This window comes from Marinococcus sp. LNHM5E3-2.1 (assembly GCF_056034365.1).
Map to the genome: position 1 here is coordinate 115,343 of NZ_JBQLIB010000002.1, position 115,343 is coordinate 230,685.

Annotated in this window: 107 protein-coding genes and 1 pseudogene (2 of these 108 running past the window's edge); 19 read left to right on the forward strand and 89 right to left on the reverse strand. The window is 47.1% G+C overall.

Going from position 1 to position 115,343, the window contains the following annotated elements:
• The 4 genes in view from ACTRXH_RS04795 to ACTRXH_RS04810 are tightly spaced (at most 44 nt apart) and all read right to left on the reverse strand, a layout consistent with a single transcriptional unit that may run on beyond the window.
• On the reverse strand, positions 1 to 469 hold the 5' portion of the coding sequence (locus ACTRXH_RS04795; RefSeq protein ID WP_474280925.1) for a glycosyltransferase family 2 protein. Its footprint begins 305 nt before the window's first position; 469 of the gene's 774 nt are visible here — the first part of the coding sequence; it begins with the start codon at positions 467 to 469; its stop codon lies off the left edge, out of view.
• Positions 470 to 473: 4 nt separating this feature from the next.
• Positions 474 to 1,337, reverse strand: a complete 864-nt coding sequence (locus ACTRXH_RS04800; RefSeq protein ID WP_474280928.1) for an NAD-dependent epimerase/dehydratase family protein — start codon at positions 1,335 to 1,337, stop codon at positions 474 to 476.
• Between the two features lie 10 nt (positions 1,338 to 1,347).
• A complete protein-coding gene (locus ACTRXH_RS04805) occupies positions 1,348 to 1,950 on the reverse strand; it encodes a sugar transferase (protein WP_474280930.1) in 603 nt (200 codons plus the stop codon).
• Positions 1,951 to 1,994: 44 nt separating this feature from the next.
• Positions 1,995 to 3,836, reverse strand: a complete 1,842-nt coding sequence (locus tag ACTRXH_RS04810; RefSeq protein WP_474280932.1) for a polysaccharide biosynthesis protein — start codon at positions 3,834 to 3,836, stop codon at positions 1,995 to 1,997.
• A 472-nt stretch (positions 3,837 to 4,308) separates the two neighbouring features.
• Between ACTRXH_RS04810 and ACTRXH_RS04815 the strand changes: the two are divergent.
• Positions 4,309 to 5,349: pseudogene (locus tag ACTRXH_RS04815) on the forward strand (NAD-dependent epimerase).
• A gap of 76 nt (positions 5,350 to 5,425) precedes the next feature.
• Here the strand turns inward: ACTRXH_RS04815 and ACTRXH_RS04820 are convergent.
• The 16 genes from ACTRXH_RS04820 to ACTRXH_RS04895 form a co-directional block, all read right to left on the reverse strand.
• Complete coding sequence (locus ACTRXH_RS04820; RefSeq protein ID WP_474280935.1) at positions 5,426 to 5,944, reverse strand: winged helix-turn-helix domain-containing protein; 519 nt, start codon at positions 5,942 to 5,944, stop codon at positions 5,426 to 5,428.
• A 232-nt stretch (positions 5,945 to 6,176) separates the two neighbouring features.
• Positions 6,177 to 6,944: a YveK family protein gene (locus tag ACTRXH_RS04825; RefSeq protein ID WP_474280937.1), complete on the reverse strand. Its 768-nt coding sequence runs from the start codon at positions 6,942 to 6,944 to the stop codon at positions 6,177 to 6,179.
• Positions 6,929 to 8,095 carry a glycosyltransferase family 4 protein gene (locus ACTRXH_RS04830; RefSeq protein WP_474280939.1) on the reverse strand — a complete coding sequence of 389 codons (1,167 nt, stop codon included), beginning with the start codon at positions 8,093 to 8,095 and terminating at the stop codon, positions 6,929 to 6,931. Before ACTRXH_RS04830 ends, ACTRXH_RS04825 begins: the two co-directional genes overlap by 16 nt.
• A gap of 30 nt (positions 8,096 to 8,125) precedes the next feature.
• On the reverse strand, positions 8,126 to 8,803 hold the full coding sequence (locus tag ACTRXH_RS04835; protein WP_474261636.1) for a sugar transferase: 678 nt from the start codon (positions 8,801 to 8,803) through the stop codon (positions 8,126 to 8,128).
• A gap of 27 nt (positions 8,804 to 8,830) precedes the next feature.
• Positions 8,831 to 10,108 carry a glycosyltransferase family 4 protein gene (locus ACTRXH_RS04840; RefSeq protein WP_474280941.1) on the reverse strand — a complete coding sequence of 426 codons (1,278 nt, stop codon included), beginning with the start codon at positions 10,106 to 10,108 and terminating at the stop codon, positions 8,831 to 8,833.
• Entirely contained in the window at positions 10,105 to 11,211 is a 1,107-nt protein-coding gene (locus ACTRXH_RS04845) for a glycosyltransferase family 4 protein (RefSeq protein ID WP_474280943.1), read from the reverse strand. Before ACTRXH_RS04845 ends, ACTRXH_RS04840 begins: the two co-directional genes overlap by 4 nt.
• Positions 11,111 to 12,526: a hypothetical protein gene (locus tag ACTRXH_RS04850; protein ID WP_474280945.1), complete on the reverse strand. Its 1,416-nt coding sequence runs from the start codon at positions 12,524 to 12,526 to the stop codon at positions 11,111 to 11,113. The genes ACTRXH_RS04845 and ACTRXH_RS04850 overlap by 101 nt, the downstream gene beginning before the upstream one ends.
• A 13-nt stretch (positions 12,527 to 12,539) precedes the next feature.
• The gene (locus ACTRXH_RS04855) at positions 12,540 to 13,445 is read right to left on the reverse strand and encodes a glycosyltransferase (RefSeq protein WP_474280947.1); all 906 of its coding nucleotides are present in this window, start codon (positions 13,443 to 13,445) and stop codon (positions 12,540 to 12,542) included.
• The gene (locus ACTRXH_RS04860) at positions 13,446 to 14,747 is read right to left on the reverse strand and encodes a lipopolysaccharide biosynthesis protein (protein ID WP_474280949.1); all 1,302 of its coding nucleotides are present in this window, start codon (positions 14,745 to 14,747) and stop codon (positions 13,446 to 13,448) included. It abuts the gene before it with no gap.
• Positions 14,701 to 15,699: a GDP-mannose 4,6-dehydratase gene (gmd, locus tag ACTRXH_RS04865; RefSeq protein ID WP_474280951.1), complete on the reverse strand. Its 999-nt coding sequence runs from the start codon at positions 15,697 to 15,699 to the stop codon at positions 14,701 to 14,703. The genes ACTRXH_RS04860 and gmd overlap by 47 nt, the downstream gene beginning before the upstream one ends.
• Positions 15,696 to 16,652 carry a GDP-L-fucose synthase family protein gene (locus ACTRXH_RS04870; RefSeq protein ID WP_474280953.1) on the reverse strand — a complete coding sequence of 319 codons (957 nt, stop codon included), beginning with the start codon at positions 16,650 to 16,652 and terminating at the stop codon, positions 15,696 to 15,698. The genes gmd and ACTRXH_RS04870 overlap by 4 nt, the downstream gene beginning before the upstream one ends.
• Before the next feature lie 273 nt (positions 16,653 to 16,925).
• Positions 16,926 to 18,314, reverse strand: coding sequence for a sugar phosphate nucleotidyltransferase (locus ACTRXH_RS04875; protein WP_474280955.1), 1,389 nt, complete (start codon positions 18,312 to 18,314; stop codon positions 16,926 to 16,928).
• 42 nt (positions 18,315 to 18,356) lie between these two features.
• Positions 18,357 to 19,115 (reverse strand): tyrosine-protein phosphatase, encoded by a 759-nt coding sequence (locus tag ACTRXH_RS04880; RefSeq protein WP_474280957.1) that lies wholly within the window; start codon positions 19,113 to 19,115, stop codon positions 18,357 to 18,359.
• Positions 19,116 to 19,166: 51 nt separating this feature from the next.
• A complete protein-coding gene (locus ACTRXH_RS04885) occupies positions 19,167 to 20,090 on the reverse strand; it encodes an NAD-dependent epimerase/dehydratase family protein (protein WP_474280959.1) in 924 nt (307 codons plus the stop codon).
• A 15-nt stretch (positions 20,091 to 20,105) separates the two neighbouring features.
• Positions 20,106 to 20,600, reverse strand: coding sequence for a winged helix-turn-helix domain-containing protein (locus ACTRXH_RS04890; protein WP_474261653.1), 495 nt, complete (start codon positions 20,598 to 20,600; stop codon positions 20,106 to 20,108).
• Positions 20,601 to 20,657: 57 nt separating this feature from the next.
• Positions 20,658 to 21,392: a tyrosine-protein phosphatase gene (locus tag ACTRXH_RS04895; protein WP_474280961.1), complete on the reverse strand. Its 735-nt coding sequence runs from the start codon at positions 21,390 to 21,392 to the stop codon at positions 20,658 to 20,660.
• 218 nt (positions 21,393 to 21,610) lie between these two features.
• Between ACTRXH_RS04895 and ACTRXH_RS04900 the strand changes: the two genes are divergently transcribed.
• Both ACTRXH_RS04900 and ACTRXH_RS04905 read left to right on the forward strand, forming a co-directional pair.
• On the forward strand, positions 21,611 to 22,783 hold the full coding sequence (locus ACTRXH_RS04900; RefSeq protein WP_474280963.1) for a sensor histidine kinase: 1,173 nt from the start codon (positions 21,611 to 21,613) through the stop codon (positions 22,781 to 22,783).
• 61 nt (positions 22,784 to 22,844) lie between these two features.
• A complete protein-coding gene (locus ACTRXH_RS04905; RefSeq protein WP_474261656.1) occupies positions 22,845 to 23,516 on the forward strand; it encodes a response regulator in 672 nt (223 codons plus the stop codon).
• Positions 23,517 to 23,791: 275 nt separating this feature from the next.
• Here ACTRXH_RS04905 and ACTRXH_RS04910 read toward each other — a convergent pair whose 3' ends face one another.
• The 10 genes from ACTRXH_RS04910 to rpiB all read right to left on the reverse strand — a co-directional run bounded on the left by ACTRXH_RS04910 (position 23,792) and on the right by rpiB (position 34,205).
• Positions 23,792 to 25,714: a right-handed parallel beta-helix repeat-containing protein gene (locus ACTRXH_RS04910; RefSeq protein WP_474280965.1), complete on the reverse strand. Its 1,923-nt coding sequence runs from the start codon at positions 25,712 to 25,714 to the stop codon at positions 23,792 to 23,794.
• Positions 25,715 to 25,748: 34 nt separating this feature from the next.
• Complete coding sequence (locus tag ACTRXH_RS04915) at positions 25,749 to 26,921, reverse strand: ROK family protein (RefSeq protein ID WP_474280967.1); 1,173 nt, start codon at positions 26,919 to 26,921, stop codon at positions 25,749 to 25,751.
• 59 nt (positions 26,922 to 26,980) lie between these two features.
• Positions 26,981 to 27,802, reverse strand: coding sequence for a carbohydrate ABC transporter permease (locus ACTRXH_RS04920; protein WP_474261659.1), 822 nt, complete (start codon positions 27,800 to 27,802; stop codon positions 26,981 to 26,983).
• Positions 27,803 to 28,744 (reverse strand): carbohydrate ABC transporter permease, encoded by a 942-nt coding sequence (locus ACTRXH_RS04925; protein WP_474261660.1) that lies wholly within the window; start codon positions 28,742 to 28,744, stop codon positions 27,803 to 27,805.
• Positions 28,745 to 28,800: 56 nt separating this feature from the next.
• Positions 28,801 to 30,099: an extracellular solute-binding protein gene (locus tag ACTRXH_RS04930; RefSeq protein WP_474280969.1), complete on the reverse strand. Its 1,299-nt coding sequence runs from the start codon at positions 30,097 to 30,099 to the stop codon at positions 28,801 to 28,803.
• Positions 30,100 to 30,290: 191 nt separating this feature from the next.
• Positions 30,291 to 31,181, reverse strand: a complete 891-nt coding sequence (locus ACTRXH_RS04935) for an NAD(P)-binding domain-containing protein (RefSeq protein WP_474280971.1) — start codon at positions 31,179 to 31,181, stop codon at positions 30,291 to 30,293.
• 55 nt (positions 31,182 to 31,236) lie between these two features.
• On the reverse strand, positions 31,237 to 32,061 hold the full coding sequence (locus ACTRXH_RS04940; RefSeq protein ID WP_474280973.1) for a sugar phosphate isomerase/epimerase family protein: 825 nt from the start codon (positions 32,059 to 32,061) through the stop codon (positions 31,237 to 31,239).
• A 1-nt stretch (position 32,062) separates the two neighbouring features.
• Complete coding sequence (dhaL, locus tag ACTRXH_RS04945; protein WP_474280975.1) at positions 32,063 to 32,710, reverse strand: dihydroxyacetone kinase subunit DhaL; 648 nt, start codon at positions 32,708 to 32,710, stop codon at positions 32,063 to 32,065.
• 18 nt (positions 32,711 to 32,728) lie between these two features.
• Positions 32,729 to 33,733, reverse strand: a complete 1,005-nt coding sequence (locus tag ACTRXH_RS04950) for a dihydroxyacetone kinase subunit DhaK (RefSeq protein WP_474280977.1) — start codon at positions 33,731 to 33,733, stop codon at positions 32,729 to 32,731.
• A gap of 19 nt (positions 33,734 to 33,752) precedes the next feature.
• Positions 33,753 to 34,205 (reverse strand): ribose 5-phosphate isomerase B, encoded by a 453-nt coding sequence (gene rpiB / locus ACTRXH_RS04955; protein WP_474280979.1) that lies wholly within the window; start codon positions 34,203 to 34,205, stop codon positions 33,753 to 33,755.
• 236 nt (positions 34,206 to 34,441) lie between these two features.
• Here rpiB and ACTRXH_RS04960 point away from each other — a divergent pair, with 236 nt between their 5' ends.
• The gene (locus ACTRXH_RS04960) at positions 34,442 to 35,230 is read left to right on the forward strand and encodes a DeoR/GlpR family DNA-binding transcription regulator (protein WP_474280981.1); all 789 of its coding nucleotides are present in this window, start codon (positions 34,442 to 34,444) and stop codon (positions 35,228 to 35,230) included.
• Between the two features lie 77 nt (positions 35,231 to 35,307).
• Here the strand turns inward: ACTRXH_RS04960 and ACTRXH_RS04965 are convergent, their stop codons facing one another.
• The 12 genes from ACTRXH_RS04965 to ACTRXH_RS05020 all read right to left on the reverse strand — a co-directional run bounded on the left by ACTRXH_RS04965 (position 35,308) and on the right by ACTRXH_RS05020 (position 52,405).
• Positions 35,308 to 36,003 (reverse strand): CpsD/CapB family tyrosine-protein kinase, encoded by a 696-nt coding sequence (locus ACTRXH_RS04965; RefSeq protein WP_474261668.1) that lies wholly within the window; start codon positions 36,001 to 36,003, stop codon positions 35,308 to 35,310.
• A 124-nt stretch (positions 36,004 to 36,127) separates the two neighbouring features.
• The gene (locus tag ACTRXH_RS04970; RefSeq protein ID WP_474280983.1) at positions 36,128 to 36,892 is read right to left on the reverse strand and encodes a hypothetical protein; all 765 of its coding nucleotides are present in this window, start codon (positions 36,890 to 36,892) and stop codon (positions 36,128 to 36,130) included.
• 673 nt (positions 36,893 to 37,565) lie between these two features.
• Positions 37,566 to 38,624 carry a nitroreductase family protein gene (locus tag ACTRXH_RS04975; protein WP_474280985.1) on the reverse strand — a complete coding sequence of 353 codons (1,059 nt, stop codon included), beginning with the start codon at positions 38,622 to 38,624 and terminating at the stop codon, positions 37,566 to 37,568.
• A 1,305-nt stretch (positions 38,625 to 39,929) separates the two neighbouring features.
• Positions 39,930 to 41,708, reverse strand: a complete 1,779-nt coding sequence (locus ACTRXH_RS04980; protein ID WP_474280987.1) for an SLC13 family permease — start codon at positions 41,706 to 41,708, stop codon at positions 39,930 to 39,932.
• An 81-nt stretch (positions 41,709 to 41,789) separates the two neighbouring features.
• Positions 41,790 to 43,109 carry a flippase gene (locus tag ACTRXH_RS04985; RefSeq protein ID WP_474280989.1) on the reverse strand — a complete coding sequence of 440 codons (1,320 nt, stop codon included), beginning with the start codon at positions 43,107 to 43,109 and terminating at the stop codon, positions 41,790 to 41,792.
• Positions 43,110 to 43,139: 30 nt separating this feature from the next.
• Positions 43,140 to 43,946 carry a 3'(2'),5'-bisphosphate nucleotidase CysQ gene (gene cysQ, locus ACTRXH_RS04990; protein ID WP_474280991.1) on the reverse strand — a complete coding sequence of 269 codons (807 nt, stop codon included), beginning with the start codon at positions 43,944 to 43,946 and terminating at the stop codon, positions 43,140 to 43,142.
• A gap of 67 nt (positions 43,947 to 44,013) precedes the next feature.
• Positions 44,014 to 44,781, reverse strand: coding sequence for a tyrosine-protein phosphatase (locus tag ACTRXH_RS04995; protein ID WP_474262286.1), 768 nt, complete (start codon positions 44,779 to 44,781; stop codon positions 44,014 to 44,016).
• Positions 44,782 to 44,926: 145 nt separating this feature from the next.
• Positions 44,927 to 48,034 (reverse strand): alpha-mannosidase, encoded by a 3,108-nt coding sequence (locus tag ACTRXH_RS05000; protein ID WP_474280993.1) that lies wholly within the window; start codon positions 48,032 to 48,034, stop codon positions 44,927 to 44,929.
• 30 nt (positions 48,035 to 48,064) lie between these two features.
• Complete coding sequence (locus ACTRXH_RS05005) at positions 48,065 to 48,910, reverse strand: carbohydrate ABC transporter permease (RefSeq protein WP_474278063.1); 846 nt, start codon at positions 48,908 to 48,910, stop codon at positions 48,065 to 48,067.
• Positions 48,911 to 49,846 (reverse strand): carbohydrate ABC transporter permease, encoded by a 936-nt coding sequence (locus tag ACTRXH_RS05010; RefSeq protein WP_474280995.1) that lies wholly within the window; start codon positions 49,844 to 49,846, stop codon positions 48,911 to 48,913.
• On the reverse strand, positions 49,843 to 51,147 hold the full coding sequence (locus tag ACTRXH_RS05015) for an extracellular solute-binding protein (RefSeq protein WP_474262290.1): 1,305 nt from the start codon (positions 51,145 to 51,147) through the stop codon (positions 49,843 to 49,845). The genes ACTRXH_RS05010 and ACTRXH_RS05015 overlap by 4 nt, the downstream gene beginning before the upstream one ends.
• Positions 51,148 to 51,235: 88 nt before the next feature.
• A complete protein-coding gene (locus ACTRXH_RS05020) occupies positions 51,236 to 52,405 on the reverse strand; it encodes an ROK family transcriptional regulator (protein WP_474262291.1) in 1,170 nt (389 codons plus the stop codon).
• 133 nt (positions 52,406 to 52,538) lie between these two features.
• On the opposite strand from ACTRXH_RS05020, the gene ACTRXH_RS05025 reads away from it, so the two are divergent.
• From ACTRXH_RS05025 to ACTRXH_RS05040, 4 genes are all read left to right on the forward strand, one after another.
• On the forward strand, positions 52,539 to 53,435 hold the full coding sequence (locus ACTRXH_RS05025; RefSeq protein ID WP_474280997.1) for a LysR family transcriptional regulator: 897 nt from the start codon (positions 52,539 to 52,541) through the stop codon (positions 53,433 to 53,435).
• 99 nt (positions 53,436 to 53,534) lie between these two features.
• Complete coding sequence (locus tag ACTRXH_RS05030; protein ID WP_474262293.1) at positions 53,535 to 54,086, forward strand: acyl-CoA thioesterase; 552 nt, start codon at positions 53,535 to 53,537, stop codon at positions 54,084 to 54,086.
• Positions 54,070 to 54,435 (forward strand): hypothetical protein, encoded by a 366-nt coding sequence (locus ACTRXH_RS05035; protein WP_474262294.1) that lies wholly within the window; start codon positions 54,070 to 54,072, stop codon positions 54,433 to 54,435. The genes ACTRXH_RS05030 and ACTRXH_RS05035 overlap by 17 nt, the downstream gene beginning before the upstream one ends.
• Positions 54,436 to 54,608: 173 nt before the next feature.
• Positions 54,609 to 55,541: an LCP family glycopolymer transferase gene (locus tag ACTRXH_RS05040; RefSeq protein WP_474262295.1), complete on the forward strand. Its 933-nt coding sequence runs from the start codon at positions 54,609 to 54,611 to the stop codon at positions 55,539 to 55,541.
• Positions 55,542 to 55,575: 34 nt separating this feature from the next.
• Here the strand turns inward: ACTRXH_RS05040 and ACTRXH_RS05045 are convergent, their stop codons facing one another.
• From ACTRXH_RS05045 to ACTRXH_RS05060, 4 genes are all read right to left on the reverse strand, one after another.
• Positions 55,576 to 56,358: a CpsB/CapC family capsule biosynthesis tyrosine phosphatase gene (locus ACTRXH_RS05045; RefSeq protein WP_474262296.1), complete on the reverse strand. Its 783-nt coding sequence runs from the start codon at positions 56,356 to 56,358 to the stop codon at positions 55,576 to 55,578.
• 199 nt (positions 56,359 to 56,557) lie between these two features.
• Positions 56,558 to 57,526 (reverse strand): C40 family peptidase, encoded by a 969-nt coding sequence (locus ACTRXH_RS05050; RefSeq protein ID WP_474280999.1) that lies wholly within the window; start codon positions 57,524 to 57,526, stop codon positions 56,558 to 56,560.
• 394 nt (positions 57,527 to 57,920) lie between these two features.
• The gene (locus ACTRXH_RS05055; RefSeq protein WP_474262298.1) at positions 57,921 to 58,562 is read right to left on the reverse strand and encodes a hypothetical protein; all 642 of its coding nucleotides are present in this window, start codon (positions 58,560 to 58,562) and stop codon (positions 57,921 to 57,923) included.
• A 348-nt stretch (positions 58,563 to 58,910) separates the two neighbouring features.
• A complete protein-coding gene (locus ACTRXH_RS05060) occupies positions 58,911 to 59,717 on the reverse strand; it encodes a histidinol-phosphatase (RefSeq protein WP_474281107.1) in 807 nt (268 codons plus the stop codon).
• 250 nt (positions 59,718 to 59,967) lie between these two features.
• Here ACTRXH_RS05060 and nagE point away from each other — a divergent pair, with 250 nt between their 5' ends.
• Both nagE and ACTRXH_RS05070 read left to right on the forward strand, forming a co-directional pair.
• Positions 59,968 to 61,350 carry an N-acetylglucosamine-specific PTS transporter subunit IIBC gene (gene nagE / locus ACTRXH_RS05065; RefSeq protein ID WP_474281109.1) on the forward strand — a complete coding sequence of 461 codons (1,383 nt, stop codon included), beginning with the start codon at positions 59,968 to 59,970 and terminating at the stop codon, positions 61,348 to 61,350.
• 85 nt (positions 61,351 to 61,435) lie between these two features.
• On the forward strand, positions 61,436 to 62,164 hold the full coding sequence (locus ACTRXH_RS05070) for an SIS domain-containing protein (RefSeq protein ID WP_474281001.1): 729 nt from the start codon (positions 61,436 to 61,438) through the stop codon (positions 62,162 to 62,164).
• A 12-nt stretch (positions 62,165 to 62,176) separates the two neighbouring features.
• Here the strand turns inward: ACTRXH_RS05070 and ACTRXH_RS05075 are convergent, their stop codons facing one another.
• The 12 genes from ACTRXH_RS05075 to ACTRXH_RS05130 all read right to left on the reverse strand — a co-directional run bounded on the left by ACTRXH_RS05075 (position 62,177) and on the right by ACTRXH_RS05130 (position 75,432).
• Positions 62,177 to 63,541: an MATE family efflux transporter gene (locus ACTRXH_RS05075; protein WP_474281003.1), complete on the reverse strand. Its 1,365-nt coding sequence runs from the start codon at positions 63,539 to 63,541 to the stop codon at positions 62,177 to 62,179.
• Positions 63,542 to 63,632: 91 nt separating this feature from the next.
• Positions 63,633 to 64,121: a VOC family protein gene (locus tag ACTRXH_RS05080; RefSeq protein WP_474281005.1), complete on the reverse strand. Its 489-nt coding sequence runs from the start codon at positions 64,119 to 64,121 to the stop codon at positions 63,633 to 63,635.
• A gap of 73 nt (positions 64,122 to 64,194) precedes the next feature.
• Positions 64,195 to 65,445, reverse strand: coding sequence for a dihydrolipoamide acetyltransferase family protein (locus ACTRXH_RS05085; RefSeq protein WP_474281006.1), 1,251 nt, complete (start codon positions 65,443 to 65,445; stop codon positions 64,195 to 64,197).
• Between the two features lie 17 nt (positions 65,446 to 65,462).
• The gene (locus ACTRXH_RS05090) at positions 65,463 to 66,497 is read right to left on the reverse strand and encodes an alpha-ketoacid dehydrogenase subunit beta (RefSeq protein WP_474262303.1); all 1,035 of its coding nucleotides are present in this window, start codon (positions 66,495 to 66,497) and stop codon (positions 65,463 to 65,465) included.
• Entirely contained in the window at positions 66,497 to 67,510 is a 1,014-nt protein-coding gene (locus ACTRXH_RS05095) for a thiamine pyrophosphate-dependent dehydrogenase E1 component subunit alpha (protein WP_474262304.1), read from the reverse strand. The genes ACTRXH_RS05090 and ACTRXH_RS05095 overlap by 1 nt, the downstream gene beginning before the upstream one ends.
• A 194-nt stretch (positions 67,511 to 67,704) precedes the next feature.
• Positions 67,705 to 69,486 (reverse strand): sigma-54-dependent Fis family transcriptional regulator, encoded by a 1,782-nt coding sequence (locus ACTRXH_RS05100; protein WP_474281008.1) that lies wholly within the window; start codon positions 69,484 to 69,486, stop codon positions 67,705 to 67,707.
• Positions 69,487 to 69,595: 109 nt separating this feature from the next.
• Complete coding sequence (locus tag ACTRXH_RS05105) at positions 69,596 to 70,054, reverse strand: flavin reductase family protein (RefSeq protein WP_474262306.1); 459 nt, start codon at positions 70,052 to 70,054, stop codon at positions 69,596 to 69,598.
• A gap of 94 nt (positions 70,055 to 70,148) precedes the next feature.
• Entirely contained in the window at positions 70,149 to 70,871 is a 723-nt protein-coding gene (locus ACTRXH_RS05110) for a GntR family transcriptional regulator (protein WP_474281010.1), read from the reverse strand.
• A 27-nt stretch (positions 70,872 to 70,898) separates the two neighbouring features.
• Positions 70,899 to 71,654 carry a glucosamine-6-phosphate deaminase gene (nagB, locus tag ACTRXH_RS05115; RefSeq protein WP_474281012.1) on the reverse strand — a complete coding sequence of 252 codons (756 nt, stop codon included), beginning with the start codon at positions 71,652 to 71,654 and terminating at the stop codon, positions 70,899 to 70,901.
• Positions 71,651 to 72,856 (reverse strand): N-acetylglucosamine-6-phosphate deacetylase, encoded by a 1,206-nt coding sequence (gene nagA, locus ACTRXH_RS05120; protein WP_474281014.1) that lies wholly within the window; start codon positions 72,854 to 72,856, stop codon positions 71,651 to 71,653. Before nagA ends, nagB begins: the two co-directional genes overlap by 4 nt.
• Before the next feature lie 90 nt (positions 72,857 to 72,946).
• Positions 72,947 to 73,906 (reverse strand): 2-hydroxyacid dehydrogenase, encoded by a 960-nt coding sequence (locus ACTRXH_RS05125; RefSeq protein ID WP_474281016.1) that lies wholly within the window; start codon positions 73,904 to 73,906, stop codon positions 72,947 to 72,949.
• A gap of 548 nt (positions 73,907 to 74,454) precedes the next feature.
• Positions 74,455 to 75,432: a 2-hydroxyacid dehydrogenase gene (locus ACTRXH_RS05130; RefSeq protein ID WP_474262311.1), complete on the reverse strand. Its 978-nt coding sequence runs from the start codon at positions 75,430 to 75,432 to the stop codon at positions 74,455 to 74,457.
• Between the two features lie 105 nt (positions 75,433 to 75,537).
• On the opposite strand from ACTRXH_RS05130, the gene ACTRXH_RS05135 reads away from it, so the two are divergent.
• Positions 75,538 to 75,726 carry a CsbD family protein gene (locus ACTRXH_RS05135; RefSeq protein WP_298786233.1) on the forward strand — a complete coding sequence of 63 codons (189 nt, stop codon included), beginning with the start codon at positions 75,538 to 75,540 and terminating at the stop codon, positions 75,724 to 75,726.
• Positions 75,727 to 75,766: 40 nt separating this feature from the next.
• On the opposite strand, the gene ytvA is transcribed toward ACTRXH_RS05135, so the two are convergent.
• The gene (gene ytvA / locus ACTRXH_RS05140; RefSeq protein WP_474262314.1) at positions 75,767 to 76,546 is read right to left on the reverse strand and encodes a YtvA family blue-light photoreceptor; all 780 of its coding nucleotides are present in this window, start codon (positions 76,544 to 76,546) and stop codon (positions 75,767 to 75,769) included.
• A 231-nt stretch (positions 76,547 to 76,777) separates the two neighbouring features.
• Here ytvA and lhgO point away from each other — a divergent pair, with 231 nt between their 5' ends.
• On the forward strand, positions 76,778 to 77,962 hold the full coding sequence (gene lhgO / locus ACTRXH_RS05145; RefSeq protein WP_474281019.1) for an L-2-hydroxyglutarate oxidase: 1,185 nt from the start codon (positions 76,778 to 76,780) through the stop codon (positions 77,960 to 77,962).
• A gap of 7 nt (positions 77,963 to 77,969) precedes the next feature.
• Positions 77,970 to 78,332 (forward strand): VOC family protein, encoded by a 363-nt coding sequence (locus ACTRXH_RS05150; protein WP_474281021.1) that lies wholly within the window; start codon positions 77,970 to 77,972, stop codon positions 78,330 to 78,332.
• A 46-nt stretch (positions 78,333 to 78,378) separates the two neighbouring features.
• Here ACTRXH_RS05150 and ACTRXH_RS05155 read toward each other — a convergent pair whose 3' ends face one another.
• Entirely contained in the window at positions 78,379 to 78,561 is a 183-nt protein-coding gene (locus ACTRXH_RS05155; protein ID WP_474262317.1) for a hypothetical protein, read from the reverse strand.
• Between the two features lie 301 nt (positions 78,562 to 78,862).
• Between ACTRXH_RS05155 and ACTRXH_RS05160 the strand changes: the two genes are divergently transcribed.
• The gene (locus tag ACTRXH_RS05160; protein WP_474281023.1) at positions 78,863 to 79,078 is read left to right on the forward strand and encodes a hypothetical protein; all 216 of its coding nucleotides are present in this window, start codon (positions 78,863 to 78,865) and stop codon (positions 79,076 to 79,078) included.
• Between the two features lie 44 nt (positions 79,079 to 79,122).
• Here the strand turns inward: ACTRXH_RS05160 and ACTRXH_RS05165 are convergent, their stop codons facing one another.
• The 12 genes from ACTRXH_RS05165 to ACTRXH_RS05220 all read right to left on the reverse strand — a co-directional run bounded on the left by ACTRXH_RS05165 (position 79,123) and on the right by ACTRXH_RS05220 (position 89,897).
• On the reverse strand, positions 79,123 to 79,470 hold the full coding sequence (locus ACTRXH_RS05165; RefSeq protein WP_474281025.1) for a bh protein: 348 nt from the start codon (positions 79,468 to 79,470) through the stop codon (positions 79,123 to 79,125).
• 99 nt (positions 79,471 to 79,569) lie between these two features.
• Positions 79,570 to 80,862: an NAD(P)H-dependent oxidoreductase gene (locus ACTRXH_RS05170; protein WP_474281027.1), complete on the reverse strand. Its 1,293-nt coding sequence runs from the start codon at positions 80,860 to 80,862 to the stop codon at positions 79,570 to 79,572.
• A gap of 22 nt (positions 80,863 to 80,884) precedes the next feature.
• Positions 80,885 to 81,253, reverse strand: a complete 369-nt coding sequence (locus tag ACTRXH_RS05175; RefSeq protein ID WP_474281111.1) for a PTS glucitol/sorbitol transporter subunit IIA — start codon at positions 81,251 to 81,253, stop codon at positions 80,885 to 80,887.
• A gap of 63 nt (positions 81,254 to 81,316) precedes the next feature.
• Positions 81,317 to 82,351: a PTS glucitol/sorbitol transporter subunit IIB gene (gene srlE, locus ACTRXH_RS05180; protein ID WP_474262321.1), complete on the reverse strand. Its 1,035-nt coding sequence runs from the start codon at positions 82,349 to 82,351 to the stop codon at positions 81,317 to 81,319.
• Between the two features lie 34 nt (positions 82,352 to 82,385).
• The gene (gene srlA / locus ACTRXH_RS05185; RefSeq protein WP_474262322.1) at positions 82,386 to 82,946 is read right to left on the reverse strand and encodes a PTS glucitol/sorbitol transporter subunit IIC; all 561 of its coding nucleotides are present in this window, start codon (positions 82,944 to 82,946) and stop codon (positions 82,386 to 82,388) included.
• Positions 82,934 to 83,356 (reverse strand): transcriptional regulator GutM, encoded by a 423-nt coding sequence (locus ACTRXH_RS05190; protein ID WP_474262323.1) that lies wholly within the window; start codon positions 83,354 to 83,356, stop codon positions 82,934 to 82,936. Before ACTRXH_RS05190 ends, srlA begins: the two co-directional genes overlap by 13 nt.
• Positions 83,357 to 83,579: 223 nt before the next feature.
• Positions 83,580 to 84,521, reverse strand: a complete 942-nt coding sequence (locus ACTRXH_RS05195) for a sugar-binding transcriptional regulator (RefSeq protein ID WP_474262324.1) — start codon at positions 84,519 to 84,521, stop codon at positions 83,580 to 83,582.
• 82 nt (positions 84,522 to 84,603) lie between these two features.
• The gene (gene lpdA, locus ACTRXH_RS05200; RefSeq protein WP_474281029.1) at positions 84,604 to 85,989 is read right to left on the reverse strand and encodes a dihydrolipoyl dehydrogenase; all 1,386 of its coding nucleotides are present in this window, start codon (positions 85,987 to 85,989) and stop codon (positions 84,604 to 84,606) included.
• A 14-nt stretch (positions 85,990 to 86,003) separates the two neighbouring features.
• The gene (locus ACTRXH_RS05205; RefSeq protein ID WP_474281031.1) at positions 86,004 to 87,305 is read right to left on the reverse strand and encodes a dihydrolipoamide acetyltransferase family protein; all 1,302 of its coding nucleotides are present in this window, start codon (positions 87,303 to 87,305) and stop codon (positions 86,004 to 86,006) included.
• A 15-nt stretch (positions 87,306 to 87,320) separates the two neighbouring features.
• Positions 87,321 to 88,346: an alpha-ketoacid dehydrogenase subunit beta gene (locus tag ACTRXH_RS05210; protein WP_474281033.1), complete on the reverse strand. Its 1,026-nt coding sequence runs from the start codon at positions 88,344 to 88,346 to the stop codon at positions 87,321 to 87,323.
• A 21-nt stretch (positions 88,347 to 88,367) separates the two neighbouring features.
• On the reverse strand, positions 88,368 to 89,285 hold the full coding sequence (locus tag ACTRXH_RS05215; protein WP_474281113.1) for a thiamine pyrophosphate-dependent dehydrogenase E1 component subunit alpha: 918 nt from the start codon (positions 89,283 to 89,285) through the stop codon (positions 88,368 to 88,370).
• A gap of 261 nt (positions 89,286 to 89,546) precedes the next feature.
• Positions 89,547 to 89,897, reverse strand: coding sequence for an ArsR/SmtB family transcription factor (locus ACTRXH_RS05220; RefSeq protein ID WP_474262328.1), 351 nt, complete (start codon positions 89,895 to 89,897; stop codon positions 89,547 to 89,549).
• Positions 89,898 to 90,155: 258 nt separating this feature from the next.
• Here ACTRXH_RS05220 and ACTRXH_RS05225 point away from each other — a divergent pair, with 258 nt between their 5' ends.
• From ACTRXH_RS05225 to ACTRXH_RS05235, 3 genes are all read left to right on the forward strand, one after another.
• On the forward strand, positions 90,156 to 90,653 hold the full coding sequence (locus ACTRXH_RS05225) for a sigma-70 family RNA polymerase sigma factor (protein WP_474281035.1): 498 nt from the start codon (positions 90,156 to 90,158) through the stop codon (positions 90,651 to 90,653).
• A 272-nt stretch (positions 90,654 to 90,925) separates the two neighbouring features.
• Positions 90,926 to 92,002 carry a branched-chain amino acid aminotransferase gene (locus ACTRXH_RS05230; RefSeq protein WP_474262423.1) on the forward strand — a complete coding sequence of 359 codons (1,077 nt, stop codon included), beginning with the start codon at positions 90,926 to 90,928 and terminating at the stop codon, positions 92,000 to 92,002.
• 142 nt (positions 92,003 to 92,144) lie between these two features.
• Positions 92,145 to 93,002 (forward strand): alpha/beta fold hydrolase, encoded by an 858-nt coding sequence (locus ACTRXH_RS05235; protein ID WP_474262331.1) that lies wholly within the window; start codon positions 92,145 to 92,147, stop codon positions 93,000 to 93,002.
• 39 nt (positions 93,003 to 93,041) lie between these two features.
• On the opposite strand, the gene ACTRXH_RS05240 is transcribed toward ACTRXH_RS05235, so the two are convergent.
• The 7 genes from ACTRXH_RS05240 to murJ all read right to left on the reverse strand — a co-directional run bounded on the left by ACTRXH_RS05240 (position 93,042) and on the right by murJ (position 99,390).
• On the reverse strand, positions 93,042 to 93,287 hold the full coding sequence (locus ACTRXH_RS05240) for a GlsB/YeaQ/YmgE family stress response membrane protein (protein ID WP_022793506.1): 246 nt from the start codon (positions 93,285 to 93,287) through the stop codon (positions 93,042 to 93,044).
• Between the two features lie 97 nt (positions 93,288 to 93,384).
• A complete protein-coding gene (locus ACTRXH_RS05245) occupies positions 93,385 to 94,371 on the reverse strand; it encodes a GNAT family N-acetyltransferase (RefSeq protein ID WP_474262332.1) in 987 nt (328 codons plus the stop codon).
• Positions 94,361 to 94,846, reverse strand: a complete 486-nt coding sequence (gene pssE, locus ACTRXH_RS05250; protein WP_474262424.1) for a PssE/Cps14G family polysaccharide biosynthesis glycosyltransferase — start codon at positions 94,844 to 94,846, stop codon at positions 94,361 to 94,363. Before pssE ends, ACTRXH_RS05245 begins: the two co-directional genes overlap by 11 nt.
• Positions 94,847 to 94,851: 5 nt before the next feature.
• Positions 94,852 to 95,316, reverse strand: coding sequence for a PssD/Cps14F family polysaccharide biosynthesis glycosyltransferase (gene pssD / locus ACTRXH_RS05255; RefSeq protein ID WP_474262333.1), 465 nt, complete (start codon positions 95,314 to 95,316; stop codon positions 94,852 to 94,854).
• Positions 95,317 to 95,318: 2 nt separating this feature from the next.
• A complete protein-coding gene (locus tag ACTRXH_RS05260; RefSeq protein ID WP_474281037.1) occupies positions 95,319 to 96,737 on the reverse strand; it encodes an O-antigen ligase family protein in 1,419 nt (472 codons plus the stop codon).
• A gap of 133 nt (positions 96,738 to 96,870) precedes the next feature.
• The gene (locus ACTRXH_RS05265; protein ID WP_474262335.1) at positions 96,871 to 97,704 is read right to left on the reverse strand and encodes a PIG-L deacetylase family protein; all 834 of its coding nucleotides are present in this window, start codon (positions 97,702 to 97,704) and stop codon (positions 96,871 to 96,873) included.
• Positions 97,705 to 97,803: 99 nt separating this feature from the next.
• On the reverse strand, positions 97,804 to 99,390 hold the full coding sequence (murJ, locus tag ACTRXH_RS05270) for a murein biosynthesis integral membrane protein MurJ (protein WP_474262336.1): 1,587 nt from the start codon (positions 99,388 to 99,390) through the stop codon (positions 97,804 to 97,806).
• 80 nt (positions 99,391 to 99,470) lie between these two features.
• Here murJ and ACTRXH_RS05275 point away from each other — a divergent pair, with 80 nt between their 5' ends.
• A complete protein-coding gene (locus ACTRXH_RS05275) occupies positions 99,471 to 100,574 on the forward strand; it encodes an acyltransferase (RefSeq protein WP_474281039.1) in 1,104 nt (367 codons plus the stop codon).
• A 63-nt stretch (positions 100,575 to 100,637) separates the two neighbouring features.
• Here the strand turns inward: ACTRXH_RS05275 and ACTRXH_RS05280 are convergent, their stop codons facing one another.
• The 5 genes from ACTRXH_RS05280 to ACTRXH_RS05300 all read right to left on the reverse strand — a co-directional run bounded on the left by ACTRXH_RS05280 (position 100,638) and on the right by ACTRXH_RS05300 (position 109,498).
• Positions 100,638 to 101,690 (reverse strand): glycosyltransferase family 4 protein, encoded by a 1,053-nt coding sequence (locus tag ACTRXH_RS05280; RefSeq protein WP_474262425.1) that lies wholly within the window; start codon positions 101,688 to 101,690, stop codon positions 100,638 to 100,640.
• Between the two features lie 114 nt (positions 101,691 to 101,804).
• A complete protein-coding gene (locus ACTRXH_RS05285; RefSeq protein WP_474262338.1) occupies positions 101,805 to 102,914 on the reverse strand; it encodes a glycosyltransferase family 4 protein in 1,110 nt (369 codons plus the stop codon).
• Positions 102,915 to 103,028: 114 nt separating this feature from the next.
• A complete protein-coding gene (locus ACTRXH_RS05290) occupies positions 103,029 to 105,284 on the reverse strand; it encodes a cell wall-binding repeat-containing protein (protein WP_474281041.1) in 2,256 nt (751 codons plus the stop codon).
• Between the two features lie 19 nt (positions 105,285 to 105,303).
• The gene (locus ACTRXH_RS05295) at positions 105,304 to 107,481 is read right to left on the reverse strand and encodes a S8 family serine peptidase (protein WP_474281043.1); all 2,178 of its coding nucleotides are present in this window, start codon (positions 107,479 to 107,481) and stop codon (positions 105,304 to 105,306) included.
• 22 nt (positions 107,482 to 107,503) lie between these two features.
• Complete coding sequence (locus ACTRXH_RS05300) at positions 107,504 to 109,498, reverse strand: N-acetylmuramoyl-L-alanine amidase (RefSeq protein ID WP_474281045.1); 1,995 nt, start codon at positions 109,496 to 109,498, stop codon at positions 107,504 to 107,506.
• 450 nt (positions 109,499 to 109,948) lie between these two features.
• Between ACTRXH_RS05300 and ACTRXH_RS05305 the strand changes: the two genes are divergently transcribed.
• Positions 109,949 to 111,955: an acyltransferase family protein gene (locus tag ACTRXH_RS05305; RefSeq protein WP_474281047.1), complete on the forward strand. Its 2,007-nt coding sequence runs from the start codon at positions 109,949 to 109,951 to the stop codon at positions 111,953 to 111,955.
• A gap of 51 nt (positions 111,956 to 112,006) precedes the next feature.
• Here ACTRXH_RS05305 and fabZ read toward each other — a convergent pair whose 3' ends face one another.
• The 5 genes from fabZ to murA form a co-directional block, all read right to left on the reverse strand.
• On the reverse strand, positions 112,007 to 112,429 hold the full coding sequence (gene fabZ, locus ACTRXH_RS05310) for a 3-hydroxyacyl-ACP dehydratase FabZ (RefSeq protein WP_027847263.1): 423 nt from the start codon (positions 112,427 to 112,429) through the stop codon (positions 112,007 to 112,009).
• Positions 112,430 to 112,451: 22 nt separating this feature from the next.
• A complete protein-coding gene (locus ACTRXH_RS05315) occupies positions 112,452 to 112,706 on the reverse strand; it encodes a DNA-directed RNA polymerase subunit beta (protein WP_474281049.1) in 255 nt (84 codons plus the stop codon).
• Positions 112,707 to 112,739: 33 nt separating this feature from the next.
• Positions 112,740 to 113,564: a flagellar hook-basal body protein gene (locus ACTRXH_RS05320; RefSeq protein WP_474281051.1), complete on the reverse strand. Its 825-nt coding sequence runs from the start codon at positions 113,562 to 113,564 to the stop codon at positions 112,740 to 112,742.
• A gap of 43 nt (positions 113,565 to 113,607) precedes the next feature.
• Positions 113,608 to 114,396 (reverse strand): flagellar hook-basal body protein, encoded by a 789-nt coding sequence (locus tag ACTRXH_RS05325; protein WP_474262345.1) that lies wholly within the window; start codon positions 114,394 to 114,396, stop codon positions 113,608 to 113,610.
• A 235-nt stretch (positions 114,397 to 114,631) separates the two neighbouring features.
• Positions 114,632 to 115,343, reverse strand: partial view of a UDP-N-acetylglucosamine 1-carboxyvinyltransferase gene (gene murA, locus ACTRXH_RS05330; protein WP_474262346.1) — the 3' portion only. Its footprint extends 590 nt past the window's final position; only the last 712 of its 1,302 coding nucleotides appear in the window; its start codon lies beyond the right edge, outside the window; it ends in the stop codon at positions 114,632 to 114,634.

Sequence of the window (115,343 nt, forward strand, 5' to 3'; positions counted from 1 at the left end):
TTCTTAATAAGCCTTCATAATTGAATACAGGTCTAGTATCGATCTCTATATTTAGCTCTTCTCCTTGCTCATCAATTTTTGAATACTTTGTACACGTAAAACTATAACCGTTTTCTTTCATAAAATTAACTTGGGTTACAAGTTTGTTTGGAAACCATACGTCATCACTATCTAAAAAAGCTATGTAGACTCCGTTCGCAAGCTCTACGGCTTTATTTCTAGCAACTGCAGCACCACTATTATTTTCTAAACAATAAAGCTTAATTCTCGAATCTGCATCTATAAAGTTATGTACTACTGATACAGTCTTGTCTTTTGAATCATCATCTACAACTATAAGCTCCCAATTTTCATATATTTGTGCAGTCACTGATTTTATAGCTTCACCTATATATTCTTCACAATTATATGCCGGCATTACAATAGAAACTAATTCTTCTTTTACTTGTTGATCATTTTTAGAGATCATATGTTTATTTCCTCAGTTCAGTTAAAAATATAGATTTTTCAAAGTTAGCTACTTGATAATTATACTTATACTCGCTTAAACTTTTTTCATAAAAGAGATTACCAAAAACTTTATTTATATAAGGAACTTTAATGCCTAACAATTTTATTAAAGGATTAAAAACTTTTGTTAAAATAGTTCTTTTTCCATAACTTTTTCTAATGTACTTTACCATATCGCTTGTTTTAACATAATCTTTATTTTGAGGAAAAAAAGTTCCTCTTTCTTTTTCATCTATTATAAGCCTTATGAATTCACTAAGATTATCTATATGAATCATGCTGCGCTTATTATCTACATCTGGAAATAAAGGCGTTATTTTTGCTAAATTCGATAACTTAGGGTAATTACCTTTAGAATCTTTCCCGTAAATCATCGGTGGTCTCAATATAGCAATCTTAAAAGAATCACTGTCTAAGGTTTTTATTAAATGTTCAGCTTGAAGTTTGCTGTCTCCATAATAATTACTTGGGGAAGGTATAGTATTATTATTAATAACTTTATGTTTGCTAGTACTATCGCCATACACACTGATACTACTTAAAAATATAAACTGAGAGACATTTTCTTCTTTTGCTTTTTTTGCAGTTTCAAAAGCCAGATCTCTGTTTATATCATAGTAGACCTTTTTCAAATTTTTCGATGAAGAAACATGTGCAATTCCGGCTACATGAACTACTATTTCATATTGAGAAAAATCAAATGTTTTTAACGATTTGTTTTTCAAACTAATTTTATCGATTGCATAATTTTCATTTTGGTTATTAAGCCATTCTTCTAATCTTTGACCTATATAACTGTTCTTCCCTGTAATTAGTACCTTTTTCATTTATTAAAATTCACCTCTTTGTAGTAGATTTTCCCTCTTTTATCCCCTCTTTTTTAATTACACCTAAAAAAGTTTTAACTAGTATTTTAAAATCAAATATCAAATCTCTTTTACTTACGTATTCACCGTCTAGTCGAGCTTTAATGTTTATTGGCAGTTCATCTCTTCCATTCACTTGAGCCCATCCTGTAAGGCCAGGTTCTATATCATTTGCTTTATATTTATCACGCTCTTCAATTAAATCATATTGATTCCAGAGAGCAGGTCTTGGGCCAACCAGGCTCATGTCACCTTTTAATATATTAAATAGCTGAGGGAGTTCATCTAGGCTGGTTTTTCTTAAAAATGATCCCATATTCGTAATATACCTCTTTGGATTTTCCAACATATGCGTTGGTGTATCTTTGGGGGTTTCGATTTTCATCGTCCTAAATTTAAAAATATAAAAAGGAACTTTATTTTTTCCAATACGCTTTTGCTTGAATAAAACCGGTCCTTTAGAATCCAATTTAATCAACAAGGACAGTAATACGATTAAGGGCATTAATAAGATTGTAGTTATTAAAGTTAAATCAAAATCTATTACCCTTTTTAACTTTGAATATTTCCTCATGATAACATCCTTTACTTTTTCTTTGTGAAGTATTTCCATCTATTTTAGTTATTCGCATTAACCTTTTTATTGACTGCCGAAAGGTTTCTTCGTTCTCCCCCCACGCCTCTTGCAATTTCAAGAACTCGCTTTGTTATCTCGTTTTTCTCTAGTTTTTCACATTTTTTAGTGAAGTTAATGACTTCATCGATATTTATTTCACTTGATTTACCTACATAAATTTTCGGGTATACTTGCTCTTCATGGACTTCATCTTTACTAAGAAGTTCTTCATACATCTTTTCTCCTGGACGAATGCCGCTGAATTTAATACCAATTTCATCTACAGTGTAACCAGAAAGCTTAATCAAGTTTTTCGCAAGGTCTACTATTTTCACAGGCTCGCCCATGTCTAGTACAAAGATTTCTCCGCCTTTCGCAAGAGCCCCCGCCTGTATAACTAGTCTGGAAGCCTCTGGAATCGTCATGAAATAGCGTACCATTTCGGGGTCTGTAACTGTTACAGGGCCACCGTTTTGAATTTGCTTTTTAAATAAAGGAATAACACTTCCACGACTGCCAAGCACGTTTCCAAAACGTACTGCTACAAACTTAGTTTTGCTGACCGTATCCATGTGTTGGACAATCATTTCGGCTAAGCGTTTCGTTGCCCCCATAACACTTGTTGGATTTACAGCCTTATCAGAAGAGACCATTACAAATGTATTAACCCCTGAATAGTCAGAAGCTTCAGCTGTGTTCTTAGTACCTATTGCATTGTTTTTCACTGCTTCTTCCGGGTTGCGTTCCATGAGTGGCACGTGTTTATGAGCAGCTGCATGAAAAACGACATGTGGTTTCCGGTTTTTAAAAATCTGAATAAGTTTGCTTTTATCCTGAATATCGGCAATTTCCGTAGAAACGTTCAATTTAGGCAAACTATTCCTAAGCTCCGTTTCAATAGTATAAATACTGTTTTCTCCATGGCCAAGCAGCACAATTTCTTCCGGTGAAAAACGCGCAATCTGCCGGCATATCTCTGAACCAATGGAGCCTCCTGCCCCTGTAACTAATACTCTTTTATTGGAAATTGAATCGGCTATACCCTCTACATCTAATTTCACAGGTTCTCTACCTAACAAGTCTTCAACATCTACGTCTTTAAATTGTGTGACTTCTACTTTACCAAGCATAATATCTTCCATACGCGGCAGCGTTTGAGTTTTTACTTTTGTCTCAGCGCATACATTGACTATTTGGTTTAATTCTTCACTTTCTAATGAGGGTACCGCAATAATAATATGTTCAATGGAGAATTTTTCTACTGCTTTTTTTACGTCTTTTATTCCTCCATAAACCGGTAGATCCATAATCTCCAATCCCTGTTTTGATGAATTATCATCTAAGAAAGCAATTGGCAGGAGACCAGAACTAGCTTCTTGTTTCAACTGCCTAGCTACCATCGTTCCAGCAGAACCCGCGCCTACGATCAATGTCTTTTTTCCGTCTTTATTATTGGTAATGTAAGCATCCCTATAAAGACGCCATGTCATCCTAGAGCCACCTATTAAAATCACATGGGCCATCCAAGTCATTATCAATGTTCGCAAATAAAGTTCTTGGAATACAGCTATCTGTGTTAATCCTGTAAAAACTATTGAAATAGTAACAGCATACACAATAGATTTAATTTCCTTTGCACTCGCATACTCCCATGCTTTTTTGTAGAGTTTAAAATAGTATGCGCAAACGTGATGTACTATTAATAAAATTATAGAACTCACAACTAAAATATTATCTATTGGGCGTATGTTTGCTGCTAGTATAAAATTACAGATAAATATTGAAAAAATTACAATAGCTGAATCTAAACAAACTAAAGCTAGCAGCCTCTGCTTTAACCCCATGGTTTTCTCTACCCCTTCATGTAAATAATAATAAATTCCCAAAACAAATTTTTAGATTTTTTAGAGCAAAAAGTTAATAGAGTCATATATTAAATGAATACCATTCATTTATAATTTTTCTCTCAATGAGTTAATTCATTAAATTATTATACCTTAACTATCCGAATATGTAACTTAAGTACATATTTCATGCTTTTTAAAACCACTATTAACTCCTTTCCACAAGGTCATTTTCCTCTTAACTAGCAGTAATTTCAACAGCTAAATTCAATTTTTTAGGAAAAAATCCCTAAGCTATTATAGTTTAACAATTTCGTTATATCGTGCTAATTTCATCATTGGTAAAATAAATTTATTTCATAATAGGATTTGTTTGTTATATGATAGATATGTTTTCTTAACTAGTAAATAATTAAAGTAATAAAAATGCTAATTAAAAGTCATGAAACAACAATGAAGGTTAACATATGATATTAGTGAGAGGAATAAAGAACTTGGAGGCAAGCAGACAGTAAAACGTCTGTTAAAAGAAGGCAATGAATTAGTCAAGGTTGATAACAATAATGATTACTATGACGTGAACTTAAAGTATAGCAGACAGGAGAGTCTGGAAAAACACGACGAATTTCACTTTCATGAAATAGACCTGGCCGACGCTGCCGCGCTTCAGGGTGTTTTTCATACATACACAATCACGGCCGTCATCAATCTGGTCGCTCAGGCAGGCGTCCGTTACAGCCTGGAGCGCCCGGATAAGTACATTCAATCCAACATCGTCGGCTTCTCTAACATTCTGGAAATGTGCCGACACCATCAGGTGGAGCATCTGATTTATGCTTCTTCCAGCTCGGTGTACGGGGCGAACAAGAAAATGCCGTTCTCTCCGGAGGACGGGGTGAATCACCCGGTCAGCCTGTACGCTGCGACGAAGAAGTCGAATGAACTGCTCGCGCATACGTAAAGCCATCTGTACGACCTGTCGACCACCGGCCTCCGGTTCTTTACAGTATACGGAACGTTCGGACGCCCGGACATGGCTTACTTCAAATTTGCAAACAAAATCGTGAATGGCGAGCCGATCCAGGTGTACAACAACGGCGATATGATGCGGGACTTTACGTATATTGATGATATCGTGGAGGGGATTGTGCGTTTGGTTCCGGCGGCTCCGAGCGGTGATCCCGAGTGGGACGCCGAGGATCCTGATCCGTCGACGAGCTACGCTCCCTACCGCGTGCACAACATCGGCAACAACCAGCCGGTCGCTTTGATGGAATTTATAGAAACCCTCGAAAAGCACCTGGGCATGGAAGCCCGAAAAGAGTACCTCCCCATGCAGCCGGGAGACGTGCAGGCAACGTACGCGAACATTGACAGCCTGCAGAAGGCGGTTGGATTCAAGCCAGTAACCTCGCTCGACGAAGGCATTGGAAAATTCGTGGACTGGTATAAAAACTATTATCCAGAATATTTCTCTGTGCAGCCAGCTTCTAAAAACAATTCCAATCATTAAATACAAGAAACCAGCCTGCCGACGATTGTCAGCAGGCTGGTTTTCATATTCTATGTATTTCTTTAAGCGGAAAAACTTATGAAGGCTGTGGCTTAATGTTAGCTTTCCTGAGACCAAAACGGTGGACCATAATCAGTGTCTGCTCCATCGTATGTATCGTATCAGAAGTCACGAAGGTAGCTTTCATGTTCTCCCCAAGCAGCACCTGCTTACCCGCGTCCAATGACTCTTCTTTTACTTCGACGATATATTCCAGCCCGTGCGGCGGCTGCTCTTCCGAGGCCATATAAACGTTTTGCCATTCGGTTTCTTCGAGCAGCTCCTGCATTTGATCCCACTGCACGTAATTACGGATGAGCCGGTTCATGTCCTCGTACATGTAATGCTCTTTATTCACCTGGTAATAGCGACGGTTCTGCACCGGGCGACCGATGATCAGCTCCATGTCGCTTAGCCGCTTTAGTTCCACACGTATCGCATTGGCCGAATCGTTGAACTCGCGGACAATTCTTCGCAGATACGTTTCCTCCTCGTATAAAAAAAACTTTACGAGTAACCGTAATCTTGTTTTGGATGTAACTAATTGATGCAGCAACGATTTTCCTCCTCCGCCGGCGATAATTTCAGCATATCTATTTTTATTTCTATTCATTAAGCCTACACACGATTTTGTTCCTATTTAATCCATCGGCTTTTTTCACAAGATTCTGAAGGTCATTTGCAAAGTAATTTCAAAAATCCCTTTTGTTATATGCTTTTCTTCATGCAGAAAAAAGCGTTGCGTGGTCGCACTACGCAACGCTTTTTTCCCATGTAGAACTATTTCTTTATGAAGTCTTTTGTTTGGAAACCGTCATATCTTTGCCTTCTGATTGCGTGATTTCTTCTAATTCAATCACTTCTTCGGATCTGTCTTGTTTTTGATCGGCAATAAAAGTGATAATACCGAGAACAGGGAGTCCCAGTTCGTTTTCAATATCCTTTTCCTCTTTAATCGACCGGTCAAAGTATTCGCGTACAAACGCAAATCCGATACCGATCATCGTGCCAATCAAGAGAGCAAGCGCTATATTAAAAAGCGGCTGCGGCGATACCGGTTCTTCCGCCTCGGCTAATTTGGCTGGCGCCAGCACGCTGACGTTATCCACGCTCATAATATTTGGCACTTCACGCTCAAACACCCGGGCTGTCGTATTGGCGATCGTGACCGCCGTTTTCGCGTTCGTGTCCTTCACCGTGATCGAGGCCACCTGCGATTCATTTTCTCCCGCTACGGTAATCTGTGACTGCAGCTCTTCCACGGTTTGATTCAGACCGGCCTCCTGGATTACCTGCTCGAGAATCGGTGCGCTCATAATAATGACGTTGTACGTGTTTATATACGCCAGGTTCGCTTCCAGCCCGGTACCTGGTGCCGCGTTCTCCTCCGGCTCCTGATTCACAAGAATCTGCGCCCGGGCTTCGTACACCGGCGTCATGAACAGATACGTGTACGCTGCTCCAACCGCGCCCCCGATGATAGCGAAGGCTGCGATTGCCAGAGCGTATTTTTTCAGGACACTCAACACCTTTGCTGCGCTCATGGTTTTTTCCATACGACCCTCCTGGGCGTTTGACTTGGAGTGAGATGCGTTTTACGTACGTATTCAAGCAGCTCTGTGAAGGATGCCCGTGACCCGGTAAAGCTCCACTGCTCCGTCAATCGCCGGGCTTCTTCGGCAGCTCTTTTGCGTTCCAGCTCCGTGAAAGTCCTTTCTATCGCACTAGCTATTTGCCTGCTGTCATCGGGAGAGACGGTGTAGCCGTTCACGCCCTCCTTCACGAGATCGGGCGCGCATCCGCAGTTTTCTGACACTATAACCGGCAGACCCGCAGCCAGCGCTTCGTTAACGACCAGCCCCCACGGCTCTATGAGGGAGGGAAGAATAAACGCATCTCCGAGCATATAATGTTGGAACACATCCTCCTGCCGGGACAGAAATCCGGTAATAATAAGCTTCACCCCGGCTTGCCGGGCCTGCTTTTGCAGCTCCTCCTCCTGTTCACCGCCCCCGATAACGAACACAGTCACCGGATTTTCCATTGCGCCAACCGCTTCGATCACCTTTGACATATTTTTAATCGCGATCAGCCGGCCGGAATACACGAGCACCTGCTCCGCCGGCGTGAGGCCGTATTTGTTTCGCAGCTTTTCACGGTAGTAATCGCGATGATGAGCGAGTTCCTGAATCGAACCGCCATCCACCGACAGGTACTGGTTGTAGATGCGGGCTTCCCGATAGCCGAACGCATCGGCAAAGTAGCGCCGGCTTACTTCTCCGTTCCCAAAAATGGCAGCGGCATGATCGACCACGAGTGCTTTCAGCTTATGCTTGTAGCCGCCGGGCTCCTCCTGCAGCCTTGGGATGCTGATCCCGTCATACAAAAGCACGTACGGCTTCCGGTACATCCGGCACAGGAGACTGAGCGCAATATAGGTTGGCTTTTCATACCCGCCGATCACTATCAGATCATGGGTGCTCACAATATGGTGCAGTCCGGCGTTCATCCTTCCCGCTTTGCCGAGCTGAACGCCGGGAAGATCAATTTCCTTGTACCCTTCAGCCGCATTCATCTTCCAGGACCGGTTTTTACTTGGCCGGTCAGTGTAATACACCGTGATTTCAGTATCCGGAATACGGGCGAATTCATTCCACTGCAGCGTCCGGTACGGTGCACGCAAATTCGTAACAAAGGCAATTTTCATCTGGCTGCTCCTTTCTATGAGTCTCCCGCTTCAGCTTGCGTTTCTTTTTAATACCATGTTCAGGCAGGTCCAGACGATAATTTTCATATCAAGCACCGTACTGCGCGTTTGAATGTACAGGAGATCGAGCTGCACCATCTCTTCAAATCCGACACTGTTACGGGCGGTTGCCTGCCAGAGACCGCTGCATCCCGGTTTTACATTCAGTCGCTGCATATGATACTCGCTGTAGTATTTGACCTCCCGTGGAAGCGGCGGACGCGGGCCGACCAGACTCATGTCGCCTTTGACCACGTTCCACAGCTGGGGAAGCTCGTCGATGCTCGTTTTTCGGATCCACCGGCCGACTTTGGTAACGCGAGGGTCCTCGGCCATCTTAAACATCAGGCCGCTTACTTCGTTTTGATCCTGCAGCGCTTCCCACCGTGCTTCAGCGTCTGTCGCCATTGAGCGGAACTTATACATCGTAAACGGCGTGCCGTCTTTTCCGCAGCGGGTCTGTTTAAAAAATACCGGGCCTTTCGGATCTTCGAGCTTAATCAGCAGCGCAGTTAACGCAAACAGCCAGCCGAGCAGGATAATTCCGGCAGCGGCCAATACAAGATCGGCCAGGCGCTTCGTTACCCCGTAATACCGCTTCGTCTGTATAGGCTCCAGAGACGGGTGGACTTCCTTCACAATGCCATCGGCCTGTCGTTTTGTTTCCATCAGCATATTCCCCTTCCGGTTAGATTTTTATGAAGGTTTTGCCTTTGTCCCCGGCATCACGGCTGCCTGCTTCTCGCGCGTCAGATCCTCAAACAGCGTGCGGTACTTTCCGATTGATGCCTCCTTCGTTAATTGCTGGTCCAGATATGACCGTCCGGCTAGCCCCATCACTCTCCGGTCTTCGGCGTCCATGTGATATAAGGCTGCGATCGCTTCTTCCACCGCTTCGTAATCACTCGGCTCTGCCACCAAACCGGAATTGCTCATCCGCAGCAGCTTTTCCGCTTCGCTGCCAGCTTCAAGCACCCCGATCACCGGTTTTCCGGCAGCCATGACGCCGTAGATTTTGCTTGGTACCGACACGCCCTTAATCCCTTTCTGATTCACGATTAAATGCACGTCCGCTGCGTTTAACGAATATTTGATGAATTCGAACGGCTGATATGGCAGAAAAATTACGTTGGTGAGATGATGCTTGTTTACAAATTCCTGCATTTCTACTTTTTTCGCCCCTTCGCCGATAAATACGAACATCATATCCGGGTAACGATGAAATTTTTCGGTGAGCCGGATGAGGTTTTCCAGGTCATAATACAGACCGAGGTTGCCGGAATACATGACGATAAATTTGTTCTCCAAGCCGTGTGTGTGCAGAAACTTCTGGACCGCCGGGTGCGTTTTGTCGAGTGGGACAATTTCTTTTTCGTTCGTCCAGTTGTTGATTACGCTGTGCATCGGCGTCTTCCGTTTACCAAAACGGCGGCGGAGCGTTGCGCGCATGTCTTCACCAACAACGACCACATGATCAGCAAAGGCACAGTTAACGTTATCGATTGCCTTTGCTAGCCGTAGCACCGTCTGGTTTTTTACATAGCCGGCCGCTTCGGCCTGTTCAGGATTAAAATCCTGAATATTGTATACGTGCTTCGCCCGCTTGATGACTTTCCCGATCGTGCCGAGCAGGCCGCCGACCACCGGCGGCTGCGAGATCGTGTACACAAGATCTACATCTTTTTCCCGCTGCAGCGCTCGCAGAGCACGCAGGAAGTAGAGCGCCACGTATTTGGCCCGGCTCGCCTTCGAATTTTTATTAACCCGGGGGAGCGGCACGCGAACCACTTTAATCGGACCGTGATAATCGACCCCTGAAGGCCCCCGCGCAGAGGCTCCTGCGTATCCGGGCTGCGCAGCGATAACGGTAATCGTAAAGTCTTCAGCCAGCTCCTCGCACAGCTCGGTCATCAGCTGGCCGGTGGAAGCAAGGTCGGGGTAAAAGTAGTTGATCACAAACACCAGTTTTTTCATCCAAGCTTCTCCTTTGCTGAAGATTCGGCTGCTTCCGGCGGCACTGCTTCCGGGACGGCCCTCTGAAATATCTTGTGAATCCGATCGGTATAGTCTGTTTCTTTAAACGAGTGCAGGGCATAAGTCCGGTTGACCCGGGCTGTTTTCTGAAGATCACGGATGCTGATATCCTGGAGCAGCCGGGCGATGGCGTGCGGCGCCTGCTTGGGGACAAAATAGCCGTTCTCTTCTTTAACAATATCCGGAATGCCGGCATGCTTTGTCGTAACGACCGAGAGCCCGTTCGCCATCGCTTCGATGACCGAAATCGGCTGGCCTTCGTTCGGGTAGTAGGTGGGAAGAATAAATACGTTGCACTTGCGCAGCAGTTCTTTTTTCGCTTCGCCGCCAACTACGCCGTGAAACACGACGTTGGTTAACTCGTGCTCTTCAACCATCGCCTTGAACCGCTTTTCTTCCTTCGGGTCAAAAAAAGCACCCGCAAAATGAAAGGTCATTTCCGGGTGGCCCTTTGAAAGACTCGCCGCCTTCAGTACGTCCAGGTAGCCCTTGGATGCAATAAAGTTACTTAAAAACAGCACTTGCTTGCCGTTCATCGTCTCTATTTTTGTCTCCAGCTCCTCCTCGGTGAGCAGTGCTTCCTTTTCCACAAAGTTTTCGCAGATGACAAGCTTTTCATTTGGGATAATCGGCTGAAAGAGCGCTTTTAAGCTCTCGCTCAGCACGACCACGCAGCTCGCTTTGGGAAGCAGCAGTTCGTTCAGCTTTCGCTGCAGCGGATTCATCTCGCCGAGCAGTTGTTTAAAGTAGCCGCCGTGATAGTGAATAATCACCGGGCGCCTTTTCCCCAGCATGATCGCAAGCAGCAGCAGGTCCCGGGCATTGCCGCCCTTCGAATGGGAAATCGTGAAGTAAAAAAAATCGTAATTGGAAGTGGCAAGCTTTCGTATCGTCGAAAAAATACGCTTGTTATTGGTAAGATTGATCTTCTGCATATCGTAATCAGCCTGAAGCTCTTTTGCGTCGGCTATCTTGAAGAGAGCCTTTGACAAACCGTGTACCGGCGGGGGAAACTGGCCGACGAGTGCCGCTTTCGTGCGCATATGCTCTCACCTCCTTGGGGTTTACCAGAAATGGCCGCTTTCGGAGCGGCTTTTCAGCCATAAGCTCGTGAACGAAGAAATACAGGACGGCGGTAATAACCATATAAAACGACATTTTAAACATGGTAATCGGATCATACGCGAGCCAGCGGGGGAATGTGGTGAGAATGATGATGCCAACGAAAATAAACAGCGGGTGTCGGGCATCCGCCAGTCTGTTCAGGATCACTGCGATCACTGCCGCAATCGCGACGATTCCGCCAAAGCCGAAAAAGTAAAAAAAGTAGCTGGCGATAAATCCGCCGCCCCCGGCCGGCGATATCTCCGACAGGTAATTACTCAGCTCTGCCTGTTCAAACGGAATGCGGCTCGTCGGAAGAAAGATCCGCATCACAAACGCTGCAGCTGCGGCCATCCGGTCGCCGGCACCAAGCAGGCCATCCTGCAGCAGTCCCGAAAACAGAGTGGAGTTGTACAGTACTTCGCCGGCATTGCTCGGCATGTAGCTTCCCTCCGAGTAGCTGCTGAGGCCGAAGTTAATGCTTTCCGGATTTTGCAGATAAAACGAAATATCCGCCCGGATGCGGCCGAACACCATAAACACGTAGTAGATTGCCCCGCCCCCAGCAAGCATCATCACGGGCGAAAGCCGTTTTTCCCAGAATAGAATAAACAGCAGCATCCCGACCTGGAGCGCTTCAATCCGGCCGCCAAACAGAATCATTTTTGCGATATACAAAAACGAAAGCCCGAGCAGCAGGACATTCGCGCAAGGTATATTTTTCGAGTAGTAGTAGCCGAGTATTATAAACAGCACCACGTACTCCGAAATCGCGAGACTCCCGAAGGTTGCCTGTGAATTCATCCCGTACCCGCCGGACTCCAGAATGTTTTCACCCGATTTCCCGAGCACAATTATGACCGTAATCGCGGCAAGGCTCACAAGGTACAGGGCCCAGTTGGACTTCCGTTCCAGCCGGTCAGCGATATTGACCGGAGCCACCTGCTTCCGGGTAAACAAATAAAGCACGAGCAGAAACAGCGACATGATCAGAAGCGTTTTATCATAATACATCGGATAAAAGTAATCGTCGTAGTACGTCGTTTTGTACCCGCCGTAGTACACGTAGGCGAAGTTCGTATAGTACGTGCTCATAAATACCACTAAGAGCATGACGGCCTTAAACCTTCGCAGGTGGTAAATAAAATGAACGATGATCAGCAAATTGGACGCCACCGCGAGAGCGGGGCTGCCGTTAATGAGCAGCAGAAGCGCGATAATCTGCACACATACGAGAACATATTTCGTAAACATCGGCGTACCTCACTTATCTGCCATGGGTTTTCTGGTACTCTAAATACTTGACTCCTAGCAGGCCGGCCAGGTTGCCTGCACCCATATACACGTACTGCAGGGCTTTAACCCGCTCGTGCTCCCAGCGGAAAACGGCCGGCACGTACAGAAGAAGTCCCTGGATGATTCGGCCGCTCCCGACGATGGCCCGGCTGGCTTTTGCCCTTCGTGCATTCGCTTTTGCCCCGGTGCAGAGGGCGAGCGTGTTGCCGGAGCGGTAGGCCCGCTGCAGCACCCACTGCCTCGTTGTGCGTGTGGTTGGAATCAGATCGTAGACGACCGCCTCCTCCGAGCAGATCATCGTATACGCCTCCCGCTCCAGCTCGGTGAATAAAAACGTGTCGGAGCCTCCGGTAAGCGCGAGCGCTTCGTTAAACCGGTAATGGTCAAAAATGCTTTTCCGCATCAACAGGTTGTTAGTTGCCGCCCGCCGGATCGGATCCCCGGTACGTTGCTCCAGACCACTAAAAAAGCCGCCACGGATCACCCAATCGGGCGCCTCCTGTTCAAACACACTCACAACTTTTCCCTCGACAACATCTGCATCATACATATGCCGGGAGGTAAGCAGCTGCTCGAGCCAGTCGGACGCCGGGGTTTCATCATCATCAATAAATACGACAAAATCTGTGTCTCCGGCCAGGCGGACCGACGTGTTTCGCGCCGCCGGTATCCCCCTTTTCGGTTCTACCTCGTAGATGAGCGGATACGGGTAGTTGAGTGGAAGCGTTGCAGCTGCGCTGCCTTCGGCGTCGTTATCAACAACGACTACTTTTAATTCGGGGTGGTGCTGGTCCCATTTCTGTGCGGCAATGCCTTCCAAAAGCGCCTGTAATCCTTCCGGACGTTGATACGTAATAATACATACCGCAAGCTTCATTTATTCCTCCCTCTTTTCTGCGACGGGAATGTCTGCTTTCATCTTCAGCACCAGAATAATGCTGAACAGTAGCTCACTAAGCATAAGCCCGACGAGCGCTCCCGCTTCCCCGAACGCCTGCACAGTCACAGCGGTCATGCCCACCGTAATGACGGCAACAGCCATACCTGATTTGGCGAGCATTTTAAAAAACAGTGCCGACTGAAAATAATTGGAGTAGTTGACTCGCACAAGCTGAAACAAAAACACGAGCATCCATAAAAGCACATACTCCTGAATGCCCTGGTACGCTTCCGGAAACGCTCCGGAGGGCACGACGGAAAGAGCGGCCATCAAAACGAGCGTATACACGAGCAGAATAGCGACCGAAGCTCCCATCCCCTGATACATTAGCGTCTCGGCCCGACCCGGCCGTTCGCGCACCATCGCCTTGCTGAGAAGCGGACGCATCACGTTGCTCCAGCTCGAAATAATGAGCACAATCGGCGTCATAAGCAGCTTGGCCGCCGCAATATAGGCGACTTCGGTAACACCCAGCATCAGAAAGAGCAGCAGCAGGTAGGCGTTTCCCTGCAGCCAGCTGCTCGTTGCCCCGAACAGGCTCCACTGCGACAGCTTCCACGTGTCACGGAATTTCTTCCGGATCACCTGCTTCGGCGGCAGATGCACTGTGAACTGATGCATTTTTTTAACTGAAACGAGCAGCGAAGCCGCCCCGGTGATTAAAAACATAAGCGATACGTATACAATATCGGTGTACACAGCCGCGCCGATCGCTACGAGTGCTGCCACAGCATAGACGCTGTCCCGTTTGAGCGCTTTCTGGGGAAGCAGCTGCGCGTACTCTTCGGTGCGGAAATATTCCCGAAGAAGCAGCAGACAGATCGCGAGTGGCAGCACCCAGAGGGATGCTCTGTCGATACCTGTGACTCCGCTGAAAAAGGTGATCACCATCATCGAAAGAAATACGATAACTAAAAACAGCAGCAGCACCGCAAACAGGCTGCGCCGGAGCAGCACGGCGTCCTCCTCTTCAAGCTTCGGAGAAAGCACAATCATCGGTGTATTAATCAGCGCGTTTTGTACGCTTAGAAATAAAAAAAACACACCCATAAACATCGTATAAAATCCGTAACTTTCCGGAGAGCTGAAATACACAAAGGCGAGACCGATCGTAAAGTTCACGCCGCTCAGCGCCGCCTGGTCCAGAACGGTATAGAAGGCTTTGCCGGAAATGTTTCCGGCAAGCACTTTCTTAAGAAGTTTCACGATAGATTGGCCGTACGTTTTGGTGACTTCCATAATGGTTCAAATCGCTCTCCACCATCATTTCCACCAGCTCCCGGAATCCGACCTCAAGTTCCCAGCCGAGCTTTTCCTTCGCCTTCGTGCAATCGCCGAGCAGAAGGTCCACCTCCGCCGGCCGTACAAATTTCGGGTCGGTCACGACGTAGTCGCGCCAGTCGAGGCCGACATACTCGAACGCAATCTCCACCAGCTCCTCCACCGTATGCGTCTCCCCGGTGGATATCACGTAGTCATCGGGTTCATCGCTCTGCAGCATGAGCCACATCGCCTTCACATAGTCGCCGGCATAGCCCCAGTCGCGTTTGGCATCGAGGTTGCCCATCCGCAGCTCGCTCTGCAGCCCGAGCTTGATACGGGCAGCGGCGTCGGTTACCTTCCGGGTGACAAATTCCATGCCGCGCCGCGGCGATTCGTGGTTGAATAAAATACCAGCGCACGCGAACATATCAAAGCTTTCCCGGTAGTTGACGGTAATCCAGTGACCGTACGTTTTGGCGACACCGTACGGGCTCCGCGGCCAGAACGGGGTCGTCTCCGTCTGCGGCGTCTCAAGCACTTTGCCGAACATTTCGGAGCTGGATGCCTGATAAAAACGGGCGTCCGGCTTAGCAATACGTACCGCTTCCAGCATGTTCACTACCCCAACGGCAGTAATCTGACTTGTCGCAATCGGCTGTGGCCAGGATGTTGCCACAAATGACTGGGCCGCCAGGTTGTACACCTCGTCCGGCTGCGCCTGCTGCACGGCGCTGATGAGAGAGGACAAATCGGTCAGGTCGCCGTCGATCCATTCAATTCTGTCTCTTACGTGTTCAATGTTTTCAAAGTTCGGTGTGCTCGTCCGGCGCCGGAGGCCGTAAACCGCGTAGCCTTTGTCCAGCAGAAATTCCGCCAGATATGAGCCGTCCTGGCCGGTCACGCCGGTAATCAGTGCTGATTTTGTCATAGAGAAGCAGCTCCTTTATTTGGTTGTGCCGCCTGACCGGTGTACCAGTCGTACGTTGTTTGCAGCCCTTCGGAAAGCGAAGTTTTTGCCTGCCAGCCGAGGCTGTTCATACGGGTGACATCGGTACGTTTCCGGAAAGTGCCGTTGGGCTTCGTTGTGTTAAACGTAAAACCTCCCTCGAAGCCGGTGACACGCTTGAGCGTTTCGGCAAGCTCCCGGATCGGGATGTCGCGTCCGGTGCCGATATTCACCATGCCGGTGCCGTCGTACTCATTCATCAGAAAGACGCACGCATCAGCGAGGTCGTCCGCGTACAGAAACTCCCGGCGCGGCTCGCCCGTTCCCCAGATTTCAACGGTGGAATCGCCATTGATTTTCGCTTCGTGGCATTTGCGCATCAGTGCCGGCAGCACGTGCGACGTTTCCAGGTCGAAATTGTCGTTTTTCCCGTACAGGTTCGTCGGCATCGCGGCGACAAAGCGGGTACCGTACTGGCGGTTGTAGGACTCGCACATTTTCAGGCCGGCAATTTTAGCGATAGCGTACGGTTCATTCGTCGGCTCAAGCGCGCCGGTCAGGAGAGCGTCCTCTTTAATCGGCTGCTGGGCATGTTTTGGATAAATGCACGTACTGCCTAAAAACAACAGCTTTTTCACGTTGTACTGATAGGCTGCATCGATAACATTCGTCTGAATATACAGGTTATCGCGGATAAAATCCGCCGGATAATCGTTGTTGGCAGTAATGCCGCCAACCTTCGCGGCTGCTAAAAACACGTAATCTATCGAAGAGGACTGAAAAAAAGCGTCTACATCATTTCGGTTTCGCAAGTCAAGCTCGCTGCTCGTCCGGTACACCAGGTTGGTATATCCTTCCTCCTGCAGCTTCCGCACAATTGCAGAGCCTGCCAGCCCCCGGTGCCCGGCTACATATATACACGCATGTTTTTTCACTGGTGATCCTCTTTTCCTGTAAGATTTTGGCGTTTTGTAATACCTGCATCTATTCAAAACAGATGACTGAAGTCGGAATGCCAATGGTTTGTCTTTTCATCTGCAGCAGCGTTGTATGCGCAGCTGCCGCAGTTAATCTGGAGGCATTGAACCTCTCCTCACGCAGCGCTGTTGACGATCAACGTCTAAGGCTTTCAAAAAAGCCCTTAGCACTGCCGAGTGCCTCCATGTGATACCGGTGCAGGAGACATGACCGAATATTTTTGAAAAAAGTTATTTAATAAATTTGGCAGCGGAGCCGTTGTGGGCGCGGAGCACGTCCTCCCATGTGTCATGAATCCGGACTGTGTCTTCATCGCTGATGTCAATGCCGGTCTGGACCTCCACGATTTCAAGATCAATGGTAGCCCGGAGCGCGTGCTTTGTGCCAGCCGGCAGGTGGACGACATCCCCCGCTTTGATGCGGTACATATGATTGTCGACCGCAATCTCCCCTTCTCCGCGCACGACCGTCCATACTTCATCGCGGTTGTGATGGTAGTGAAGCGTCGAATTTTTTCCCGACTCCAGCAGAATTCGCTTTGTAATCATCATCTGGCCGTCCGGGTACTTGGCGTAGTCGAGCACCCGTGACCAGCCCCACAGCCGCTCCTCGTACATCTGCGGGTAGCGGAAGTCCTTGATAAGCTCTTTAATCTGCGAGCTCGACTCCTTGTTGGCGACGATGATGCCGTCGGGACTCGACACAATCACCATGTTGCTCGCATCGATAACCGCGACCGGGATATCGAGCTCGTTGACGAGGTGTGTGTTAACCGAGCTTTTGGAAATAATGCCTTTCCCGGTCTGGTTGGAGGCCATTTCCTCAGTGAGTGTGTTCCAGGTGCCAAGGTCCTTCCAGTCACCTTCGTATTTTAAAACGGTGATCTTTTCCGCCTTCTCCACGACCCGGTAGTCAAAGCTGATCTCAGGGATCGTGTGGTACTGGCTTTTAAGCAGCTCGTACTCAAACGGCAGCTTTTCCTCCTCCAGAATCCGGAGCAGGTACTCCATCGTAAAGCCGAATACGCCGCAGTTCCACAGCGCCTGTCTGTCGATGAGCTGCTTTGCCGTCGCTTCGTCCGGCTTTTCCGTGAAGGCTTTGACGGTAAAGGCTTTGGTGTCTTCGTTCCACCCGTCCGGAACGATATAGCCGTATTTGGTGGATGGATAGATGGGCTGGACTCCCATCAGAGCCATATCGCTCGAGCCTTCATGAATTAGCTGCTCCAAAAGTTCAAAATTTTCAAAAAAAGTAGTGTCTACGAATGCGTCTACCGGCAGCATCACAATTACTTCCTCCGGAAACGCTTTTTCCACAGAAAACAGGTAGCTCGCTGCAAGTGCTACGGCGGCGAATGTATCCCGGCGCTCCGGCTCCATGACGAGCGGAACGTTTTCCCCGAGCTGGCGTTTAATCAGGTCCTTCTGTGATTCTGAAGTGGCAATCACCGCCGAGGAAGCCAGGCCGCATGCTTCCAGCTGTCTCCACACTCTCTGGACCATCGACTCCTTTTCGCCGTCCGGTCCGTCTAGCACCTTTAAAAACTGTTTGGATCTCGTGTCGTTGGACAATGGCCACAGCCGTTTTCCCGAACCTCCGGATAACAGGACTAATCGCATCTGCATTCCTCCTTGTTTCCTGAAATTTTGGACAGAATTTCCTTACATTCGTTTAAAAAAAGCACGCTTCTTGTGCAGTGGCCTGGGCGGGTCGACAAACGCCGGTGAACCGACGAGAAGACGCTTCGTATTTTCCTGCAGCTCCCGGGCCTTTTTCAGGCCAAGAACTGCTGCTGTCTGTTCGTAGGCAGGCTTTAAACGAAAAGGCACACTGTCTGCCTGGGAGGCGATGAAATGAGCCAGGTTTTTCCGCAGGAGCTTCAGGGCGAATCGTTGTCTTTTCCACCCCTGTCTCCCAGCCACCGCCTCGGCGCTTACCTGCGCGAGCGCCCCTTGGGATACAAAATAATAAAGCGGTTCATCCGTTTCTTCGCTGCTCTGCAGCCGCTCCGGATGTGTCATGATCGGAATATAGCCCTCGAGCTGCATCGAGTGAAAGAGCGCTTTGATTTGCATGAAGGTGTCGCTGGTCTGCATTTCCACGAGGACGTAGTTGGTATCCTCGAGCGGCAGCAGCTGCCCGGATAAAAGGTCATCTACCATCTCCTTATACAGTGTAATTTCGTGGCCGCTTTTTACGTGCAGTGGAATACTTTCGGCCCGGAGCTGCATATTAAAATCAAGCACGGCTTCTTTGACCGCCAGGCCGTCATTGTCATAGACGCCCGGCCGGTAGTGCGGGGTCGCAAAGACCGTCTGAATATTGTTAGCGGCCGCTTCTTTGGCAATGGCGGTGCTTTCCTTTACTGTTTTTGGTCCGTGATCAAGGCCGGGCAGAATGTGCGTGTGTATATCGATCATACGGCGTTCCCCCAGGTATTTGTTTCGATTCGTTACTTGCGGGGATCGCCTTTACGCCCGGCCGGCGCGGTCCCTCTCTGTTTCCCATTGATACAGAGCCTGCAGCCCCTTGGCAATCGATACCTCCGGATACCAGCCGTACCGGTTGATTTTTGACGTATCGAGCGTTTTTCTCCGTAACCCCCCGGATCCCGAGCCTGTGAAAAACACAGCCCCCCTGTAGCCGGTAATCCGCTTGATCAGCATAACGAGCTCCTTCGCGCTGACTTCGCGCTCCGTGCCGATATTGACCGGACCCTTTTCGTTGTAATGGTTCATCACAAACACACAGCCGGACGCCAGATCTTCGCCGTAGATAAGCTCCTGGAAGGCGGGTTCCTTTTCCGGAATCTCCACCTTCGCCTGCCACTGGTCCCGGGCCTGGATGCACCGCTGCATCGCATCGGCCACCATGCTGGACCGCCTGTTCATATCCTCCACCGCGTACATCCGCGGAGCCACCGCAATGTGAAAATTCGTGTGGGACGCCCGGTTGTAGGCCCGGCAGAGAGCGATGCCTTCCCTGGTCACTTGTGTCTGTTCAGCGTATACCTCGTCAATGATGCCCCGCTGCAGAAATGTTTCCTTCAGCGGCTGCGGGGTGTATTTCGGGTACACGTGAATATCACCGACGTACAATAGCTTTTTCACGTTGTAGCGGGCGGAGGCTTCAAGAACGTTCGCCTGCTGCCAGCGCCTCGCCTGCAGTCCCACTTTTGTATTTGACTCTGCGTATTCATAGCCGTCAGTCATGAACACATATTCAATATTTTCCTCTGCAAAAAACGTATTGACAGCCCGGATACTCTCCATGCCCATATCGACCCCGCTGCGCACGACCACGTTTTCGTACCCCTGCTTTAATAGGTAGTGATAAATGGCGCTGCCTGCCCGCTCCTGATGATTGGTTACGTAAATCTTCGCCTGTTTATCCAACCCGGCTTCCTCCTTTTATGATACTTTTTCTTTTTGTCTGCCTACGCTGATCAGCACCTGCTCAATATGATTCAGCATTGAAGTCGTCGCGAATGTCACCGTCGTCCCCTCCCCGAGGTAGAACTGCTTGCCCCAGTGCGGAGAGTTTTCCTCCACTTCAATCACATATTCCACCGGGGAGCTCCTTTTCGGATCGGGCGTAATATAGATGGTTTTCCAGTCGATGCCCTTCAGCTGCTCGTGCAGCTCATCCCAGTATAAGTACTGCTTGATGAGCGATTCCATCTGCCCGTGCAGGTAGTAATTTTTATTGATTTTGTAGTAGCGGCGGTTTTTGACCCAGCGGTCGGTAATTAAATTCATGTCATACAGCCGGCGCAGCTCGAGACGGATAGCATTTGTTGACTCCTTGCATTCGCGCACGAGCTCACGCAGATACGTTTCTTCCTCTGTCAGATAAAATTTCATTACGAGTCGCAGTCTTGTTTTGGATGTTACTAATTGGTGCAAAACCATCTCCCCCTTCAGTCCCCTCGTCAATACAGATTATGTGCGTTTCCGGCGGTTTTATAACGTAAGCGCCGGCGGTGTGATCCTCCCCCCGTTCAGCAGCAGGTGCGTATTTTTCTGCATTCGCTCCCACTCTTCCAGCCGCTGCATTCGGACAAACTGCCAGTATGCCTGATCCAGGCAGAACGGCTGGTCATAAGCACTGCACGCGTTCGAGGCCACAAAGTGCACGAGCCGCTTTTTTAAAAAATATTTTGCCCAGCGCCTGTCGCCTCTTCCGTCGCGGCCGAGCAGCGCTCCGGCGCTGATTTGCACGGCTGCTCCTTCATTCACGAGCGTCTCAAGGCCCCCATGCCTTTTCTGAAACATCCGCAGCCGCTCCGGCGATGAAAGAATGGGAATAAACCCGCGATTGTACAGTTTTCTGAGCATCTGCCGGACGTACAAAAAGCTGTGGGTTTCATTCATATGAACGAGTACATAATTGGTATGCTCCAGTGGGAGAATCCTTTTTCTTTCCAAATCGGTTTCCATTCCGTCATACAGGGTAACTTCCTGACCCGAGCGGACGCGGACCGGAATCCGGGCTTTCAGGAGCTGAAAATTCAGAAATTTTACCGCCTCCGTAACGAAAATGGCATCAAAATCGTACGACGGATACCGGTACCTCGGCGTTGCGTAAATAATGCTGACACCGGCCGCTGCTGCCTGCCTGGCCATTTCCAGGCTTTCGTTCATCTTGTTTGGTCCGTGGTCAAAGCCGGGAAGAATATGGGCATGCATCTCAATCATGTACTCACCTCTTTCCTCTCAAGTAAGGCAAATGTCCTATTTGATATTTTTTAGAATATTTTGCCTGTTGCCGTTTCTTTTATATTAATAGTCCAGTATAATTATTAATAGTAATTACCTAGTCATTAATAATCACACAAATGTTAATAGTCATATGACCTTTTCTAGGAAGATGGGACCCCGCGCGGGATTACCCCGGCGAAAGGGAGTGGACCTGAATGAACCGCCGCCAGCGAATCTTCATGTATACGATCCAATTTATAGCCATCATCGCAGCCGGACTGTTCGTATACATGGAGTCGCCGGACGAGCGGTGGCTTGCCGCAGGCCTCTGCTGGGTATTTGGTATTATCCAGGTGACCCGGCTCGTAATTTTATCCATACCGCTTGCCCGCTTTTCTTCGGTAATGGTCATCAGCCTCCAGTTCGTCATTGCCTGGACAGTCCAGGTGATTGCCGGGGGATTTGTGCCGCAGACGCTCTTTTTCGTCCTGATTGCCGAGCTCGGGTACCGGGCGCCGAGGCGCTTCAGCTTTCCGTTTATGCTTTTCTGCTACGCGGGGTTTGTTAGTGCTACAGCCTTTCACGAAGAGTTTCCGGCGACTGCCGGTATTGCCTTTGTGCTTCCACGCTTTATCGAATACGTCCTGTTCTGGGGATTCAGCTATTTGGCCAAACGCTCTACCGAGCAGCGCAATGAGCTGCAGCGGGCCTATGACCGGCTCCGCCTGTATCACCGGGAGATGGAGGACAAATCCATCATGCAGGAGCGGCTGAAGCTCTCCCGGGACATTCATGACAGCGCCGGTCATTATTTAACCACCTCCATGATGGCGCTTGAAACAGCCAAACGGCTGCTCGAAAAAGGCGAAGTCGAAAAAGCCCGTACCCAGCTGCAGACGTCCAAGCACCAGGTGCAGGAAACGATGAAAGAAATCCGGAAAACGGCTCATTCCATGGCGCATACCGACGGCTTCATCGACCTTTCGGCTGCACTTGAGGGGCTTCTCGTTTCCACACGCGATACATCGGATGTACGGGTGGAGTGGCAGTTTGACGAACCGTTGCCCCTGCTCCGGGCGGAGCAGGAAATGCTTTTGTACCGGATGCTCCAGGAGGGGCTCACCAACGGCCTCCGCCACGGCGGATGCACGTTCTTTTCGTATACACTGTCCACGAAGGTGCCCGGCCAGCTGATTGCCCGGCTTGAAGACAACGGACGCACTGTCACGAAAAACGTAAGCTACGGCTTCGGCCTGCGCGGGCTTTCTGCCCGGGCGGAAGAACTCGGCGGCCTTCTGCGCTTCGAAGCAATTGCGGAAGACAGAAACGGCATGGCGCTCGAGCTGCGCCTGCCGGTCAAGGACCGAAGCCCTTACACCCCGTCGTAATACGGAACTGACTATTTATACGCATAAATCTCAGGATAAGTATAAGAAGGAGGATCTGCAGATGGAAACCGTGCGGATAGGGATTGTCGATGATCATGCTATTGTCCGGGACGGACTGGCGATGATCATGGAGCTTGAAGAGGATTTAGAAGTGGTTGGTATTGCGAGAAACGGTGCGGAAGCAGAAATGATGCTTACGAACGAGCTTCCGGACGTAGTGATGCTTGATGTTTACTTAGAAGGCAATAACGGTATCGAATGGCTCCCGGATTTTCAGCTGACATCGCCGCAAACGAAGTTTATTATGCTCAGCTCCTACGTGGACGCTGAAAACGTCATTCAGGCGCTTGCCAACGGGGCGAAGGGATTTCTCCTGAAGGACTGGGAAAGTGAGGAGCTCGTCCGCTGCGTGCGCCAGGTGGCCCACGGCCAGATGGTGCTTCCGACATCGGTATCGGAGACGCTGAGCGACCAGCTCGCTGCCCGCAACCGGAAGGACGGTGCCCCGCATTTTCAGGAAACCGAGCATACAACCGAATTGTCCCTGCAGGACCGGCGGATCATGGATCTGCTGCTCGCCGGCTACTCCAACCAGGAGATCGCGGATACGCTGTTTTTAACGCTTGGCACCGTCAAAAATTACCTAACCGCCATATACAGGAAAATCGGTGTCCGCAACCGCCGCGAAGCTATTGCCTATTTCCAAAAAAGACACAAACAAACCGGCTCCTGAATTTCAGAAGCCGGTTCGAGCTGGGTGGAATATGATGAAAAAGAAATTTTGGGTCATTAATATACTTATGGTTTTTCTCTTTTTACTCACAAATACTATTTTGTATTTATTTTTCGATTTATATCGTTCAGCTTCAAATATTGCCGTTTTAACTATAGTTGCCATCGCTTTAAGCATCCTCAGCCAATGGAACTACCGGAAACACTATAAACATACAACACGTCCATGATTCGTTTAAGATGTCATGAATGCTATAGCCTTTCGTCTTTACTCAGTCAGCCCCACACTTTAACGTAGTTTTCTCCTGGCTTCAGATCATTAATTGGGCCCACTGCTTCTTTTTCATTTTTCTTATTACCATAGTAATCCTCGTTTAATATTAACTCACTGCCATCCGGGTTCTCGAAATCGGCATCAACAATACGGGTTCTATGCAAGGTCTCCGTTGATTGAATGTTCCCAGGCATCTGTTCAAAATCCTCCGGAAGTTCACAGTAAAGATACACCTCGCTGCCTTTTTCAATAATCTCTAATTTCGGGTCAAAATGATCTGCCGTTAATTTCTGCTCCTCTCTTTCAAAGGGCTCTGCTCCATTTAAATAAGCATTGTTATTAATATACACCGGCTGCTCCACGTTATTGAATGCTTTATGATCTGCAGAGAAATCATTTACTGTATCAATATATTCCTCGAGCGACGCCGTATATCCGTTATAATGATTCGTTCCTGCGCCTTTAAATTCTTTATCCCCTATAAATAGATTATTAAAGTAGCGGTCGTCTCCGCCGTAGGTGACAGCAAAACCAGCCATTTCTGTACTATGCGGCACGTGGTATGGAGTCGCGCGATCCAGCATTTTCTTATGCACCATTTCGCCCCGTATCAAATTATTAACGTAAGCCCCGCCCTGAGCGTGGTTGTCCAAAGCGTAATCCGCAGTTAGGATATTGTGATCGACTACATAAGGACCGCTGCTTACCTCCACAAACAAGTCGCGGTTATTCCAGTAAAATAAATTACTGCTGACTCTGGTTCCCTGGGTTTGCCAGTCCAGCCAGATACCGAGGGAACAGTCATGAATACGATTGTGATAAATTTGCACATCAATCGCAGCATGCAGCTTAATTCCTGCAATTTCATGCCCGAAGAACTCACGCTTTATACCTATGTTATAAATATGATTGTTATATATTTCACTGAACACGCACCCCAGGTGCCCCACAACAGCGTTTTGTCCGCAGTCGTAAATTATATTGTGGCGGATAATATGAGAGCCGACTTTTTCTTTCGTCCAACCGGACTGCTGGGCCTGAAAGATTGATTCCACCTGGTACTGATACCCGGATTTATCCTTTCGTGTCGTACTGTAATTCTGTCCGGTGGAAGCCTCTTTTCCTATACTGATCGCACTGCATTTGGAATCATGGATGATATTGTTTTCAATAATCCAGCCTTTGCTCCAGTGCGGTCCCACAAGCCCCGGCTGATCAGCTGTAGGCGGTGTCCACGGGGTAGCCGCCTGAGCCATTTCAAACCCGCTGACGGTAATATAATCAACACCCGTTTCTTCAGGATAAAAGCAGCATTTGCGTACATTTATTTCCACAAGCTCCTGCGCGGGATCCATGTCGTGACAATTAATATATATCGTCGTTGTATGCTGATCCAATTCTGCAAACCATACATACTCCGTCTGCTCCGGGTCTTCGACGGAAACGGTTTGTTCCGTCCAATGATCCACGATCTCCGTTTGCACCGTTGGACTGTGCACTTCCTGAATATCTTCCGCCTCGTAAAGCGACTTTCCGTTTATATACACATCACCCAGGTGCCTGCCGGGATTATATTTCACCCAGTCTCCAAAGATTTTTTCTTTGTAGGGATTATATTTTCCGAAGAAATCGTTTGGCAGTGTCGTTTTCCAGACCGTGCCTTCTACCTGCTCCCAATCTGTTATCTGCTCCGACCCCTTGATGACCACCCTCTCCCCGTCAGCTGCTTTATACGTGATTCTTCTCGATTTGCTTAGTCCTGCATGTTTGGGCTTCACCCATTCCCGGTACTCTCCTTCATGCACAATCACAGTATCACCTGTTGTCGCGACATCAGCTGCCTGGTTAATGGTCAGGAATGGGTTTTCCCTTGTGCCCCTGTTATCATCTGATCCATTTTTCGCCACATGGTATTCATTAGCCATCGTATCTGCTCCTTTTGCACCGTCTCTTTTTTTCTTATACTACTGTAACCCTGTTTTCCGAGAAAAACTGTTCAATTGAAAATGCAGCACAGCCGAGCGCACATGACAGCATACCGTGTTCGGAGAATTTCAATTCAAACGAATCATGGTAATACGGCAGCAGACGCTGCTGAAGCACACGCTGAATCGGATTACGCAGCCATGGTTCTAATACAGCAAACCGGTTTCCGATAATGATTTGCTCCGGGTTAAAAGTATTTACTATATTGGTAAGTACAATGCCAATATATTCACCTATTTGATCGAAGGCATTCAGCACCCCGGGGTGATTTTCCATAGCCATTTCAATAAGCCTCTCCAGGCTGATTCTGGTGTCGGGCGGGAAAATGGGTCTTACTTTATTCATTAACGCTGCCTCGGAGCTGTACATTTCCCAGCACCCCCTGTTCCCGCAGGAGCATTTCTTTCCATGAGAATCAATCGAAACATGCCCTATTTCCCCGGAAATACCTGTCGATCCTTTGTGCAGCTTATCGTTAATAATAAGGCCTGCTCCAATCCCCACGCCTATGCTTAAATAAATCAAATGAGACATGTTCTGCCCTGCACCGTATATTTTTTCCCCATGAGCCCCGGCCTTTGCTTCATTTTCAATCGTCACAGGGAGCCGGAATTCTTTTTCCAGATAATCTTTTAAATCAACCCTGTGCCAATTAAGATTCGGGGCAAATAAAATCAAACCCTGGTTATCAATCATGCCTGGCACCCCGAGACCAATACCGATGATACCGTACGGGCTCTCGGGTGCTTTCTGTTGCAGCGCCCTGATCAGATTTTTTACTTTCGGGAAAATAATTTCAGGTTCGGTCTCCTCAATTTCAATTTTTTGTTTATTGATAATATTGCCCTGCAGATCTGTTATAACGGCAAGAATGTAATTAACGCCAAGGTCCACCCCGATGGAATAGCCTGCACTCTTATTAAAGAACAGCATTGTCGGCCTGCGTCCACCGCTTGAAAGGCCCACGCCTATTTCCCCGGCAAAATGCTCTTCCATCAGTTCACTCACCAGACTGGAAACAGTAGCTTTGTTTAAGCCGGTAATTTTTGAAATTTGAGCCCGGGAGACCGGACTTTCTGTCTGAATTTTATTTAATACGATGGACTTATTAATTTTTCTTACAAGACCTTGATCACCAGTTTTCATATATGAGTCTCCATGTTTATTTATTTTTACATAAAGGGAGATCCGTTTTATTCATAAAGTTATCCCTTCACAGAGCCCGCCGCGAGTCCTTTGATGATTTTCTCCTGGGCTACGAAGTATACGAGCAGCAGCGGGACGCTTGCCAGGGTTAAGGCAGCCATCAGTCCTGGAATGTTTATCGAAAATTCTCCGTAAAATTCCCGCAGCCCGATGGGAAGCGTCGCTGCTTCGTCGGAGTTCGTTAACACGAGAGCAAAAATAAACTCGTTCCATATATGGATAAAGTTATAAATGGCTACCGTGGCGGTCGCTGGAATTAATAGAGGGAATAAAATTCTCCAGAATAACTGCAAATGCCCGCAGCCATCAATTTTTGCCGATTCGATTAATTCCTTCGGCAAATCAGACATAAATTGAGTGTAAATCACTACCGATATTGGGAGAGCAAAGGCCACGTAAGGACCAATAAGGCCCCAAAGAGTGTTGTACAGCCCCATGTTCTGGGTAAGCAGGAAAATAGGAATCAGCGTCGTGTGAATAGGAATCATCATCCCTACCATAAACAGCAGCAGGATCGGTCTGTTTAATTTGAATTTCATGCGCGACAGCGGATAGCTTGCCATCGCAGAAAATATGATCGTTAAGATAACCGAGATCACTGTTACAAATAAGCTGTTGCCAAAGAACTGAAAAAAGTTCGTTTCAAACAGAAAGGCATAATTCTGAAAGGATAAAGCCTCCGGCAGCGCCCAGGGTGCTGAAGAAAATTCCGCCTGCCCTTTAAAGGAGGTATTAATCATGACGAAGAAAGGAAGACCGGTAAATAAAAGAAGAGCAATGGCTACGATATACAGCGGGGTTTGTCTTAATTTATTTATCATCTAGAAATCCGCCTTTCTTTTGTTATCTACGGTAATAATGCAAAGTGTCACTATAAATGCAATGATGAACATCATTGAGGATATAGTACTGCCGTACCCCATGCTGAAGTTTGTGAACGTCTGGTCATACATATACGTAGCCATTAATTCCGTAGAGTTGTTTGGACCGCCGCCAGTCATTACATAAATTAAATCGAAATACTTTAAAGCACCAATGATGGAAAGAATGGCAGAGGTGATAATGATAGGACGAAGTAACGGCAGTGTAATTCCCGAAAACTTCCTCCAGGCTGAAGCGCCGTCAATATCAGCGGCTTCATATAAGTCCTCCGGAATCCCAACGATAGCGGCCCGGAATAAAATCATATAAAACGGGGCAAACTGCCAGCAAATTGTGACAATAACGGCCCAGATGGCGGTATCTTCACTGCCAAGCCACCCACGCTGTAACGATTCGAGACCAACAGCGCCAAGGAATTGGTTTACGAGTCCGTAATTGGCATCAAAGATATAGATGAACAAAATCCCGATAGCCACCGTCGACATTAAGAAGGGCATAAAATAAACGGTACGGAACAGCCGCATCCCTTTGATCGGACTGAACAGCAGCAGAGCCATAATTAAGCCGAGAGGCAGCTGCGTTAACAATGAAGCCCCAATCAGCAGGGCGTTGTTTCCTGAAGCCTGCCAGAACACACCATCCCGGATGACTTCAAAGTAATTCTGCAGTCCAATAAAAACCATATTGGAATCGATGCCGTTCCAGTCAAACAGACTGTAATAAAATGTCATCCCAATCGCATAAACCACATACACGCCGTAGAAAATTAGCGCTGGAGCCATAAATCCTAATATGACCAGCCAATTCTTGGCATTCTTTTTCCTGGAAGCACCCCGGGATTTTGTGTTCACTTTATTTTCGACGTTGGTAGCCAACAACATTCACCTCAATTTTTAACTATATCAAGCCGGCAGGACCGGCTTGACATAGAAGTTAATTATTCCAGCTCTTCCTGGGCAGCCTGTTCCATTTCTTCTGCCGCTTCCTCTGGTGTGATTGACCCGCCAAATAAGGCCTGTGTCGTGTCCAAATGGACTTCTGCAAGCGCTGGAGGGAGGGTCTGATCATAGTACGTTTGGACAAAATCAGCTTCATCCAGAGTTTCACTTAAACGCTTGATATATTCATCTTCATATTCCGCCCCCTCTACTGGAGACACAGCGCCGCTTTCATTAGCAAAGTCGGTGGCTGTTTCCTGATCGGAAATGAAGTTTAGGAAATCAATAGCGGCTTCTTTGTTATCACTTTGCTCCGAGACGGAAAATGCCGGGCTTACCCCGCCCACAAGGTGGTTTTGTGCGCCTTCCCCGCCCTCAATTTCAGGGAACATAAAGTAATCGAGGTTTTCTTTAAATTCAGGCATTTCATCATCCACGTTTTTAAGCATTGCCCCGCTGGTCATAATTTCCATTGCAGCGTCACCTGAATACATTAATTGACGGGACTGACCGTTGTCATAGTCGCTGCCGTTAATGCCGTCCGGGAATGCGTTTTTATCTACCAACTCCTGGATCTTTTCCCCTGCTTCGATATATGCTTCATCATCAAAGCTTCCTTCGCGGCTAAAGGCGTCAGCGAATAAATCTTCCCCTCCGGCCCTTTCAGCAAGGTACATCAGATAGAAGGCACCTGGCCATTGTGTCTGGTTGGCGAGGGCAAATGGAATAACATCATTTTCATTTAATGTATCTACAATGTCTAACAGTTCATCATATGTTTCGGGTTCTTCGAGACCATATTCATCGAAGATTTCTTTGTTATACCATACAGGCACTAAATCAAGACCCATAGGCACGCCGTAAATTTCATCATCAAAGGTAACTGTGTCTAATCCCGCTTCCAGAAACCTGTCTGACTCAACTTCGTCAGTAATATTTACCACCTGATCAGCATCCACGAAATTTTCCAGCCAGCCGCCGCCCCAGGAATGAAAAATATCGGGAGCTGCATTACCACCCATGGCCGTACTAATCTGCTGTTTGTATGGATCGTTTTGGTAATATTTTAAATTTACTGTGACTCCTTCTTCCTCTTCAAAACGCTCTGCCGCATCCTGAAGTACTTCTTCTCCTGCTCCTGTTTCAATATGCCAAACTTCAATGGCGTTATCTCCGCCGCCGTTTTCACCTGAAGAAGCCTCTTCCCCGTCCGGGCTTTCCGGGTTTGCAGGCTGGCACCCTGCCGCAAAGATTAAAAAAGCTGGTAAAATTGCTGCCATAGAAACTTTGTAATTCACGTTCAATCAACTCCTCTTTTTAATTGATAACGCTTACATTAAGTGGAAATAAAAACTGAATATTAAGAAAAACGATGATGAATATTTAGTATATGAATCAGCTCCTTTCATGTTTATCCAGCCGCCTATGTTTGTCGGCTGGATAAACTAATAAAAGCCTGAGTTTTTAGAAGATCTTTATTAGAAGCGGTTCAGCCACCTTTTGGAGTCTGGCAGTTCCCCATCCTCTCAAAGAAATTAATAATGTGGGAATGGTCCCTTTTCCCGTTTCCGTTCGCAATTTCAGAGTGAAAAATTTCTTTCACCAGGTTCGTGACGGGAAGCGGCACCCCAATCGCGTTCGCTGAGGACTGGATGTTCTTTAAATCTTTGTAATTCGTTTCAATGCGGCCGCCCGGCTCAAAGTTCCGGTCGATGATCTGCGGCATTTTCGCCTCCATGACAGCACTGCCTGCCAGGCCGCCATGTATGGCTTCAAACAGTTTATTTAAATCAATGCCTGCCTGGCTCGCATACACGCAGGCTTCCGATAAAGCGGCGAGATTTCCGCTGACAATAATCTGATTTGCCAGCTTTGCTGCAGAACCGGTGCCATTCGCCCCGCAATGGACAATATTCTCTCCCATTGCTTCCAATACGGGCAGTACCTTATTAAAGTGGTCTTCGTTCCCGCCAGCCATAATGGAAAGCCTGCCTTCAACAGCCATCGGCTCTCCGCCGCTGACAGGAGCGTCGATAAAATGAATATTCATTGCTTCCAATTTACTGGAAAACAGTCTCGATTCCTCTGTGGATACCGAGCTCATATCAACGATAATGGTGCCTGGCTTACTTGCTGCAGCCAGCCCTGTTTCTGCAAATAACACCTCGGACACGTGTTTTCCTTCCGGGAGCATCGTGATGATGACATCGCTGTTTTCCGCTGCCTCCTGGCCTGTTTTACACGCCTGGCCGCCTAAAGCTGCCAGTTCGTTGACCGCCTCCGTGTTTAAATCAAAAAGGTACGTCTCAAATCCCTTACTGATAAGATGTCCGGCCATCGGTTTGCCCATAATGCCTAAGCCAATAAATCCAACCTTCATACGACACGCCTCCATGCAACAGTATTTGAATAAATTCCGGTAATACTAAATGCTCTCAGCTTCCCTGAATGATCGGGTGGAGGTGTTTGTTGACGTAGCTGCCAAGCTCTTTAATAACATTACCTGTATCCGGTTCTGCTGCCCCGGTTTCCTCTTCGAGCATCACCCAGCCGTCGTAGCCGCCGTCCTTCAGCACCTGCATGCACCCAACAAAATCAATGTCACCTTCGCCCATTTTCTTCCATTCATGATTTTTGGAAGCTTCTTTAAAGTGCACGTGTTTAATTAACGGCAACGCTTCCCGGAAAATGTCCACCGGATCCATATCGCCGAACATGATATGACCGGCATCCGGCGTATAGCCCATGTATCTTTCATCGAGGCCATCGAAAAGGACTTCATAATCCTCCCGGAATTTCCAGTAGGAGGTTTTATAGGAAATGGGATGAAGCGATGTTATAATGCCGTGCTCCTCCCGTGCACGCTTTCCCAGTTCATTAGCACCCCTGATAATCTCCTGCTGCCTTTGCCGTACATTGTCCCGGCTGGCCCCGACTCTGGACGGTACGTTCATCACAGCTTCCGGAAAGTGCTTTAAGTATTCAAAATAGTAATTTTCTAATTCTTTTTCCTGCTCTGAAGGTTCTCCCCCTTCAAACGCATGCGGGATTGTCAGTGCAGCCAATTGAAGTCCTCTTTTATCAAGCTCTTCCTTGAAGCGCTCCGGCTTATCCCTATACTTTCCAAGCAAAGAAATCTGCATATCCAGGCCTGTCAGCCCGCCATTTTTTACATCATCCATGATCTGGTCCATCATGTCTGCCTCTACATCATAATCCAGCACCCATGTGGAACCCTGGCACCCAAATTTCATGACCATTTTAATGCTCCCCTTCAGTAATTTTTAAATTTAAGGCTTCTGTAATAAAAGTAGAGAATAGAAGCTGCATCGAGGTCGCCCCCGGGTCCTGGTGTCCTATGGAGCGCTCGCCCAGCCGGCTCGATCTGCCTTTTTTAGAGCTCATCTCTTTGGTGGCCTCCATTCCATTTTTCGCTGCCACTGCTGCTTGTTCAAATTTTTGTTCCACCGTTCCCTCTTCACTCTCGAGGACTGCCTGAACAGGATATAAAACATCCATCATCGTTTTATCTCCCGGCTCCGCCTGGCTTCTTTCCTGCACGCCACGGATAAATTCAATCCAAAACTGCCTCATATCTTCCATGGAAAGCTCGGTTTTATTTTTAATTGCCTTCGCCCCGGCCATAAAGCCGGAAGCATAGAGCGGTCCTACTGATGATCCCACCGCGCTTAAAAAGGAGCGTCCTGCTGTCATAGCGATTTTGCCGCAATCTGTTTCATCTGCCAGCTTTGAATGAATGGCCTCCTGTACGGCTTTCCAGCCGAGACTCATCGTGATACCGTGATCGCCGTCTCCAAGCGCCCGGTCCAGTTCACATAAATAGGTTTTGTTTTCTTCCATTACGCTGTGAGCGCTCTCAAAATAATTTTTCCAGTCCTCTGTCCTCATACCGTCATCTCCTCCTGCTTAACTCTGTGTATACATCGGGCACTCGGCCGGAGCATCAATGAATGGTTTTAATTCCTCATCCATTTTTAGAAGCGTGATGGAGCACCCTCCCATTTCCAGGGACGTACAGTAATCTCCTACGTAGGACGTATAAATGTTTATTCCTTTTTCATGAAGAAGGCTTTCCACCCTGTCATACATGATGTAAAGCTCCATCCTGGTCGTGGACCCGAGACCGTTAATAAGTACAGATACTTCATCCGTGGATTCAATATCCATTTCATCAATAATGTTGTTTAAGATCCGTTCGGTGACCACGTTTGAAGTAGCCAGCTTGCTTTTTTCCACGCCCGGCTCCCCGTGGTGGCCAAGGCCGATTTCCATCTCATCCTCTTCGAGATTAAAGCTTGGCTGTCCGGTTTGCGGAAGTGAGCACGGAGAGAGGCCGACGCCCATGGAGCCTACATTCTGGTTCGCCTTTTCGGTTATTCGGTACACCTCGTCGAGCGAAAGACCTTCCTCCGCTGCCGCCCCGGCTACCTTCGTCACAAAGAATTCCCCGGCGATGCCCCTTCGTTTTTCCGCTTCTTCCCTTGGCGCTGAAGCTATATCATCCTTTACGATGACCTGCTTTACTTCTATGTTTTCCTCCATGTCTGCAATATCCGCTGCCATTCCAAAGTTCATAATATCTCCCTGATAGTTCCCGTATAAAAGCAGGGCGCCCTGGTTGGTGTTCGTTGCTTTTATTGCCTCTACGATTGGATCCGGAGGCGGAGAGGAAAAGATATTGCCCACCGCGACGCCGTCAGCCATTCCTTTCCCTACATAACCCATAAAAGCTGGTTCATGGCCGGAGCCTCCTCCAATAATTAAACTGACCTTCTCCTTCAGCCCGGCTTCCGTGCGGACAATCGTTCTCGGATGGGCCTCTACCCCCTTCACATGTTGAGAATGCGCTTTCAAATAACCGTTCAGCATTTCTTCGACGACGACGTCCGGATCATTAATTAACTTTTTCACCGTTAAGCCTCCCTATTTATCATTTTTTCATAAATTCTTTTTCTTTTTCCGAAATCTTATTAACCTTCCGCTCTGAATTGCCTCCCTGAAATTCTACGCTTAAATACGTCTCCACAATTTTTTTAGCGTGCTCTGCACCGATGACCTGGGCGCCCATCGTAATAATCTGGGCATTGTTACTTAATTGGGCCCGTTCAGCAGAATAGGCGTCATGACATTGCGCAGCTCGAATGCCCGGAACTTTGTTAGCTGAGATAGCTACGCCGATACCGGTGCCGCAGATCAAAATACCCCGGTCAGCTTTATTATCGTTAATATCCTCCGCTACTTCAAATGCAACATCCGGATAATCCACTTCTGTACAGTTATAGCACCCATAATCTATGACCTCGTGATTCAGTTCTTCCACGTGTTTTTTTATCGTTTCTTTCAAGTCGTAAGCGACATGGTCGCTTCCAATAGCTATTTTCACTATTTCCACTCCTCGTTTCTGTTAATATTTGATTAAATTTTCGCACTTTTATTTTTGTTTGTCAATTTTTATTTTTATTTACTTTCGATAATTATCGTTTATACTGAATTAAATAAATCATATTAGACATAACAAAATAAAACGAAATGTTATAAAGAGATTTAAATTAAATATTTTGCTAAAAGTGAATTTTTCTTCTACTATGAGGAAGAGAATATGACTCGAAGGGTGAAATGATGACTAAATTATTTGTAGCGGAACGCCGGCAGAAAATCCTCGAATACTTAAATGTTGACCGCCGCGTTACTGTCCGCGGCCTGGCAGAGAAAATGAACGTATCAGAAGTGACACTCCGCTCCGATTTGAAGGACATGGAAAACGAAGGGCTGCTTCGCAGAACTCATGGCGGGGCTGTTTTACCTGAAACAGAAGAAAACGAAATTAATTTTTCATCAAGAGAAAAGAAAAATAAAACAGAAAAAATAACGATCGCCCATATGGCAGTATCGTTAATTGAAGATGGCCAATGTATTCTTCTGGATGCCAGTTCCACAGCGCTTGAGTTTGCCCGGCTGCTGAAGGAAAGCCAGATGCGCCTTACCGTCGTTACCAGCGGTATTTACACTGCCCTGGAATTAAGGGAAAATCCTAATTTAACAGTCATTCTTTTAGGAGGAGTCGTCCGGCATGGGTCCAGCTCGTTGGAGGGGGTTCTGGGGGCTGATATGTTAAATAAAATCCATGTTGATTTTATGCTTACTTCCGCCAGCGGTTTTACCGTTAACACAGGACTTACGGACTTTAATGTATATGAAGTCGATTTAAAAAAACATATGGTAGCCAAAGCCAGTAAAGTCGTTGCCCTTATCGATCATTCAAAAATTAACAAAAGCTCTATTTCTTCCTTTGCCTCTCTCAATGAAATTGATTATTTTATTTCAGACGAGCCGGTTTCCGAGGATATCCTTACGGAGCTTGAGAAGCATAATATTCAAACTCTTTTTTCTCTTGTAGACTACAGCTGATTTTCTTTGCCCTAAAAACTAATCTCCCGGAACACAAACGAACCGGCTCCTGCAATCCAGGGGCCGGTTCGTTGTATTTATTGACCGTAATAATAGTAATAGCTTTGATCCATGCCTTTTTTCTGGTTAAGAATACAGCCGAGGATCGGCACGCCGCTCACTTCTAACAGTTCTTTAGCCTTTCGGGCGGCGTCATTTTCGGTTTCACCGGCTTTGACGACGAGAATGCTTCCGTCGCAGTGACGGGAGATAACCTGAACGTCCGTCACCGCGAGCACTGGCGGTGCGTCAAATAAAATTACATCGTACTGCTCGCGGGCAAGTTCTACCAAATGCGCCATTGAACGGCTCCCGAGAATCTCGGACGGGTTCGGCGGGATCGGCCCGCTCGGCAGAATATCGAGATTGGGCACTTCGGTTTCCTGAACGTACGCTGCATATTCCCCGTGATTTGTTAAAGCATTAATCATTCCGTGGGTGTTCATCCGGCGGAACGTATAGTGCACAGTCGGCTTACGCAGGTCAGCATCGATAAGGAGCACTTTCTTTTCCTGCTGAGCCATCGTTACCGCCAGGTTTGCCACCGTGGTGGACTTCCCTTCCCCCGGGCCTGCCGACGTAACTACTATTGCCTGCATTTCTTTATCTACAGAGGAATATTGAATATTCGTACGAATCGTACGGTACTGCTCGGATACCGGGGATTTACTGTTCAGCCAGGTGATGAGCTTCCGCTGATTCGTGTTCGTCTCTTGCTTTCTTTTTCGTGCCAAACGCGCACACTCCTTTTGATTTCTGTTCATCACTCATTATATCGGCCGGGTGCTTATTCATTATAGGCGTAGTATAGCATATTCAGGCAGACCCGGGTCCATTTTTCCAAAAAGCGGGACCTTTTTATGACCCGTTCTCCGTCCACTGCTGCCAGATACCGTCCGTCCAGGCCGCGTGTCCCTGTTCGGTCGGCACCGGTGTATCCTCGCCAACATAATCGATTAGTTCTTCATCATCCACCGCCGGCCAAGCACTCCAGTGGTTCAGGTAAGTAACCCCGGCCTCCTCGGCATATCCTTCAATAGCATCGAGCTGTTCTAAGTAATACTGCGCTTCGTACCACGGCTGTGGCGCACTGATATAGTACGCGCTGTCGTTTTCCTGCACCGCTTCCGTCACTTCACGGGTGGCGTAAATCGTATCGTCACTGCTGACCGTTCCATTATCACTCACCGCAAACGGCACAAAGATAAACAAATCAGCATCGGCTCCGGCCATTTCCTCCGGCCCGCCTTCGTTCAGCACTTCAAGCGACGTGCTGTCATCATATGTAATCGTTTCTACTTCCGTGTTAATTCCGCTCCAGTTCTCCTCGATCCGATCGCCCAGCTGCTGCGGAAAGCTATTATCGCCTGCTGACGTCACCGCGTCGGAGCCTGCTACTACAATACGTAGTGCCTCCCCGGACTGTTCAGCTTCTTCAAGCTGGTTCTGCAGACCGGCATCGATACCGCCCTTGGAGGAGGCTTCGCTGCCACCGTTCTGCTGACCGCTGCCACTCTCTGCTCCCCCAGCGTTATCGATGCGGTCCTGGTAGTACAGCCAGCCTGCAATCAGCACTACAGCAGTGATCAGGACGAGGATAAATAATCCAATTGATCGTTTCATCAGATCTCCCCCCGCTCATTATTCCATTCTTAAGTATTACGAAAATACTCTAAATTGTAAAGACGAAATCCGAAAATTTCCATAAAAGAGAACTGGATCCGCACCGTTTCCTGTTCTTTGTTCCTCCTACTCATTTTCACTTGTTCGTGTTCACGCCGTATTCCCGATTCAGCTGTCCGTTCATTGGACGAAAATGCTCTTGCAGATAGACTCCGGTCTTCTTCGCTCAATTTCTCTACCAACTCTTTGCTCACAATGAGTGTTTTTTAGCGCTCCCGCGAATTCTAAGGTCTCCATTTGCCATTGGTGAAAAGGCATTTACGGAGCAGTCCATTCAATTTGGCTCCGCATCCTGTCTTGTTGTGGCTTTTGTTCATATATACGTTTTTACTTATCTCAACATCGTTGCCGAGTCCCAAAACCTCCAAGCACTCTCGAACAGTCGCTTTCAGTTCTTCATCCAAGTTTTTAAACAACAACAAAAGCAGCTATTCTCTTGGAAACACCTCTAGCGAGCGGCTGCTCTAGGTATATTAATCACTCGTATAAATGTGATATAACTCCTTCTTATGAAATAGGCACTGAAGCTCTGGATTTTTCTACCGTACCGTTTGTTGTGCAGATAGAGGAAAACTCATAGTGTACGCCTTCTTGGAGGTATTCCATACTTGCGTTAGCTGAACGTTCTTAACCGATCGAGCTCTTTTTTTTGTGAAAAGGCAACCTTTTCGTCGTAGTTCGGGTAACCGAAAGCGATAAACATAATTACCCGCTCAGAATCCTTCAAATTAAATTGTTTCTTTACTTCTTCTTCTTTAATAGCCACATCCGGCCAGTTCAATACGCACGAGCTTACCTGTTGGCTTTCAAGCGCAAAGAGAAAGGACATGACAGCAAGAGAGGAATCAATATAAATTAGGTGCCTGTCTCTTTCAAATGGATACGCAGACAAATCCCCGATGACAATGGCCAGGTTATTGATATTATGGCTAAATCCCTTCGTTCCCATCGGGATATCCACTGCTTTCTTCAACAGTTCTTCGTTCTGAATAATTTTAAAGTAATACGGCTGGCGGTTACATGCGGTAGGCGCCTGGGCAGCCACCTGCATCGCCTTATCGATTTTTTCCTGTTCCACTTTGCCCGGCTGAAACCATCGGACCGAGCGGCGGTGTTGGGCAAGCACCTGCAGGTTTTCAATCGATGTTTGGAGTTCAATTTCCCCGTTTCGTTGATACGGCTTTTTATTGGTAGCCCTTTCTTCAAGCGGCTGAAAAAGCCGTTCTGCTTTGTCGCGATCCTTTTGGGACACCGTTACTGCAAAATATTCTGTTAATACATCATTGGCCCAAGTAATCTGTTCGTCTTTTGGATACAAATCCTTTAAGTAATTAAAACATTTAACGGTCTCCAGAATAAAAGACGCACCAAAAATGTCTCTCCGCGGACTCATCAAAAGCCCCTTCTCCAGGCGGTGAATATTTCGCCGGAGTAGATAATAATTCGATGTTTCCGCCTGAAAGCTTTTAAGATGCTCGAGCTTTCCTTTCATCACACTGTGCGTTTCGCGGCGGAATTCCGGATTGAATATGTAATAGACACTGCTTAAAAACTTCGTGCGCGAAAACAATTCAACCACTTTAATGGAAAAGCTTAATTTCGCCTGGGGAATCTTTCTCGTAATTATTCGTACGGCTTTTGCCGGCATTATTTTTTTAACTACATTTTTCATACATCTTCTCCTTATTTATATAATTAAACTAAAATTTATTATACAGGCTTTTTATTGACTCATACAACAAATTCAGGTAAACAGACAAATTAAATGGAATAATATGGTTTTTAATTCTTTAATAAAAACCACAATACTGGAAGGGGAGTAATTTCTACTTTCCTTTTAGTCCCTACTTTTATTTTAAGAGGTTAAATCTTTATTCATCACAGGACATGAACTTACTGATGCTAAATATTATTACTGAGCCCCTCTGTATAACAAAGTCTTGGAATAAATGGTCTGTACGGTCCCAAGTGAACTGAAAACAAGCATTGCGGCTATTACATTCTTCTTTTGACCAACATTGAACACGACGAAAAGAACGTCCGCGATTTTCCCTACAAGTTAATTACGCTCTCTTTCTGCAACTCTTGTGCTTTATTTTTACTTAAAGCACGAGGGGTATGACATCAGCGATCTCGGTCTTTCCAATCAGTTTACATTGCCTCATCCGGGGGGAGGTATTTACTAAACCTTTTGCTTGCCAAAAAGTATAAATTGAGCAATACGTTTCTACCGTAGTCATCCGACCCGTTGATCTATTTCCAAACGCTAAAACCCCGCATGCATTATCTGCTTCAAAAAGGACTCTCCTATACGGAAAAAGTGTTTGCAAGAGAAAGTGAAAGCTGGAAGCATATTTCAACTTTTTGTCCAGATGACGTCATGCGGTCATGGATCTGGTCTCACCAATAAAGCGCCGTAAACCGAATACGAAAGTGACCCGGGAAACGGTCGCCTTCTTTCCAAAAAAGAAGCTGCTCAATTACTAGCCGAAAGAGAAAGTAATTGCTTACTTTTTTAACCTTACCGACTTTCTCAAAAACAAGCAAAAAAATATTTCTCTTCCATACTATTCCCGAAAAGACAAAGAACTGGGCGAGGCAATTCTCAAGTCTCTTTCCAACTAGAGGGGGGGATTTGAAGAAAGGCCGGCTTTGGAGGTCGTTACGTACGAAAACGTCGAGGAAAAGTTGCACAATTAGAAATTTATTGTCGCCTACCGCCCCTTTAACCCGGAGCTTTTGATCGACTGGGTAGCCATATACAAGGAGCTGTTGGGATACTTTAACCAGGGACTTTACCACGTAAACACCCAGCCTAATGGTAGAAAAGGCCATGTCAATAACTGGACTTCTTGTACCATCAGTGGGAGTAAGAATCTACCTCGATTAAAAAAACTAAAAACCCTCGCTCAGCAGTATTACCTGTTCTAGAAACTAAAAGGTTCCAGGGCCGTAAACTCCGGAACCTTTCATAGGTTTAAAAATAAAACATATGCACAATTCCGACAGTCATCACCATTGATATGACAGTGAGTGGCATGCCAACTTTAATATAATCGGAGAATTTGTAGCCACCAGGACCGTACACAATAAGGTTCGTCTGGTACCCGATCGGAGTTACAAAGCTCGCCGAAGCGGCGATCGCAATTGTTACGGCAAACCCCATCGGATTGGCATTCAGGCTTTCGGCAATACTGATCCCGATCGGAATCATCAGCACAGCCGCCGCACTGTTTGTGATCAGCTCAGTGAACAGGTTGGTCAGGGCATAAATGAAAAACAGAATGCCAATGATGCCAAGCGGCTCCCCGAAGGCAAGCAGCCCCTTTGCTATCCAGGCAGCGAGTCCTGTTTCAGTCATTGCCTGCCCCACCCCAAAGGCACTCGCAATCAAAAGAAGCACCTGAAACTGCACATAGCGCTTCGCTTCCTCTGGTGTAATAATACGCGCTACCAAGAAAATGAGTACCGCAAGCGCCATTGCCTGAAACATGCTGAGCCATCCGATCGTCACAATCGCAATCATCGATAGCAGTATCCCGAGCGAGAACCAGCCCTTCGCTGGCTTCTCCCTGATCGAACCCGGGGTCTCCAGAGCAGAAACGACATAAAAATCGTTCGAGCGCTTGTATTTCTGCAGAAAATCCGATCCGGCGAGCAGCAGAAGCGAATCCCCGGGGCGAAGGCGAATATCTCCGATTTTACTCTGTATTCGTTCGTTGTTACGGTGCACTGCGACTACACCTGCATCGTAGGACGAACGAAACTGCGCCTGTTTAATTGTTTTGGCCTGAAGCGAGGATTGATGGGAGACCACGGCCTCCACCAGTTGGTTCGAACCATTCTGCAGGTCATCCAGTGTCAACTCAGTGCCCGTTTTCAGCGTAAGGCCCGCTGTCCGCTGCAGGTCGGCCATTTTCTCAAGTACTCCGGTGAAAATCAGACGGTCACCCGCCTGCACAATTGTATTGGAGCTTACCGGCGATATGCGCTCATCCCGGCGGATAATTTCGATCAAAAACATTCCCTGCAGGTCCCGGAGCCCTGCTTCCTGAACTGTTTTCCGTACGTATGGAAACGTCGGCTCAACCTTCATCTCACACAAATATTCCTTCGCCTCATCCTCCATCCGCTTCTGCGTTCCTTCATAGGCCGGCAGTATCCGATAGCCGACCGTAAACAGATAAATCAGACCAACAATCGTCAGCGGCAGACCAACGAGTGCCAGCTGAAACATGCCAAATCCCGCCATATCGTAATCCAGAAGCATGCCGTGCACCACCAGATTGGTCGACGTACCGATCAGCGTAATTGTTCCACCCATAATCGTGGCGTACGACAGCGGGATTAAAAATTTGGAAGGCGCATAACCGCGGTCTTCGCACCATTTTTTTATAATCGGGGTGAAGGCCACCACAATCGGGGTGTTATTTAAAAACGCCGACATTCCGGATATTGGCACAAAGGTGCGTACCATCGATGAAACCGGACCACGGCTCTTTTGCAGCCAGCTGGTCATAAACCGCTCCACAAGCCCGCTCTTCTGCACTGCTCCGGCGACGATGAATAAAAGCGCGACCGTTAGCATTCCTTCGTTAGAAAAACCGACCAGGGCCTGTTCCGTAGTGAGGATACCGCTGATCAAAAGAATGACCAAAACGGTAAAAATGATCATATCCGGCCGTGCGATTTCAAAAAACAGCGCTAATAGCATCCCCACGATTAATATTAATACAACACCCATTTCGATGGTCATATGTACCCCTCTATTTCCTACTATTCTTATAGGAATGATTATACAGCAAAAGAGACCCGCTGCGGGAGTCTCTTTTTAGTTCTAGCTTTTTAAATTCCGTACAATGGATCTTACCCGGAAAGGGGCAGTAAACGATTTGGTCATGATAAAAGCAATCGGCCGGGTTTTTTTCGTAAAAAAGCAGACAAGATACGTTGAAACAAAAAACGCGCTGATCGTCGCTATAGCCGCTCCAATTCCTTCATACATCGGAATAAGCATAAAATTCAGCCCCACGTTCATGATTGCTCCGCCTCCCTGGCTGTATAAGGAAAAACGCAGGTAATCCTCATTAATCAGCCACCTGCTCAGCCCCTGACGCATAAAGGCAAAAATGCCCGCCCATATATGAATGGCCAGTATGGCGGCAGATGCCCTGTATTCTTCACCGAAGGCTATATTGACGAACGGTTCACTAATAAACGTAACTAAGACTGCTAAACAGAAAGCGAGAAGAAATAAAATATCGAACACAGCCTGCAGACGACGATAATATCTAAATGTATCTTTATCCTTAAGTTTTATCATTGCCGGAAATACAGAAGTAATAATCGCTATTGGAATGAAATACCATATTTCGGACATGCGAGCTGCCACTGCGTAAACACCCACCGCGGCGTCACCGACCATAAACCGAAGCATAATTTGGTCAACTTTCATATAAATAGCAGCCGCCATGCTTGAAAAAATGAGAGGCAGAGACCGGTACAAAAGTGGCTTGACCAGAGTAGACTTGAACTGCCAATTGAATAGGGACATTTCGTTTTTACGCAGGAAAATCACTTTTGCAAAACTATTCATTGCTATTTCCGTGGCGTAAACAATTACAAAGTAAAGCAAATCTGCTTGTAAGAGTACAAATATTACTTTCAGCACAGAAAAGACAATAAGTACCATACTTTCAGACAAAGCAACATACTTGGATCTTACAATCGATTCATAGTAAAGTTTAATATTTTCAAAAGGTTTAAATAAAAGTGAGAATGAAAATACAACCGTAAACCATACAAGCATTGGATCTGTTTCATAAAAAAGCGCAAATATGACGAGCCCAATACTACTGATAAAGGCTGCCAGAAACTTCAATACAAAACTCGTGCCTAGCAGTTCATTCTGCTGGTCCGGGTTGCGTACCAAATCTCGGACAAGCACCCCGGCCATTCCTAGAGCGGTAATCGGGCCCAGAATTTGAATTATCGCCATTAAGTAATTAATTACTCCAAACTGATCAGGTCCTAAAAAACGGGCGACCATAATAACTACTAAAAAATTTGCAAATATACGAAATAACTTTTCGATCATAATCCAACTGGCGTTAAAAAACATATCTTTAAAACGTGATAAACTACCAAGCAATGTCATACACTCATTTCCACTCTACTTTAAAAAATTTTAAAACGATTTTACGATAAACCAGCCGTTGGTCTGATCTTTTCTATTATAATAGAATCTTTCATTGTCTTCGTATCTTACTACCGTCCCTCCGGCCGCTTCAACGATTGCCTGGCCGGCGCCGGTATCCCACTCCATCGTTGGAGCGTAGCGCGGATAAAAATCAGCCTTCCCTTCTGCGATCAGACAGAATTTCAATGAACTGCCAGCGGACACTACATCCACATTGCTGTAAGTCTCTTTCAATTCATTAATGAACGCTTCTGTCTCTGCTGACATGTGCGAGCGGCTCGCTACAACGTTCACCTCTCCTTCAGGTTTGGAAGATGAAAGCTTCTCGCCATGCTGCTGGAGCAGCTCTTCGCTGAGGGGCAGTTTGGAGGTAACATCGTTAATCTTGTAGGCTCCAAATGATCTTCCGCCGATATAAAGTACGTCCTGCGCAGGAACGTAAATGACACCCATGACTGGATATTTGTTTTCTATTTTTGCGATATTAACCGTGAATTCATCATTCTTTTTCACAAATTCCTTGGTGCCGTCCAGCGGGTCCACGAGCCAAAACGCTTCCCAGTCTTTACGCTTTTCATAATCCACGGTGTTTCCTTCTTCACTGATGACCGGAGTTTCCGGGTCTGCTTCGTGAAGTCCTTTAGCAATTACGTTATGTGCACGCTTGTCTGCTTCTGTCAGCGGGGAATCGTCTTCTTTATGTTCGACGGTAAAATCCCGCTTATACACATCCATAATTTCCTGTCCTGCTTCTACTGCAATTGAAATAATTGCGCTTGTAATTATAGTCGGCATTGTCTTCCCCTTTTAATTCGAGTTCCTACACAAACAGCCCGGCTTTTTTAGTATTCTCTTAGTTCATTTAAAATAGTCCGAGAAATTTTTTCTTATTTCTGATCTTTAACGGTTCGTCGAGCAGCGGGTCTTTATTTTCAATAATACGCTCGGCGTTTTCCAAAAAGGTATCCACGTATTCCCCACCCAGATGTTGATCAATGTAATCATAAGCCTCACGCAGGTCAAACGGGCGCATATCAATGTTGTGGGCGTCTGTCGACACCACGTGCGTGAGGTTGTGGGTTATTATATTTTCAGCAAACTGCTTAATGCTTTTATCCATCTTCCCGGTAAAGCAGTGGGCAGTAACCTGTGTAAGCGCGCCGTTTTTCACAAATTCATGCAAAAGGTCCGGCTGCTCGCGGAATGCCTTCGTCCGCTCAGGGTGTACGATGACCGGCACATAGCCCTCTACCTGCAGCTCAAACATCAGCTGCTTGGCGTACCTTGGCACCTGGGCGCTCGAGAACTCGACAAACACATAGCGGCTGTGATTTAAACCGATTGAGATCCCTTTTTTCAAATCATCGACCAGTTCACCGTTAATCCGGTTCTCCTGACCCGGCAGAACCTTCACTTCAATACGGGCGCTTTTTAGTGATTCGTTTACGTAATCCACCAGGTGCGGAATGTCCTGGCCGCTGTTGTCCCAGGCCCCGTTTTTATGGTGCGGTGTAGCAACAACAGTATGTATGCCGTTTAACTGCGCGGCTCTTGCCATTTCGATGCTGTCCTGAATCGTTCCAGCCCCGTCGTCAATACCAGGGAGTATATGTGAATGCAAATCAATCATAATCATTTGCTCCTTTACGTTTATTCCATATCAACAGCTTATCATATTTTTGTAATTTTATGCAGAAGACCTGCGGGCGATTAGACACAAAAAAGCCCGGAAGACCTCGTTAACCGAAGTCTTCCGGGCTGTGATTTTTTGCTGATCAAACAGTAAGCTTAATCGTTTTGATTTCATATGGTTTAAAATCGAGCGTCAGGCTGGAACCGGCGGCGAGCTTTTTTTCCGGTTCTTCGAGCAGACTGCATTCCGTGCAGGAGGAAAAATCATGGGCGCTTGTAAACGTCACTTCCCCTCGCATACCTCCATGCTCATGCAGACGAACGATAATTCCGTCATCATCCTCCGCCTGCTTGACGGCATCCACAGTAATATTGGCCGAATCCGGCTGCAGAAAACTGTATTCCTCCAGTTCCATGCTCCCGGGAGCAGTGTCTGCCGGTACATTCAGCTCCGTGGCTTCCTGAACAGTGCCTCCTTCAAACCAGTCTCCTCGGTGCGGAAACAGGCTGTACGTAAAAATGTGCTCGCCCTGGTCCTGGGTCGGATCCGGTTCTATCGCTGATTTTAACAGCGTCAGCTTCATAACGTTATCTTTAATATCGTAGCCGTACTTGCAGTCATTGAGGAGGCTTACACCGTAATCCCGCTCCGAAAGGTCCGCCCATTGATGTCCCACCGTCTCAAACATCGCCATGTCCCAGCTTGTATTCCAATGGTTCGGACGCTTCACATTGCCGTACTGAATGTCGTAGGTCGCTTCGGTGGCACGGATCTGGACCGGAAACGCTGCTTTAAGCAGCTGCTGATGCTCGTGCCAGTCGACCGTCGTTTCAAAGTCAATTCTCCGCGAATGGCTGTACACGATGACCTTCTGATAGACCATAGAAGACTGATAGCTCCATTCCAGGGCTATTATTGCACGAAGCGGACCGTTTTCTACCAGCTCGGCTTTTTTCAGCTCAGAAACGGTGTACTGTTTTTCCTTATAAAAGATATCAATATCCCAGGCATCAAATGCAAGCGGTTTGTCCTCAAACACTTCAAGTACATTCGCCGGCCCGGCAAGCGTTTCCCTTCCGGCTTCCCTGTCATACACGCTCACCAACTGCCCGTGTTCATTAAAATCAATCGTATAAAAGGGTGTCTCCAGCCGTTGGTTGTCGTATTGGAACGGCGTATCCTGCTTCTGCTGGGCAGTTCCATTGGCATAGATGACCTTATATCCCAGTGCTGGCAGGTCCGGTACATGGACGAGCATCTCTCCGGATTCTTCTGTCTGCACCTGCAGCTGGTTTCCTGTATGGTCGGTCCAGCTGTGCTCTGCGTCTGGCACCTGAATTACTGCCCCGCGTGAGTGGGAGGCTGGATTAAATACCGTTAATTTCTCGCCGGCGGGTTCAATTTTCAGAAGCTCCGCCTTTGTTTCCCGTTCATTTTTGGTCGCGAGTTCCAGCGCTTCCGCGTATTCTTTCGTACTGTCCTCGTACACTTCTCTAATGGAGGAGCCGGGGATAATGTCATGAAACTGATTGCGCAGTATGATTTTCCATCCCTCCCGGAGCCTTTCCTGTCGCTCTTTGCTCCATGAGCCGTTCTGAAGATAGGCAAGCGTATCAAGCCATTCTGCCCGGCGGTAACGCTGTTCGGCGGTACGGTTCATTTTTTTATTGTAAGCCTGGCTTGTGTACGTACCCCGGTGGTACTCCAGATACAGCTCCCCGTCCCATGTGTGGACGTACTGATCGGTTTGTTCCATCCGTTCATGAAGCCCCTTAAGATACTCATCCACCCTGCCTGTTTTTACATTCGGAAGCCCGGGCATTTCATCAAACCGGCGGATTTTTTCCAACATGTCCCGGTTCACTCCTCCGCCTCCATCCCCGTATCCGTAGGAGAGAAGCAGTTCATTATTAAAGGGGCGGTCCCGGTACTGATCCCAGATGCCCTGAATGCTTTCGGCTTCAATTTCACCGTTGTAGGTATATTTATTCGACCCGTCCGGCGTCGTAATGAAATGCGCAGCAATCTCCGTCCCGTCGATCCCGCGCCAGGTAAAGGTGTCATGCGGCATCCGGTTGTACTGATTCCAGCTGATTTTGGTTGTAATAAATGTATCAATGCCTGCCTGCTTCAATATCTGCGGCAGCGCCCATGAATAGCCGAACACGTCCGGAAGCCACAAATAACGGCACCGCTTCACTCCCAGTTCCTGTTCGAGAAAACGCTGGCCGTACAGCAGCTGCCGGCTCAGGGATTCACCTGAGGGAATATTACAGTCGGCTTCGAGCCACATCGCCCCGCCGGCTTCCCAGCGGCCCTCGGCTATCCGCTGCTTAATCTGTTCGTAAATTTCCGGATAATCGTTTTTTATATACTCATACAGTTGGGGCTGGGTCTGCAGAAATTGGTATTCCGGATACTGGTCCATTAATTTCAGCACGGTGGAAAAGGAGCGTCCCGCTTTTTCCCTTGTGTGTTTCAAGCGCCAGAGCCAGGCAACATCAATATGTGTATGGCCGACGGCCCTTACCGTCAGCGGGTGTTCCTCCTGCAGGGAACCCATCTCCTCGTGCATCTGTTCGTTTGCTCGTCTCACGGAGGAATAAAACTCACTGCTTCCCGGGGTACGCCAGTCGATCTGCTTAAACGACCGGTCAAGCGCCTGCAGCAGCAGCGCCCGTTTAGCATCCCGTCCGTCGAGCACAGCCGTCGTTTCCAGAGCCGCTTCCGCTGTGTAATATAGGTCGTCCGCCGGTTCATTCAGGCAGGAGATAAAGGCGATCTGCAGCCGGTGCTCCTGGATTTCCTGGTTTCCTTTAATTCCTTCAAGGCCTGACCAGAGCCGGAATTCCAGCGTGATTTTTTGTCCGGCAAGCCGGTTAGGGAAAAATACCTCCTTGTGATTTCCGTCCACTGCCTGCATCGGCTCCCCATTAACATACAGCAGGGATTCAAACCCAGAGTTATGACCACCGCCTGTTTTTCCGAAGTCAAATACGCCGACGATTTTTTCCTGTTCCCATTCCCCCGGGATATCCACTTCTGCTTTCAGCCACAGGTAGCGGTCTCTTCCTTCCCAGCGGTCGCCTATAGTCATTTCTTTTGGCTCCTGCTTAGGCATGGAGTGAATAATTTCTTCTCCCGTTTCCTCCTCCACCGTCTCGAAGCGTTCGATGGGCTGCTTTCCTGTATACCGGTACTGCTTTAATTCGCTTATCCGCTGTGCTAATTTTTCTTCTGTCCAAAACATGCTTCTCATCCTCTCTGAAATAAATCCCTGCTATCCTTTAACAGCTCCGCTTGTCAGTGCTCCGACAATGTAGCGCTGCAGCAGGACGAATAAAATGACTACTGGAATAATGGACATAATACTTCCTGCAGCAAGCAGGTGGGTCGTAATCTGTGTCTGGGTGGACTGAAGATTTACGACGCCGACCGAGACCGGGTACAGCGACGCATCATCGATCAAAATGAATGGAATGACAAACTGCGACCAGCTCTGCACAGCGACAATAATAACCACCGACACAATCCCTGGCAGGCTGACCGGAAACAGAACCCGGCTAAGCATCTGCCATTTATTGCATCCATCGATAATGGCTGCTTCATCCATATCAACCGGCACGGTATCGATATAATTTTTCAAAAACCAGGTGGTAAATGGAAGCACCACAGCAACGTACACGAGAACGACCAGCCACAGCTGGTTCAGCAGCCCCCAGCTTGCAAACAGCCGGTAAATAGGTATTGTGATCACGACCGCAGAGATCATTTGTGTCATTAAAATGGCTATCATAAGATGGTTTTTAAATTTCATCCGGTATCTTGATAAGGCAAACGCCGCCGGCACTGCGATGAGTAGTGTTAATATGACTGTGGAAGCGACAATCCGGAATGAATTCCACAAATACTGAAGCACCGGAGCTGTATCAAGCACCTCCCGGTAATTCCCGATCGCAAAGCTTGTCGGGATAATGCTTGGAGGCACCTGAAGCACCTCAAACCTCGTCTGCAGGGACAGGGAGAACACCCAGAGAAGCGGAAATAAAAAGCTGAGTACGACAAGCACATAGCTTGTATACAGCCCAATCCTTATCCAACGCTGTTTTTTCGCACCTACCATCATTTATTCTTCCCCCCTTCGGCCGAGTACCTTTAAGTACACAAGCGTCATCACTACGTTCACAACCAACAGCACTACTGCGGTCGCGGCCCCTTCTCCAAGGTTAAACTCCCTGAAAATAGCGGTGTAAATACTTAAAGCGATAACCTCTGTACTATTACCCGGCCCGCCGCCTGTAAGCGCCATCACCATATCAAACGTATTGAAGGTATCGATCGAAATAATGATGAGATTGACCAGAATAATAGGAGCGATCGCAGGGAGAATAACACTTTTCATCCGCTGCAGGGCATTTGCCCCGTCGATGACCGCCGCTTCGAGCACATCCTTCGAAACCGTTTTCAAACCTGCATACATTAAGATCATGCTGAACGCTGTCCCCCGCCATATATTCGCAAGCGTCACGGACAAAAGTGCCATGGTGGGGTCGGAAAGAAAGGAAACGGGTCCGAGGCCAACGGTACTCAAAGCATAATTGATAATGCCTGCGTCTGTTTCGTTATACAGCATACCCCAGATAACCCCGATGACGACACCTGGAATTGCCCAGGCTACCAGCACGGACGTACGCACGACCACCGTCCCTCTCAAATTCATTTTCTCCCCCTGGACAATGAGAAGCGCGACGATAAATCCGGCAAATAGTTGAAAAACCACACTGAAAAATACAAAGAACGCCGTCGTGCCGATCATTGGCAGAAAACCTGGAAGCGTGAACATTCGAAGGTATGATTCCAGCGTATAGTCGTACCCCACCTGAATCATATTTGCATCAGTGAAGCTCAGCCGCACTATTTGGAGAATCGGATAAAGAAACACTGCAGCCAGCACTAACAAGAAAGGGAGTAGCCAAGGGTACGGTGTATCCCACATGGTCCTTCTCGGCCTCCGCTTTTTTTCCGTGTTTTGAGGGGGAATCGCTTTGTCGTATGTGCTCATTCACTCTCACCGCCTTCTCCAAAGGTAACAATCTCCCATGCATCATCGACCGCCTGCTCCGGCTCCTTACTTCCGGATATTACCTGGGAAATAGCCGTTTGCAGCTGTACCGAAATTTCATTGTATTTTGAAGATCCTGGACGGGCTTCAGCTTCTGTTTCCAGAGATGTCAGAAACTCGTCATTGAAAGCGCCAGGATTGTAGGAATCGGCTTCATAGACCGACTGCCGGGCCGGAAGCGACCCTTGAATCGAGGTGAATTCGCCCATTCCTTCTTCGCTGATAAAGGAATCCATAAGAAAATCAAAGGCGGCTTCCTTCTTTTCGGGGTCTTCTGTAAAGATCCCCCACGCCCAGCCGCCGGCGCTTGAGACGGTCGGATCATCTTCTTCAATTGTCGGGAGTGAAGCTACTTCCCAGTTCTCAAAGTCGTCACCAAGTATCTCTTCTATCGTAGCCGCCTGCCAGCTTCCGCCAAGGAACATGGCCGTATCGCCGGCAGCAACCTCGCCGTTTGCATCATTTTCCTGTCCCGAGCTTGCCATGCGTTTGGAAACCGCTCCTTCTTCCTGGGCACGGTCGAGCGTCTCAAACGTACGGATCATTGCTTCTCGGTTCTTACCTTCGCCAAACGTCGGGTTCCCTTCCTCGTCCACCAGTTCGCCGCCCTGCGACCAGAATAACGGCCATAATGACGTCACCGACGTGCCTTCCCCGATTCCCAGCGGAAGAACAAGCCCTTCATAGCCTTCTTTTTGTACTTCATTGGAGACTTCAATTACTTCATCCCATGTCGACGGTGGCTCCTCAATTACTTCTTTGTTATAGTAAAGCATTCTCGTATCCGTGCTCATATACAAGCCATAAATCTTCCCGTCATCGCCCCGTAACACCTTTTCCGCAAATGGAAGGTAGTCATCCGGATCGATGCCGCGCTCCTCCATTAGTTCATCCAAAGGCTGCAGATACTCCTTATAACGGTCCAGCATATAACCGTCAATCGCAGCCATGTCCGGGGCCCGGCCGGTGTTTGCCTGTTCAAGCAGCCTGGCCATCGCTTCATCAATATTGCTCGATTGAAGACTTATTTGTATATCCATATCCGGATGCTCTTTTTCAAACGACTGTACGTTTCCTGAAATATAATCTGAAGTTGCGGCTGATGGGGCTTCAGGTGAATAACCTGCTGTCGTGTACCAGGTGAGCGTCTTTTTTTCTTCGGCGCTCGGGTTTTCTCCACTGCATCCTGCCAGCCCTGCTATTACCAGCATAGATATTCCAATAGATATTGATTTTTTCATGAGGCACCGCCTCCGATCTGCAATATTTTATAACCCTTTACTTTTTAAAATGATTTTAATAAGTAAGTAAAAGCTAAAGGCTGCAACACTAATGCAGCATTTGCTTTAAGATCAGCGAAGCGGCGCCCATAGCTTCCGCTTCCCAGCCAAATGTTGAGGATATGAATTTCATCGCATTTGCCGTTTCAGGGTAAACGCATTCCTTCACTACCTTTTCCGCTTCTTTGGCAAAGTCCGGTACAGCCGTGATCAACCTGCCGCCAATCACAACCAGCTCCGGGTTCAGAAAATTGACTTTGTCTGCAATGGCACAGCCGACGTCCTCCATGCTTTCCTGGATAATTTCCCGGGCCAGCGGGTCTTCTTTTGCGTAGCAGTCAATGAATTGGTCTATGGAATTTAAATTATTGGGCAGCGATGTTGATTCGCCTTGATGTATTCGCTCTCTGGCTTCTTTCATAATAGGAAGAATAGAGTATAAAGATTTACCAGTCGCGTTATTTTTCGGACGAAGCCGGCTGCTGTCAAAGCCTACCTCTCCTGCCAGGTGGCTAGCTCCTCGAAAGAGCTGGCCGTTTATAATATAGCTGCTTCCTATCCCAAAATCGATCATAAAATAAAGAACATTTTCTGCTTCCCGCGCCCGGCCGTAATGCCATTCGCCGAGCAGCATACAGTTTGCATCTTTTTCCAGGATGACATCTGTTTCAAACGCTGTTTCAAATAAAGAAACAATCTGGACGTTTCTCCATAAAGGCAAATGAGGCGGCGATAAGATAATTCCTTCTGACGCGTTGATAGGCCCTGGCGAACTGATTCCTATGCCCGCCATTTCCTTCAACTGAAATTCCGGGGCAGCTGTAATTTTTTTCAGCTCATTTATCACTCTCCCGAGTACGGCTTCAGGGTCTTCCTCTAACGAAAAAGAATTTGTTTTCCGGTAAACTATCTCCCCCTTTAAAGTAGTTATCACAAGCGTGACCTCTTCAACGGAAATGCTTACACCAACCAGATAGTGCCATTCAGCATCCAGGGTATATAATGTCGGTTTTCTTCCGCCGTTGGACAGCGCCTGCCCCGCTTCCTGCAGCAGTCGTGCTTTTTCCAAATCAACTAAAATATTACCGACGGAAGCTACGGTTAAGCCTGTCGTTTTGGCCATTTCCTGCTGTGTCATCGGCATTTCACTGCGATGAAGCAATTCAAATATACGCCTGCGATTTGCTGTTTTTAACATATTTGCGTTTGTTACTGTCATGATAGCCACCTATACTTTTTAAAATTGTTTTAATAAGTAATTAAATGTTAACGCTTTCATTTTGGAAAGTCAACATTTCTTTTTCGACATGACTCTATTACAATAAAATCATCTGAATCATTGGAGTGATCGCATGGACTACCGCCAGCTCGTTTATTTTATGGAATCTGCCCGGCTCGAAAGCATAACGCGCGCCGCTGAACACCTGTACGTCACCCAACCGACAATCAGCAAGATGCTGCGGCAGCTCGAGGAGGAATGGGGAGTAACGCTGTTCGACCGTTCGCGTAAAAAACTGACTCTTACCGATGCCGGCGCTGTCATGCTCGAGCAGGCCAAAAAAATACGTCACGCCTATCAAGGTCTTGAGCACGAGCTCGATGCCCTCCGCGGCTTGAAGCGCGGGCAGCTCCGCATCGGCCTGCCGCCGATCTTAAGCTCCTCCTTTTTCACCCGGGTGATCGCTCCATTTCACGAAAAGTATCCGGAGATCACCCTGCATCTTGAAGAAAACGGCTCAAAAAAAATTGAAGAGGCTCTGTTGCACGGCGATCTCGATGTCGGCGCCGTAGTCCTGCCTACCGAGGAATCGCTTTTTCATACGCACCCGTTCGTCGACGAACCGCTCCAGGTCGTGCTTCCTGCCCGTCACGCGCTTGCGGCTCAGGCATCTGTCGGACTTGCCGAGCTTAGCAAAGAGCGTTTTTTGCTGTTTAACCAGGATTTCTCTTTGCGCCAGCAGATTATTACTGCCTGCCGGGACATTGGATTTATGCCTGATATTCTTTCGGAAAGTTCGCAGTGGGATTTTATCGAGAAAATGGTCGTGAGCGGCCTCGGCATCACTCTCCTGCCTGAAAGTATCTGCCGGGAGCTTGGCGGCGAGGTTGTTATCCGGCCGCTTGCCGGGGAGGCGCTCCGCTGGAAGCTCGGCCTCATCTGGCACCGCGAGCATTACCTTTCGTTTATCGCTAAGGAGTGGCTCGATTTTTCCATTCCGGTGCTTTCCAAAATGAAGCAGGAGGATTAATGCATATACCATAGATGAAAGTTATGATAATCATATTAATCATTCATTTTTATTATGGTCATATGTGGAGTATCCTTATAAATGAAAGGAGACTTCACTATGCAGTCACGGAAAATGCGTGAAAGCCGTATCGTCAACACGGACCAGGTACTGCTGAACGATTTAAATAACTACAATTCCCTTTTTGGCGGTGTTCTGATGAAAAAACTCGACAGCTGCGCCACGCTGTCGGCCCGCCGGCATTCCCGCGCGAAGGAATGCGTTACCGCTTCGACCGATTCCATCGATTTTCTTTGCTCGATTTTCCAGACGGATTCGGTTTGCATTGAATCATTCGTTTCCTATACCGGCACAAGCTCAATGGAAATCTTCTGCAAGGTCATCGCTGAAGATATGATGAGCGGGGAACGCCGGATTGCAGCTACTGCCTTTTTAACCTTTGTCGCTCTTGGCGACCACGGTAAACCAGTGCCGGTCCCGGATATTATTCCGGAAACTGAGGAAGAAAAAACGCTGTTTGAAACCGGCCAGGACCGCGAGATTGACCGGAAGCAACACCGGCAGAAAAGCAAGGAACTCGCGAAGTTCATTACCCTGGAAAAACCATGGGATGAACACGAGGAGGGCATGCAGTATGATCACGTTAACTAGTATCCAGACGCTCCGGAGCGTCGATGAAGAACGCTGCGCATTGAAGCAAAGCAACGAAGAGCTGTATACGCTGTGGACCCATGCGGTTCAGCTGACCCGGAAGCTTCAGCTCCGCTATCAAAGTCTCTGTGCGCTGCTTCAGCCGGCAGAAGAACTGCCGCCAGACGTCCAGGCGCTGCCGAATTCTGTGCGCAGTCTTTATATAGAAGAAGTGCAGAAAATTCGCAGACAGGCGAACGATGAACAGCTGCAGCAGTTTATCCAGACGCTTTCCTTTGAAGAGCAGGAAGCCTTCTGTGCGCTGACCGCCGGGGCTACGCCGGAATCCATTAAGGGATTGAACAAATAACGAAACGAATCCAGACAATTATATTGTCTGGATTTTTTTGTAACTTCCTGGCATTTAAGGCGACTATTATTTGTGGCAAATATCATATAATTACAGCCTATTGAACTATTGCTGAATTAACTATAAAATAAAGCAATACTACATAACCAGGCAGACAGGAGAAATGAACACATATGAAAAAAGCATTACTTATTATTGGCGGGCTGTTTCTCGCGCTCCTTATCGCAGTTGGCATTTACGCCTGGTATCTCTACGATTCCGTGGCAGATACCGCAGAAAATATTAACGAAGGCGATGACCGCCAAAGTGACCTTCGCGACGCGGATGTGGATATGGATACGAGCGAGCCGATTTCCATTCTGCTCATGGGCGTCGACGCCCGAAACGGAAGTACTTCCGGACGTACGGATACAATGATTGTGGCGACCGTGAATCCTGAAACTGAATCGACTAAAATGGTCAGCATACCTCGTGACACGTACACGGAAATGGTTGGGCGCGGCACAAAAGATAAAATTACGCATGCGTACGCGTTTGGCGGTGCCGATATGGCCATGAATACAGTAGAAAACTTTTTGAATGTGCCGATTGACTACTATGCGACCATCAATTTCGAAGGATTTGAGGATATGGTGGATGCGGTCGGCGGCGTTACGGTAGAAAACGATTTTGAATTCAGCGACGATGGATACGACTTCCCCGAAGGTGAAATCGAAATGGACGGGGAAAAGGCACTCACTTACGTGCGCATGAGAAAAGAAGATCCACGCGGTGACCTCGGGCGCAACGAACGCCAGCGCCAGGTGATTGAAGCTATTGCGAACAAGGGGCAGAGTGTTACGTCTATTACACGTATCGGCGACTATCTTGATGTCGTGGAAGAAAATGTGCGCACGAACATGACCTTCGATGATATGAAGGATCTGCGCTCGAATTACTTCAGCGCACGGAACGATATTGAAAATATCAATTTTGAAAATGGACAGGACCGGACCATTGACGGTATTTACTACATGGAACAGGACCCGGCCGAAGTACAGGAAATCTCGAACATGCTGCGGGATCATCTCGAGCTTGAAGACGGCGAAGAAGCTCCCGCAGAATAACGAAAACGGTGCCCTCCACAGAGGACACCGTTTTTTATTTGGCTTTGGAGCGGTTTGGCATGAACCATCTCCGCTTTTCTTTTAAGGAAAACGGCTCTTCCGTACTGACATAACGGTTATCCAGCACGCAGGTCCCGTTGTCTTTGATCATTTCAGCGTAATCCCTTCCAGCGAGCTTTTCAATACTGTCGAAAGCGGCTTCCATGGAGAGGCCTCCATCAAAGGAATCGATGGTTACATTCGCCACAATATTTATCCACCGGTACTGGATCATTTTCTCTGCCAGCTGTCTCTCCGGCTTCGGCGCCGATTTGCTGAAGCTCTCCGCGTTCACCTGTGCAAGTGATCCATTTTTAATCAATCGGTACAGCTCTTCGGGGTGCTCCTGGAATCCCGGTTCTTTTTCCGGTTCTGCCAGGATCGGCATGTAACCTTCCATACGCAATTCATGTAAATGCGCGTGCATTTCGTGGTAGGAAAGTTCTTCGCTCCAGTCTACAAGCACGTACCGGCTGCCGTTTAGCGTTAATGCTTCTTCCGTTTTTAATTCATTTACCAGTGTATTAGTCAGTCGTACGCACTGACCTGGATGAATACGGAGAACTCCCAACTCACCGCGCCACTGCTTTTGAAACTGTTCAATTAAAAATGGAATCGTGTCTCCCGGGCGTTTTTCGTTACCATGCCATTGTTTCGGAGCAACAATAATATCTTTCATTCCTGCCTGGTTGTACTCTTCGAGTAATTGCCTGACATTATGTTCTTTCTCCGCCGTTTCGTCTTCATCATTTAAGATGTAGCTGTTAATGTCAATCAATTCTTCCACTCCTTTGGTTTGTTACCCGTATTATTTCTTCGGCATGGAAAACGACTAAGTTATCTAAGTATAGCACACAACCTCTCAAACAAAGTAAAAATATCTTAGTCTTACACCCTGCGCCAACTGCTACTTTTATCACAAAAAAGAGGCTGAAAGCAATTACTCTGCTTTTCAGCCTCACGGTTATTTATGTTGTTTAAAAGCGGCCCGCTCCAATATAACGGGATTTCCAGTAGGAGCTGTTCATATCGGAAATAGTAACGCCGGTCGAAGCACCGGCATGGAGAAACTTGCCGTTTCCAACGTAGAAGCCCATGTGCGACGGACCGGTTCTTGTTTCGTAAAATACTGCATCACCTACGCTTGGATTCGACACCCTCGATACCTGCGTCCACATCTGTGCGACTGTCCGTTTCGTTGTGACGCCGTGCTGCTTCATGACGTACTGCACGAAACCGCTGCAGTCAAAGCCGCTCGTAGAGGTGCCGCCCCACACGTACGGGGTGCCAATATACTGTTTGCCTGTTTCCACTACTGCGGAGGAAGATCCTGTTGATACTCCGGCTACCGTACTGCTTGAACTGGAGGAAGAACTCGAACTGCCGGAAGAAGCTGTTACATTACTTTTTAATGCCTTCTGTGTAACTGGTCCGACAACTCCATCCATGCCAATACCCGCTGTGCGCTGGAAGTCTTTAACGGCAGCTGCCGTCACTGGACCGAATACCCCGTCCACAGAGCTGTTATAAAACCCTTTGCTTTTGAGCGTACTTTGCAGGCTTCTTACTTCACTGCCGCGGTCGCCCTGACGGAGTCTTGAAGAAACGCTTGAGCTGGTGGAACCCGAAGAATTCGAAGATACTTTGGAGGAAGAGCTGCTGCCGCCAAGGTTCATTTTACTGAACGTAATTGGCCCGGCCACGCCGTCCACGCCAATGCTCTTGGAACGCTGGAATGATTTTAGCGAGCCTGCTGTTACTGGTCCGAACACCCCGTCAATTGCTCCGGTGTGGAAGCCTTCGCTTTTAAGGTACTCCTGCAGTTCTTTTACATCTGAATTCCGGTGGCCTACTTTTAACGTCTGGTCTCCAAGCGCCGCATCCGCGACAGTTGGTGTTGCAAGAAGTCCTGCTGCCAGAGCAGCGCTGAATAAGAATTTTTTCATTATGTTTTCGCCTGTAAAGTCTCTTAATATCCGGAATGTGTATGTTGTGGTTCTAAAGTTTCAGAATGAAATATCTGATAGAAATATATGTAATAAAAGGGATATTTTTTATTATTAAGAGTTTAAGACGATCACACCTCCTGTTATTTTATTTTTAAATTATTTAATATGTTTTTCCCGTTTTACAAGCTATTCGTATTATATGTTGGGGGTTTAACTAATTCAATAGAACGATCACTTTTGTTACACAACTGTAATTTTGCACACAAATCCGTAACTTTATTGATGATTTTAGACCTACGTAAAACTTTATGCCCGTTATAATAGACTTAGTAAAATAAAAAAGCTTCTTCCGCCTGAAATCCAGCGGAGGAAGCTTTTCTTTAACTTTATATTACATTTGTAGTATTCTATGTTCTTTAATATAGTCGATGATCTCTTCAACGCTGATATCGTCTGCCAGAATGTATCTGCTGCGCTGATGCACTTCCGGTTTTTCAAGAATATCAAGCTTTACGCAATAGCGGAAAAGAAGTGTTATGAACTGGCGCAGCGTGGAGGCCTGATAGGTGGACTTTTCTTTCAGTGAATCCCCGAAGGCTTCAAAGTAATCCTTGGAGGAAAAAGGAGATTTATTTTCCCAGGAGACCAGGTTCTGCAAAAATGTCCGGAAAAAATCAACGCTTACGGCATACGTCTGCGGTGCTTTTTTGAATTTCAGCAGCCCTTCTTCTTCAATATAGTATAAAAGGAGCGTCTCCCGGCCCCGTCCTGCAGAAATATTGTTTCCGTTCATCCGGGGCTGCTCCCTAAAGGAGACTGTGGGAGCGGACAAGTCGACCAATCCGTTTTCCCCGGAAGCTGCAGCCTCTGCGCTGCTTCGTTCCGGATAAGTGACGTCCTCTCCTGCGATAAAGGCCTCCATCCGCTCGAGGTTGCGCATATGGTTTACGGCCTGCTCGGCGCGATCGTAGTTATGCTCCTGAATCGCCTCGTACAGAATTTCCTGTAACTGTTCTTCATACTTTGCTGGCATTAAGGGTAAATCTCCTTTCTTCAGTGACGGGCTCCGTAATATTAATCGTTTTTGCCTCTGTATAGAAATTGATTCATTTAGCTGTACAGGTGCAAAAATAACTAAACATTTGAATTATACTTAATACATTTTTTCATATTGGCGTCCCGGCGTCTATACTTTCCTACTGTATAATTATAAATTACACACGAAACCTCTTCTATCGTACGTTATTCTTCTACTACTTTCATCGGTCTTCATTCTCGATATTTACAGCGGTCTTTATTAATATCGCTACATTAACGTAAAAAAGCCGGAAAAAAGCGCACATTCACTCTTCTCCAGCTTACATATATAAATTTATATAGCTTACAGATTCACGTCCACCGGGCGGCGCTTCCGAAAAAACCTCCAGGACCGGTAGCCGATCTGCTTCAGACGATGCCGCACTTCTTCCAAATCGTCCCCGATTCTCTCCGGCACGTGCGCATCGGAGCCGAACGTAACCGGAACGTTGTAATACAGGGCGCGTTCGAGCATTTCATCCGATGGATACCAGCCTCCGCAGTATTTAGTTTTGCCGGAGGTGTTAATTTCAATGGCTGTGCCTTTCTCCCCGATTATCTGGAGCGTCTTCTCCACTTCCGGAGTATCGATCTCTGCCGCATAGGGAAAATAACCCTTTAAGGCATCGATATGGCCCAGAATATCAAACATGCCGCTTTTGGCGGAAAGCGCAATCTGGCGGTAATATTCTTCCTTTACCTGCCGGATATCCGCATCGTCCATACCTTCCCACCTTGAGGTATCGAAAATATTGACGCCGTTTACAAAATGGACCGATCCGATCACATAATCCATTGGATACCTTTCATACTGCTTCCGGTAAGGTGCTTCTTGGTCCGGGAAATAGTCCGATTCCACGCCGATAAGCACTTCAATGTCGTTTATGTATTTTTCCTTCAGCTGCCGGATTTCCTCAATATACGCAGGGAATTCTCCTTTGGCCATCGTAATGCGTGGATACGGCTGCTCCTCTGTACTAGCAAAAAATGGGGAATGGTCGGAAATACCGATTACGTCGAGCTTTTTCCGGATCGCTGCCTGAATGTAATCCTCGATTGTGCCTTCTGCATGCCCACAGCGGTCGTGATGGTTATGAAGGTCAAATTTCACTTTTATCACCTTTTCTTTTTCTTTTTATCGTATCATGCCTGAGTTAAAAATCTATTGAGAAAATGGTATAGACATCTATATATAATGTGTTACTATGTTTGTAAGCGTTACCTTATAGATGTCGTCAGATTCTTTAACAGAGTTTTTAAATTTTTAAGAAAATTGGTATAGACATCTATAACTAAAATAAGGTACATTTTCATCATACATTATATTAAAGGGGGATCTACTTATGCTTGGAAACATTCAAATCATGGGCAAGTTCCAGAAGCTCGGGCGCTCGCTGATGCTTCCGATCGCAGCCCTTCCGGCTGCAGCTCTTATTCTTCGTTTTGGCCAGGATGACCTGCTCGGCATAGCCTTTGTCGCAAGCGCCGGCCAGTTCATTTTCGACAACCTGGCACTACTGTTTGCAGTCGGCCTGGCAATTGGTTTTTCCAGGGACGGAAGCGGCGCTGCCGCACTTGCAGGCGTGGTTGGCTATCTGATTCTGGACGGTGGCCTTACAGGCATTGACGAAAATATCGATATGGGGGTGCTTGGCGGCATTATCGCAGGGATTACGGCCGGACTTTTATATAACCGCTTTTATAACATACAGCTGCCACAGTTCCTCGGCTTCTTTGGAGGCAGGCGGTTCGTACCTATTATCACCGCTGTTACGATGCTTTTATTTGCGTTTATCTTTGGCTATGTATGGCCGCCGGTGCAAAGCGGCATTGACCAGGTTACCGGCGTAATGACGGATACGGGAGCCGCCGGAGCCGGGATTTATGGATTCTTGAACCGTCTCCTGATTCCAACTGGGCTCCACCATATTATCAATACATTTATCTGGTTCGATTTTGGTTCCTTCCAAGGCTATAACGGTGAATTGACCCGCTTCTTCAACGGGGATCCGAACGCTGGTGCATACACAGCCGGATTCTTCCCAATTATGATGTTCGGTCTTCCAGGTGCCTGCCTGGCAATGATTCTGGCAGCAAAGCCGGAGCGCCGCAAAGAAGTAGCCGGTATGCTCGGCAGCCTGGCACTCACTTCATTTTTGACCGGTATTACGGAACCAATTGAATTTACATTTATGTTCCTTTCTCCGCTGCTTTATGTAGTACACGCACTGATGACCGGACTTGCGATGATGATTACGTTCGAGCTTGGCATATTAAACGGCTTCGGGTTCTCTGCCGGGTTCATTGACTATTTGATTAACTTCGGCATCGCGACCAAGCCTGTGCTGCTGCTCGGGATAGGGCTGATATTCGGTATTCTTTACTTCATCGTCTTCTCGGCGCTTATCCGTCTGCTGAATATTAAAACCCCGGGCCGCGAAGATGAGGAAACGGTCACGACAGCGAATGCAAACAGTGGCGATGACAAATATGAATCGCTCGCCAAAAATTACGTAGCTGCCCTCGGAGGGTATTCCAATATTCAATCGATCGATAACTGCGTGACGAGGCTGCGGCTTCAAATGAATGACATGGACGAAGTTGATGAAGACAAGCTAAAGCAAAACGGGGCACGCGGCGTAGTAAAAGTAGATAAAACCAACCTGCAGGTTATTATTGGCACTGAGGTGGAATTTGTCGCAGACGCTATGCGCACCCAGCATCCTGATTCCAAGGCAGAATAATCATTGCCCCCGTTTCAAAGACGGGGGCTTTTTCTCTGCCTGAAAACAGGTATACTTTTATCGTGAAGAAAGGATGATACGTATTATGATAGAGAAATATTTTTCCAGTATCCGCCAGCAGCTGAGCGCTGTGGAAAAACAGGAACACAGCCAGATGGAGGCGTGTGCTGAAGCGATCGCCAATACGCTTGAGCAGGACGGGGTCATACATCTATTCGGATGCGGACATTCACACCTTCTTTCGCTCGAAGTCTACTACCGGGCCGGCGGCCTCGTTCCGATCCACCCCATTCTTCATGAACCGGTGATGCTTCACGAAGGGGCTCTGCGCTCCTCCGAGCTTGAGCGTACAAACGATTACGCCTCTACGTTTTTAGCCAACGAAAATATTCAGCCGGAGGACACCGTGATCGTTATTTCTACCTCTGGAAGAAACCCTGTACCGATCGATGTCGCCCTCCATGCCAAAAAAGCCGGCGCTGCAGTCGCCGGCCTGACCTCGGTTGCTTATTCTTCGGGCCAGTCTTCCCGTCATAAAGACGGATTCAGGCTGATGGATGTCGTCGATATTGTCCTCGATAACCATGCGCCGCCCGGAGATGCACTGCTGACGCATCCGGATCTCACAACTCCTTTTGCCTCAAGCTCTACAGCAGTAGGAACCGCTATGCTGCAGGCAGCTATTGCCCGGGCGATTGAAATAACGGCGGACCGGGGGAAAACGCCGCCTATTTTTACGAGCGGCAATGCTGACGGCGGGGATGACCAAAACGAACAATGGCTGCAGAAATACCGGCACCGGCTTGGGTTTTAAAGAAGTCCGGGACTAAGAGACACTACAGCCTCCTTCGTGTCTTTTTACCACTATCTTCAGCCGGATGAAAAATCCGATTGCGGCACTGGTCAGCCCGACAGTGATGCCGAGCCAAAGGCCAAACGGCCCGAGCGGCGTCGTGACCGCAAGCAGGTACCCGGCCGGCAGCCCGAGCGCCCAGTAGGAGACGAGCGCCGTGAAAAACGGCACGGTCACATCTTTATAGCCCCGGAGCACCCCCTGAAGCGAGGCCTGGGCGGCATCTGAAATCTGGTAGACAATCGCAAACAGGAAAAACTGGGCAGCAAGCTGCACAACTTCTTCATTGGTCGTATAAATATAGGCGATCGGCTCGCGCAGCAGAAATATACCAATAGAGGCTATACCAAGGATACCCATGGCTGCCGCCACCCCGAGGCGTGTATAAGCCTTCGCACCCTCAAGATAGCCGCCGCCCACCTCATACGCCACCACAATCGTCAGAGCGATGGAAATACTTAAAGGCACCATAAAGATCAGAGACGTGAAGCTGAGCGCCACCTGGTGGGCAGCGACTGTAACTGTGCTGAACAGCGACGCCATTAAAAGACTCACTGCCGAAAAAATACTCGATTCAAAAAACAGCGACATCCCCATCGGCACGCCGATCCGCAGCTGCTCCTTCCACGACTGCCAGGACGGCCTGTACCAATCCAGAAAAATGCGGAACTTCCTCATCGCCGGAATCCGGAACGTCATTATGATGCTGAACGCAAAAATGATCCAATAGGAAATTGCCGTCGCGTAGCCTGCTCCGATACCGCCGAGCTCGGGAAAGCCAAATTTGCCAAAAATTAATACGTAATTAAAGAACGCATTAAACGGAAGCGTACCGAGCATGATCACCATCGTAATCCGCGTATGACCCTGGGCATCAAAAAAGTTCCGGAGCACGATCGATAAAAAGAACGGAATAATTCCAAAGGCGAGACCAATCAAATAATGGGCCGCAATCCGTTCAACACCCGGTTCGAGCGACATAAAAGAAAGAGCCGGGCTTAACGCCGCCGCTCCGAGCGTAATAACAAGAATCCCGAAAAGTACGCCAAGGTAAAGTCCCTGCGTAATCGTTCCGGCAATCTTTCTCCCTTCCCCGGCCCCCAGCTGCTGGGAGACGATCGGTGTGATGGCGAGCAGGATGCCATTCACCGCTGTAAATACCGGCATCCACAGATTGGCCCCAATCGCCACACCCGCCAGATCGTCCGTTCCAGCCCGTCCGGACATGATTGTGTCTATTAAATTCATGCCAAAATAGCTCAGCTGTGTAATCAAAATGGGTACTAAAATAACCATAAACAGCCGCAGCTTCTCTTTTATCGTTTCTGCGTGATACATAACTTTGCCTCCTGCTGACATATCCCGTCTGTTCTGCTCATCTGTACAGAATAACATTGATCAGCCGGAAAGGGCACCTCATGCAGGCGGCTTATGGGCTGTCCATGTTTCCATAAGTGACTTCGGTGCTGTGGGAATAAAGCTCGACGATATTGCCGAACGGGTCCTCCATATAAACAAGCCGGTACGGCTTTCCCTCTCTCGGGTGCCATGTCCTGCTCCGCCGTTTTCCTCCTTCCGATTCAATTTGTACAGCCGTTTCTTCTACATCAGAAACAAGAAGGCACAGGTGAAAAAATCGCTGCTGCCACGGCGGGCTCTGTTTCAGATCAGGCTTCGGGTCAACAAATTCAAACAGCTCGAGTCCCACCTGGTTGTCCGTCGTCAGATGAGCATTGCGCATTTCTTTCACCTCTTCGCCGAGAAGATCCATTGTCATATTCGTGGAAGCATCGTCCGTTTCCTCAGCTTTCGCTGTGAATGGGCCGGCCAGAAGCTCAAAATCCAGCACCCGCGTGTACCATTCGACCGCTGCGTCAATATCCGGCACGGTTAAACCGATGTGGGTAATTCCAGTCATAAACTCCCTCCTTTGTCATACAAAAGCCGTTCCCATTATGGAAACGGCTTAACCCTGTATGGGGGAAAACGTATTAGAAAAACAACCGGTGCGGATTCTCTAAAATACCGGTAAGCTCTGCGAGAAACCGCCCGGCCGGTTCGCCGTCGAGGGCGCGGTGATCAAATGTCAGGCTGAGCGGCAGCAGCTTTCGCTCCATTGGAATGCCTTCGTGAAACTGTACCCCGTCCTGGACGGCTCCGACACCCAGTATAGCCGCTTCCGGTGTATTTAAAATCGGCGTAAAGTATTCGACACCGGTCGAACCAACATTCGTAATCGTAAACGTGGAGCCCTGCATATCTTCAGAAGCTAGCTGGTTTTCCCTTGCCCCGTGCCCGAGCAAGCGGATGCTCTCACCAATCTCCCGCACCGATTTGGCTTCGGCATGGAAAATGACCGGCACCACGAGGCCTTCTGTCAATGCGGCCGCTATTCCCAGGTGCACATGATCATAGCGGTAAAGCGTGCCTTCCTGAAACGAAGCGTTCGCTGCCGGATGCTTTCGGAGAGCCAGTACTGCTGCTTTGGCAATGAACGCAGTCAGTGTCATCGTTTTCGCTTCCCCGTTCTGTTCAAGCTCAGCATTGGCCTGCTTCTGCATCTGCAGCAGCCCGGTAACATCTGCCTTTCTCATCAGCGTAAGCTGGGCGCTTTCCTGCAGGCTCTGCTGCATACGGTCGGCAATAACTTTACGCATCCCTTTAACAGCCGTCACCTGAGTCGTGTCGAGCGATGGATTGGCTGATGCCGGTTCGTTTTGCGGCAGAGCAGTGCTTTCTTCCTCGCCCCCCGATTCTACTAGCGCTTCCACATCCTTCTTGGTAATTCGTCCTTTCGGTCCGGTGCCTTCAATGTTTTCTACCGGAATACCGTGCGCCGATGCCAGCTTTTTAGCGGCTGGAGATACCCGCACGCGCGATTCAGCCTGAGGCGCGTGATTTATTTCCCGGGAAATAGCCGGTTCTTCTGCGACCGTTTCTGCCGTTTCCGGGGCCACCGACGCCGGCTCTTCTTTGGCTGACGTGCTTTCTGCTATTTGTTCACCGGGCTCTCCCATGTAGGCAATCACCTGACCAACCGTCAGCGTCTCGTCTTCTGCGGCGGTGATTTTGAGCATCTGACCGTCTGCAGGAGCCTCCACTTCATTTGTGATTTTATCCGAGCTGACCGTTACAATCGGCTCCCCTTTTTTAATATCGTCTCCTTCTTTTTTCAGCCATTCGGTAATGGTGCCCTCGTTCATACTCATTCCAAACTTCGGCATTACGATCTCTGTGGCCATACTGTCCCTCCTTCCGTTTACATAGTCATCGCAGTATCTTCACCAGTAAGCTCCATGACGGTTCGGACGATGGTGTCCGCCGACGGCAGATACAGATCCTCGAGGACCGGCGAAAACGGCACCGGAGAATGCGGAGCGGTAATCCGTTTAATCGGTGCATCGAGGGAATCGAATCCCTTATCTGCGACCATCGCTGCAATATCGGTCGCTACGTTACAGCGCGGGGTCGCTTCGTCCACGACAATTAAATGATTGGTTTTATCCACTGAAGCTAAAATCGTCTCTTCATCCAGAGGCGAAAGGCTTCGCGGATCTACAATTTCCGCCTGAATGCCTTTGGCCGACAGCTGCTCTGCCGCTTCAAGCGCGGTATGCACCTGCTTGCCGATAGCAACGATCGTGACGTCACTGCCCTCGCGCTTAATGTCCGCTTTACCGAGATCGGTCTTGTAATAGCCTTCCGGCACTTCGCCTTTCATATTGTAAAGCGTTTTATCTTCAAAAAAGACCACCAGGTCATCATCTTCAATGGCTGCGATCAAGAGTCCCTTCGCTTCTGCCGGCGTGGAAGGAACGACTGTTTTAAGCCCCGGTATTGCGGTAAACATCCCATACAGGCTCTGCGAATGCTGGGCCGCAGCCCGAAAGCCCGCTCCATGCATCGTCCGGATGGTCAGCGGCACCTTCGCTTTACCACCGAACATATAACGCAGCTTCGCCCCCTGGTTCATTACCTCATCGAGGCAGCTGCCAATAAAGTCGTTAAACATCAGCTCCGCCACCGGGCGCATGCCGGTTGCTGCTGCACTGACGGCCGCGCCGACATAGCCTGCTTCTGCAATCGGGGTATCGAGAATGCGGTCCCTCCCGAATTCCTGCACCAGCCCCTGCGTGACACCCATGACCCCACCCCAGGCTTCCTCGTCCTGCAAATGATCGACGGCCGCGCCGCCGGCTACATCTTCACCCATTAAAATAACGTTTTTATCTCTTCGCATCGTTTCGGCAAGTGCTTCATTAATTGCATCAGAAAAGCTGATGGTCCGTCCCATTACGACTCCCTCCCTGTATTCGTGTAATCCACATACACGTCAGTTATTAAGCTGCCGGCATCCGGGTAATCACTACTTTCTGCAAATTCGACCGCGGCCTGGATGGAGGCTTTCACCTGTTCATCCAGCTTGTTCAGGCCCTCCTCGTTGGAAAGGTTGTGCTGGAGCATATACTGGCGGAACTGTAAAATCGCGTCTTTATCCTTCAGATGCTCTTCGCGCTCCTCCGAGCCTTTATATTTCTGGGCATCGCCTTCAAAGTGACCGTAGTTCCGGTACGTTTTACATTCAATCAAGGAAGGGCCTTCACCGTTTCTTGCTCTTTCGACCGCCCTTGCTGCCGCTTCGTATACAGCCATTGCGTCTTTGCCATCAACAATTTCTCCCGGGATGCCGTAAGAGGCTGCCCGGTCGGCGATATTTTCACAGCTCGAGGCGTAGGAAAATGGAGTCGCTTCAGCGTAGCCGTTGTTTTCGGCAACAAAGATGACCGGCAGATTCCAGATAGCCGCCATATTAATCCCCTCATGGAATGTGCCGTGGTTATTGGCCCCGTCTCCAAAAAAGCAGACCGCCACGCCTCCCGTGTTCTGCAGCTTCGCTGTCAGGCCGGCGCCAGTAGCGAGCGGAAAACCGCCGCCAACGATGCCATTGGCCCCGAGCATGCCTTTACTAACATCAGCAATATGCATTGAGCCGCCTTTACCGTTGCAAAGCCCGGTTTCTTTTCCATAAATCTCGGCCATCATACCGTTCAGATCACACCCCTTCGCGATGCAGTGACCGTGCCCGCGGTGAGTGCTTGTGATGCTGTCTTTGTCATTCAGGTGCGCGCATACGCCGACCGCCACCGCTTCCTCTCCTGCATACAAATGAACAAATCCCGGCAGCACTCCTTTGCTGAACGTTTCATGGACAGTATCTTCAAAATACCGAATTTCAGACATTTTTTGATACATCCACATGGCCTGATGGGAATCCATCGTCTGTGTTCTTGTGTTGGACGCTTCCATACTGATCCTCCTTTAATATTCATTTATTGCAGGCAAAAGAAGCCTGCGGGCGTTCTCGCCCTAAACACTTGCAAGTTTTGTGCCAACAATATCTACGTTATTTTCAGGCAGTCGCTTCAGTTTCAGGCTTTTGCTCCACAAAAAAATGAGACAATCCGGAGCATCATGCTCCGGATTGTCTCATTTTGTCGCAATTATTCCAGCCCATATTTTTTCAGCTTCCGGTAAAGCGTGCTTCTCGCCATCCCAAGCAGCTTTGCCGAAGCCGCTACACGGCCGCTGCAGGCCTCAAGCGCCTGTTCGATCCGCTCGCACTCCATCTGCTCCCGGTAAGTAAACCGGCTCGTCGTGAGCTGCCGGGCTTCCGGGGCAGAAAGAAAAGGATCAAGGAGCACGTCCATCGGCACAACTCCTTCATAATACGTATACATACGCTCCAGTACATTAAAGAGTTCCCGGATGTTTCCCGGCCATTCGTAACCGGCCATCTGGGCCAGCAGCTGTTTCGGCCAGGTGGTGCTCCATCCCTGCTTCTCTGAAATGTAGCGGATCAGCTCCGGCAGATCCTCCATCCGCTCTCTGAGCGGCGGCAGCGTGAGCGGATACACATAAATGCGGTAATACAAATCTTCCCGGAAATTTCCTTCCTGAACCAGCTCAGTAATATGCTTGTTGCTTGCAGTAACAAGCCGGAAGTTAACCGGGATGGAGTCTCTGCTCCCAACCGGCGTGACCCTTTTCTCCTGTAGCACACGTAAAAGTGCCACCTGGGCTGCCGGGGAAATTTCAGAGATTTCGTCTAAAAAGAGGGTGCCGTTTTTCGCTTCCCGGATTTTCCCCTCGGAGCCTCCCCTCCTCGCCCCGGTAAATGCGCCGCTATCGTAGCCGAACAGTTCGCTTTCGAGCAGGTTTTCCGGAATAGCCCCGCAGTTTACTGCGATAAACGGACCATTTCGGTATTCACTATTGTCATGCAAGAGTCTTGCCATAACTTCCTTGCCCGTCCCGGTCTCACCGAAAAGATGAACGGAGACCGATTGTTTGGCAGCCTTTTTCACCTCCGCGATCGTTTGTTCAAAGGCCGGGCTTACCCCTACGGCTTCCCCCCGGGAGAAAGGCCGGGCTGCCGGGACCTTCTTTTTTTCCACCTTCGTACGCACAAGCTGATACCGATAACCGAGCAGCCGGCGGGTGGCTGCAGAATAGATTGGGACTGCCAGTCGGCTGATGGCCGGATCATTTCCCTGCTCGTCTTCCTTCCATTCCGGATGGCGGTACACTTCGGTTCCATAAGCATTCGTCAGCAAATACGGTGTGAACGTATGGTCGCCTGCGAGGGCGTATTGAAGCAGCTCGATTTCCTGCTGACGGAGCTTTTCCTGCCAGGAGCGCTCAATCGCAAATGCTGCTGAAACGACCGTGCCCATAATTTGTTCTTTCTGCGTAAAACCAAAGGGACTCGACATATCAAGCACGCCAAGGATGCCCCCTTTGCCGTCGTATACCGGTACCGCTGCGCATTCCCAGCTTTTGGAGGCTTTAGAGTAGTGCTCTTCTTTGACGACCGCAATCGGTTCCCCTGTAGAAAGACTGGTCCCGATGGCATTCGTCCCTACCGCCCGGTCGGTCCAGGTAACGCCCTCTCCAAAATGAATGCTTGAGGCATGAGCAAGAGCCTGCCGATGCCCGTTGATGTACAGCACTTTGCCTTGTTCATCCGTAAGCAGAAGCAAAAGCTTCATGCTCTCACAAAATTCCTGCAGCTGCCGAAGCATTGGATCTGCCGCTTCCAAGTACATTTCCCGTTCTTTTTTGTAGGCCAGCCACTCCTTTCGTTCCGGCAGCTGGCCGATGCCTCCAGCTGGATCGACTCCTTCCCGTGCGCATATATGCCATGACTCTGCGATCCGCTTTTCCATCCGTGTACGGTCCAGTATTCCCGTCTCCGACCACCGGTTCCATTCCGCTTTATTCACGATTCGCACCTCTCTTTTGAAAGCGTTTTCTTACATATAATGTAGCACGCCCTTCCTGGAGAAAAAAGAGCCGGAATATAAAAAAACACCCGGCCGAAAGCCGGATGATTTATTCCATATAGCGGTATTTGCCTTCAAAATAAACGAGCGGTGCTTCATCCTGGACCGTCACATTTTCCACGGAACCGATAAACAGTGTGTGATCCCCTGCATCGACTTCGTTATATTTCGTGCAGGCAAGCTGCGTGATGGCTCCTTCAATGACCGGACGATCTTCAAACCGCTCAAAGCTCACCTCTGCGTCTTCTTCTGTCTGGCGGGCAAAGTAGCGCGATACTGCCTCCTGGCCGTTGCCAAGAACACTGATGGCAAACTGATCTGCTTCCTGCATATATTCGTGCATCGATGCCGTTTTAGCCACGGAAATGAGAATCAGCTTTGGTTCAAGTGAAACAGACATGAACGCGTTTGCCGTCATGCCATGAACTGTTCCTTCAAGCTCCGTCGTAAGCACCGTAACACCGGTCGTAAATTTTCCCATGGCTGCTTTAAACAATCGATCATCCATTTGTGCGGCCTCCCTCATTATCAGCTAATCGTTATCCTGCGAGCATTTTAACGTAAATCAGCCCAGAAAACCAGAAAAGCCGCTTCGGCCACCCTTACCGCGGCATATGAATACGGAACTTGTACCGATCCCCCCGGTAGGAAGAAATAACGTGTTCAAACGGTTCCCCCTCCGCAGTATACGTATTCCGGGAGATTAAAAGAACCGGGGCTCCCGGTACAATGCCGAGAAGCTCTGCTTCGCGCTCCGACGCAAGGGATGCCTCAAGGGACTGATCGGCGGACCCAATTATGATGCCGTAATCCTGCTCAAGCCGGTTATAAATAGAGCCTGATGCCGATTCTTCGCCAAGGCCGGGAAACATCTCTGCATTCAGATAGGAATTCTCTAGCGCCATCGGCTTATTATCCGCGAGTCTAAGCCGCTCCATCCTGTAGACCGAACCGCCTTTCAGCTGAAGCAGTCTCGCTGTTGCCGCGTCCGCTTCTTCCATTTGAAACAGCTGCAGCTCGCTGCTTGCCTTCATGCCGCGCGCCTTCATATCCTCGGTAAAGCTCGTGAGACCCTGAAGCATCTGTTCAATCTTAGGTTCAGCCACAAACGTTCCTTTGCCCTTTTCCCTTGTCAGCAGCTGCTCGCTTACAAGCTCCGTCACCGCCTGGCGGACCGTCATACGGCTTACATCAAATTCTTCAGCAAAAATACGCTCGGACGGAAGCATATAGCCTGGAGGCCATTCGCCGCTCTCAAGCTTTCCACGGATCATTTCCTGTATTTGATAATAAATCGGCAACGGGGATTTTTTGTTAATTTTCATATACCGCATCCTCCCGTTTTCACGTTTTCACCCGGTAAAGCGCCGCAACACTTCTGCGGGGACATCCGCCAGCGCTTCTTCGTCAGCAATCACCGTTACACTGGAGTGCTTTTTCAGTACGGAAGCCGGGAAGTCTTCCTGCACCTCTCCTTCTAACAGACGAAGAAGGGCTTCTTTTTTACGTCTGCCAAACACGAGCAAAAGAATCTCACGGCTGTCCATAATGGTTTCAATTCCCATAGTTACCGCCTGTGTTGGAACGTCCTTAATACTCGAAAAAAATCTGGCGTTGGCCTCTCTCGTTGACGGCTTCAATTGTATCACATGCGTCCGGCTTGAAAAGGAGGTGCCGGGCTCATTAAACCCAATGTGGCCGTTTTCGCCAATGCCGAGAAGCTGCATATCAATACCCCCGGCTGCAGCAATTTGTTTTTCGTAGCGTCTGCATTCCTGCTCCAGGTCATCGGCTGTTCCGTTCGGAAGGTGCGTCTGTTCCGGCTGCAGCTGCAGCGGCTGAAAGACTTTGTGCTGCATGTATGCATGATAGCTTTGCGGATGGTCTTCCGGCATACTGGCATACTCATCAAGGTTAAATGTCGTAACACGGGAGAGATCCAGGCCCCCGCGGTCATAGATTTTCTTCAGCTGCTGATACGTACCCTCCGGCGTACCGCCGGTAGCCAGCCCCAGCACACAGTCCGGTTTCTCCTGCACTTTTCCGGCGATCATTTCTGCCGCATGCACGCTCAATGCTTCTCTGTCAGTCACACGGATAAGCTTCACGGCTTCACTTCTCCTTTCTGTTCAGGCGCAGCGACGCGTCCGCGGCACCAGACCTTCTGTATATGCATACTGTCGTCCATCCAGACAATATCGGCATCCTTTCCAGCCTGAATGCTGCCTTTCCGCTCCGCGAGTCCTATTTCATGCGCGGCGTTCCAGGAGGTCATGCGCACCGCTTCCTCACGGCTGCAGCCTGTAAATGCCTGAATATTGCGGAAGCCTTGATCCATAGCGAGCATACTTCCGGCGATCGTGCCGTCTGCCAGATACGGCTTGTCTCCGGCCACCGTTACCTGCTGGCCGCCGAGATCGTACGAACCGTCCGGCAGATTTTTTGCCCTCAGGGAATCAGTAATAACACAGATTCGACCGGGACCGGCTGCCTGATAGGCAAGCTTGACCATGTCCGGATGGCTGTGGACGCCGTCTGCGATAATTTCAACGGAAAGCCCCGGATTTAAAAACGCCGCGGCAGCAACGCCGGGCTCCCGGTGATGCAGTCCGCTCATACCGTTGTACAAATGGGTAATGTGCGAAAGACCATTCTCTACTGCCTCGTCCACGAGCGCTTTGGAGGCGTTCGAATGCGCTGCGGAAGCAACGACCCCGATGCTTTGCAGGTGAGCGGTCAGCGTAAAGTCCGGATCATGCTCCGGAGCCAGTGAAACAATCCGGATTGCGTTTCCGGAAGCACGGCGCCACGTTTCAAACAAATCCACCGAAGCCGGGACCATGAATTCAGCCGGCTGGGCACCGGCTTTGGAAGGTTCAAAAAACGGGCCTTCAACGTGTGCACCTGCAATCTCCGCCTGGCCTTCTCCCGTCATGGCTTTCCGGTGTTCAGCCACTGCTTCCAGGGCTTTTGTAATCTCCTCGCTCTTCTGGGTAATCGTAGTTGGAAGAAAAGCTGTTGTACCTTCAGCCGGCAGCACCCTGGCCATTGTTTCCAGTGCCTCCGCAGTACCATCCATCGCGTCTGCTCCCTGGACGCCGTGAATATGCATATCAATCATTCCCGGTATAAAGAAGCCCCGGGAGCCGTCCACCATCGCTGCCCTCCGACGTATTTCCTCTGGCACTTCCCGCAGGCTTTCCATGCTTCCTGTCCGGTGGATTTCCTGCCCGCGGATCCAGATGAACTGATCGTTTGAGGTACGGTCTGCGTTTACAATAGTCGCTGAACATATAATAGTATCTTCCACTGCGAGTCCCCTCCTTTTCTATATCGTACCAGTATAAAATATAGTTGTCTATACCAATTATGCCAAAAAAACAGGAGCCTCTCTCCTGCTTCACAGCTGATCCTGAGGCTCCTGGCAGTTCAATACCTGCAGCACATTTTCCGCCGCCCGCAGCGACATATTGTTTTCATTTTCTTCGGTGAAGGAGCCAATATGCGGAAGCGTCACTACATGTGGAAACGAGAGCAGTGGATGGTCGGACGGAACCGGTTCCTCCGAAAATACATCCAGACCGGCACTCCGTATCCACCGATTTTGAAGCGCTTTGACAAGCGCCGGTTCATCTACGACGCCTCCCCGCGACCCATTAATAAATACAGCTGACGATTTCATCCGTTGAAAAGCTGCTTCGTTCATTAAATGATACGTTTCTTTGGTAAGCGGCGTCATCGTACAGACAAAATCCGATTGTTCAAGCAGCGGCTCAAGTTCTGTCCACGAGGCGCCGTATTTTTCCTCCGCTTCGCGCTTTCGCGAACGGTTGTAATATAAAACGTTCATATCAAAGCCAAAACGGGCCCGTTTAGCAATTGCTTCCCCAATGCGCCCCATGCCGATTATACCGAGCGTCCGGTGGTGCACGTCCACACCGAAATAATCATCCGGGAGTGTATTCTGCCACCTCCCGTCTTTAACGTAGCGGTCGGTTTCCGGAATGCGTCTGGCCGCCGCCAGCAGCAGACCGAAAATAGCGTCTGCCGTCGTATCGTTTAACACTTCCGGCGTATTGGAAGCATATATGCCCCTGGCTTTTAAAGCTTCCAGATCCAGATTATCGTAGCCAACAGAAACGTTGGCGGCAATACGGAGATTTGGAGCCTGTTCCAGAAAATCTTCATCGATTTCATATTCGATACCGATAATGGCTGCAGCCTCAGCCATCGTTTCGCGGAACTCCGGATCTTCGAGTGTTTCGCTTTGTTCAAAATACCGGACTTCACACACTTCTGCCAGTTTTTCACGGGCCTCTCTGCTGACCCGGTTGTATGCAGCGACTAATGGTTTTTCCATACATAATCTCCTTTCATCCCATTTTCAGTGATTTTCACTGTTTGTTCACTGATAGCTCCTTTATAAGCTCATTTTCTTTAAAAACGATGTTTTATCATCGTTTTGTCCTGGGAATAGTCCCTGTACAATCTTCAAAAGAAAGGGGCATTTTCATGTTATTTATTGAAGCCCGCAAACGCATGCAGGAAGACCTTATCAAAAACGGGGAACAGCAGGTCAAACAACCAAAACAGGCTGCGAAGCGCAAATTCCGTAAACGGAAAAGCAGCTGAAACCAAACTTCATGATTACAACGTCCTTCAACAGGGTATTCGTTAAGTAAGAATTTGAAGATGGAGGACGTTATCTACTATGAGAAAACTAATTAAAATGGCTGTCAAAGTTGGACCTTTTGTTTATCCGTATGTACGAAAATGGTGGAAAAACCGCAAACAAAAGCGCTGAAATCATGAAGCGCTCATATAAACGCTGAAAAAGACAGCCGTTCTCGCACATAGAGGGCGGTTCTTCTTATGTCCAAAACCGCCTCCTGTCTGCCACCGGGGCGCCTACTTTCTGCCTTTACCCCATGCCTGTTCATTGACGAGGGCTTCCGGCTTTTCACCCTTTAAGGCTTTTACGCACTGCTCAGCTGCCTCCATGTACATCGCTTCCCGGGTTTCTGTCGTACCGGTGCCGATATGAGGAAGAAGCGTCACTTCGGGCATCGTGAAAAACGGGTGATCCGATGGCAGCGGTTCCTCTTCAAACACATCGAGCCCTGCCGCGAAAATCTCTTTTTCCCGGAGTGCCGTGATCAACGCCTGTTCATCCACTACAGATCCGCGCCCGCCGTTCAGAAATACCGCTGTTGATTTCATTTTCCGGAAAGCATCTGTACCCAGCATGTGCCTGGTTTCACTGGTTAGCGGCAGCAGTACCATCACCACATCCGACGACGCGAGCAGATCATCGAGCTGCTCATAGACGGCTCCAGTTTCTTTTTCCGCCTGTTCATGCCGTGAACGGTTATAGTAGCTGACCTCCATCCGGAAGCCTTCCTTTGCCCGGCGGGCGACTTCTTTTCCTATGCCTCCCATGCCAATGATACCGAGCTTTTTATGATGAACGTTCAAGCCGAACCATTCCTTCGGCGCGTTCCGGTCCCATTCTCCGTTTTTAACAAGCTCATGCATTTCCATCAAACGCCTCGAAGCGCCGATCATCAGCCCAAACATCGTGTCCGCCATCGTATCGATAACTGCCGAGGGAGTGTTTGTAACTACAATGCCCCGGTCTGTCAGCAGACCGACGTCAAGGTTATCCACCCCGGCTGAAGCGTTGCTTACTACCCGAAGCTCCGGCGCTTTATCCAACAGCTCCTGATCGACAGGCAGTCCTGCTCCGATAAGCGCCTCCGCGTTCGGCAGCACCTCCATAAATTTTTCCCGTTCTTTGTTCGGACGGATCACATGAAGCTCCGCCCTTGCTTCGAGGTACTCCCGGACATGCTCCGGCGGATTCGTATAGGCAATAATGACAGACATACAGGTGTGCTCCTTTGCATACGTATTTTTGTGGCATCATTTGTTTTATCCCAGGCTTCACCGGGAATATTCCCAGTACGAACCTAATACAGGAGGTATTTATTTATGGCAGATAAAAAGGGCTTCAGCGATAAAGTAAAGGGCGCTGTTAATAAAGTAAAGGGTGAAGCTAAGGATCAGGCAGGCAATGCCAAGGACGACCCGAAAATGCAGCGTGACGCCAAGAAAGATAAAGTAAAAGGCGAAGTACAGAACAAAGCCGGTGACGCCAAAAGACAGGACGAGGAAAAATAAGCAGCATTGGTAAAGCCGGAATGCTAAAGATTCCGGCTTTTTACGTTATGCCGAGCTCCTGCAGCATTTCTTTCACCGTAGCTGCGGTCCGCAGATAGGAAAGCGAAATGTTCTGCGATGTGAAATCCATTGAAAGCTCCGGCCTGATCCCGGTTACAATCAGCTCTGATCCGAGAAGTCGGAGCAGGTGATGCAGATTCATAATGCCGTCGGCCACCTGCTCGTCGTACTCATCCATGCCGGAAAGATCAAGAATCAGCTTTTCATAATGGATATTTCCATACGCTTCGGAAATTTTATGAAAGATCATTTCAAACCGTTCATAGGACAAATCCCCGACCACCGGAAGCACAGATATTTTTTCTGTGATCGGCACGATTGGCGTTGAGAGCCGGTCCACCTGACGCTCGCTTTTGTCCAGATCGTCTTCGTATTTTTTCTGCCGGGTAATGTCGCGCTGGACGCCGAGAAAATACAGACGGTTCTCCATATAAATGGGCTCAATATAAATCTCATTCCAAAACGGCGTGCCGTCCTTCTTAAAATTTTCGAGCTCGAGGACGTATTCCTCCCGGGCTGCCACCGCACGTTTCATATTTTCTATTGCCTGCTCGTTTCGGTTCTCCCCCTGAAGAAAACGGCAGTTATATCCTACGCTTTCTTCGTACGTATAGCCGGTAACGTCGGTAAAGCCCCGGTTCACATAAACGATGGGGTTATCCTCTTTATTCGGGTCTGTGATAACCAGTCCGACCTTCGAATGATCGATCGCTTTTAAAATTAACGAGTCTGTTAAAATATCATCGTTAAACTCATCCATGACGCGTGCAATCCTTTCCCAATCCGAGTGTTTATTATGTACCTCATATTTGCTATTCCTTTTTTCTGCAGCGCGGTAAACTTCCAATTTTTCTTTCCAGCCTTCACTACTTAATCATTATAATAGAAACACGATTTTTAAAAAATGCTCCCGTTGTAAGTTTTAAAAAAACGGGTATGCTTGTGCGTAGGCAGTCTCTCTTAAAAAATTGTCGTTTAAAGGAGCTTCGATATGTACGATTATATCATTATCGGCGGCGGAATCGTCGGACTTGCTGCAGCTTATGCGCTGCTTGAAGAAGAACCCGGCGCCGGAGTAGTCGTTTTAGAAAAAGAATCCCATCTGGCCTCGCATCAGACAGGCAGAAACAGCGGTGTTATTCATTCGGGCATCTATTACCGCCCCGGCAGCCTGAAGGCTGCTCTTACAGAAAAGGGACGGAAATCGCTCGCTGCTTTCTGCGACCAGCACGGTGTCGACTATACGATCTGCGGGAAAATCATTGCCGCAAAAAGTGAAGACGAATTACTGCAGCTGCGGAAGCTCTACGAACGCGGCAGACAAAACGGACTGCAGCCGCGCTACCTGTCGCTTGAGGAGCTTGCAGAACGAGAGCCGTATGTAAGCGCCCAGCACGCGCTCCTTGTGCCTGAAACCGGCATCGTCGATTACGGTGAAGTCGCCCAGGCACTTGCCGGGGAAATCCGCCAGCGGGGCGGTGATATTCTGATCGGGCAGCGGGCCGAACAAATTCAGGAGACTGAACAAAGCGTGAGCGTCACTACCCCGGACCAGACGTTTACCGGCCGGAAGCTCATCAACTGCGGCGGCCTGCACAGTGATAAAATCGCCCGCATGGCCGGCTACCATACCGATGTCCGTATTGTTCCGTTCCGCGGGGAATACTATACGCTCGCCCCGGAGGCTGCACATAAAGTTTCCTGGCTCATCTATCCGGTACCGGACCCGGCCTTTCCATTTCTAGGCGTTCATTTCACGCGTATGAGCCGGGGAGGCGTAGAAGCAGGCCCGAATGCCGTATTAAGCTTTGAGCGGGAAGGGTACGGCAAAATGGCCGTTAACCCGGCAGATGCCTGGGAGCACCTCCGTTCCCCCGGGTTAAGGAAGCTTGCTTCCCGTTACTGGAAGGCAGGAGCGCAGGAATACGTGCGTTCCTTTTCCAAACAGGCATTTACCGCAGAGCTGCAGCAGCTGATTCCTTCTCTTTCAGCCGATGAGCTTGTACCCGGCGAATCGGGGATACGAGCCCAGGCTCTTCAGGAAGACGGGACGCTGATGGACGATTTCTTTTTCATTGAGGGCTCCCGCAGTCTCCACGTATTAAACGCCCCGTCGCCCGCAGCAACAGCTTCGCTTGAAATTGGAAAAACGATTGCCCAAAAAGTGAAAGGATGACCCTCTTATGACATTATTTACTGGAATTGATCACGTACAGCTTGCTGCACCGCCGGATAGCGAAGAAAAAGCCCGTCATTTTTTTCACACCATTCTCGGCATGCCCGAAATACCAAAGCCCGAAGATTTGGCCAAACGCGGCGGCGTATGGTTTGACTGTGGCGGCCTTGAAATCCACATTGGCGTTGAAGAGCCGTTTTCTCCGGCCCGCAAGGCACACCCGGCGCTCCGCGTGCACAATCTCGAGCTTGCCAGGGAGCGCCTGCAGGAGTTTAACTGGCCCGTAAAACCCGAACAGCCGCTGAACGGCTCTCCCCGCTTTTATACCGAGGACCCGTTTGGCAACCGCCTCGAACTGATTGAAGGATAATAAAAAATCCCCGGCGTCAATGCCGGGGACTTGCTGATATTAGCTTTTACAGACTGAGCATTTTCACCGAGTTCGGGTGCAGCTCCTCCTTTAACTGCTCATACATCGTCGTTGCGCAGTCTTTTCCCTCTAAAATTAATTCCTCTTTCGCCTCACGGCCCTTATAGTTTTTTAATGAAATTTCACGGCCGTCCTGGTCTACTGCGATCAGCATATACTTTTGTTCCATGGATGCTCCCCCTTTTCTCTCTTCCCTCTCTTTTTTCAGCCGTTGTGTGTGCTATCTGCTCAGATATACCGTGACTGTCACATTTCTGCTGGTTTAAATTACTGGTAGTTTGTTTAGGGTTAAATGGGCTGTCAGAAACATTATTTTCCCGGATACCGCCCGGCGTAAACTTCCCCCGCTTAATACTATCTGCTTACAACCTCTGGTTTTCTTTTAAGCTGTTCCGGGTACATAGTCTTTAAGTAAATTATTATATACCGCTTTTATTCCTACCATTTATTATACGCCGAAGGAGTGAAATATGATGGACTACTCCATGTCGCGTCAGATTATTTATTGTTCGATTACACAACAGAAGGTGCTTCACGAATTATCCTACGTTTATAAAGATGGCGTGTTTGACTCTGTTGCTACATGCACCGGAGTGTCAGAGGCCTGCGCTGCATGCCCTCTGCTGGAGTTCAACCGCGCGTATGAAAAGACTCCTGCGCCCCGCCGGCTGTTAGCCAGCGGATAAATATATCCATCCATAAAAAATCTTCCTCCCCCGCTCGCGCGTGGTCAGGAAGATTTCTTTTGTTTATTTTTATAGTAGCGCAATGTTTTCTGGGTATCATTTAAATCCCGCATCAGCCGGTAGGGCTTGCTTGCCAGCCGGAACGGCATCCGTACGACAAACGGCGTTCCGCTTTCTTTATATTCCTCTGTTAAACGGGTTGGCTTGGTAGTCACGCGGTCATACACTTCGCTGTACCATTCCTTCATGATATCGCGGTTTAATGTCAGCTCCCGGCCGCACGTGCGGCATTCCATGCTGTACACGTCCCCATTAATGTATTCCACGTTGTGGGGCGCCTCTTCCCTACAATGAGCGCACTGTAAGTAAATGAGCTCCTTACGTTTTTTCATCGCTTCAGCCCCTCCTTTACTTATTACTCTTTTATTATACCACGATTTGAAGACGGAAAAAGAAGCGGCCGCTAATTTCGGCAGCGCTTCCTTCTCATTTTATTTCCACTCGTGATCCTGCATTTTCCTAAGACGCCAGATGGTGGATTCCACTGTCTGCTCCACGTCCTGATACGTAATGATTTCCCCTTTTTTTACAGCCCGGGTCATTTTTACATTTTTGTCTGCGAGACCGATTGGAAGTGCTCCCTTTTCTTTGGCTTCCGGGGCTTCCATTACAGTGCCGTAAATGGTAAAGCCGCCAATGGAATCCAAATGCTCGTCCACTTCCAGATCGCGCTTCGCCACGGCCACTGTTTCAGCAATATGGCCGGCGTCCGGGGCGATCGTCGCCTGGCTGTCCAGGTACGCCCGCGCCACGGAAAGCGGTGTTTCCAGGCTTGTCAGGTGGTAAGGCCGGTACAGCACGTAGTTTGGCCCCTCCCCCATTTTTAAATATTTCATTTCCGCGTTCACTTCTTCCATATCAGAAGCAACGATGGCAAACACTCCCGGGGCGATCCCGTTGATGTATTCCACTACGTGCTGCTTTTCGACTTTCCCTCCCTGCTCCCGCAGCTGGAAGAGCTCCGGAAGATCTGCGACCCCGGCTTCAAATCCATTCATGCCCGGATTTTCCGGTACAAAGCCGGTCGCATTCGCCACAGCATTCATCTCCACCATCGTTTTCGTGCCGTCCTGGAAGGAGGCAAGCATTTTCGGGCTTGAGCCCTTTTCTTCGGCTTCAGCTGCTGCCGTGTCCGGATTGGCTTCCACATTTAACGGGTTGTTTTTGCCTTTGCCAAGCGCCACCACCTCAAAGCCAATCGCATCAGCAAAATCATACAGCTCCATAATCGCTCCCGGCTCATCCCCTGCCGAGCCGGTGTACACGACGCCACTCGCATCTGCCATCCGCTTCAGCAGCGGCCCGACGGTAACGTCCGCCTCGACGTTCAGCATGACGATGTGCTTCCGGCTCAAAATGGCGTTCCAGGCAATTTCTGCCCCAATATTCGGCACCCCGGTCGCATCCACCACAACATCCACCTCATCGAGCGCGCATACGAGCAGCGCTTTGGTGGACGCCACCACTTTGTTCAGCTGGATGGCCTGCGAGGCTTCTTCTTTATTGTTAGTAGAAACAATATTTCCCCGCTCAATACCGGCATGCCCGTATGCGTTAATGACGTTATCTTCATTTATATCCGCCGTAATGACGACCCGCATGCCCTTCATGTTTTCAATTTGCGCGATCATGCCGCGACCCATCTGCCCGGCGCCGACAAGACCTACTTTAATGTAGCGGCCCTCTCTTTCGAGTGCCTGCAGCTTTCGGTTAATTCCTATCATTGCTCTCCACTCCTATCCAGCTTTATTTTTTACGGAATACGATGGTGCTTCCCACCTGTATCGCAGGCAGCGGTTTGGCTTCTATACAGACCGTTCCCGGCAGATCTGAATGTGTCTCTCCGTTAAATTGGAAGGTTGCATGCCCGAGATCCCGAAGCGTTTCATTCGCTTTACCGCCAACATACGTCAGGGAAAACGCTTCGCCGTCTATGATCAGCTCATCCCCGGCTTCCAGATCTTCGCTTAACCCTTCGGCGTTATGAACAAAGCTGATATCATACAAATCCTTCGGTGCTGTTTCGTTGAATAAAATCATCATGCCATCGTCCATAAGCATCTGGGCATCCTCTCCAATGCCGACCACGGTGGCTGTAAATACTTCTGTTTTCATCTGCACGGTCACTCCTCCTAGGAAATACAGGGCGGGCAAGCACGTCTACCCGCCGATTTATTTTTATGAATACAGGCCAAAGCTGAAAAGATAAGCGATCACAACGGCAAGCGGTCCGGTAATAACCCTTGAAAACAGAACGGCCGGCACGCCGACGGAAATGGTCTCCGGCTCTGCTTCCCCAAGCGTCAGGCCAACCGGCACGAAGTCTGCCCCTACCTGCGGGTTAATAGCGAAAAGTGCTGGAAGCGCCATTGCCGGCGGAATGTTTCCCATACCGATCTGGGTTCCGATAAGCACCCCGACCACCTGGGCAATAACAGCGCCCGGGCCGAGCAGCGGGGATAAAATTGGAATTGCACATATAAAGGATAAAAGCAGCAGCCCGAAAATATTACTTGCGAGCGGAGATACAAAGTTCGCGATCAGATCCCCGATTCCGGTGAATGTGATAATCCCGATAATCGTACTGACAAAAGCCATAAACGGCAGAATGTTTCGTACGACCGTATCAATGGTTTCCCGACCGGCCTGGAAGAATACGCTTACCACGTTGCCGACGGCACGGCCGATACGTTCAATAATATTTCCTTTTTTCGGTCCGGAGCCTTTTGCTTTCATTTTCGCATCGTCTTTCACCTGTTTGGCCACGTCGCGGTCCATCAGGGAGTTGTACGGGGAAGCTTTGTCCTCTGCTTCCGCTTCGGCCGCCGGCACTTCATCCGCGCTGATGGCCTTCATATCTCTTTCGCCCACGCCGGAAACAAAATTTTCTTCGTTAATATACTGCGCAAGCGGGCCGGCCGGGGATGTACCGTGAATGTTAACCGTCAGCACACCCATTTTTGGATAAACTCCGCAGCGTGCGGTTCCGCCGCAGTCAATAACAGCTGCGGCAATATTTTCTTTATCATAGGAGGCTTTGAATCCGTCCACCGCTTCGCCACCTGTCAGTTCCGCCAGGCGCTCGGCGACCGGATGAATACCTCCGCCGGTTACCGACATAATATATCTTTTCTGATCATTCGGATGGATGACGAGCGGGCCGCCCCAGCCACCTCTTCCCTTTGTTACCTCTACCGGTTTATATTCAGCCATTATTCTTCCCTCGCTTTTTCTTTTAAATTTTCATTTATGCGCTGGCGCTTTTTTCCGACGAATCGCCTTCTGCACTAGCTGCCTGGCGTCTGAGCATGATGGCGGTGATCCATTCCGTTACTACACCGCGGATTAAAATAACGATCAGACCGACGATAAAGAAACGGATGGCAAGCGGCCCGGCAGAGAGGCCAAGCGTCGTAATACCAGCCGAGATCCCGGTGTAAACAAACAGTTCAGCCGGGTTCGCGTGAGGAAACAAGCCGGTAATCGGGTGCACAAATGAAACAGCGGAATCATAAAAGGCCGGCTTCTGCCGTTCCGGCAGAAAGCGCCCGAACGTGTAGCACATTGGGTTGGTTAAGAAAAACACGGCCAGTACCGGAAACAGCGTATAGCGGAGAAAGAAATACTTTGTGCTCTTCTGAGCCAGCGAATAGATCCGTTCTTCCCCGACAAACTTGATTAAAGCGTTTACGGCAAGAATTAAACATATGAGTGTCGGAATAATACCTGTAACAAGTCCGACAAATGTTTCCCCGCCTGCCTCGAACATTCCAATAAAGCCTTCTGCGAGCGTTACTAAGAAATCCATTTGTTATCCCCCTTTTTGTGTTTGCGCTTCTGTTCTGCCAAAATCTGCTGGGCAGCCATCAGATGAGCCCGTTTCGGGTGCTTCTTCTTTCCGGCAGCGCCTTCTGCTTCCCACTGCTTCTTTAATTCATGGATGTTTTGATCCATCAGCTCCGGCGCTTCGGCAAACCTGGCGAACACCGTTACCCCTCTCATAATCTTAGCGTCGATCACCGTGCCTGCTTCGTTGGTTACGAGCAGAATCACCGTGCCGATTCCAAGCAGGCGTTTATCAATGCCTGTCCCAAGGTACCCCGAAGGACGTCTGCCCATTGAAGCAATCATTCCGTTGTAGTATTTCATCTGGCGGAATGTTAGATAAAATTGAATCAGCCATATCACCACGAACGCGGCGATAAAATAACCCCACATCCTCATCCCTCCTTTACATTTGTAACAACTTGTAACCTTTGTAACCATATTAAAGCGTTTTCATATAACCGTCAATATTTTTTTCAGATATTTTAAAAATTAATTTTTTACGGCATTGGCGTGTTGATTGTAAAATATTTCTTTTATTTTACATATGTTTTAAATAGCACATATGTTCATATATGTTAAAAAAATACGGCCCCTTTCAAGGAGCCGTTATACGTTATTCGGTTAACGCTTCTGCAATCTGGTTATCTACGATCAACACGTCCAGATAACCACCCTTCAGCGCTGCTTCGATGCCGAGGACTTTATGGGAGCCCTGCGCCACACCAACGACCTCGGGAATGTTTTTGATCTCCTCAAGAGTCAGGCCGATGACCCGGTTGTTGATCGGGTGATCCACGCCGTGGCCGAGAGCGTCGAAAAACTTCGAGCTGATATCGCCGACTGCCCCGGCCTTTCGGAGCGTGACGATGTCTTCTTCCTGCAGGTATCCCATCGTTTCCATAGTGGAGTCCTGAAGCGGGTTGCCTAGACCCACGAGGGCAAGCTCCACGTTCCGCCCTTCCTCCAGCACCTGGGCAATGTCTTTGGACTGCACGAGACGCTCTTTCAAATCGTCAGTTTCAACCATCGCCGGAGCGTACAAATACGAACAGGAGGCGTTCATTTTCTGGGCAAAGTGAAATGCCAGCTGATTGGAGTGCAGATGCACGTATTTGTTCCCCATTCCCCCGATCAGCGGCGTAATATGAATGTCTCTATGTTCGACGTACGGATACTCTTCAATAAGTGAACGCAGAGTTGATCCCCATGAAATACCGATTCGCTTTACCTGCTCGGATCTCTTCGCTACATAGGAAGCGGCTGCTTTTCCGATCAAACGCTTGCCGAGGTCAGGTGTGAAGCCTGTCGTTGAAACGACTACTGCTTCTTTCAGGCCGTATTTCTTTTCAAGCTTCTGCTCAAGATCAACGGTATGCACACTTTCATCTTTAATATATATTTCAACGATGCCTTCATCCCGGGCCCGCTGCAGCATTTTGGAAATAACCGGACGGGAAACACCCTGCTTTTTGGCGATCTGGGCCTGGGTCCAGCCATCGAAATGATACAGCTTCGCTACTTTTACGGTTTCTCTTTTTTCTTCCCAGTTGAGCATAATTCTTCCCTCTATTCCGTAGATTCATCTGTTCCCAGTATATCACTCCCTGCCAAAAAACTATATACGCTTACATGGCTTTTTATTGATGAACCGGACGCCCCGCGAGCGCAGACGCGCCTTCAAACAACGCCTCCGACAGCGAAGGATGCGCATGCACCTGACTGCTCCATTCTTCGGTGGTGCCTTCAAGATGAATATAAGCGGCCGGCTCTCCGATCATTTCGGTAACGTGGGGGCCAGCCATCACAACGCCGAGAATCTCGCCGAACATTTCCCGGGAAATGATTTTGACAAAACCCCGGGCCTCGCCCATTGTCATCGCTTTCGCGTTTCCCTGCAGCGGCACGGTCTTTACTTTAATATCGCTGTACCTCTGCTTTGCTTCCTGCTCAGACAGGCCCACTGACGCTATTTCCGGAAGGGTGTAAATGCACCTCGGCACGAGCGAGAGATCCATGGAAGGCGCAGCGCCCGCAGCATGCTCTGCGGCAATAATGCCCTCGGCACTTGCCGCATGGGCAAGCTGCCATCCGCCGACAATATCTCCTGCAGCATAAATACCCGGTACCGATGTCTGCATCGCATCGTCCACCGCTACAAAGCGGCTGTCCATGCGTAATTCAAGGTCTTCAGCTGCCGCGATGACAGGCGAGCGCCCTGTGGAAATAAGCAGCATGTCTGTTGTGAGCTCGCGGTCGTTTCCGGAGGCATCCTGCACGTTGACGACTGCCTGATTTCCATGTTGTCTGGCAGAAGTAACCGAGGTGCCTGTCAGAATAGTCACTCCCGACTCTTCAAGTGCCCCGGCCAGCATTTTCGCAGCATCTTCGTCCTCCTGTGGTATCAGCCGTTCAGCCGCTTCAATAACTGTCACCTGCACCCCGAGTGACTGATACAAACAGGCGTATTCAGTACCGATGAATCCCCCGCCGACGATGGCCATTGACGAAGGAAGCGATTGGCGGTCGTAAATCGTGTCACTCGTATAATATTCAGTATCTTCAAGACCGGGAATAGGAGGTACTGCCGGTACGGAGCCTGAAGCAATGATGACGGCTCTGCCGGCTACTACTGTTTCCTGGCCGTCTTTACCGGTGATAGTAACCTGTTTGTTTGCATGAACTTTTCCCCGCCCAGAAAAAATCTGGATACGTCCTTTTTTCATCAGCGACTGGACGCCCTGGCGGAGCTGCTGGATCACCTGGTCCTTCCGCTCAAGCATTTCTTCGTAGCGCAGATGAAAGCCTTCCACCTGGATGCCGTATTTAGAAGCATTGCGTACGTAGTTCACTGCTTCTGCGTTCTGGAGAAGCGTTTTAGACGGTATGCACCCGCGGTTCAGGCACGTCCCCCCGAGCTCGCGATCTTCGACAAGCGCCGTGGACTGCCCAAGGCCGGAAGCCCGGAGCGCAGCTACATAGCCCGCCGGCCCGCCGCCGACAATTACCTGGTCAAACGTTTCCATCGGTCCACCTCTTTCTAGACAAACAGCTGGTACGGCTGTTCGAGCATTTGTTTGAAGTCTGTTAAAAATGCAGCAGCCGGAGCCCCATCAATAATACGGTGATCAAAGGAAAGACTTACGGCCATCATCCGGCGCACCGTGATTTCTCCGTTTATTACTACCGGCTTCTCCTGTATACGCCCGACCCCAAGAATAGCCGCTTCCGGCTGGTTAATGATCGGGGTGAAATGGTCAACTGCATACATTCCTAAATTACTGATCGTAAACGTACTGCCCGAAAGCTCTTTGCCGGGAAGGGTTCCGTTCCGGGCCGCGGCAGCTGTCTGTTTGGTTTCAGCGACTAATTCCGCGAGTCCTTTTGTTTCTGTATGGCGGATCACCGGGACCAGCAGCCCCCGGTCTGTGGCTACAGCGACTCCCATATGCACAGACGACTGCTTTGTGATCCGGCTGTCTGTCATGGAGGCATGCACATCCGGATGCTTTTGGAGCGCCCGGCTGCCCACAAATATCAACAGCTCCGTCACGGACAGCCGTTGGCCGGTCTTTTTTTCTATAACTGGGAGCAGCTGCCCCCTCAGCTCCATAGCAGCTTCCATATCAATTTCAGTGTTAAGCGTTACATGTGGCACTTCGCTTGCACTTTGCTGCATACGCTCTGCAACCACTTTCCGGATGCCCTGAAGCGGCTCAGAGTGAAGATCCTCTTCCACCGGTGGCGCGGTGACATCAGCCCGTGTGATTTTGCCGTAGCTGCCGCTTCCTTTTACGGCAGCCAGATCCACGTTATTTGCCTCTGCTTCTTTTTTAGCAAGCGGCGTACTGCGCACGTGCTCGCCCTCTGCAGCAGCTTGAACATCCGAAGCGTGAATACGTCCTCTCGCTCCGCTCCCCTGTATTAAGGAAAGCTCTACTCCCTGTTCATGCGACAGTCTCCGTGCTGCCGGAGTAGCACGCACGCCTTCTGTTTGTTCAGCTTCCACTGATTGCTCTGCCGCTTCGGCAGCCGGCGCCTCCGGGACGCTTTCAGGTTCTGATTTGCTTTCAGATCCCGGTTTTTCCTCGGGCACCTGCTCGCCCTCTTCACCGATGTAGCCAACAATACCGTTCACCGGCACCTCTTCGTCTTCGTCGTAGTAGCGCTTCAGCAGGATACCTTCTTCGTATGCTTCCACTTCAATATTTATTTTATCGGTCATTACCTCGAGCAGCGGCTCGCCGACCTCCACTGGGTCTCCCTCCTGTTTAAACCACTGCAGAAGCGTTCCGGTTTCCATTGTACTGCTTAATTTGGGCATAAATACTTCCTTTGGCATGAATACTGCCCTCCTTTACCGGCGGTGGACGCTGTCACGCGCCGCCTGCATAATATCGTCCACCTGCGGGACCATTGCTTTTTCAAGCGCCGGATTATACGGCACAGGGATTGGCAGTGCCCCGAGCCGGCGGACCGGAGCATCCAAATAATCAAAAGCTTCGCTTTCTGCAATCATGCTCGCTATTTCGCCGCCGTAGCCGCCTCTTTTAACGGCTTCATGCACAACGATTACTTTTCCAGTTTTTTTAACGGAGTCCACGATTGTTTTCTCATCGAGCGGTACGAGGGTCCGCGGGTCAATCACTTCCACATCGATGCCTTCCTCAACCAGCTTCTCCGCTGCCTCGAGCGCTTTATGCACCATCACAGCAGTTGCAACGATCGTTACGTCCTTACCCGCACGCTTCACGTCTGCCTCTCCCAAAGGAATCGTATACGCTTCCTCCGGAACGTGCTCTTCGGTTTTGTACAACAGTTTGTGCTCGTAAAAAATAACTGGGTTCGGGTCGGCAATAGCGGCCTTTAACAGCCCTTTGGCGTCTGACGCCGTAGAGGGCTGTACTACCTTTAGGCCGGGTATGTGAGCTACCCAAGCTTCCAGGCTCTGTGAATGCTGGGCCGCCGCCCCGGTTCCGGAGCCTGAAGGCGTCCTCAGCACCATCGGCACGTTTCCCTTGCCGCCGTACATATACCGGAGCTTCGCTGCCTGGTTGGCCAACTGGTCCATCGCAATCGTAATAAAATCCGAAAACTGCAGCTCGACGACCGGCTTCATGCCAGTAAGAGCCGATCCGATCGCAGCACCGGTAATAGCCGCCTCGGAAATAGGGGTGTTGCGTATCCGCTCCGGTCCGAACTCTTCAATCATTCCGCGGGTAACACCGAAGGCTCCGCCGTATACTCCGATATCCTCTCCGAGAATAAAAACGTCCTGGTCCTCCCGCATTTCCTGTGACAGTGCTTCACGTACGGCTTCGGCAAAGGTAATGCTCCGTGTGGTTTCCTTGTTATCTGAAGAATTTACTGCGCTCGACTGCATCGTCAGGCACTCCTTTCTATATTAAGCATAGACATCCTCAAGCAGTGTATCCGCAGAAGGTTCGGGACTCTGTTCCGCAAATTCCACCGATCGTTCAATTTGGGCTTTCGTTTCTTTCTTCACTGTTTCGGCTTCCTCCGATGTGATGATTCCGCGCTCGATCAAGGCCTCCTGGAAAAAACGGATCGGGTCTTTATCCTTCCACTCTTTTTCTTCTTCTCTTGTCCGGTATTTCTTCGCATCGCTTTTGGAATGGCCCTTCCACCGGTATGTTTTCGCCTCTATGAGAACCGGGCCGCTTCCGTTTCTTGTATACTCCACGGCTTCTTTCATAACCGTCATGACCTCGGGGAGATTATTGCCGTCAACGACATGGCCCGGAATACCGTAGCCGGAAGCACGATCGGCAATATTTTCGATTTTCACCATATCCTTGACCGGGCCGGACATACCGTACTGGTTGTTTTCGCAGACAAAAATGACTGGAAGATCCCAAATAGCGGCCAGGTTCACTGCTTCGTGGAAGCTGCCTTCATTTGCCGCCCCGTCCCCGAAGAAACAGACGGTAATATACCCTTCCTGGCGCATCTTTGAAGTAAGTGCTGATCCTACAGCTAAAGGTATGCCTCCTCCGACGATACCGTTGGCACCTAGGTTGCCTTTTTCGACATCCGCAATATGCATGGACCCGCCTTTGCCTTTACAATAGCCGGTTTCCCGGCCAAACAGTTCTGCCATCATCCGGTCCGGATCTGCTCCTTTGGCGATGCAGTGCCCGTGGCCCCGGTGCGTGCTCGTGATTTTGTCTTTATCTTCAAGCATCGCACATACACCTACAGCCGAAGCTTCCTGCCCCACACACAAGTGGGTCGTACCGTGAATCATGCCTTTAGCGAAAAATTCATCTACTTTTTCATCGAACCAGCGAACGGTCCACATCTGCTCGAGCCAATTGACCAGCTTTTCCTTCGGCTCTTCCCAAACCCAATCTGCCTGCGTCACAATAACGCCTCCCTTTACATTTGTTCTTTATTATGACCTTTGTAAACATAATAGCTTTATTTCATTCGTTCGTCAACTAAACGTTTGTAAAATATCGTTGGTTTCAAAATATTGTTTTCGCTTTCATGAATTTAGCTGATTTTTGCAATTGTATTATTGGAAAACATTTGTTTACTGCAAATAAAAAAAGAGACGCCGTTACGTCTCTTTTCCCTGCCGTTCTTTAATTTCTGCCTGGTGGCTGACAACGAGCTCCACCACCTGTCTGACATGTTCGTCATCAAGAGAATAATACACCGTTCTTCCTTCCTTCCGGAACTTCGTCAGTCCCAGCTTATGCATATACCGGAGATGGTGGGACGCCGTAGCAATGGAGGAGTCGATGACTTCAGCAATACTATGTACACTTAATTCCGGTGTCAGGGCAAGCGCCTGGGCGATCTGCATCCGCTTGCCGTCAGCGAGTCCCTTCAGCATGTCTGTCATAATATCAAGCGATCGTTCCTGAATCTGCTGCTGGATCCAGTCTACATTATCTTCGTTTGGCATTTCTGTTCACCTGCCTGATCGTAATCATTCTTATTTCAATTGTACGCTTTCTTTCTATGCTTTCAACCGATCTGCTTTATTTTTTCATATGCTGGCTGTGTGTTTTCTATACTCTGGCAGCTTTGTTCTTTTCTATAATACAACGCATAGCGCAGGATGTATCCATACATAGCACTCCGGCAGTATTTCCAGCTTTTATATATGCTGAATCTACCATGGAATAAATAAGAACCGCGCGCGGCTTCGCAGGAGAGACCATTGACTGATACGATTCCTGCTTCATTTGAAGAAGCATATGAAAAATATACTCCGCTCGTCAAACGAATGATTACACGCCTCCGTATTTACCAGGAACAGGAGGAATATATGCAGGCCGGATACGTAGGATTATGGAAGGCATACTCTACCTTTTCTCCGGAAAAGGGTGCTTTCCCGGCGTATGCTTTTACCCTCGTACGTGGGGAAATGCTGATGATGCTCCGGAAAGAAGTCCGGTTTTCCGAGCGGCATCAGCTGTTTGATGACCACGGGCCCTTTGAGCAGTCATCGGAAATGGAGGACCGCTTTGAGCTTGAAGCATACTTTCCTCTTCTTTCAGAACGGGAACGAACCTGGCTCATTGATTTTTCCGTATATTCCCTTCCTATACGTGATATCTCCGCAAAACACGGGGTAGCGGCCTCTACGGTCAAATCATGGCGGAAATCCGCGTTGCGCAAGCTGCGTGCATACGCTGGTGAAAAGCAGCTGGATTAAATCGTCTTGCGCCGGTGTGCAGGTGGAGAAAGCTTTTCTATCTTGTCCAGTTCTATCCACTGCCGGCTCGAGTTTTTTAGCTGTCCAGCTTCCTCCACCACCGGCTCGGGGTCGCTGTCTCCTTCCTGCAAAATGAAAAAGCCATTTTCCGGAAGGCGGACAGCGCTTGTCGTCGGCTTTCAAGTGGATAGAACTTTTCTTTGTATGATACAATTTAAATGCTGTTACCAGTAGAGAAATAAATGGAACGATAAATACATAGGAGTGATGTTATTGTGGCTGAGTCATTGACCATCGAACGTACAAAATCTCCGAAAACGAAGCCGGATTTTTCACAGCTCGCTTTCGGAAAAAACTTTACCGACCATATGTTTGTGGTGGATTACGTTGAGGGAGAAGGATGGATTGATCCGAGAATCGTACCTTATCAGCCGCTTACCATGGATCCTTCGAGTCTTGTCTTCCATTACGGCCAGGCTGTTTTTGAAGGGATGAAGGCGTATTATTCCGGGGGCAACATTATGCTTTTCCGTCCGGAAAAAAACTTCGAGCGGCTGAACCAGTCCAACCGCCGGATGAGCATTCCGGAGATCGACGAGCAGCTGTTGATAGATTCTTTAAAAGAGCTTGTTTCGCTTGAGCGTGACTGGATTCCACGCGGAGAGGGCCAGTCGTTGTATATCCGCCCGTTTGTGATTGCGACAGAAGCAAGCCTCAGTGTAAAACCATCCTCCTCCTACAAGCTGCTGATTATTTTAACGCCTGTCGGCTCTTACTACGGAAGCGGCGGCGATGCCATGAAGCCGGTCAGCATCTATGTGGAAAACGAATTCGTTCGCAGTGTCCGCGGCGGCGTCGGATTCACCAAGACAGCCGGCAACTATGCAGCCAGCCTAAAAGCCCAGGAGCAGGCCGGAAGCGCCGGGTACGACCAGGTGCTGTGGCTGGACGGCGTAGAGCAGCGCTATATTGAAGAGGTCGGCAGCATGAATATTTTCTTTAAAATCAGCGGAAAGGTCGTAACTCCTGCGCTGAATGGAAGTATTCTTGAAGGAATCACCCGTGACTCTGTCATTGAACTGCTGCATTACTGGGAGATTCCTGTGGAGGAACGCCGCATCGATATGGAAGAAATACGTACGGCATACGAAGCGGGCACGCTTGAGGAAATTTTCGGCACCGGCACAGCAGCGGTCATTTCTCCTGTAGGCAAGCTGCGCTGGGACGCCCAGACCTATAAAATCAATAATGAAGAAACAGGCCCTCTAGCCAAACAGCTGTACGATACGATCACTGGCATTCAGACTGGGGACAAGGAAGACGTGCTGCACTGGACCCGGACGGTATAAAATGGATAAAAAAAACGGCTCTCCATCACGGGGGGCCGTTTTGTTCTGAATGAAATTCTTCCGTTTTTCATATTGTATGCTAGAATATACCTACGCATCTTTTACAAGTGAATACCCGCACGGAAAGAGGAGGAGGGAACGATTGAAACAATTAGCGCTTTCTTTACGCGATGGCCGTATGCTTAGTATTTCCATGTTCGGTGACCCGGACGGAACACCTGTCCTTTATGTACACGGAGTCGGAAGCTCCCGGCTTGAAGCCGCAATTGGAGAAGAAGCTGCCGCTTCCAACTCTCTTCGTATTATTTCTGTTGACCGCCCGGGCTACGGCCTCTCCACTCCCGATCCTCATGGCACTTTTCTGCAGTTTTCCAAGGATATCGATGAGGTAATGAATCATTTTGAAATCCAGCGCTGTTCCTTGATCGGTGTCGGCTGCGGAGGTCCATACGCAGCAACCAGCACCAGTCTTCTGAAGGGACGCGTCAGCGAGCTCCATTTAGTTGGTTCGCTCGGTCCCACGGAGGATCCTGAACTGTTTCGTTTGCTCGACACCTCTTTAAAAGCACCATTGCAAACGATCCAGGAAGCACCAGAGCTTCTGCGCAGCCGATGGGAGCAGACGAATATGGAGGATAAGATCTTCCAGACGGAATCCGAACAGCTTTCCAGGGAAGAACGGCAGTACGTGACTCCGTCTATTCTTGATAAATGGAGGTTTGCGGTCCAGGAATCCGCTCATTCTGCTGAAGGCTTCCTCCGCGATCTCCAGACGCTGATGACACCCTGGGCCTACCATTTGGAAAACATCGACACCCCGGCTTACATTTGGGCGGGTGAGGAAGACGAAATTATCCCCCTCCGGCACGCGATCTATCTAGCCAACCATATCGAGCGTTCCACCCTTGAAACGTTTCCCGGCATGGGTCATATTGCGACAGAGGTTCTCGGCATTAATACAGCTCTACAGCAGATCAGTAAAAACCGTGCCCTGTCATAAAACGAAGCCGCCCCGATAAAAGGACGGCTTCGTTTATTATTAGCGGATAGCTTTTAAAATAAAGCTTAGAATGACGACGAAAATAATCGCACCGATTAACGCCGGGAAAATCGCAATACTGCCGATGACCGGCCCCCAGGAACCAAAGATGGCCCCGCCAATCCAGGCACCGATAATACCTGCGATAATGTTACCTAAAATGCCGCCCGGGATGTCCTTGCCCAATATTAAACCGGCAAGCCAGCCAATCAGGCCGCCGACGATAAGAAATAGTATAAATCCCATTACATTGACTCTCCTTTCGTTATCTTGTCCAACCTCTCCTTTCCCCTTCACAGCTTTAATTAATCATTATTTCTTGTCTTCACAAAGCTGTATAAACTTAAAATGAATCAACGTCGCCCATTTTCAATCCCCAATCTGAAAAGTTCATTTCAGCAGCGTTTTCGTTATTACTGTGAACCACCAGCGGGTTTATTTTTTCCTTTTTATTTATATATAAACGTTTTTTCAAAGCATTGTTTATTGTAGGATTGACAGGTTCCCATATTTGAATAAACAATGCTTTTTTTAAATAGCTATCTGTAATTTTTAAAAGCTTTTCAAACGTGGCGGTGTCTTCATTTTTTGATACGCTCCAATCAACAATAAAACCCACAGACACTCTTTTATTAAATATTTTTTTAACTTCCATTTTTAACACTACATATCCTTTTATTTGATCGAATTCGCTGATCGCAAAAATTTTATATTCATTTAAAGGATTAGTAATATAACGCCAGTTGAGAAAGTGATGATTTTTTATCAGTGTGACAGCTTCCGGATCTTCTTTCTCCTGCTTAAACTGATCAAACCTATCGTCAAACCAACGTATTTCTTCCATTACTTCGTCTTGATTTGGAGAACGATAAGAAAATTTATTCTTCTTGATTAAATTCACTTTAACCTTTCTCGTAAGGTCTCCGAGATGCACAGCTTCTGTGGTCTTTAACAGCACATTTTTTGCCTTTTCCGCTGGTAAACCATACAAAAATGAAATATCTCTTCTATGTTCTTTTAATTCCGTCAGCAATATGTTTGTAAGCTTTTGATATAATCCCTGCCCACGGTATTCAGGATCTACCATCGTATCTACACGAAGACCTACTTTTATGTTTTTATTATTATATCTTGCGGGAAATATCAGCACCGCCACGTGCCCCACTATGGTGTCGTTTTCTACAGCTACAAAAACCTTCGACTCCCGTGCATTTATTTCATCGTTATACTTCCATTGCCATACTTTCAAAGGCAGTTCTTTATTAAAAACCTTATGAAAGAGAGTTATGATCCCTGCTTCATCACCCTTTTCATATTTTCTAATCAGCATCCGGTTTTTCTCCTTCAATAAAATTTTCCAAAATATTCAGCATCTTAGTATTATCTGCCGTAAAAACTTGAGGAGTAAAGTTCTTCAATTCTTCAATGACGTTTTCAAGTCTATCCTCTTCATAACAGGGAAGCACATACCCGTTTCGGGAAAACGTTTCCGATAATTCAAGCTGATGATCATCATTATGTTCATTGAATTTTTGCAGCCGGGGCACGATTATTACTTTCTTTCCAAGTTTTAAGCTCGTTGTTATCGACCCGGTTCCAGCGTGACTTATTACAAAGCTGCTATTTTTAATATAAGTTTCCATTTCTTCCATAGACATAAAAGGAATCAATTGCAGATGATCGCTGCTAAACCTCGTGTTTCCATTCTGCACGATAACCTCTTCCTGAATCTTTCCCTCTTTCTTCAAAGCTTCCAGTTCTTTCAACACTCTTGTAAAATGTAGTTCATGCGTGCCAAGAGTCACGAAAATCAATAGATACTACCTCCATAGACTGCCTTCGGATAAAATTCTTTCATAGACTCCCACTGGACAATGAACAAATCCGCGATTGGATAGACCATTTTTCCAGCCATATTTGGAGAATGAGATTTGGCAAAGCTTTCGATATAGACTACCTTTTTTCGGAACAATTTTGCTATATAACACATAGGTACCGCAGTATGGGTTCCCGTAGTAATTACGACATCTGGCCTGTGCCTCAAAAAAAGCAAAAGTGATTTTAATATATTGTAGGAGAATTTAAAAACATATCTTAAAGGGTAGTTCCTCGCTCCATAAGTTAAAAAAGAAATTGGGTATTTTGCTTTTAAGCTTTTCGTAACCTCTGTTTTTTCAGTAATAATATGGTAGTTATATTTTTCGAATAATGGTTTAAGCTGCAGAAGTTGCGTCAGATGCCCTCCCACAGAAGAAATAAGCAGTATTTTTTTCATAATTACCACTTTCTGTCAATTTTTTTTGAATTAAAATCGGAGTAGTCGCTGTTTTCTTTTTTTGAAAAGCCAACAAGCGCAGCGTATACTATCGCAAGATACAAGCCAGAACCAGGATAGGACAGCACATGGCCGGCTATAAAAGCTGCTCCAGTACCCATACCAGCGCATAAAAGCGAAGTAACTGCATAAACATTGAAGGCGCTTCTTCCTGCTTTTACGATATTCTTAACATACGCAGAAATCATGTAGAAAAAAGGCAGGAGTAAAATAACAAATCCTAGAATTCCAAAGTTGAAAAACCAGTCAAAAAAGTCCATTTCAATTGATTTTGCGGAGTCTGCCGATACATAATTGCCGCTTCTTCCCATACCGAATGCTTTTTGGGCTGTCGGAGCGTTTACATATTGCTGCATTGATTCCGCCATAAAATCTACCCGACCACTAAACAAAACCGAGTGCATAGGAATATTACTTAAGCTCTCTTCAAATCTTTGTTTGGTAGTCTCGTCCTCTGATTCTATCTGACCGTTATCTCCGCCGCCACTATCTTCCTCTTCTTCCTGACCTGCGCTCTCCTGCTCATTTGTTTCTATAGCCAGCCCTAAATTATTTCCGATGGGGGAAGAAGGAATAAATCCAACTAAACCTATAATAAGCAGTGCCATTAATATAAAATTCAACCATTCTTTATGACGCAGTCTCACGATGCTAATAATAAACCCTAATCCGGCCGATATTATTACACCAATTAACGTAACTTTAGTTCCGACAGTGAGCATCGCCCACATTGATAAAACTACTATGAAAAACACTATAATCTGCTGGACAAAATTAGTTTTTCTTAATAAATAGAGGACCACAAAAGGAAGAATCATTGTCATGATAGCACTGAGTTCATTTCCTGAAAAAAACCAGCCTGTCTGCCCTTCTTTTTCTAAAAATCCGTATGTTCGTTTTCCAGTATCTGTGATACCCGCCAGGAAAACGATTAAGCTGATGAATGTTAAATTAATTGTGAATACTAATGGGAGCCATTGCTTTAATGATTTTTTGGAAAAATACTGTTTGAAAAATGTATAATACACAAACATTACTGTAGGAAAATAAATTGTTTTGACAATATTCTGGAGCTCAAATGTAATGGAAAAGGGATCTTTTAAATAATAGTTTAAACCTGTATGCATTCCAAAATAGAGTAGTAAAACCACAAAATAACCGACGATATACTTCTTTTGATTTCCCTTTAAGAAAAACAATATATAAAGCATACCTGCGGGAATGACGGCAGCTCTCACCAAAGTCGAAATTGGCAAACCTATAAACACCAGTAAATCCAGTATAGGCTGTATTAATATATATGCTAATAATATTAATTGCATTACATTTGCCATTGGACGTCTTTCCTTGTTTATAAGCATAAAGCTCCCCCTACATTAACGTTAGTCGGTTTTTTAAAAAGTTTCATTCTTCTATTATAACTTATACAGCCTAGCACAGCTCACCCATGAAAAATAGTGGCTTTGGAAGCAGTCATTTTCTCTTTCAAGCACTTTACTTATCCCTTAATTTTCTTTGAATACTGGCATAAGATAATCCTTCCTTATAAATTCTTTCTTTGGCTTTTTTGTTTTGAAAATAAGCCCATAGTAAAGTCACTGTCTTGTTTGCCTGTTTAAAAAGAGCAGGGAAATTTTCCTGTTTATTTTTTATATATTCAGCGAAGTTTATAAAATCTCCTGCATCCTGGCCCAGAAAAACTTCCCCTGCTTTCATTGACCGTTCTGCGCTTAAATTGCTTTTGACTATATTTAAATTAATAAAGCCGTCAAAATCGATAGCCTGGGAAGCGAAAACATTGATTGTTTCTTGTTTTAAGGGCAATTCTTCTGTAATGTCGATTAACGTATTTATGTAAGCGACCGGAATCGGACAATTTATCTCATACATATATATTTTCAGCGAGTCTTTCACGTTAAAATGTTTTAACGATTCGGCTAACAAAATTGAAGTATTTACATGATCCAAATGGGCATCCACTAATACATTTGTATAGATAACATCCGGCTGAAAATCCTGAATGATGTTAAGCACGTTTTGAATGTTGCGTTCACTGATTTCTACATTGCCGTCGGGGAGAGTTAAATACTCTATCGAATCAAATCCCAGCATATACTGTACTTTTTCCATTTCACTCTTGCGCTGACTCGATAATTCTTCTCCTGAAAGAGAAGAAACGCTTTTTGAACCATCTGTCACTAATACTACTTTTACTTCTGCTCCGAGAGAAGTATATTTTTTAATCGTCCCCCCCAGACCAATAGTTTCGTCATCAACGTGCGGGACAAACACTAATACTTTGTTTGAGCTTAAAGGTTTTACAGGCACCTGTTTTGCCCGGTACTCGTGGTTTAATACTTTCAGCGTAACATTATTAATCGCCGGTTCCATGTATTTTATAAGATACTTCAGCTGTTGTTTCAATATTTATACCTTCTTTCTAAAATTAGTTATTAAAACCTTAAGAGCCTTCACTTTAAAAAGCCAGATGGATATTATATATATAAGCGCTCCTGCCAACGCAATGATCATAATAAGAAAAAAATTGCTGAAATTGTGAAGAACTTGAGTTTTGAGTAAAAATGTCGCGACACCCATTATTACTACGCTTAATGTTATTTTGGTGAATTCTTTCAGGACGTGCTTGTGATCTAATCCATTAATCGTTTTTGAAAAGACGATATAACAGGCAAGTGCGTAAAGCAAGCCAACAGCAGAAGATGCTAAAGGAATCCCCACATAACCTATCCAGGTGGTAAATATATAATTAAACACAGCGTTCAGAACCACAGTAATTAAACCGATAATTAAAACGTAGTGACCTTTTTTTAAAGTATAAAGTCCTTTGTTAGATACATTGTTCAAACTAAAAAACAGGACAGAGCCAAAATAATAATAGGCCACCTCACTAGTGTTTATAACCGCTTCTTCACTAAAGGCTCCTCTTTGATAAACAAGACTTATAATGTTAGGCATTAACACAAACATGCCAACGATAGCAGGAATCACCACTAAGTACATTACATTTAATCCGTTTTCTATCCCCCGCTTAAAAGAGGGTTCATCATTTGCAGCCATCGCTTTCGCCAGCATGGGGAACATGATCGTTGCAATCGTAATACCAAAGATTTGCTGAGGAAAGTGAACCAAATTTTTTGCATAATTAATATATGTAACTACTCCCTCCTGGAAATAGCTGGCAAATACATTGTCTACTGCCAAATTAATTTGACCCACCATCACAGTCATAGCAACTGGGATAAAAATCCGGTAGAAAGCAGAGAGCTCAGGGAGATTTAATTTAGTGCCCAAATTTATCATATTCCGCCTGGATAAAACAGGAACTTTAAATACAAGCGAGATAATAGAACCAATAAGATAACCAAGTGCTAACGAATAGACACTCAGCTCTCCAGCAAACAAAACGGCACCTGCTATACTGGAAAGTATCACAATCATTTGTGAAAAAGCGGATAAAGAGAACAAGTTCTCAGCATCCAGGTATGCTTCCATTACAGAATTTATTCCTACAAATATAAGAGCAGCAAAAAGTATGATAGATACATTGACGGCGATATCCGTAGCTTCATTATTAAAGCTGGGGTATAAAACCCTGATTAAAACAGGCGATAATAACGCTCCAAGAACTCCAAACAGAATGCCTATATATACAATACTTTTAAGAATCTGGTTCAGGTAATTTTTCCCCTGATTAACATGCTTTGCCTCAATATACCCCGGGACCAAAGCGTTTTTCATACCATTAATCATAAACAAAAAAAGCATGTTAGGAATGATAAAAGCCGCTAAATATGCATCTGCTAAATAAGAATCACCAAAATAGAAGGCTATGGTCATGTCCCTTAACAAGCCGGAAATTTTCAAAAAAAGTGTTACAGTAATAAAAATGAGACTTGTAATACCTATTTTTCTCGTCAATAGCGCTCCCTCTCTATCTAGATGTATTGCCAAAGCAAAGTCATCATTTATTTTATCATATGTGTTTTGATGCATTTTCTTCCAATTCGCTTTACAATCCTTTCATACTATTCTTAAATAGGATCAGACAATGACAAAAATGAGGTATCTTATACATGAGGATCGAATCTATATATTATTTACGGTTTGTAGCAATGCTTCTAGTAGTGTTCGTCCACGTGACAGGCACATTTTCTACTACTCTCCCCCTGGAAAGTGGAGCCTATGAAAAATACCATTTTATTAACCGTATTGCCCGCATTGAAGCAGGCATTTTTATTATGATTACCGGGCTGGTGTTTTTCTATAATTTATTTCCCAAAACATTAAATAAATCTACTTTAAAGGATTATTATAAAAAACGAGTCACTTTTATAATCATACCTTATCTTATTTGGGCATTATTTTACGAGATGTATTCTGTCGCTACTGGCGATAGAGCCCTGGCTATAACAGAAATTCCCCAAAGAATTCTTACAGGCACCTCCTATTATCAATTACATTTTATATTTCTTATAGTGCAGTTTTACCTTTTTCTTCCTTTATTTGTTTATGCAGCCCAATCCAGCGTATGGCTACGCAAATACCTTTGGCTCGTTGGTTTTATAATTGAATACATATATTATTTTCTAAATTTAAAATTTGACTTGGTAGAATTCAGTTTGTTTTTCAATAGCCTTTCAACTTTTCTCTTAGGTGGATGGCTAGGCATTTATTATGTACAACAAAGAAAGAAAGCTTATTCAAATAGTAATTGGTTTTGGGGCACCATAACGTTAATCTTTGGGAGTTTGGCTGCCGTCTACTATTACCAGGTCTACGAGATGAACAATTACTATTTTTCCTGGGACCCCTACAAGCTAATTTCAATGGTTTTCTTATTTATAGGCAGCTTATTTTTCTTTCGTTTAGCAGAGCGAACCGCTCAGACTGCTTCTACCAAAATCACTGAATGCATAAAGAGGGTAGCGCTGTATTCCTTTGGTTTTTATTTAATTCATCCATTCATTTTAAAAGAAGCAGCAAGATTTATCCCTATGCATAACAATTATCTTTTTCATGTAGACATCCTGCTTCGCTACCTTACTGTAGTTGTTTTTTGTTATTTAGTCATCTTTACTATTCATAAGCTCTCACCAAAAGCAGCCAGCCTGCTATTTGGAAAAATGCCTCCTGAAGCTGTGTTTGTTCTCTCTCCTTACAAAAGCAAATCAAAATAATAAGCACAATTAAAATCATAAAACTACTGGCCTTTATTACTAAAGAACCAGTAGTTTTTAATATTATTCTTTTGTTCCTCCAGAAATTTTTTTTAAGAATCTTAGGAACGGCCTGTAAGAATTACTGACTAATCCGACACTTTCCGCTAAAATTTCAATAGCAATAATCATTACTAACAATGCTACAATAGAAACCCATAGCGTTGAAAGTGTAAATACAACAGCAGCTACACTGCAGATAGCACTGATCAAGTATATAATTAGAACTGTCTGTCTATGCGTATATCCCAGGCGCAGCAGGCAATGATGTAAGTGCGATTTGTCAGGCGTTGAAAAAGACTGCTTCTGTAATGCCCGTCTGATTATCGCAAAGAGTGTATCAGAAATAGGAACGGCTAAGATGAGTAGAGGAACAATTAACGAAAAAACGGTTACGTTTTTAAAACCTAACAAAGCAATTACAGCAATCATGAAGCCAAGAAACAGGGCTCCAGAATCCCCCATAAATAGCTTTGCCGGATGAAAGTTGTGTACCAAAAAACCTAAAGTTCCGCCCAAGAGAGCGATAGCCATAGCAACGATGAAAATGTCACCCTGAACAATGCTCAAAGCTGAAATAGTGGCCAGGACAATCGCTGAAACCCCTGCTGATAAGCCATCCAGACCATCAATTAAGTTTATAGCATTGGTAATACCAATAATCCAAAGCAATGTAATAGGGATGCTTAAAAATCCCAATTCTAAAACTCCGCCGAACGGCAGGTTAATAAATTCTAACTGTACTCCTCCAGCTATCACTATAATGGCAGCTGCAAGCTGAGCAATTAATTTCATTTTAGCTGATTGTTCTTTTATATCATCCAAAGCACCTATTAAAAATACTAAAGTTCCGCCTGCAAAGATAAAAGGAAGATATTCATTTTCCGGTTTCAAAATGAAAAGACCTAATATAAAAGAAACGTAAATAGCCAAACCGCCTAAGCGTGCCATTTCACCTGTATGAACTTTTCGGTCGTTAGGATTGTCTGTCGCTCCTATCATAAAAGCCAGCTTTTTAACTAAGGGCGTTAATATCAACGCTGTTAAAAAGCATGAAACCAGAGCAATCGCTGTAATCATTAGGAATCCTCCCCGATTTGCCTGCATAAGAAACTTTATAAAGATTTTGAGCTTAACCTATAAAATTATACCATTAAACCTGCAGTAGAAATAGTTAGTTTATGCTTATATTTAATTATAATAATTTATGACCTTTTCATATATATTTAAAACATTTTTATTTAAATTATTCACTTCATTTTCTTCAACAAATATTAATGCTTTCTTGATCATTGTCTCTTTTTCTTCTTCATTAAGATTTAACATAGCAGAAATGTTTTCACTTAAGCTTTCGGGGTCACCAGCATTGGCCATTAAGCCTCTGCCTTTTGCAGCTATGTACTTAAGACCTCCAGCATCCGTAGTTACCACAGGTGTCTCGCAGGCCATTGCCTCTAAAGCCACTAAACCAAAACCTTCATTTCTTGAAGGCACTACAAGCATATCTACAGAGGAAAACCAATTTTTCAGTTCAGACTGAGGCTTAGCACCGTGAAAACTGACCGTAGCTTCCATATTTTCTTTCTGGATTAAATCTGTTATTTTCTCCTTGTAAGCCTCATTCTTGGCGCTGCCCACTACATGCAGTCTGATATTTTTTTCTTTTTCCACTGTAATTTTCCAGGCCTTCAGCAAATCTTCTATTCCTTTTTCTTCCACTAAATTTCCAACAAATAAAATATTTATTTCCTCTGAGTTCAATTGTGTAGCCTGTAGCGCTTCTACTTTTGGAACCGGATGAAACATTGCTTTATTTACACCCATACTAATTTGATTAATTTTATGGGAAGGCACTTCATATTCTTTTTGAACTTTTTCCAATAATTCTGGCCCCACCACAATCACATGATCCGCTTTTTTCAAAATAATGAAGGTAATACGTTTAAGGTACTCATTTTTTTCTGCCATTTTATTTATATCGCCTCCATGGCACGTAACCACGTAAGGGGTTTTAGTTAATTTTTTAAACATTAGTGCCAGCATACCGGAAGGAAAAGTATAATGCGCATGCACAATGTCTACTTTGGTTTTCAAAGAGTTTAATACTGTTTTGCCCCATCTATATCCCCACTGAAAATATTTTTTTATTACTTTCCCCCTGCTTGAAGAAGGTTGATTAATCCCCAGGACTAGTATTTCCTGGTCTTGTTTTGTTAATGCTTTCACCTGATTTTCAACAAATATTCCAAACTGCGGATGGTCTTTTGATGGAAACATGTTTGTAATAAATAATATATTCATAAGCGCCTCCAACTTTGTGATTGTGATTCATAGTTCTTCCATTATGGCATGTTAGCTCAAAAATAAAACAGTCTTTGCTAATATAATTATTAACAAAGACTGTTACTTTAAAGCTTACTTTTTGAATTCTAATGCACTGTTGGATCCCACTGCTGCTGTTCCTCCTATTACATAAAGTCCACTTGTCTTAAAGGAGGATTTCAGACCTATTGTTTCTGAAGGCAGGCCATTCGATTTTGTAAGGAGCAGAGGCGCTTGATTTTTTGCTGCTAGTACTGAGCCTGTAAGCGCGTCAGGAAAGTTCTCTCCATTCACCATATAAGCATTGTCTTTATTAAATTCTAATTGTTTTACAATCTCAGATGCTGTTCCATAACGAGTAGAACCACTTATACGTTCAGCGTTAGGAAGTTCTGAATACAGCTGCTTAGAAATCACTGCTGTGCCACCTACGGCTAGTGTTTCATCTGCCCCTTTTAACGTATCTTTAGTTGCCTGTGGCAGAGTTATCTCACGCGTGAGCAGAATGGGCTTTCCAGAATTAGCAGCATACGGTGCCGCTGCCAAAGCATCAGCAAAAGAAAAACCATTAGCTACTACATATTCATTACTTGGGTTCGATATTTTTTGTGAAATTTTTTGTGCTGTTTCGAAACGATCCTTGCCTGCTATTCTTGTCGATTGTACACCAAGATTATTCAGTTCGTTTTCAACGCTGCTTGATACTGCTGCTTCTCCTCCTAAAATAATAACTTCATTTGGGGAAAGCCTTTTAATTTCGTTTAAAGTTTCTTCAGGTAAGCTCTCTTGTTTAGTTAATAGGATCGGGGCATCTTCCTGATGAGCTAGCGGTGTACCTGCCAAAGCATCTGGAAAATCCACTCCTGTAGATAAAACTACCGTGTCTGCGCTATTCCACCCTTCTCTAGAAACTTCTACAGCCGTTTCATAACGAGTAGAACCGTCAAATCTATTATCGTTAATTTCGCCTGAGCGCACGTATCCGTTTTTTCCACTTGGCAACTCTACATTGTACCAGCCAAAATGATGCAGGCGATCAGAATCATACTGAATTGTATTTTTAATTTCTGCTACATCACTTTTACTTATGCCGCTTATAATTTCCCCGTTAATTTCATCGTATACAGGTGCTTCGCTTGTTGTGGAGATAATATCTTCTTTTTCAAAATTATGCTTTGTACGGGTCAATTTATGCTCAAGGTTATATTGTTTCTTTTCGTCGAAAGACATTAATGTAGGTCTGTTTTCATCAGGATAGGTGATTTTAAGCTTATCTGTAGGGAATGATTCCACATTTAATTCCCCGAAGGAACTTTTCATGTGCTGGAAAATAATATCCTGATAGGCTCTATTTGTTTTAGCAGGATCATTTCGGTCTGAAATACCGTTATAAGCCATAACAGCAAAATACCAATTATCAATAACTTCCTTCGAACCGTCATTTACTTGAGGAAGACGACCCATATCCCATTTGTTCAGTAAAATTTCTATGCCTACTTCAATGTTAAACTCGATATCATTCTTTAATTTTTCTTGAAAAGCCGGATCGTTTTCGTTTGGCAAACCAGTATATCCGGGAGAGACCTGCATAATACCAATTCCAATCCCGTCAAAACCAATTAACGGCTCTCCTCCTTCAAACTGGCGCCAGGAGCTTTCCTGCCAGGCGATAGCTTTTAATATTTCCGGAGGGATATTATTTTCTTCTGCTTTTTGAGTCAATAATTTATTTATTTCTTCTGCGGAAGGATTGCTCTGCGAAGAAAATGTGGTTATTTCTTCTTCATTTCCAATTTTATCCTGGAAAGCCTCGTTCGATACTGCTTTTTCTTCTTTTTCTTCAAAACCTTCTTCATTTCCGTTCAATACTACCATATCAACAATTGATGGTGACGCTTCATTTTCTTCCTCACTGAATTCAGGCTCGCCGTATATAATCTCTCCATTCACTACATCCACCAATCCGTGGTTTAATGAGTCGGACTCATAAAGCTTTTTATTATCCTCAGAAATGTTGTAAATTTCGAAAATTAATTCATTAGCACTCCCGGGTACACGATATTCTGTTAAAAGCAATGTTTGTTCGTTTACAGAAAGCTCAGTCACTTGAGAGGTTTTCAGAAATTCTTTATTAATTATAGTTTCTCCCTCAACTGATACCTTCGTACTTTCTTGATTATTACTGACCAAGATCTTACTGCCGTCCTCTAAAGAAACAGAATTTTTTTCATTTAATGTTTCAGACTCTTGCTTCATTTCTAATCCAGATGCCTGTGCTACAGTAGTATTCAAAGCAAATAGTAACCCTGCGACCGATAAAACGCATAACGATTTTAATTGGGTAAGCATTTTTACGCCTCTTTCTTTATTACCTTTTTTTAAGATCTGAGTTTAGCAATCTATTCATGTAATAATTTGAGTAAATAAGCGAATCCATTTGCCATAGTGTTGGACTGGTAATCGCTGCTTTTCCTCCTAAAGTGTAAAATTCCTCTGGAGGGTTGGCTTCATATTGTTTATTAGTTACGAATGCTCTTACTGAGTCTGGTATGGAATTACTCCGTGATAAAAGCAAACCATGGTTTTCTCTTCCAGCTAAGGCCCCGCCAGCCAAGGCATCAGAAAAATTTTCACCGGTTGCCAGAAGATAAGAATCTGCATCTTCATTGAACCTCTTTGTTACCTCCAGTGCTGTTTCGTACCTCGTATTTCCAAATATTCTTTCAGCATTTGGCAGCTTATTCTTAACGGTATCGCTGATAACTCCTGTGCCACCTATTACATAAGCTTTAGAAAAATTGTACTCGTTTAAAAATTCTTGCGTTGCCTCTGGAATCATCTCTTTTTTAACAAAGACAATTGGAATCTCTTTTTGATTAGCATATGAAGAAACTGCTAAAGCATCCGGGAAGTTCTCCCCTGAAACTACAATGACTTCTCCATTTGTCTTTGCGCTGTAAGAATTCAATTCGGCTGCCGTAGAATACCTGGTAGGCCCTGACAATCTTATAGTATTGAAATCATTTTCTGCTAAAACTTTCTCTATTTCCATGGAGATTGCGGCGGTGCCACCAGCTATAACGACATTATTCACTTGGAGGCGTTCTAGTTCTGCAATTGTTTTTTCACTTATCCGGTTAGCAAAAGTTAATAATATCGGTGCATCTATTTGGCCTGCTAAAGTATTGGCGGTTAAACCATCTGCAAAATTAGAATTATTTGCAAGAATTGCAGTTTTACCTGAAATACTTGTTAGCCCCTCGCTATTAACCTCAGTTGTGGGAACGCCCTCTGGCCACCCTTTCATTGATATTTCAATCGAAGTATCTACAGAAGTTTTTCCGGATAAACGCGATTCCGTCTGATATTTACTAAGTGAAGAAGACGTATCGATAGTGCCAAATTTGACAGAGTTATTACTGCTAGAAGGTTCTTCAATAAGATACCTGATCTGCTCAGTAGTTAAAGAGGGGTTATACGATTTCAATAAAGCAGCATAGGAAGATACAACAGGTGCTGCCATGCTGGTGCCGTTAGCTTCCACATATGGATAGGAACTTTTGCAGCTACTAAACGGCCATCGGTCTCCTTTTGTACAGGTACTCAGTATACTGTCTCCAGGAGCTGTAACATCTACCCATTCTCCGTAATTAGAGAAAGAAGCCAAAGTTTTAGTCGATTCTTCTATTGCCCCTACAGATATTACGTTTTTTAAAGCCGCTGGGTATTGCTTTGTCGTTGAAGAGTCATTTCCAGCAGCGGCAACCACGATTATGTCTTTTTCTACAGCTTCCTTCACAGCATTTTCAACAGCCAGAGAAGGATTGTCTCCTCCAAGACTTAAATTGATAACATCTGCTCCATTTTCAGCAGCATAATTGATTCCTTTAGCAATATTTACACTGCTGATTCCAGTGGAATCACCGACTTTAACGGGGATGATGTTTACATTTCGACCAACCGAAGCCCCGCCTGTATTGTTATCAGTTATTGCTCCTGCGATACCAGCTACATGTGTCCCGTGTCCAACGTTGTCAGTAACTTCATTACTTTTTTCTATCACATTGTATGGCTTGATAATGGCTGACGAGAGATCTTCATGATCTTGATTGATCCCACTATCCAGCACCGCCACTACTGACTTATCTGAAGATGTGTAGCTATCCCACACTCCCGGTAGATTGATGTTTTGAAAATAGCCTTCTTGTTGTTCGTATAGTGGATCATTTGGAAATTCAAATAATTCATAAAATACTTCAAATTCTGCGTACTCAACTTCTGGATTTTTTTTTAATTCTTTCATCTTTTCTTCTGCTTTTTCTACTGGCACTTCAATAGTATTTATGTCCTGATCAGTATTAGCAGAGAATGTCTTAGATTTATCATTTTTAAATTCCACTACGATTGTTTTAGTTTCTTCTGCATACGTCACATGAGGAACAAATAAAAATACGAAAGCCCCTAAAAAAGCCAGAGAAATAAATTTCACATCATCAACTACTTTCTTCCATACATTATAAATATATTTAGAAAAAAGGAGCCCCAATTTAAAGGCTCCACTTTCTTATTTAATTCTCTTCGTGATACTTTTCGATTCCTTTATACATTGCTGTAGCAGCTTTATTTTGAAAATCACTGCTTTTCATTAACTTAGCTTCTTCGGCATTAGTAATGAAACCAAGCTCTACAAGGCTGGCTGGCATAGCTGTATTCCGGAGCACTGAAAAATTAGCGCTTTTTACGCCCCTGTCTTTAGTACCGACAGCTTTAAGTAATTCGTCCTGTACAGCTGCAGCTAACTCTTGTCCTTCTTCACTTCCAGGGTAATAAAACGTTTCCTGGCCAGTGACAGAAGTACTGTAAACAGCATTAGCGTGAATGCTCAAAAATGAATCTGCTTTAGCACGGTTAGCAATATTTGCTCTTTCCCTCAGCTCAACAAAGGTATCATTCGAACGGGTCATTATTACTTCTGCCCCTGCTGCTTCCAGCTTGTCTTTAAGCCTTAAACCTACACTCAATACGATGTCTTTTTCCTGGGCTCCATTCGCTACAGCACCAGGATCTTTGCCACCGTGCCCTGGATCAATAGCTATAAGCTCGCCATCCAAAGCACTGGATACAGTACTTTTCGTATTGATATAGCTCATACTGACGTAACCATATCCACCATCATATTTAATTTTGGCCCAGTTGTTGCTGATTTCATATATTTCGACAGTTTGGCCATTTAATAAATAACCGATGCGTTCATCGCTTCCTGAAGGTCCTGAACGAACATTCAATGAATTACTCACATTCACAGTGCCTGTTTCAATTACTTTCTCTTCTGCTTTTCCTGTATCAATGTAGTTCATGCTGACATAACCATAAGAGCCATTATAATTAATTTTTGCCCAGTTATTACTTGTGATGTCGTAAATGTCTACTTTTTCACCTTTTGCCAGGGAGCCTATCCAATCATTGCTTCCGGACGGACCACTGCGGACATTTAAAGAATTAGTGACGTTTACTACAGTACCTGTTTCGATTATTTTGCCGTCACTTGGCTTTTCCTGCTCTTCACTGCTTGAATCATTTTCGCTTGAAAGACTTACTCCAAGATTACTTAAAGCATTATCCGATACTGCTGCACTTCCACCTAAAACGTATACCGGCTTAGAGCCTATATAGTTTTTCACCGTGCTGTTAGAAGAATCTGGTGGTGTAAGGACAATTGGCGCCTGGATTTTGTTTCCAAGACCCACCGCTGCTACTGCATCTGGATAATCTTCTTTGCTTGAGCTGATGGAAGTGCCTCTGGCCAATAAGTTAACTCCCCCGGAAAGATTCGCCCATTTCGCTGCATTCACACTGGTTTCGTATCTCGTACTTCCGTTAATACGTTCAGTAGCTATACCTTTATTCTTTAACGAAGACTCTAAGGAATCACTTACCGCTGCTGAACCCCCAAAAATAATAACCTTTTTAACACTGCTTGGGAGATCGGAAGGCAGGCTGGAGTTTCTGGATAAATAAATAGGAATGTTCTTATTTGCGGCAATACTTGAAGCACTTAATGCATCTGCCACCGTCTGTCCGTTAGCAATGATTGCTGTACTTGCATTAGATAATCCAGCTTGTTTATTTACTGCTGCTGCAGTGCTGTAACGAGTGTCTCCTGAAACTCTCGTTACATTTAATCCGTTATTTGTTAACTGACTTTTAACATTATTGCTTATTGCTTTCGTACCGCCTAATATGTAGACATTTTTTGCATTAAGTCGTTTAATTTCTGACAAAACCTCTGTATCAACACTGCCTGTTTTCGTTAACAATACGGGGGCGTCTGTACTTCCCACAAGACCTGCTGAGGCCAAAGCGTCTGCCGGCTCGTCAGATCTAGCTAGAATCACTGAGTTACTTGAGGACCAGCCTTCTTTAGAAAGTTCAACCGCAGTGCCTATTCTGGTATCCCCTTTGATTCGTTTAGAACTGGCTGCCTCTGTATCTAAAGGCACGAGTGAAAACAATAAAACAAATATCAGAACAGGGAAAACTATCATACGAAAAATGTTTTTCATTCTTACCCTCTCTTTCTTAAATTTATTCTAGTCCAATAATACTAGAAAAACTTAAGAAAAAATACACTGTAAAAAGGGTAAAAATGTAAGCACTAAAATATATCTTTTGTTTTCTCTTATTTTCTTGTTTATACTCATTATTACTTATACATTGGTTACATGTTACTCAATTAAATTAATCCATTATTACTGTATGTTTTTTACACATTTCGATTCGCTGTGAGGTTATTTTTCTTACTGCTTAATTTAAAATTGTGTATTATTGAAATGGGTTCAGGGTGGATTCGTTTACATGTGATAAAATAATGTATGATAAATATCGGAAAAGGCAGGGATCATTTTGAAAGATGAAACAAAGAATAAATATTAAGTACATAAAATTAAATTATAATTGACTGGATTAATGTAATATTTATACTTAGAAAAGCTTAATGCATGGAGATGTTTATAATGAATGATTTAAGAACACCCGAGAAAAGGTTTCGACCCGAAATTGAAGGGGTACGTGCTGTAGCTGCTTTTTTAGTGGCTGTCTATCACATCTGGCTGGGTTCGGTATCAGGCGGGGTGGACGTATTTTTCGTCGTTTCCGGTTACTTAATTACTACATCACTTTTATCGAGGTTTGAACGTGAAGGAACAATTAATCTGCCTGAATATCTACTAGGACTAGGCCGCCGGCTGCTGCCTCTTGCTGTAATCGTTATTTTATTTACGATGGCCGGCTCTATTCTGCTCCTGCCTCAATCCCAGTGGAACCAGATTGTTGCAGAAATGTTTGCTTCGGCGCTGTATTTTCAAAACTGGGAACTGGCTACGAGCGCAGTAGACTATCTGGCGCAAAATAACGATGCCAGCCCATTCCAGCATTTTTGGGCTCTTTCCATTCAGGGACAGTTTTATGTCACCTGGCCTCTACTTATACTGGCTGCTTATTTTCTTGCAAAAAAAGCATTTAAAACGCCTGTTCGTAAAACCCTGCTGAGCGTGTTGACTATTGTCTTTGTTGTATCTATTAGTTACTCTATCTACATTACTTCCATTAATCAGCCCTGGGCTTATTTTGATACGTTCGCCCGGGTATGGGAGTTCAGCCTTGGCGGCATTGTCGCTTTGCTTCTTCCGTACCTGTCAGTGAGGAAATCAATTGGTTTTTTTCTTGGCTGGCTGGGATTGGCAATTGTCGCTTTAACAGGGCTTGTCCTCCCTGTATCCACCATTTTTCCGGGCTTTGCTGCTTTGCTTCCAACCACCGGGGCTCTGCTGATTATCACAGCAGCTGAAAACAGCAGCCGCTTCGGGGTGGACAAACTGCTGGGCTCCAAGCCGTTTCTATACTTCGGCAGCATTTCCTACGGATTTTATTTATGGCATTGGCCGATTCTTATCTTCTATTTTGCCTATTTCGACAACACAACGGTATCGCTCAAGGGCGGCATTGCTATTATAGCTCTTGCCTTCGTCGCTTCGGCGCTCTCTGTCAAAGTCATAGAAGCACCCATAAGAAAAATTAATATCAAACAATCAAAAACAAAAGTAGTAACGGCTCTGGTTGTATTTCTGCTTCCGGCCCTTACGGCAGCTGGAGTATGGGATAATTACGTCGAAAAAAGTCAATCCACTATCAGCGAAGATTATACAGTTACGGACTACCCAGGGGCCCGGGCAATATCAGAGGATATTGAACCGAACCCTGACATTGACCCCCTCGATAATGTGGTGCAGGCTGAAAGCGAGATGCCGGAATTTTATTCTGAGAGCGAGTGCTATTCCGATCTGGAAGAGACGGAAATCAGCATGTGTTCATATGGGGACACGACCGACCCCGAATACACCATTGCCCTGGTAGGCGGTTCTCATTCCGGCCACTGGTTTCCGGCCCTTGAAAAAATGTCTGAGGAGCTGAGCCTGCAGATCGATGTGTTTAATAAAGATGGCTGCCGTTTTTCTACAGATGATTTTGACGGTACCCTCTCTGACTCATGCATGCAGTGGAATGAAGATTCCATTGAACCGCTGAAGAAAAACGATCCTGATTTACTTTTCACTACCGCTAATGTAAATGCTGGAGGCACCATACCAGAAGGCTACCTTGGGATCTGGGAAGAATTCGAAGGCCATACGGAAATATTCGCGATACGGGACAACCCGAGGATGCAGGAGGACATCCCCACCTGCCTGGAAGAAAGCGACGATCCGGCCGATTGCGCCGTACCAAGAGATGAAGTATTATCTGAAAACCCTCCGTGGGAAAATACAGAAGAAGAAGAGATTCCAGACAACGTTACCTTTGCTGATATGTCTCCTTATTTTTGTGATGACGAGACGTGTGACCCTGTGATCGGCAACGTCATTACTTTTCGGGACAACCACCATATTTCCACCCTTTATTCCCGAACGATGGGGCCAGCCCTTAAAGAACACATTGAAGATGCATTAGAGGAAAATGATGAATAGCAGCAGACAATAAAAAAGGACTGCAGCCGGCTCTGGCTGCAGTCCTTTTTACTATTGAATCGCAAACATCAGGTCCGCTTCTGCAACGACCTTGCCGTCTACAGAAGCTGTGCCTTTTCCTTTAACAATGGAGCGTCGCTGTTTGGTGACCTCCATTTCCAGGCGCAGCTGGTCTCCCGGCTTCACCTGTCCTTTGAATCGGCATTCATCAATGCCTGCAAACAGAGCGAGCTTTCCTTTCATATCTTCCTGCTGCATCAGCGCGACGCCGCCGGCCTGGGCGATTGCTTCAATAATAAGCACTCCCGGCATCACTGGATAGTCAGGGAAGTGCCCGTTGAAAAATTCTTCATTGGCGCTGACATTTTTAATGCCTACCGCCCGCTCCCCGGGTTCTACCTCGATAATTTTATCGACAAGCAGAAACGGGTAGCGGTGCGGAATAATCTCTTTAATTTGTTCTATTGAAAGCATCATTTTTTCCTCACTTTTTATGCTAATTTCCTCGGATTAACTGGTAAATCTCCAGCCAGGTCGATGGGTTTAAAGCCTGAAAAGGGTTCCCTCCCCCGACCGCATAGCCGATCATCAAGCCGATAATCGAGCAGATAAAAGCCAGAACTAAAATAATAATCAGCCAGTGCCACCAGAGCAGGTGCTGAAGACGTGCACGTACCTTCTGCGCGCCTCTTTTCAGCTGCGCTTTTCTATTCGGCCTGGAAGTCCTTGTATGGTTGTCCTGATTGTTCATATGTACTATCTATGCTCCCTTAACCGCAAAGACTTATCGAATACTGTTAATTAATCCAAGCATCTGGTCTCCCTGCGTCAACGCGCGGGAATTAAACGAGTATTGTCTTTGGGCATTCATCATATTTACTAATTCATTCGATAAATCCACATTAGACTGCTCGACCATTCCCTGCTTTACGCTGGACGGGTCAGCTTCTATAACCATATCATCTTCCGCTGCCCCGAGTCCATCTAAATCCTCAAAACGATACCGATTGCCCCCGACAGACGTTAACGCCTGCGGGCGCTCCACCTGTACCACGCCAAATGAACCAAGGTTCACGGTGTCACCGGCTGCCGTTACAGCTGTCATTTCCCCGTTTTCCTGCATTGAAAACTCTGAAGCTCCTGCAGGAATATCAAATCTTCCTCCGGCTTCGTTTAATACAAATCCGCCGTTCTGATCAACGAGTGTATAGCTTCCAGGCGTCTCAGGGTTTTCTGACAGATACAGCTGCCCGTCTTTTGTATATTCAACCACCCCGTCTTCTGCTTCTATCTGGAAAAAAGCATCCGTGTCCTCAAGAGCAAAATCGAGCTCCCGTTCACTCTCTTTCAGCGATCCCTGCTCCATGCGAAGCGCTGTCTGGCCGACTGATGCTCCGCCGCCTGTTCGTATCCCCGGAGGAGTAAGCCGGCCGGTGCCGTTTTCCGGCATTGGCATGTTGTCCTGCTGCTGGTACATCATTTCACTGAATGTCGCCTGTCGTGATTTAAATCCAGCTGTCTCCGCGTTGGAGAGGTTATTGCTGATGGTATCCATCTGCTGCTGGACAGAGCCCATGGATTGAAATGGTATGCGTAATCCCGAATACATGCTCTCTTCCTCCTGAATTCTATTTTATAGGTTCACCCTATAGTTAACCGAGCCGTCCGACTTCATTCACAGCCTTTTCCATGCTGCGGTCATACGTCTGCATCACTTTCTGATTGGATTCGAACATCCGGTACGCTTCCATCAGCTCCGTCATCGCCTGGGTGGAGTCGGTGTTGGACTGTTCGAGAAACCCCTGTTTCATCTGATAGCGGACGTCTTCATTATCCGCTGCAGCGCCAAGCTCCTCCTCCGCTTCAAAAAGACCCGCTTCGGTTTTGACTAAATCGTTGGTGTCCGGTGCATAAGCCACACCCAGCTGACCGGCTTCCCCACCGTTTTCAAGCAGCACCGTGCCGTCTTCGGTAATTTGAAAATTTTCATTTCCCGTTTCCACAGGGGCGCCTTCGTTATTTAGTATGTATTGCCCCTCCGAGGTCGTTAAAAATCCTTCTGCATCCACTGTCCAGTTTCCGTTCCGGGTGTAGGCCGTTCCGTCTTCTCCCTGGACCGTGAACAGCACTGTACCGTTTTCATCCGGCACCTCTGCTTCGAGCAGAGCAACATCGGCTGGCGCGTTAGTTTCCTGCAGCTCTCCCGGAGTAAACGAAGGAGTCTGGTCCTGCATGTAGACGCCCGTGCCAAGTGAGCCGATCGTATGCGGCCCTTTTCCTGCATTTTCCGCATGCAGCAGCTGCTGCGGAAACGTCCGGATCGCACTTTGATCGGATTTGTAGCCCGGTGTGTTGGCGTTGGCAATATTATTGTTCAGCATATCCGTTTTTCTCTGCTGGGCTGTCATGCCCGACGCAGCGTTATAAAAACCCCTCAGCATAATTGTATTCCCCGTTTCCGTAATGTAGGCCGAACGTAAGCCTGGCTGGGCATGCTTCTATCTTTAAATCGTCCACATTTATAATTAGTTCTATTTTACCACAAACGTCTAATCCGAGGAATATAAGCCTGCATTTAGTGAAGTATATCCTATTTTACCGGATACTATATACCTACTCTTAAAGCATAAAAAGACCACCACTGAATAGTGATGGCCTGCTTTATTGAAAACTTAATTAAGAGCGTTGGGCTGTTTTCATGGAAGTATCTGCTTCCTCGTCTGCATTTACGCGTTTTACATTTGCGCCGAGACCCTGCAGCTTTTTATGAAAGTCTACATATCCACGGTCAAGGTGACGGAGCTCTGTTACCGTTGTTTCTCCCTCTGCTACGAGACCGGCAACGATCAAAGCGGCGCCTGCACGGAGGTCGGTAGCTGACACTTCAGCACCCTGCAGTTTTTTCGGACCGCTAATAATAGCCGTGCGCCCTTCAATTTTGATGCTTGCGTTCATACGCTGGAATTCTTCTACGTGCATAAAGCGGTTTTCAAAAACCGTTTCTGTAATAAGACCGGTGCCCTTTGCCTGGGTTAGAAGCGCCATAAACTGCGCCTGCATGTCTGTTGGGAAGCCAGGATGCGGCATCGTCTTAATATCGACCGGCTTTAAAATATCCGGGCCGGTGACAAGCATGCCTCCGTCGCTTTCTTCAATTTTCACACCCATTTCCCGCATTTTTGCTACAAGCGGGCGTAAATGTTCGTGCATTGCCCCTTCGACGAATACTTCTCCTCCGGTGATCGCAGCAGCAATCATAAAGGTTCCTGCCTCAATCCGGTCCGGAATAATCGTATGCTCCGCTCCGGTTAATTTATCTACACCTTCAATGCGGATCGTGCCGGTTCCGGCGCCGCGGACTTTGCCTCCCATGGCATTAATAAAGTTG

Excerpts from the sequence above, each read along its gene's own strand:
- ACTRXH_RS05220 (WP_474262328.1), bottom strand. The coding sequence starts at position 89,897 with ATGCCAAACGAAGATAATGTAGACTGGATCCAGCAGCAGATTCAGGAA.
- ACTRXH_RS05000 (WP_474280993.1), bottom strand. The coding sequence starts at position 48,034 with ATGTTTTGGACAGAAGAAAAATTAGCACAGCGGATAAGCGAATTAAAG.
- ACTRXH_RS04960 (WP_474280981.1), top strand. The coding sequence starts at position 34,442 with ATGACTAAATTATTTGTAGCGGAACGCCGGCAGAAAATCCTCGAATAC.
- ACTRXH_RS04895 (WP_474280961.1), bottom strand. The coding sequence starts at position 21,392 with ATGATTGAGATGCATGCCCATATTCTTCCCGGCTTTGACCACGGACCA.
- ACTRXH_RS04810 (WP_474280932.1), bottom strand. The coding sequence starts at position 3,836 with ATGGGGTTAAAGCAGAGGCTGCTAGCTTTAGTTTGTTTAGATTCAGCT.
- ACTRXH_RS04845 (WP_474280943.1), bottom strand. The coding sequence starts at position 11,211 with ATGCGCACGAAAGCGGCACTCGTCGGCCAGTTTCCCCCGCCGGTACAC.
- ACTRXH_RS05090 (WP_474262303.1), bottom strand. The coding sequence starts at position 66,497 with ATGGGACGGACCATCAGCTTTTCTGATGCAATTAATGAAGCACTTGCC.
- murJ (WP_474262336.1), bottom strand. The coding sequence starts at position 99,390 with ATGCATCAAAACACATATGATAAAATAAATGATGACTTTGCTTTGGCA.
- ACTRXH_RS05025 (WP_474280997.1), top strand. The coding sequence starts at position 52,539 with ATGGACTACCGCCAGCTCGTTTATTTTATGGAATCTGCCCGGCTCGAA.
- ACTRXH_RS05095 (WP_474262304.1), bottom strand. The coding sequence starts at position 67,510 with ATGGAAGCGTCCAACACAAGAACACAGACGATGGATTCCCATCAGGCC.
- ACTRXH_RS05315 (WP_474281049.1), bottom strand. The coding sequence starts at position 112,706 with ATGAACAATCAGGACAACCATACAAGGACTTCCAGGCCGAATAGAAAA.
- ACTRXH_RS05055 (WP_474262298.1), bottom strand. The coding sequence starts at position 58,562 with ATGCCAGCAAAGTATGAAGAACAGTTACAGGAAATTCTGTACGAGGCG.
- ACTRXH_RS05015 (WP_474262290.1), bottom strand. The coding sequence starts at position 51,147 with ATGAAAAAATCAATATCTATTGGAATATCTATGCTGGTAATAGCAGGG.
- ACTRXH_RS05075 (WP_474281003.1), bottom strand. The coding sequence starts at position 63,541 with ATGTATCACGCAGAAACGATAAAAGAGAAGCTGCGGCTGTTTATGGTT.
- ACTRXH_RS04825 (WP_474280937.1), bottom strand. The coding sequence starts at position 6,944 with ATGGAAAAAACCATGAGCGCAGCAAAGGTGTTGAGTGTCCTGAAAAAA.
- ACTRXH_RS04830 (WP_474280939.1), bottom strand. The coding sequence starts at position 8,095 with ATGAAAATTGCCTTTGTTACGAATTTGCGTGCACCGTACCGGACGCTG.
- ACTRXH_RS05240 (WP_022793506.1), bottom strand. The coding sequence starts at position 93,287 with ATGGGATTTATACTATTTCTTATCGTCGGCGGCCTGATTGGCTGGCTT.
- pssD (WP_474262333.1), bottom strand. The coding sequence starts at position 95,316 with ATGAAAAAAATACTGCTTATTTCTTCTGTGGGAGGGCATCTGACGCAA.
- ACTRXH_RS05040 (WP_474262295.1), top strand. The coding sequence starts at position 54,609 with ATGAAAAAAGCATTACTTATTATTGGCGGGCTGTTTCTCGCGCTCCTT.
- ACTRXH_RS04840 (WP_474280941.1), bottom strand. The coding sequence starts at position 10,108 with ATGAAAAAACTGGTGTTTGTGATCAACTACTTTTACCCCGACCTTGCT.
- ACTRXH_RS04920 (WP_474261659.1), bottom strand. The coding sequence starts at position 27,802 with ATGATAAATAAATTAAGACAAACCCCGCTGTATATCGTAGCCATTGCT.
- ACTRXH_RS05030 (WP_474262293.1), top strand. The coding sequence starts at position 53,535 with ATGCAGTCACGGAAAATGCGTGAAAGCCGTATCGTCAACACGGACCAG.
- ytvA (WP_474262314.1), bottom strand. The coding sequence starts at position 76,546 with ATGGATGAGTTTAACGATGATATTTTAACAGACTCGTTAATTTTAAAA.
- ACTRXH_RS05150 (WP_474281021.1), top strand. The coding sequence starts at position 77,970 with ATGACATTATTTACTGGAATTGATCACGTACAGCTTGCTGCACCGCCG.
- ACTRXH_RS04915 (WP_474280967.1), bottom strand. The coding sequence starts at position 26,921 with ATGAAAACTGGTGATCAAGGTCTTGTAAGAAAAATTAATAAGTCCATC.
- lpdA (WP_474281029.1), bottom strand. The coding sequence starts at position 85,989 with ATGGAAACGTTTGACCAGGTAATTGTCGGCGGCGGGCCGGCGGGCTAT.
- ACTRXH_RS05300 (WP_474281045.1), bottom strand. The coding sequence starts at position 109,498 with ATGAAAAACATTTTTCGTATGATAGTTTTCCCTGTTCTGATATTTGTT.
- ACTRXH_RS05285 (WP_474262338.1), bottom strand. The coding sequence starts at position 102,914 with ATGAATATATTATTTATTACAAACATGTTTCCATCAAAAGACCATCCG.
- ACTRXH_RS04880 (WP_474280957.1), bottom strand. The coding sequence starts at position 19,115 with ATGATCGATATACACACGCACATTCTGCCCGGCCTTGATCACGGACCA.
- ACTRXH_RS04940 (WP_474280973.1), bottom strand. The coding sequence starts at position 32,061 with ATGGTCATGAAATTTGGGTGCCAGGGTTCCACATGGGTGCTGGATTAT.
- ACTRXH_RS04980 (WP_474280987.1), bottom strand. The coding sequence starts at position 41,708 with ATGACCATCGAAATGGGTGTTGTATTAATATTAATCGTGGGGATGCTA.
- ACTRXH_RS04995 (WP_474262286.1), bottom strand. The coding sequence starts at position 44,781 with ATGATTGATTTGCATTCACATATACTCCCTGGTATTGACGACGGGGCT.
- ACTRXH_RS05070 (WP_474281001.1), top strand. The coding sequence starts at position 61,436 with ATGATAGAGAAATATTTTTCCAGTATCCGCCAGCAGCTGAGCGCTGTG.
- ACTRXH_RS04835 (WP_474261636.1), bottom strand. The coding sequence starts at position 8,803 with ATGGAAACAAAACGACAGGCCGATGGCATTGTGAAGGAAGTCCACCCG.
- srlE (WP_474262321.1), bottom strand. The coding sequence starts at position 82,351 with ATGGCTGAATATAAACCGGTAGAGGTAACAAAGGGAAGAGGTGGCTGG.
- ACTRXH_RS05275 (WP_474281039.1), top strand. The coding sequence starts at position 99,471 with ATGAGGATCGAATCTATATATTATTTACGGTTTGTAGCAATGCTTCTA.
- ACTRXH_RS04860 (WP_474280949.1), bottom strand. The coding sequence starts at position 14,747 with ATGGAAGTCACCAAAACGTACGGCCAATCTATCGTGAAACTTCTTAAG.
- ACTRXH_RS05005 (WP_474278063.1), bottom strand. The coding sequence starts at position 48,910 with ATGATGGTAGGTGCGAAAAAACAGCGTTGGATAAGGATTGGGCTGTAT.
- ACTRXH_RS05160 (WP_474281023.1), top strand. The coding sequence starts at position 78,863 with ATGATGGACTACTCCATGTCGCGTCAGATTATTTATTGTTCGATTACA.
- fabZ (WP_027847263.1), bottom strand. The coding sequence starts at position 112,429 with ATGCTTTCAATAGAACAAATTAAAGAGATTATTCCGCACCGCTACCCG.
- ACTRXH_RS05020 (WP_474262291.1), bottom strand. The coding sequence starts at position 52,405 with ATGACAGTAACAAACGCAAATATGTTAAAAACAGCAAATCGCAGGCGT.
- ACTRXH_RS05035 (WP_474262294.1), top strand. The coding sequence starts at position 54,070 with ATGATCACGTTAACTAGTATCCAGACGCTCCGGAGCGTCGATGAAGAA.
- ACTRXH_RS05305 (WP_474281047.1), top strand. The coding sequence starts at position 109,949 with ATGAATGATTTAAGAACACCCGAGAAAAGGTTTCGACCCGAAATTGAA.
- lhgO (WP_474281019.1), top strand. The coding sequence starts at position 76,778 with ATGTACGATTATATCATTATCGGCGGCGGAATCGTCGGACTTGCTGCA.
- ACTRXH_RS05215 (WP_474281113.1), bottom strand. The coding sequence starts at position 89,285 with ATGTGGACCGTTCGCTGGTTCGATGAAAAAGTAGATGAATTTTTCGCT.
- ACTRXH_RS05085 (WP_474281006.1), bottom strand. The coding sequence starts at position 65,445 with ATGGCCACAGAGATCGTAATGCCGAAGTTTGGAATGAGTATGAACGAG.
- ACTRXH_RS05135 (WP_298786233.1), top strand. The coding sequence starts at position 75,538 with ATGGCAGATAAAAAGGGCTTCAGCGATAAAGTAAAGGGCGCTGTTAAT.
- ACTRXH_RS05195 (WP_474262324.1), bottom strand. The coding sequence starts at position 84,521 with ATGCTCAACTGGGAAGAAAAAAGAGAAACCGTAAAAGTAGCGAAGCTG.
- ACTRXH_RS05210 (WP_474281033.1), bottom strand. The coding sequence starts at position 88,346 with ATGCAGTCGAGCGCAGTAAATTCTTCAGATAACAAGGAAACCACACGG.
- ACTRXH_RS05165 (WP_474281025.1), bottom strand. The coding sequence starts at position 79,470 with ATGAAAAAACGTAAGGAGCTCATTTACTTACAGTGCGCTCATTGTAGG.
- ACTRXH_RS05170 (WP_474281027.1), bottom strand. The coding sequence starts at position 80,862 with ATGATAGGAATTAACCGAAAGCTGCAGGCACTCGAAAGAGAGGGCCGC.
- ACTRXH_RS05320 (WP_474281051.1), bottom strand. The coding sequence starts at position 113,564 with ATGTATTCGGGATTACGCATACCATTTCAATCCATGGGCTCTGTCCAG.
- ACTRXH_RS05190 (WP_474262323.1), bottom strand. The coding sequence starts at position 83,356 with ATGTGGGGTTATTTTATCGCCGCGTTCGTGGTGATATGGCTGATTCAA.
- ACTRXH_RS04905 (WP_474261656.1), top strand. The coding sequence starts at position 22,845 with ATGGAAACCGTGCGGATAGGGATTGTCGATGATCATGCTATTGTCCGG.
- ACTRXH_RS05325 (WP_474262345.1), bottom strand. The coding sequence starts at position 114,396 with ATGCTGAGGGGTTTTTATAACGCTGCGTCGGGCATGACAGCCCAGCAG.
- ACTRXH_RS05130 (WP_474262311.1), bottom strand. The coding sequence starts at position 75,432 with ATGTCTGTCATTATTGCCTATACGAATCCGCCGGAGCATGTCCGGGAG.
- ACTRXH_RS04805 (WP_474280930.1), bottom strand. The coding sequence starts at position 1,950 with ATGAGGAAATATTCAAAGTTAAAAAGGGTAATAGATTTTGATTTAACT.
- ACTRXH_RS04985 (WP_474280989.1), bottom strand. The coding sequence starts at position 43,109 with ATGACATTGCTTGGTAGTTTATCACGTTTTAAAGATATGTTTTTTAAC.
- ACTRXH_RS05125 (WP_474281016.1), bottom strand. The coding sequence starts at position 73,906 with ATGGAAAAACCATTAGTCGCTGCATACAACCGGGTCAGCAGAGAGGCC.
- srlA (WP_474262322.1), bottom strand. The coding sequence starts at position 82,946 with ATGGATTTCTTAGTAACGCTCGCAGAAGGCTTTATTGGAATGTTCGAG.
- ACTRXH_RS05245 (WP_474262332.1), bottom strand. The coding sequence starts at position 94,371 with ATGCTGATTAGAAAATATGAAAAGGGTGATGAAGCAGGGATCATAACT.
- ACTRXH_RS05110 (WP_474281010.1), bottom strand. The coding sequence starts at position 70,871 with ATGAAAATTAACAAAAAATCCCCGTTGCCGATTTATTATCAAATACAG.
- ACTRXH_RS04850 (WP_474280945.1), bottom strand. The coding sequence starts at position 12,526 with ATGTTTACGAAATATGTTCTCGTATGTGTGCAGATTATCGCGCTTCTG.
- ACTRXH_RS04855 (WP_474280947.1), bottom strand. The coding sequence starts at position 13,445 with ATGAAGCTTGCGGTATGTATTATTACGTATCAACGTCCGGAAGGATTA.
- ACTRXH_RS04970 (WP_474280983.1), bottom strand. The coding sequence starts at position 36,892 with ATGAAACGATCAATTGGATTATTTATCCTCGTCCTGATCACTGCTGTA.
- ACTRXH_RS05010 (WP_474280995.1), bottom strand. The coding sequence starts at position 49,846 with ATGAGCACATACGACAAAGCGATTCCCCCTCAAAACACGGAAAAAAAG.
- cysQ (WP_474280991.1), bottom strand. The coding sequence starts at position 43,946 with ATGCCGACTATAATTACAAGCGCAATTATTTCAATTGCAGTAGAAGCA.
- gmd (WP_474280951.1), bottom strand. The coding sequence starts at position 15,699 with ATGACAAAATCAGCACTGATTACCGGCGTGACCGGCCAGGACGGCTCA.
- ACTRXH_RS05155 (WP_474262317.1), bottom strand. The coding sequence starts at position 78,561 with ATGGAACAAAAGTATATGCTGATCGCAGTAGACCAGGACGGCCGTGAA.
- ACTRXH_RS05050 (WP_474280999.1), bottom strand. The coding sequence starts at position 57,526 with ATGAAAAAATTCTTATTCAGCGCTGCTCTGGCAGCAGGACTTCTTGCA.
- ACTRXH_RS05290 (WP_474281041.1), bottom strand. The coding sequence starts at position 105,284 with ATGCTTACCCAATTAAAATCGTTATGCGTTTTATCGGTCGCAGGGTTA.
- ACTRXH_RS04800 (WP_474280928.1), bottom strand. The coding sequence starts at position 1,337 with ATGAAAAAGGTACTAATTACAGGGAAGAACAGTTATATAGGTCAAAGA.
- ACTRXH_RS04935 (WP_474280971.1), bottom strand. The coding sequence starts at position 31,181 with ATGAAGGTTGGATTTATTGGCTTAGGCATTATGGGCAAACCGATGGCC.
- dhaL (WP_474280975.1), bottom strand. The coding sequence starts at position 32,710 with ATGAGGACAGAGGACTGGAAAAATTATTTTGAGAGCGCTCACAGCGTA.
- ACTRXH_RS04975 (WP_474280985.1), bottom strand. The coding sequence starts at position 38,624 with ATGAAAAATGTAGTTAAAAAAATAATGCCGGCAAAAGCCGTACGAATA.
- ACTRXH_RS05260 (WP_474281037.1), bottom strand. The coding sequence starts at position 96,737 with ATGCTTATAAACAAGGAAAGACGTCCAATGGCAAATGTAATGCAATTA.
- ACTRXH_RS05175 (WP_474281111.1), bottom strand. The coding sequence starts at position 81,253 with ATGAAAACAGAAGTATTTACAGCCACCGTGGTCGGCATTGGAGAGGAT.
- ACTRXH_RS04910 (WP_474280965.1), bottom strand. The coding sequence starts at position 25,714 with ATGGCTAATGAATACCATGTGGCGAAAAATGGATCAGATGATAACAGG.
- ACTRXH_RS05105 (WP_474262306.1), bottom strand. The coding sequence starts at position 70,054 with ATGGATGATCGATTGTTTAAAGCAGCCATGGGAAAATTTACGACCGGT.
- ACTRXH_RS05080 (WP_474281005.1), bottom strand. The coding sequence starts at position 64,121 with ATGACTGGAATTACCCACATCGGTTTAACCGTGCCGGATATTGACGCA.
- ACTRXH_RS04900 (WP_474280963.1), top strand. The coding sequence starts at position 21,611 with ATGAACCGCCGCCAGCGAATCTTCATGTATACGATCCAATTTATAGCC.
- ACTRXH_RS05205 (WP_474281031.1), bottom strand. The coding sequence starts at position 87,305 with ATGCCAAAGGAAGTATTTATGCCCAAATTAAGCAGTACAATGGAAACC.
- ACTRXH_RS04925 (WP_474261660.1), bottom strand. The coding sequence starts at position 28,744 with ATGTTGTTGGCTACCAACGTCGAAAATAAAGTGAACACAAAATCCCGG.
- ACTRXH_RS04875 (WP_474280955.1), bottom strand. The coding sequence starts at position 18,314 with ATGCGATTAGTCCTGTTATCCGGAGGTTCGGGAAAACGGCTGTGGCCA.